Origin of the sequence: Pseudomonas sp. R1-7 (assembly GCF_051132105.1) — a bacterium.
Lineage (GTDB): Bacteria > Pseudomonadota > Gammaproteobacteria > Pseudomonadales > Pseudomonadaceae > Aquipseudomonas.
Map to the genome: position 1 here is coordinate 3,384,987 of NZ_CP071661.1, position 115,343 is coordinate 3,500,329.

Annotated in this window: 104 protein-coding genes and 5 pseudogenes (2 of these 109 cut by a window edge); 50 read left to right on the plus strand and 59 right to left on the minus strand. The window is 60.5% G+C overall.

Annotated elements, in window-relative coordinates:
• The 5 genes and pseudogenes from arsJ to J3P79_RS15010 all read right to left on the minus strand — a co-directional run.
• Positions 1-240: the beginning of an organoarsenical effux MFS transporter ArsJ gene (gene arsJ / locus J3P79_RS14990; RefSeq protein WP_434603695.1), read on the minus strand. Its footprint begins 981 nt before the window's first position; only the first 240 of its 1,221 coding nucleotides appear in the window; the start codon lies at positions 238-240; the stop codon falls past the left edge of the window.
• A 9-nt stretch (positions 241-249) separates the two neighbouring features.
• Entirely contained in the window at positions 250-1,254 is a 1,005-nt protein-coding gene (locus J3P79_RS14995; RefSeq protein ID WP_434603697.1) for an ArsJ-associated glyceraldehyde-3-phosphate dehydrogenase, read from the minus strand.
• Positions 1,255-1,326: 72 nt separating this feature from the next.
• Complete coding sequence (gene arsH, locus J3P79_RS15000) at positions 1,327-2,043, minus strand: arsenical resistance protein ArsH (protein WP_434603699.1); 717 nt, start codon at positions 2,041-2,043, stop codon at positions 1,327-1,329.
• Positions 2,033-2,194 (minus strand): annotated as a pseudogene (locus J3P79_RS15005) (arsenical-resistance protein); the annotation flags it as partial. The gene arsH and the pseudogene J3P79_RS15005, both read right to left, overlap by 11 nt.
• Positions 2,195-2,296: 102 nt before the next feature.
• Positions 2,297-2,659 (minus strand): metalloregulator ArsR/SmtB family transcription factor, encoded by a 363-nt coding sequence (locus J3P79_RS15010; protein ID WP_434603701.1) that lies wholly within the window; start codon positions 2,657-2,659, stop codon positions 2,297-2,299.
• 159 nt (positions 2,660-2,818) lie between these two features.
• Here J3P79_RS15010 and J3P79_RS15015 point away from each other — a divergent pair.
• Positions 2,819-2,991 (plus strand): annotated as a pseudogene (locus J3P79_RS15015) (winged helix-turn-helix transcriptional regulator); the annotation flags it as partial.
• On the opposite strand, the gene J3P79_RS15020 reads toward J3P79_RS15015, so the two are convergent.
• Complete coding sequence (locus J3P79_RS15020; protein WP_434603703.1) at positions 2,971-4,152, minus strand: MFS transporter; 1,182 nt, start codon at positions 4,150-4,152, stop codon at positions 2,971-2,973. The pseudogene J3P79_RS15015 and the gene J3P79_RS15020 overlap by 21 nt on opposite strands.
• A gap of 94 nt (positions 4,153-4,246) precedes the next feature.
• Between J3P79_RS15020 and J3P79_RS15025 the strand changes: the two genes are divergently transcribed.
• Positions 4,247-5,140, plus strand: a complete 894-nt coding sequence (locus J3P79_RS15025; RefSeq protein ID WP_434603705.1) for a LysR family transcriptional regulator — start codon at positions 4,247-4,249, stop codon at positions 5,138-5,140.
• A gap of 153 nt (positions 5,141-5,293) precedes the next feature.
• On the opposite strand, the gene J3P79_RS15030 is transcribed toward J3P79_RS15025, so the two are convergent.
• The 3 genes from J3P79_RS15030 to J3P79_RS15040 form a co-directional block, all read right to left on the minus strand.
• Complete coding sequence (locus tag J3P79_RS15030; protein ID WP_434603707.1) at positions 5,294-7,684, minus strand: TonB-dependent siderophore receptor; 2,391 nt, start codon at positions 7,682-7,684, stop codon at positions 5,294-5,296.
• Positions 7,685-7,802: 118 nt separating this feature from the next.
• Entirely contained in the window at positions 7,803-8,783 is a 981-nt protein-coding gene (locus tag J3P79_RS15035; protein WP_434603709.1) for a DUF4880 domain-containing protein, read from the minus strand.
• Positions 8,770-9,285 (minus strand): sigma-70 family RNA polymerase sigma factor, encoded by a 516-nt coding sequence (locus J3P79_RS15040; RefSeq protein ID WP_434611491.1) that lies wholly within the window; start codon positions 9,283-9,285, stop codon positions 8,770-8,772. The genes J3P79_RS15035 and J3P79_RS15040 overlap by 14 nt, the downstream gene beginning before the upstream one ends.
• 159 nt (positions 9,286-9,444) lie before the next feature.
• On the opposite strand from J3P79_RS15040, the gene J3P79_RS15045 reads away from it, so the two are divergent.
• The 3 genes from J3P79_RS15045 to J3P79_RS15055 all read left to right on the plus strand — a co-directional run bounded on the left by J3P79_RS15045 (position 9,445) and on the right by J3P79_RS15055 (position 12,842).
• A complete protein-coding gene (locus tag J3P79_RS15045) occupies positions 9,445-11,430 on the plus strand; it encodes a M10 family metallopeptidase C-terminal domain-containing protein (protein WP_434603711.1) in 1,986 nt (661 codons plus the stop codon).
• Between the two features lie 111 nt (positions 11,431-11,541).
• Positions 11,542-12,444, plus strand: a complete 903-nt coding sequence (locus tag J3P79_RS15050) for a serine hydrolase domain-containing protein (RefSeq protein WP_434603713.1) — start codon at positions 11,542-11,544, stop codon at positions 12,442-12,444.
• A complete protein-coding gene (locus J3P79_RS15055) occupies positions 12,441-12,842 on the plus strand; it encodes a hypothetical protein (RefSeq protein WP_434603715.1) in 402 nt (133 codons plus the stop codon). Before J3P79_RS15050 ends, J3P79_RS15055 begins: the two co-directional genes overlap by 4 nt.
• A gap of 138 nt (positions 12,843-12,980) precedes the next feature.
• Here J3P79_RS15055 and J3P79_RS15060 read toward each other — a convergent pair whose 3' ends face one another.
• From J3P79_RS15060 to J3P79_RS15080, 5 genes and pseudogenes are all read right to left on the minus strand, one after another.
• Positions 12,981-13,451 (minus strand): hypothetical protein, encoded by a 471-nt coding sequence (locus J3P79_RS15060; RefSeq protein WP_434603717.1) that lies wholly within the window; start codon positions 13,449-13,451, stop codon positions 12,981-12,983.
• A 69-nt stretch (positions 13,452-13,520) separates the two neighbouring features.
• Positions 13,521-14,378 (minus strand): sensor histidine kinase, encoded by an 858-nt coding sequence (locus J3P79_RS15065; RefSeq protein ID WP_434611492.1) that lies wholly within the window; start codon positions 14,376-14,378, stop codon positions 13,521-13,523.
• Positions 14,379-14,984 (minus strand): annotated as a pseudogene (locus tag J3P79_RS15070) (ATP-binding response regulator); the annotation flags it as partial.
• Positions 14,976-17,240 (minus strand): annotated as a pseudogene (locus tag J3P79_RS15075) (ATP-binding protein); the annotation flags it as partial. The pseudogenes J3P79_RS15075 and J3P79_RS15070, both read right to left, overlap by 9 nt.
• A 25-nt stretch (positions 17,241-17,265) precedes the next feature.
• On the minus strand, positions 17,266-18,357 hold the full coding sequence (locus J3P79_RS15080; protein ID WP_434603719.1) for an ABC transporter substrate-binding protein: 1,092 nt from the start codon (positions 18,355-18,357) through the stop codon (positions 17,266-17,268).
• Positions 18,358-18,787: 430 nt separating this feature from the next.
• On the opposite strand from J3P79_RS15080, the gene J3P79_RS15085 reads away from it, so the two are divergent.
• The 5 genes from J3P79_RS15085 to fnr all read left to right on the plus strand — a co-directional run bounded on the left by J3P79_RS15085 (position 18,788) and on the right by fnr (position 27,243).
• A complete protein-coding gene (locus tag J3P79_RS15085; protein ID WP_434603721.1) occupies positions 18,788-19,861 on the plus strand; it encodes an HlyD family secretion protein in 1,074 nt (357 codons plus the stop codon).
• Positions 19,858-22,602 carry a ribosome-associated ATPase/putative transporter RbbA gene (gene rbbA, locus J3P79_RS15090; RefSeq protein WP_434603723.1) on the plus strand — a complete coding sequence of 915 codons (2,745 nt, stop codon included), beginning with the start codon at positions 19,858-19,860 and terminating at the stop codon, positions 22,600-22,602. The genes J3P79_RS15085 and rbbA overlap by 4 nt, the downstream gene beginning before the upstream one ends.
• A gap of 2 nt (positions 22,603-22,604) precedes the next feature.
• Positions 22,605-23,729 carry an ABC transporter permease gene (locus tag J3P79_RS15095; RefSeq protein ID WP_434603726.1) on the plus strand — a complete coding sequence of 375 codons (1,125 nt, stop codon included), beginning with the start codon at positions 22,605-22,607 and terminating at the stop codon, positions 23,727-23,729.
• Between the two features lie 379 nt (positions 23,730-24,108).
• Positions 24,109-26,268 (plus strand): methyl-accepting chemotaxis protein, encoded by a 2,160-nt coding sequence (locus J3P79_RS15100; RefSeq protein WP_434603729.1) that lies wholly within the window; start codon positions 24,109-24,111, stop codon positions 26,266-26,268.
• A 222-nt stretch (positions 26,269-26,490) separates the two neighbouring features.
• On the plus strand, positions 26,491-27,243 hold the full coding sequence (fnr, locus tag J3P79_RS15105) for a fumarate/nitrate reduction transcriptional regulator Fnr (RefSeq protein ID WP_434603732.1): 753 nt from the start codon (positions 26,491-26,493) through the stop codon (positions 27,241-27,243).
• A gap of 114 nt (positions 27,244-27,357) precedes the next feature.
• Here the strand turns inward: fnr and J3P79_RS15110 are convergent, their stop codons facing one another.
• Together J3P79_RS15110 and J3P79_RS15115 are read right to left on the minus strand one after the other, a co-directional pair.
• Entirely contained in the window at positions 27,358-28,248 is an 891-nt protein-coding gene (locus tag J3P79_RS15110; protein ID WP_434603735.1) for a universal stress protein, read from the minus strand.
• 123 nt (positions 28,249-28,371) lie between these two features.
• Positions 28,372-29,265: a universal stress protein gene (locus tag J3P79_RS15115; RefSeq protein ID WP_434603738.1), complete on the minus strand. Its 894-nt coding sequence runs from the start codon at positions 29,263-29,265 to the stop codon at positions 28,372-28,374.
• Positions 29,266-29,511: 246 nt separating this feature from the next.
• Between J3P79_RS15115 and J3P79_RS15120 the strand changes: the two genes are divergently transcribed.
• Positions 29,512-30,075, plus strand: coding sequence for a GNAT family N-acetyltransferase (locus tag J3P79_RS15120; protein ID WP_434603741.1), 564 nt, complete (start codon positions 29,512-29,514; stop codon positions 30,073-30,075).
• Between the two features lie 54 nt (positions 30,076-30,129).
• Here the strand turns inward: J3P79_RS15120 and J3P79_RS15125 are convergent, their stop codons facing one another.
• The 3 genes from J3P79_RS15125 to J3P79_RS15135 form a co-directional block, all read right to left on the minus strand.
• On the minus strand, positions 30,130-31,041 hold the full coding sequence (locus J3P79_RS15125) for a universal stress protein (RefSeq protein ID WP_434603744.1): 912 nt from the start codon (positions 31,039-31,041) through the stop codon (positions 30,130-30,132).
• Between the two features lie 106 nt (positions 31,042-31,147).
• Positions 31,148-32,398: an MgtC/SapB family protein gene (locus J3P79_RS15130; protein WP_434603747.1), complete on the minus strand. Its 1,251-nt coding sequence runs from the start codon at positions 32,396-32,398 to the stop codon at positions 31,148-31,150.
• Between the two features lie 3 nt (positions 32,399-32,401).
• The gene (locus J3P79_RS15135) at positions 32,402-32,626 is read right to left on the minus strand and encodes a hypothetical protein (protein WP_434603750.1); all 225 of its coding nucleotides are present in this window, start codon (positions 32,624-32,626) and stop codon (positions 32,402-32,404) included.
• A gap of 245 nt (positions 32,627-32,871) precedes the next feature.
• On the opposite strand from J3P79_RS15135, the gene J3P79_RS15140 reads away from it, so the two are divergent.
• The 3 genes and pseudogenes from J3P79_RS15140 (at position 32,872) to J3P79_RS15150 (ending at position 37,134) form a co-directional block, all read left to right on the plus strand.
• Complete coding sequence (locus tag J3P79_RS15140; protein ID WP_434603753.1) at positions 32,872-33,795, plus strand: universal stress protein; 924 nt, start codon at positions 32,872-32,874, stop codon at positions 33,793-33,795.
• A 60-nt stretch (positions 33,796-33,855) separates the two neighbouring features.
• Positions 33,856-36,603 (plus strand): cation-transporting P-type ATPase, encoded by a 2,748-nt coding sequence (locus J3P79_RS15145; RefSeq protein ID WP_434603756.1) that lies wholly within the window; start codon positions 33,856-33,858, stop codon positions 36,601-36,603.
• A gap of 41 nt (positions 36,604-36,644) precedes the next feature.
• Positions 36,645-37,134: pseudogene (locus tag J3P79_RS15150) on the plus strand (hypothetical protein).
• A gap of 110 nt (positions 37,135-37,244) precedes the next feature.
• Here J3P79_RS15150 and J3P79_RS15155 read toward each other — a convergent pair.
• From J3P79_RS15155 to J3P79_RS15180, 6 genes are all read right to left on the minus strand, one after another.
• On the minus strand, positions 37,245-37,532 hold the full coding sequence (locus J3P79_RS15155; RefSeq protein WP_434603759.1) for a cyd operon YbgE family protein: 288 nt from the start codon (positions 37,530-37,532) through the stop codon (positions 37,245-37,247).
• A complete protein-coding gene (gene cydX / locus J3P79_RS15160; RefSeq protein WP_003201151.1) occupies positions 37,529-37,651 on the minus strand; it encodes a cytochrome bd-I oxidase subunit CydX in 123 nt (40 codons plus the stop codon). The genes J3P79_RS15155 and cydX overlap by 4 nt, the downstream gene beginning before the upstream one ends.
• Positions 37,652-37,674: 23 nt before the next feature.
• On the minus strand, positions 37,675-38,811 hold the full coding sequence (cydB, locus tag J3P79_RS15165; RefSeq protein ID WP_434603763.1) for a cytochrome d ubiquinol oxidase subunit II: 1,137 nt from the start codon (positions 38,809-38,811) through the stop codon (positions 37,675-37,677).
• Positions 38,804-40,375, minus strand: a complete 1,572-nt coding sequence (locus J3P79_RS15170; RefSeq protein ID WP_434603766.1) for a cytochrome ubiquinol oxidase subunit I — start codon at positions 40,373-40,375, stop codon at positions 38,804-38,806. The genes cydB and J3P79_RS15170 overlap by 8 nt, the downstream gene beginning before the upstream one ends.
• Positions 40,372-40,548, minus strand: a complete 177-nt coding sequence (cydP, locus tag J3P79_RS15175) for a cytochrome oxidase putative small subunit CydP (protein ID WP_014338536.1) — start codon at positions 40,546-40,548, stop codon at positions 40,372-40,374. The genes J3P79_RS15170 and cydP overlap by 4 nt, the downstream gene beginning before the upstream one ends.
• Before the next feature lie 165 nt (positions 40,549-40,713).
• Positions 40,714-42,036: a sigma-54 interaction domain-containing protein gene (locus J3P79_RS15180; RefSeq protein ID WP_434603770.1), complete on the minus strand. Its 1,323-nt coding sequence runs from the start codon at positions 42,034-42,036 to the stop codon at positions 40,714-40,716.
• 228 nt (positions 42,037-42,264) lie between these two features.
• Between J3P79_RS15180 and J3P79_RS15185 the strand changes: the two genes are divergently transcribed.
• The 7 genes from J3P79_RS15185 (at position 42,265) to J3P79_RS15215 (ending at position 47,968) form a co-directional block, all read left to right on the plus strand.
• Positions 42,265-43,143: an MBL fold metallo-hydrolase gene (locus J3P79_RS15185; protein WP_434603773.1), complete on the plus strand. Its 879-nt coding sequence runs from the start codon at positions 42,265-42,267 to the stop codon at positions 43,141-43,143.
• 45 nt (positions 43,144-43,188) lie between these two features.
• Positions 43,189-44,859: a TIGR01244 family sulfur transferase gene (locus tag J3P79_RS15190; protein WP_434603776.1), complete on the plus strand. Its 1,671-nt coding sequence runs from the start codon at positions 43,189-43,191 to the stop codon at positions 44,857-44,859.
• Positions 44,860-44,887: 28 nt separating this feature from the next.
• Positions 44,888-45,691: a sulfite exporter TauE/SafE family protein gene (locus tag J3P79_RS15195; protein WP_434603778.1), complete on the plus strand. Its 804-nt coding sequence runs from the start codon at positions 44,888-44,890 to the stop codon at positions 45,689-45,691.
• 43 nt (positions 45,692-45,734) lie between these two features.
• On the plus strand, positions 45,735-46,169 hold the full coding sequence (locus tag J3P79_RS15200; protein ID WP_434603780.1) for a YeeE/YedE family protein: 435 nt from the start codon (positions 45,735-45,737) through the stop codon (positions 46,167-46,169).
• Between the two features lie 2 nt (positions 46,170-46,171).
• Positions 46,172-46,591, plus strand: coding sequence for a DUF6691 family protein (locus J3P79_RS15205; protein WP_434603783.1), 420 nt, complete (start codon positions 46,172-46,174; stop codon positions 46,589-46,591).
• Positions 46,592-46,604: 13 nt separating this feature from the next.
• Positions 46,605-46,793 carry a YgaP family membrane protein gene (locus J3P79_RS15210; protein WP_057448108.1) on the plus strand — a complete coding sequence of 63 codons (189 nt, stop codon included), beginning with the start codon at positions 46,605-46,607 and terminating at the stop codon, positions 46,791-46,793.
• 95 nt (positions 46,794-46,888) lie between these two features.
• The gene (locus J3P79_RS15215; protein WP_434603787.1) at positions 46,889-47,968 is read left to right on the plus strand and encodes an ArsO family NAD(P)H-dependent flavin-containing monooxygenase; all 1,080 of its coding nucleotides are present in this window, start codon (positions 46,889-46,891) and stop codon (positions 47,966-47,968) included.
• On the opposite strand, the gene J3P79_RS15220 is transcribed toward J3P79_RS15215, so the two are convergent.
• The 7 genes from J3P79_RS15220 to J3P79_RS15250 are packed head-to-tail and all read right to left on the minus strand — an operon-like array spanning position 47,954 to position 54,290.
• On the minus strand, positions 47,954-49,363 hold the full coding sequence (locus J3P79_RS15220) for an ATP-binding protein (protein WP_434603790.1): 1,410 nt from the start codon (positions 49,361-49,363) through the stop codon (positions 47,954-47,956). The genes J3P79_RS15215 and J3P79_RS15220 overlap by 15 nt on opposite strands.
• Positions 49,360-50,022, minus strand: a complete 663-nt coding sequence (locus J3P79_RS15225; RefSeq protein WP_434603793.1) for a response regulator — start codon at positions 50,020-50,022, stop codon at positions 49,360-49,362. Before J3P79_RS15225 ends, J3P79_RS15220 begins: the two co-directional genes overlap by 4 nt.
• An 11-nt stretch (positions 50,023-50,033) precedes the next feature.
• Entirely contained in the window at positions 50,034-50,678 is a 645-nt protein-coding gene (locus J3P79_RS15230) for a tetratricopeptide repeat protein (protein ID WP_434603796.1), read from the minus strand.
• Positions 50,675-51,484 (minus strand): SDR family oxidoreductase, encoded by an 810-nt coding sequence (locus tag J3P79_RS15235; protein WP_434603799.1) that lies wholly within the window; start codon positions 51,482-51,484, stop codon positions 50,675-50,677. The genes J3P79_RS15230 and J3P79_RS15235 overlap by 4 nt, the downstream gene beginning before the upstream one ends.
• Positions 51,471-52,145 carry a TenA family transcriptional regulator gene (locus J3P79_RS15240; protein ID WP_434603802.1) on the minus strand — a complete coding sequence of 225 codons (675 nt, stop codon included), beginning with the start codon at positions 52,143-52,145 and terminating at the stop codon, positions 51,471-51,473. The genes J3P79_RS15235 and J3P79_RS15240 overlap by 14 nt, the downstream gene beginning before the upstream one ends.
• On the minus strand, positions 52,142-53,623 hold the full coding sequence (locus J3P79_RS15245) for an AMP-binding protein (protein ID WP_434603805.1): 1,482 nt from the start codon (positions 53,621-53,623) through the stop codon (positions 52,142-52,144). Before J3P79_RS15245 ends, J3P79_RS15240 begins: the two co-directional genes overlap by 4 nt.
• Complete coding sequence (locus J3P79_RS15250) at positions 53,613-54,290, minus strand: thermostable hemolysin (protein ID WP_434603808.1); 678 nt, start codon at positions 54,288-54,290, stop codon at positions 53,613-53,615. Before J3P79_RS15250 ends, J3P79_RS15245 begins: the two co-directional genes overlap by 11 nt.
• A 340-nt stretch (positions 54,291-54,630) precedes the next feature.
• On the opposite strand from J3P79_RS15250, the gene J3P79_RS15255 reads away from it, so the two are divergent.
• From J3P79_RS15255 to J3P79_RS15270, 4 genes are all read left to right on the plus strand, one after another.
• A complete protein-coding gene (locus J3P79_RS15255; protein WP_434603811.1) occupies positions 54,631-55,311 on the plus strand; it encodes a MarC family NAAT transporter in 681 nt (226 codons plus the stop codon).
• A gap of 335 nt (positions 55,312-55,646) precedes the next feature.
• Complete coding sequence (locus J3P79_RS15260; protein WP_434611494.1) at positions 55,647-56,711, plus strand: efflux RND transporter periplasmic adaptor subunit; 1,065 nt, start codon at positions 55,647-55,649, stop codon at positions 56,709-56,711.
• Positions 56,708-59,917 (plus strand): efflux RND transporter permease subunit, encoded by a 3,210-nt coding sequence (locus J3P79_RS15265; protein WP_434603814.1) that lies wholly within the window; start codon positions 56,708-56,710, stop codon positions 59,915-59,917. Before J3P79_RS15260 ends, J3P79_RS15265 begins: the two co-directional genes overlap by 4 nt.
• A 1-nt stretch (position 59,918) precedes the next feature.
• A complete protein-coding gene (locus tag J3P79_RS15270; RefSeq protein ID WP_434603817.1) occupies positions 59,919-61,352 on the plus strand; it encodes an efflux transporter outer membrane subunit in 1,434 nt (477 codons plus the stop codon).
• A gap of 85 nt (positions 61,353-61,437) precedes the next feature.
• Here J3P79_RS15270 and ppk2 read toward each other — a convergent pair whose 3' ends face one another.
• Entirely contained in the window at positions 61,438-62,259 is an 822-nt protein-coding gene (ppk2, locus tag J3P79_RS15275) for a polyphosphate kinase 2 (protein WP_434603820.1), read from the minus strand.
• 557 nt (positions 62,260-62,816) lie between these two features.
• Here ppk2 and arcD point away from each other — a divergent pair.
• The 5 genes from arcD to J3P79_RS15300 all read left to right on the plus strand — a co-directional run bounded on the left by arcD (position 62,817) and on the right by J3P79_RS15300 (position 68,052).
• Complete coding sequence (arcD, locus tag J3P79_RS15280) at positions 62,817-64,244, plus strand: arginine-ornithine antiporter (RefSeq protein ID WP_434603823.1); 1,428 nt, start codon at positions 62,817-62,819, stop codon at positions 64,242-64,244.
• Positions 64,245-64,275: 31 nt separating this feature from the next.
• A complete protein-coding gene (gene arcA / locus J3P79_RS15285) occupies positions 64,276-65,532 on the plus strand; it encodes an arginine deiminase (RefSeq protein WP_434603826.1) in 1,257 nt (418 codons plus the stop codon).
• Positions 65,533-65,599: 67 nt separating this feature from the next.
• Positions 65,600-66,610, plus strand: a complete 1,011-nt coding sequence (locus tag J3P79_RS15290) for an ornithine carbamoyltransferase (protein WP_181289317.1) — start codon at positions 65,600-65,602, stop codon at positions 66,608-66,610.
• Between the two features lie 87 nt (positions 66,611-66,697).
• Positions 66,698-67,627 (plus strand): carbamate kinase, encoded by a 930-nt coding sequence (gene arcC, locus J3P79_RS15295; RefSeq protein ID WP_434603829.1) that lies wholly within the window; start codon positions 66,698-66,700, stop codon positions 67,625-67,627.
• 62 nt (positions 67,628-67,689) lie between these two features.
• Positions 67,690-68,052, plus strand: coding sequence for a DUF5064 family protein (locus J3P79_RS15300; protein WP_434603832.1), 363 nt, complete (start codon positions 67,690-67,692; stop codon positions 68,050-68,052).
• Between the two features lie 42 nt (positions 68,053-68,094).
• Here the strand turns inward: J3P79_RS15300 and J3P79_RS15305 are convergent, their stop codons facing one another.
• The 3 genes from J3P79_RS15305 to J3P79_RS15315 form a co-directional block, all read right to left on the minus strand.
• On the minus strand, positions 68,095-68,484 hold the full coding sequence (locus J3P79_RS15305) for a LysR substrate-binding domain-containing protein (RefSeq protein ID WP_434603835.1): 390 nt from the start codon (positions 68,482-68,484) through the stop codon (positions 68,095-68,097).
• A gap of 16 nt (positions 68,485-68,500) precedes the next feature.
• The gene (locus tag J3P79_RS15310) at positions 68,501-70,045 is read right to left on the minus strand and encodes an ABC transporter substrate-binding protein (RefSeq protein WP_434603838.1); all 1,545 of its coding nucleotides are present in this window, start codon (positions 70,043-70,045) and stop codon (positions 68,501-68,503) included.
• 220 nt (positions 70,046-70,265) lie between these two features.
• Positions 70,266-71,093: a helix-turn-helix domain-containing protein gene (locus tag J3P79_RS15315; protein ID WP_039589608.1), complete on the minus strand. Its 828-nt coding sequence runs from the start codon at positions 71,091-71,093 to the stop codon at positions 70,266-70,268.
• A 415-nt stretch (positions 71,094-71,508) separates the two neighbouring features.
• Between J3P79_RS15315 and J3P79_RS15320 the strand changes: the two genes are divergently transcribed.
• The 8 genes from J3P79_RS15320 to J3P79_RS15355 all read left to right on the plus strand — a co-directional run bounded on the left by J3P79_RS15320 (position 71,509) and on the right by J3P79_RS15355 (position 78,283).
• Positions 71,509-72,099 (plus strand): amino acid synthesis family protein, encoded by a 591-nt coding sequence (locus J3P79_RS15320; RefSeq protein WP_003182108.1) that lies wholly within the window; start codon positions 71,509-71,511, stop codon positions 72,097-72,099.
• Positions 72,100-72,142: 43 nt separating this feature from the next.
• On the plus strand, positions 72,143-72,976 hold the full coding sequence (locus J3P79_RS15325; protein WP_434603841.1) for an alpha/beta fold hydrolase: 834 nt from the start codon (positions 72,143-72,145) through the stop codon (positions 72,974-72,976).
• Positions 72,973-74,454: an aldehyde dehydrogenase gene (locus tag J3P79_RS15330; RefSeq protein ID WP_434603843.1), complete on the plus strand. Its 1,482-nt coding sequence runs from the start codon at positions 72,973-72,975 to the stop codon at positions 74,452-74,454. Before J3P79_RS15325 ends, J3P79_RS15330 begins: the two co-directional genes overlap by 4 nt.
• Positions 74,455-74,466: 12 nt before the next feature.
• Positions 74,467-74,952 carry a flavin reductase family protein gene (locus J3P79_RS15335; protein WP_039589600.1) on the plus strand — a complete coding sequence of 162 codons (486 nt, stop codon included), beginning with the start codon at positions 74,467-74,469 and terminating at the stop codon, positions 74,950-74,952.
• 65 nt (positions 74,953-75,017) lie between these two features.
• Positions 75,018-76,493, plus strand: coding sequence for an NAD-dependent succinate-semialdehyde dehydrogenase (locus tag J3P79_RS15340; RefSeq protein WP_434603845.1), 1,476 nt, complete (start codon positions 75,018-75,020; stop codon positions 76,491-76,493).
• Positions 76,490-76,879, plus strand: a complete 390-nt coding sequence (locus J3P79_RS15345) for a carboxymuconolactone decarboxylase family protein (protein ID WP_039589598.1) — start codon at positions 76,490-76,492, stop codon at positions 76,877-76,879. The genes J3P79_RS15340 and J3P79_RS15345 overlap by 4 nt, the downstream gene beginning before the upstream one ends.
• Before the next feature lie 85 nt (positions 76,880-76,964).
• The gene (locus J3P79_RS15350; protein ID WP_039589596.1) at positions 76,965-77,717 is read left to right on the plus strand and encodes a GntR family transcriptional regulator; all 753 of its coding nucleotides are present in this window, start codon (positions 76,965-76,967) and stop codon (positions 77,715-77,717) included.
• A 2-nt stretch (positions 77,718-77,719) separates the two neighbouring features.
• On the plus strand, positions 77,720-78,283 hold the full coding sequence (locus J3P79_RS15355; RefSeq protein WP_039589594.1) for an NUDIX hydrolase: 564 nt from the start codon (positions 77,720-77,722) through the stop codon (positions 78,281-78,283).
• A 6-nt stretch (positions 78,284-78,289) separates the two neighbouring features.
• Here the strand turns inward: J3P79_RS15355 and J3P79_RS15360 are convergent, their stop codons facing one another.
• On the minus strand, positions 78,290-78,583 hold the full coding sequence (locus J3P79_RS15360) for a DUF1330 domain-containing protein (protein ID WP_039589592.1): 294 nt from the start codon (positions 78,581-78,583) through the stop codon (positions 78,290-78,292).
• Positions 78,584-78,665: 82 nt separating this feature from the next.
• On the opposite strand from J3P79_RS15360, the gene ribBA reads away from it, so the two are divergent.
• From ribBA to J3P79_RS15385, 5 genes are all read left to right on the plus strand, one after another.
• Positions 78,666-79,775 carry a bifunctional 3,4-dihydroxy-2-butanone-4-phosphate synthase/GTP cyclohydrolase II gene (gene ribBA, locus J3P79_RS15365; protein ID WP_039589590.1) on the plus strand — a complete coding sequence of 370 codons (1,110 nt, stop codon included), beginning with the start codon at positions 78,666-78,668 and terminating at the stop codon, positions 79,773-79,775.
• A gap of 229 nt (positions 79,776-80,004) precedes the next feature.
• Positions 80,005-81,030, plus strand: a complete 1,026-nt coding sequence (locus J3P79_RS15370; protein ID WP_039589588.1) for an ABC transporter substrate-binding protein — start codon at positions 80,005-80,007, stop codon at positions 81,028-81,030.
• Positions 81,027-81,959, plus strand: a complete 933-nt coding sequence (locus J3P79_RS15375; protein WP_198724826.1) for an ABC transporter permease — start codon at positions 81,027-81,029, stop codon at positions 81,957-81,959. Before J3P79_RS15370 ends, J3P79_RS15375 begins: the two co-directional genes overlap by 4 nt.
• Before the next feature lie 6 nt (positions 81,960-81,965).
• Positions 81,966-82,775: an ABC transporter permease gene (locus tag J3P79_RS15380; protein ID WP_030142570.1), complete on the plus strand. Its 810-nt coding sequence runs from the start codon at positions 81,966-81,968 to the stop codon at positions 82,773-82,775.
• Between the two features lie 17 nt (positions 82,776-82,792).
• Positions 82,793-83,944 carry an ABC transporter ATP-binding protein gene (locus J3P79_RS15385; protein WP_434603851.1) on the plus strand — a complete coding sequence of 384 codons (1,152 nt, stop codon included), beginning with the start codon at positions 82,793-82,795 and terminating at the stop codon, positions 83,942-83,944.
• A 146-nt stretch (positions 83,945-84,090) separates the two neighbouring features.
• Here J3P79_RS15385 and J3P79_RS15390 read toward each other — a convergent pair whose 3' ends face one another.
• A complete protein-coding gene (locus J3P79_RS15390) occupies positions 84,091-85,497 on the minus strand; it encodes a purine-cytosine permease family protein (RefSeq protein WP_198724822.1) in 1,407 nt (468 codons plus the stop codon).
• Positions 85,498-85,821: 324 nt separating this feature from the next.
• Between J3P79_RS15390 and J3P79_RS15395 the strand changes: the two genes are divergently transcribed.
• The 6 genes from J3P79_RS15395 (at position 85,822) to J3P79_RS15420 (ending at position 90,739) form a co-directional block, all read left to right on the plus strand.
• Positions 85,822-86,307, plus strand: a complete 486-nt coding sequence (locus J3P79_RS15395; protein WP_039589581.1) for a flavin reductase family protein — start codon at positions 85,822-85,824, stop codon at positions 86,305-86,307.
• Positions 86,308-86,343: 36 nt separating this feature from the next.
• The gene (locus J3P79_RS15400) at positions 86,344-87,387 is read left to right on the plus strand and encodes an LLM class flavin-dependent oxidoreductase (protein WP_434603853.1); all 1,044 of its coding nucleotides are present in this window, start codon (positions 86,344-86,346) and stop codon (positions 87,385-87,387) included.
• A 62-nt stretch (positions 87,388-87,449) separates the two neighbouring features.
• Positions 87,450-87,602 carry a hypothetical protein gene (locus tag J3P79_RS15405; protein ID WP_196304781.1) on the plus strand — a complete coding sequence of 51 codons (153 nt, stop codon included), beginning with the start codon at positions 87,450-87,452 and terminating at the stop codon, positions 87,600-87,602.
• An 89-nt stretch (positions 87,603-87,691) separates the two neighbouring features.
• Complete coding sequence (locus tag J3P79_RS15410) at positions 87,692-88,369, plus strand: cysteine hydrolase family protein (protein WP_434603857.1); 678 nt, start codon at positions 87,692-87,694, stop codon at positions 88,367-88,369.
• Positions 88,370-88,374: 5 nt separating this feature from the next.
• Positions 88,375-89,736, plus strand: a complete 1,362-nt coding sequence (locus J3P79_RS15415; RefSeq protein WP_434603859.1) for a purine-cytosine permease family protein — start codon at positions 88,375-88,377, stop codon at positions 89,734-89,736.
• 307 nt (positions 89,737-90,043) lie between these two features.
• Positions 90,044-90,739, plus strand: coding sequence for an EthD domain-containing protein (locus J3P79_RS15420; RefSeq protein WP_434603862.1), 696 nt, complete (start codon positions 90,044-90,046; stop codon positions 90,737-90,739).
• 44 nt (positions 90,740-90,783) lie between these two features.
• Here the strand turns inward: J3P79_RS15420 and J3P79_RS15425 are convergent, their stop codons facing one another.
• The 21 genes from J3P79_RS15425 to J3P79_RS15525 form a co-directional block, all read right to left on the minus strand.
• Positions 90,784-91,917, minus strand: a complete 1,134-nt coding sequence (locus J3P79_RS15425; RefSeq protein ID WP_082112080.1) for an FAD-dependent oxidoreductase — start codon at positions 91,915-91,917, stop codon at positions 90,784-90,786.
• 316 nt (positions 91,918-92,233) lie between these two features.
• Positions 92,234-93,703: an NAD-dependent succinate-semialdehyde dehydrogenase gene (locus J3P79_RS15430; RefSeq protein WP_434603865.1), complete on the minus strand. Its 1,470-nt coding sequence runs from the start codon at positions 93,701-93,703 to the stop codon at positions 92,234-92,236.
• A 16-nt stretch (positions 93,704-93,719) separates the two neighbouring features.
• Positions 93,720-94,736 carry a dihydrodipicolinate synthase family protein gene (locus J3P79_RS15435; RefSeq protein WP_434603867.1) on the minus strand — a complete coding sequence of 339 codons (1,017 nt, stop codon included), beginning with the start codon at positions 94,734-94,736 and terminating at the stop codon, positions 93,720-93,722.
• Between the two features lie 26 nt (positions 94,737-94,762).
• Complete coding sequence (locus tag J3P79_RS15440; protein WP_434603869.1) at positions 94,763-95,773, minus strand: ornithine cyclodeaminase family protein; 1,011 nt, start codon at positions 95,771-95,773, stop codon at positions 94,763-94,765.
• 99 nt (positions 95,774-95,872) lie between these two features.
• Entirely contained in the window at positions 95,873-96,823 is a 951-nt protein-coding gene (locus J3P79_RS15445; RefSeq protein ID WP_434603872.1) for a LysR substrate-binding domain-containing protein, read from the minus strand.
• Complete coding sequence (locus J3P79_RS15450; RefSeq protein WP_434603875.1) at positions 96,820-97,551, minus strand: FadR/GntR family transcriptional regulator; 732 nt, start codon at positions 97,549-97,551, stop codon at positions 96,820-96,822. The genes J3P79_RS15445 and J3P79_RS15450 overlap by 4 nt, the downstream gene beginning before the upstream one ends.
• Positions 97,548-98,333, minus strand: coding sequence for a cyclase family protein (locus J3P79_RS15455; protein ID WP_039589572.1), 786 nt, complete (start codon positions 98,331-98,333; stop codon positions 97,548-97,550). The genes J3P79_RS15450 and J3P79_RS15455 overlap by 4 nt, the downstream gene beginning before the upstream one ends.
• A complete protein-coding gene (locus J3P79_RS15460; protein ID WP_434603878.1) occupies positions 98,320-99,327 on the minus strand; it encodes an NAD-dependent epimerase/dehydratase family protein in 1,008 nt (335 codons plus the stop codon). The genes J3P79_RS15455 and J3P79_RS15460 overlap by 14 nt, the downstream gene beginning before the upstream one ends.
• Positions 99,318-100,310: a fumarylacetoacetate hydrolase family protein gene (locus J3P79_RS15465; protein ID WP_434603880.1), complete on the minus strand. Its 993-nt coding sequence runs from the start codon at positions 100,308-100,310 to the stop codon at positions 99,318-99,320. The genes J3P79_RS15460 and J3P79_RS15465 overlap by 10 nt, the downstream gene beginning before the upstream one ends.
• Positions 100,307-100,879: a cupin domain-containing protein gene (locus tag J3P79_RS15470; RefSeq protein WP_434603882.1), complete on the minus strand. Its 573-nt coding sequence runs from the start codon at positions 100,877-100,879 to the stop codon at positions 100,307-100,309. Before J3P79_RS15470 ends, J3P79_RS15465 begins: the two co-directional genes overlap by 4 nt.
• A gap of 63 nt (positions 100,880-100,942) precedes the next feature.
• Complete coding sequence (locus J3P79_RS15475) at positions 100,943-101,896, minus strand: PDR/VanB family oxidoreductase (RefSeq protein WP_434603884.1); 954 nt, start codon at positions 101,894-101,896, stop codon at positions 100,943-100,945.
• Positions 101,896-102,939 (minus strand): aromatic ring-hydroxylating dioxygenase subunit alpha, encoded by a 1,044-nt coding sequence (locus tag J3P79_RS15480; protein ID WP_039589564.1) that lies wholly within the window; start codon positions 102,937-102,939, stop codon positions 101,896-101,898. Before J3P79_RS15480 ends, J3P79_RS15475 begins: the two co-directional genes overlap by 1 nt.
• The gene (locus J3P79_RS15485) at positions 102,936-104,009 is read right to left on the minus strand and encodes a Rieske 2Fe-2S domain-containing protein (RefSeq protein ID WP_434603887.1); all 1,074 of its coding nucleotides are present in this window, start codon (positions 104,007-104,009) and stop codon (positions 102,936-102,938) included. Before J3P79_RS15485 ends, J3P79_RS15480 begins: the two co-directional genes overlap by 4 nt.
• Before the next feature lie 39 nt (positions 104,010-104,048).
• The gene (locus J3P79_RS15490; protein WP_434603889.1) at positions 104,049-105,251 is read right to left on the minus strand and encodes an MFS transporter; all 1,203 of its coding nucleotides are present in this window, start codon (positions 105,249-105,251) and stop codon (positions 104,049-104,051) included.
• A 126-nt stretch (positions 105,252-105,377) separates the two neighbouring features.
• A complete protein-coding gene (locus J3P79_RS15495; protein ID WP_434603891.1) occupies positions 105,378-107,909 on the minus strand; it encodes an efflux RND transporter permease subunit in 2,532 nt (843 codons plus the stop codon).
• Between the two features lie 4 nt (positions 107,910-107,913).
• Entirely contained in the window at positions 107,914-109,017 is a 1,104-nt protein-coding gene (locus J3P79_RS15500) for a WD40/YVTN/BNR-like repeat-containing protein (protein ID WP_434603893.1), read from the minus strand.
• A gap of 71 nt (positions 109,018-109,088) precedes the next feature.
• Entirely contained in the window at positions 109,089-110,453 is a 1,365-nt protein-coding gene (locus J3P79_RS15505; protein ID WP_434603895.1) for a DUF1329 domain-containing protein, read from the minus strand.
• A 12-nt stretch (positions 110,454-110,465) separates the two neighbouring features.
• Positions 110,466-112,145: a DUF1302 domain-containing protein gene (locus tag J3P79_RS15510; protein ID WP_186641699.1), complete on the minus strand. Its 1,680-nt coding sequence runs from the start codon at positions 112,143-112,145 to the stop codon at positions 110,466-110,468.
• 127 nt (positions 112,146-112,272) lie between these two features.
• The gene (locus J3P79_RS15515; RefSeq protein WP_434603898.1) at positions 112,273-113,397 is read right to left on the minus strand and encodes an FAD-dependent oxidoreductase; all 1,125 of its coding nucleotides are present in this window, start codon (positions 113,395-113,397) and stop codon (positions 112,273-112,275) included.
• 179 nt (positions 113,398-113,576) lie between these two features.
• A complete protein-coding gene (locus tag J3P79_RS15520) occupies positions 113,577-113,939 on the minus strand; it encodes a Rieske (2Fe-2S) protein (protein WP_434603900.1) in 363 nt (120 codons plus the stop codon).
• A gap of 15 nt (positions 113,940-113,954) precedes the next feature.
• The gene (locus tag J3P79_RS15525) at positions 113,955-114,893 is read right to left on the minus strand and encodes a VOC family protein (protein ID WP_039589545.1); all 939 of its coding nucleotides are present in this window, start codon (positions 114,891-114,893) and stop codon (positions 113,955-113,957) included.
• Positions 114,894-115,218: 325 nt separating this feature from the next.
• On the opposite strand from J3P79_RS15525, the gene J3P79_RS15530 reads away from it, so the two are divergent.
• Positions 115,219-115,343, plus strand: partial view of a LysR family transcriptional regulator gene (locus J3P79_RS15530; RefSeq protein ID WP_045156204.1) — the beginning only. It continues 787 nt past the right edge of the window; 125 of the gene's 912 nt are visible here — the first part of the coding sequence; the start codon lies at positions 115,219-115,221; its stop codon lies off the right edge, out of view.

The following is a 115,343-nucleotide window of genomic DNA, read 5'->3' on the forward strand; positions in this document are numbered from 1 at the left end:
CATGGTTCGGTTCAGCCCCAATCGAGCGCCTAGATAACCACCCACCAGGTTGGTGATCACGCCAAAGATTTCGTAGAACAGAAACAACGCGGCGATTTGCAGCGGGCTGTAGCCCAGCGCGTGAAAGTGCAGCACCACCAACATGCGCAAGGCGCCATCAGTGAGGGTGAAGGCCCAGTAGTTGCCCGTCACGAGCAGGTACTGCCGCACGTCTGGCGCGAGGGCTGACAAGGCTTTCATGACCGTTCCTCAGTTTGCCAGGCCGACCAGTTTGGCCAGTTCAACCGTGCGGTTGGCATAACCCCATTCGTTGTCATACCAGGCGTAGAGTTTGACCTGGGTGCCGTTGATGACCATGGTCGACAGTGCATCGATGATCGATGAGCGCGGGTCGGTGCGGTAGTCGATGGACACCAGGGGGCGCTCTTCGAAACCGAGGATGTCTTTCAATTCGTTCTGGGAGGCGTCCTTGAGCAGTTGATTCACCTCGTCGACGGTCGTAGCCCGCTCGACTTCAAAGACACAATCGGTCAGCGAAGCGTTGGCCAGCGGCACGCGTACGGCATGACCGTTCAGGCGCCCGCGCAGCTCCGGGAAGATCTCCGCGATGGCGGTCGCCGAGCCGGTGCTGGTCGGAATCAGGCTCATCCCGGATGCACGCGCCCGACGCAGATCCTTGTGCGGCTGATCAAGGATGCTTTGGGTGTTGGTCAGGTCATGGATAGTGGTGATCGAGCCGTGGCGAATGCCCAGTTTTTCATGGATGACTTTCACCACCGGCGCCAAACAGTTGGTGGTGCACGAAGCCGCGGTAACGATGCGGTGCAGCGCAGGGTCGAACAGGTGCTGGTTAACGCCCATGACGACGTTCAACGCGCCCTGCTCTTTCACCGGAGCGCAGACCACTACACGCTTGACGCCCTGATCCAGGTAGGCCTGCAACACTCCCACGGTTTTCATTTTCCCGCTGGCCTCGATCACCAGGTCGCAGCCCGACCAATCGGTGTCGGCAATGGCCTTGTTGGCTGTCACTTTGATTCGCTTATTGTCGATAACCACGCTGTCGCCTTCGGCGCTGGCTTCATGGTTCCAACGGCCATGCACTGAGTCGAAGTTGATCAGGTGCGCGTGAGTCACCGCGTCGCCCGCCGGATCGTTGATCTGCACGAATTCGAATTCCGGCCAGCTCCAGGCGGCCCGCAACGCGAGGCGACCGATCCGGCCAAAACCATTGATGCCTATTTTGATAGTCATGCTGTTGTGCTCTGTCTGTTGTCAGTGTGAGGTCGACTGGGCGTCGAACTGGCCGATGTATTCGATATGGGCTCAGATGGAGCGCTGATTGACACGTTTCATGAGTTCTTGCGCCGACTCCTTGCGCTCGGAATAACGATCCACCAGATAGTCCTGGCGGTCGCGAAGCAGCAGCGTGAATTTCACCAATTCTTCCATCACATCCACGACACGGTCGTAGAACGGGGAAGGTTTCATCCGGCCGTTGTCATCGAACTCCATATAGGCCTTGGGCACGGACGATTGGTTGGGGATGGTGAACATGCGCATCCAGCGTCCCAACACTCGCAACTGATTGACCACATTGAACGACTGCGAACCGCCGCAAACCTGCATCACCGCAAGGGTCTTGCCCTGAGTCGGCCGCACCGCGCCCATGGCCAGTGGCACCCAGTCGATTTGCGCCTTGAACACAGCGCTCATGTTTCCGTGACGCTCAGGAGAGCACCAGACCTGTCCCTCGGACCACAGCATCAGCTCGCGCAGTTCCTTCACGCGTGGATGGTCGTCGGGTGCGTCATCAGGCAGTGGCAAACCGGATGGGTTGAAAATCCGCGTCTCGGCGCCGAAGTGCTCCAGCAGTCGAGCGGCCTCCTCCACCAACAGACGACTGAAGGAGCGCGCACGAGTGGACCCGTACAGCAGCAAGATGCGCGGCTTGTGGGTCGAGGTCCTTTCGATACCGAGCTTGTCTGCCGAAGGCAGATCGACCAGTTCAGTATCGAGTTGGGGAATGAGGTCATCGTACATAGTCATCGTCCTGCGCAACGGCGCTCTTGGAGTCATCGAACCAGCGGCGCTCCAGCCAGAGGGCCACGCCGACCTGGGAAATCAATACCGGCACTTCAACAAGCGGTCCAATGACCGTGGCGAAAGCGGCGGGGAAAGCCAGCGCGGTGGTGAACGGCGGCTCGTGCTCATGATCATTGCTCCCGTGGTAACAGCGTGCGGAGAAGAGGATTTTCATCGAGCGGTCTCGTAGTCCAGGGCGGATTCAAGCGACTTAGTTTGCACAGCACACGGCCGCACGTTCAGGACGGTCACCCATTTCATCGAGACGCTTGGCGTCATGGCTTAACCAATGCGTGTTGCTTTCAAGTGCAGTGGTCAGCACTTGGCGAACCCAATCAGGCAGATTCGGGTGCAGTCGGTAATAAACCCATTGGCCTTGTCGACGGTCCGAAAGCAGCCCGCACGTGCGCAACTGCGCCAGGTGCCTGGAGATTTTTGGCTGGCTCTCGTTCAAGGCGCAGGTCAGTTCGCAAACACACAGCTCCCCTTCCCGGGTGATGAGCAGCATGGTGCGGACACGGGTTTCGTCAGCCAGGCATTTAAAAACAGCAGTGGGTGTCAGAGGGTCGGCCATATCGATCTCAGCGTTGGGTTTTCACCTGGACGAACCTTAGTGCACCCACGAATTTCATGAGGCGTTCGACCCGCATATATGATTTGGCGAATATATGGTTTTTCGCATGCAAGGTAAACCTGCATTCACGATTAATCCATCCAACCGCGTCAGGCGAGCGTCCTCGCGCACGCAGGTTGCCGCTGGTCATTGGGCATCCTGCATGCCTTGAGTGAGTACGGAAAGATGCGCCATGCCGAGAAAAAAGGCGGATACCGGGCGTGACTCAGCGCATCTTGACCAAGACGCTACGTTCCCTGGAGCGTGATGGTCTACTGCTGCGCCGGAAGTTCCGCAGTAGCCGCAACAGCCTTGGAGCGCCAGGCAAAAGCCAACACCATCAGCAGCCCCAGACCCGCCATTGCCGCTCCGGCCAGGGAAATCGCCGGATAACCCAACCCCGCGTTGATCACCGCGCCACCCAGCGCCGCGCCAATCGCATTGCCTAAGTTGAAGGCGCCGATATTCACCGCCGAAGCCAGGTTAGGCGCGTCCTTGGCGGCTTCCATCACGCGCATTTGCAGTGGCGGCACCAGGGCAAAACTGGCGATACCCCAGATCAGGATGGCAATCGCCGCCGGCAGCGGCCAGCGCATCAGTACGGTGAAGGCCAGCAAGACCAGAATCAGCACGCTCAGCGAAACGATCAAGGTGCGGTCTATCGAACGATCCGCCGCCTTGCCGCCCCACATATTGCCCAGCGTCAGCCCCACACCGAACAGCACCAGCATCGCGGTGATGAACGTGGTGGACGCATGGGTCTCGCTGCTCAGGATCGGGGCGATATAAGTGAATACCGTGAACATCGCACCTGAGCCAACGACGGTGAGCGCCAGCGCGCCCAGCACCGGGCCGCGGCCCAATACTCGAATTTCGGCCAGCGCACCGATGCTTTTCGGTGCCGGTACGTTGGGCAAGGCGAACCACAACGCGGCCATGGCCACCACGCCCAGGCCGGTAATGCCCCAGAATGCGCTGCGCCAACCGAACAGTTCGCCAAACCAGGCCGCCAGCGGCACGCCGCCGATGGTCGCCAGGGTCAGGCCCATGAACATGGCCGCGACCGCCCCGGCACGTTTTTCCGGAGCGACCACGCTGGCGGCGACGACGGAGCCGACGCCAAAGAACGCACCGTGGTTCAGTGACGTCACGACCCTGGCGACCAAAAGGCTGTAGTAATCGGTCGCCAGCGCTGACATCAGGTTGCCCAGGGTGAAAATCGCCATGAGTCCGATCAGCAGATAACGCCGGGGAATCCTGCCAGTGGTCAGGGTCATCAACGGCGCACCGAGCAATACGCCCAAGGCGTAGGCACTGACCAACAGGCCAGCGGCGGGAATGGAAACGCCGAGATCCGCAGCGATGCCCGGCAACATGCCCATAGGGGCGAACTCGGTTACGCCGATGCCAAAGGCACCCATGGCGAGTGCAACAAGGGGTGGATTGATACGCATGGAAGGCTCCTCATCTATGCCGCAAATGCTACGATCCAATCCTCAGAGGCGGTAGATCGCATTTTTTGCAAACACCTTTGCGTGTGGAGCACAAATGGACTTCAACGGCAGATCAGGTGAAATGGCTGTGTTCGCCACGGTGGCGCAGGAAGGCAACTTGTCGGCCGCGGCGCGCTCGTTGGGACTGACACCTTCGGCGGTCAGTCGGATCATCGCCCGTACCGAACAACGCCTTGGCACCCGCCTGCTGTTGCGCACCACGCGAGCAATTACCTTCACCGCCGAGGGCGAGGCTTACCTGCGCGGCGCCCGGCGGATCCTGGCCGACATGGCGGAGGTCGAAGAAGCCGTCGCAGACCAAGGCGTGCCCAAAGGCCGCCTGCGAGTCAGCGCCGCCCTCGGCCACGGCCGACAGACCATCGTTCCTCTGGTGGCAGCCTTCAGCGCCCGCTACCCGAACATCGTTGTCGACCTCACCCTCGGCGACGAAGTGGTCGACATTCTCGGCGGCCAGGCCGACGTGGCGGTGCGCTTTGGCCATCTTCCCGACAGTCCGCTGACAGCGCGCAAGATCGGCGACACCGGCCAGGTGGTGGTGGCATCGCCCGCGTATCTGGAGCGCCATGGCACCCCCCAGGAACCCGAAGACCTGCTGCGCCACAACTGCCTGCGTTTCAATTTCCGGCGCGCCGAACCCAACTGGCCGTTCATCCGCGATGGCCGGGAATTTTCCCTGAAGGTCAGTGGCAACATCGAATGCAGCAGTGGCGAAGCGCTGGCGCAACTCGCACGGCTAGGCGCCGGCATCGCCCGAATCGGCGAATTTACCGTGGCCGAGGATCTGCAACGCGGCGATCTGGTACCGCTACTCGGCGCCTGGAATCCGGGCGACCGAGAGCCGATCCATGCGGTATTTGTTGGGGGGCCGGCAATGCCGGCGCGGGTGCGGGTGTTCGTGGACTTTCTGCTGGAGCATCATCGGTTGTGAGCGTTGCGCGGGGCATTTCAGGTAGCGCCAGGCGCACCACCGGAATACTAGTCGTTTCTATCTTCTGCTAACCGTGCACGCTTGCCTTTCGTAACGGTGCCCGCGGTTTAGCGGGCACCACTTCCTCGATGGGAAAAAGGCTTACACGCCGGCCTACCAGCTGTAACTCACTTTGGCGGTAATCTCGCGACCCGGGTTGTAGAAGTTCGCTGTGCCGGAACCGACCACGTGCTGCTCATCCAGCAGGTTGCTGACGTTCACCGCAAGGTCGGTGCCCTTGGCGATCTCGTAGTTGAAGGCGGCGTCGAACAACGTGGCGCCATCGCTTTTGCCGGAGTTGGCTGCATCGAAGTAATAAGAGCCGACGTAGCGCGCACCCAAGCCAACGCTGACATCAGTGCCGGGCACGTCGTAATAACTCCAGAGCGAAGCGGAATGCTTGGGTGCCGTGGTGAACTCATTACCCTTCAGCGAGCTGCCGTCGTACAACGAACCGCGCAGTACCTCGGACTCCATATAGGAATAGCCACCTATCAGGCTGAGGTTCTGCGTCACCTGCGCCTTGGCCTCCAGGTCGAGACCACGGGCCCGCGATTCACCCACCGTCTGTTGCTCAATGATGCCGCTCGGCAGCACCACGGCGATGGTGACGTTTTCCTGGGTCAAGTCATAAACGGCTGCGGAGAACAGTGCGTCCATCCCCATCGGTGCATACTTCACACCCACTTCGTACTGTCTGCCCGTCTGCGGTGTTACGCCGACCTGAGGCGGCGAGACGGATTCCACCATGCTCACATAGGTGGAGACTTCATCGTTGACGATATAGGTCAACGCACCTCGGTAGGAGGTTTCGGAGAAGGTGTCTTTCTCAGTGGATAACAAGCCTTTGCTGGTAAGGTCCATCGAGTCGTTGCGCATACCCGCGGTGACGATGAAGCGCTCGTAGAACGATAGGTTCTGCTGAAGGAACACGGCCTTCGTGGTCGCGTCTCGCTTGTTGACGGCATACGGTGTGATTGCGCGTGAAACCCCAGTAAACACGGGATTTGCAATGTCAATCGGGGTCGCCAAGGCGTAGACCGAGCTTTCCTTGGTGGTCGAATCGAGGTATTCCACGCCCACCAGGCTGCTGCTGTCGATGTTCTCGAAGCGGGCATCGTATTGCAGCATCAGATTGCCATTGAACTGATCGGCCTCAGTGTCCGTTCCAAACAGATACCGGTCAACGGTAGTACCGACACGTGCGGCGCTGTCGCTGATGTAAACGTAGCCAAAATCATCGGTCAATTTGCTGTAACGCACATTGCTGCGCAGTACGAATCCGTTGTCGAAATCATGGGTGACGTTACCGCTGAGGCTGGTGCGCTCGACATCGTGAAAGTTGTAGCTGGGCTCACCATAAAACTTGCTGCGGTCGTATTCCTTGTCCAGCGGATAGCCGCCACTGTTGGGCGAACTGTCAGTTTTCAGATAGTCCAGAATCAGGGTGGCTGACGTGTAATCCGTGGGTGCCCAGGTGAGGCCACCCATCACCAACCGGTTGTCGTCCTGTGAGTGATCGTATTCGCGGTCGCTGTTCTGGCCTTTGGCAGTAAAGCGGCCAGCCAAGGTTTTCTCGTCGTTCAGCGCATCCCCCACATCGATGCCTGTCTCGACATGATCAAACGAACCGTAGGTGACATAGCCTTGGCCAAACTGCTCGAAGCGCGGCTGTTTGGTCACGAAATTCACCGAACCGCCCGGGTCCGCTGGGCCAAACAGCGTGGAGTTGGCGCCACGCAGGATCTCTATGCGTTCATAAGCGAATGGATCTTCGCGTACGCCGCGCATCGAACTCAGGGTCAAGCCGTCACGGTAGGTGGTTGCCTGGAAACCCCGGATCTGGAAATAGTCGTTGCGGTCATCCGTACCATAGAAGTCACTGACCACGCCCGGCGTGTATTGCAGCGCTTCTTCCGTGGTGCTGACGCTGCGTTGCTCCATTTCCTTGTTGGTGACAACCGACACCGATGCCGGTGTATTGAGAATGCTGGTTGCCACCTTGCCGCCAACCCAGAGCTCCTTGGCGACCACCGAGTTGGCATCGTCGTCGGCACTGACCCTGACCTTGGCATTGATGATGAGGGGTGCAAGGCGGTAGTCCTCGACGTCTGTTGCGTCGAGCTCCAGCGGGCCGGCGGGCTTTGGTTGAGGGATCAGTAGATAGGCGTTCGGGCCTTGCTGTTCGATTTGCAACTCGCTCCCCTGCAGCAACGATGACAGCGCTGCCGACGTATCGAGCGTGCCGTTCACGCCAGCAGTGGTGCGGTTCACTACACTCGACGCGTCGAAGGAAAGACTGATGCCAGCCTCGCGCGCGAAGCGGTCAAGCGCCGGCGCCAGTGGGCCGGCAGCGATGTTCCACTGTTTGACTTGATTGCTGTGGTCAGCGCTCGACGTTTGCGCCAGCGATGGCAATGCGTAGCTGCTTACGATCAAACCCAAAATCGCACCCTGCAAGGCACGATTTAGTGGATGACGCTGTGAAACAGGGGACGAACTCATTTTCTCGCTCCAAGAAAGGACATCGGCAGACTGGCCTGTATTCCGGCCTTCCTTAGAGGTCGAACGAGAATGAGAAGCTACCTCATTATTTTTCAGGTAATGCAAAGTTTTGATGAGTTCAGGTGGCAGCGGCAACGGTCACCCAATAACGGGTCCGATAATCAATGTGCAAGTGCAGTGACTGTGCGATCAATGCCAGGACCTGATCATTGTCGGCGAGCTGGAAGGTGCCGGAAACGCGACGATCAGCGACCTCTTCGGCGCAACGCAGGACCCCGGGGCGATAACGCGACAACTCCGTGATGAAATCAACGAGGCGCATGTTGCGCGCACTGATTACCCCTTCCCCCCAGCTCCACAGATCCAGGCCGTTGTCCCTGAACATTCGGGCGCCACTGGATGTGAATAGCAGTTGGTTTCCTGCCTGGACGCTGCGGCTCGCAGGCGTTTGACTGGAGCCGGGGAAAACCGTGACTGATCCGTCCTGAGCCGCGACCAGCGTGCCATCGTCAAATTCGCGTGCCAGAAAACGGGAACTCTGGGCGCGCATGAGCCCGTCACGTGATTGCACCCAGAACGGTCGCGCTCGAGGCGAGTGTCGATCCGCGCCGACATTCACGATGATTTCACCACGTCGCAGGATTATCAGACGCCGCTGGCCGTCGAAATCGCTGTCGACGGCACTATCGCTATTGAGCTGGATAACGCTGCCATCATCGAGTTGGAAGCGTCGTTGCTCGCCGGTACTGCTGCGCTGCTGCGCAAGCATGGCGGGTACGGGCGTATAGTCCCGGCCGAGCCAGGCTGCAGTGCCAACAGTAGCCAATATGCCCAGCAGCTTCAGGCTTTCGCGCCGCCGCATTCCATGACGGGTACCATTGAGGGTTTGTCGGGCCAGTTGAGCTGGCACGCCTGTGAATTCATCCCCAAGCGTCTCCACACGCTGCCACGCCAACACATGCTCCGGGCCCTGCTGCAGCCAATGCTCAAAAGTGCGCTGTGTTTGTTCATCGGCCTGACTGAAGCGAAGGCGCACCAGCCATTGGATCGCCTGCTCGACAATGGCCGGATCGAGCGCCTGCGGCTCATGCCTCGACATAACGCAAGCGATAGCAGTGTTGCAGGGCCGTGGCCAGATCGCGTTCCACCGTCGCCCGGGAAACACCCAGCTTTTCGGCTATTTGCGCGCAGGTCAGACCGTCGAGTCGGGCAAACAAAAAAGCCTGGCGGACTCTCGGTTTAAGCATATCGAGCATGCGGTCTATGCGTTCGAGCGCATCCAGAATCATCAGCCGGCTTTCTTCCGAGGGAACCTCGTGTTGCGGCAGCAACGCGACGCTTTCCAAGTAGGCACGTTCGAGTTCGCGACGACGATACTGATCAATCATCAGTCCGCGGGCGATGCTGCTCAAATAGGCACGTGGTTCGCGCAAGGGGCTGGACTGACGGGATTTGAGCAGACGCACAAAGGTGTCCTGCACCAGATCTGCGGCGTTATCGCGACATCCAATGCGCCGGATCAGCCAGCCTTGCAACCACGAGTGGTGGGTTCGATAGAGCAGCCCTAGATCTGCAGTACCTAGTGTTTCATCGCTGCTCATCGGAATCCCGGCAAGTACATGATTGATAATTAATCGCATTCTACTCACGCGCCAGGTCTTAGGCAAATACCCAAGCCCCACTCTTCGTTCCGCAAAGTGGCAAGCAGAACCGGCTGTGACTATTGTTTTTGGCGACGGAAAACTATCGGAGGCATGGACATGAGTCAGAGCATTTCGCCCGCCGCTTCATCTGAGCGCAATACAGGCATGGTTGCCACGACGTTATGGGGCTCGGACACCGTCGCCGGCATCGCGGTGGATCCGGACGGGAATATCTGGCTGGGCGCTTACAGTCGACTGGGACTAGGCGGCGAAGAGGATTCCGGCTTCACGGCCAGCGTGGTCCGGTTCAATGCCGACGGTCGCCTGGACCGCGACTTCAGCGCAGACGGCAAGTCCCTCCTCCCTGTGTCGCTCGATATCGAAGACGGCGGTAATGGCGCAGTGCAGCCGGGAGGGGGCTACCTGGTGGCGCGGTACGTGAAAGTCGGCGACGCCTGGGTGTCGGGCGTAAGCCGTACTTTGGCTGACGGCAGCCTCGATACGAGTTTCGGGAGCGGCGGCACCGCGACGGTGCCTTTCTACTGGAATGACAATCTTGGCCAGCAAGCGTCGTTCTCCGTGCAACGCGACGGCAGCTTTTTCGCCAGCGCTGGGTATCCCTCCGGTGAGATCCATATCGCTCGCTTCGACGCGACGGGGACCTTGGTGTCGTCTTTCGCAGACGCAGGAGTCCTGCACCTGCCAGCGTCCGTTGGCATTCACCCCGGCGGCATGATCGACGTTTCGTTGCAGGGAGACGGCAAGGTACTGGTCACGGGGCAACATACCCTGACCCGCCTCAACCCGGACGGCACCCTCGATAGCAGCTTTGCGAACGGCGGCAGTCTGGCCCTGGAGGTTCACGCAGACGCCCTCGTCATCCAGGATGACGGCAAAATCCTGCTCGCCGGCGCGTCGGGTGGCGTGGCGACCGTCATCCGTCTCAACGCCGACGGCTCGCTCGACACCGGTTTCGGTGATCAGGGCCAGGTACGCTGGGGCTCGGAAAGCGCGCCTTTCGCAGTCGCCGACATGATCGTGCTGGCCGACGGCAAGCTATTGATTGGCGGAAGCCAAGGCACGAGCGCGGACGGCTACCTGGCCGCCTTGGTCCAGTTGAACCCCGACGCAAGTCTGGACCACAGCTTTGGCAACCCCGACGACGGCTATCACCACCTGGACGGTGGCGACGATGATGACTTCTTGCAAGGTACCGCCTCGTTCGACGATGCGATCTTCGGCGGTGCCGGTGACGATCTGCTCGATGGCCAACAAGGGCGTGACCTGCTGACGGGCGGGGCCGGGGCCGATACGTTCCGCAATGAGTCAGTCGCAGACAGCTACCGAACCGCAACCACGGCCCATAGCGACCGAATCACCGACTTCGACCCCGGCACCGATACGCTCGACCTCTCCTCCCTGGGCTTTCTCGGGCTGGGCAATGGACATGACGGAACGCTGGCGATACGCGTCAATGAAAGCGGAACGCTGACCTACCTCAAAAGTTTCGAGGCCAACGCGGACGGCGAACGCTTCGAAGTAGTCTTCGACGGCAACTTGGGCCAAACACTGAATGAAACCAACATCCTCTTTCAGCAAGCCAGGCTGACAGGCACCGAAGGGGCCGACCATCTACAAGGCAATGCCCGAGGCGAAATCTTCCAAGGGCTCGCGGGCGATGATCGCCTTTATGGAGCGCTGGGGAATGATGTATTGGTTGGCGGCGAAGGTCGGGACCTGTTGATGGGTGGCGGTAACAACGATGTGTTCCGCTTCGACTTGCTGAGCGACAGCTACCGGACCGCCACCGAAAACCATACTGATCGCCTGATCGACTATACCGCGGGTGAAGACACGATCGATGTGTCCGCCTTGGGCTTTACCCGACTGGGAAATGGCTACGACGGCACACTGGATGTGATTTTCAATGAAGCCAAGAACCTGACTTACTTGAAGAGCTACGAAGCCGACACATCGGGGGCTCGATTCGAACTGAGCCTGGTTGGGGATCATTCTGGTTATCGTAACTTGAACATCGTGTTCGCCGAGCCCCCGGAAGAAGAGATCTTTCAATTGCTCGGCATGTCCAGTTCCCTGGTGTAAACGCGAGCCTGGTTATGCCTTGCCTTGGGCCGCTCGATTTTTCACGAGAGGGAGAAAGATAATGGGATATCGTGTCGAGCTGTCGATCAGCTCAACATGCCAAGGAAGCCAATGCTCTGTTCACTCGTATTGAATGGTCAGCCACAAACGCCTGACCTATTGGAACGGACAGCGCCCTGGTGGAGTTTTACGAAGACAGTCCTGGCTGCGACAGCCCTATCCTTGGTACATGACGGGCTCATTGGCCTGGACGACCCCATTCTTGATCAGCCTTTCACATTACGCCAGCTACTGCGGCATGAGGCGGGTCTGGCCGATTACGGCGAACTTGCGGAGTTGCACGCCGCCGTAACGAATAGTGAGTCAGCCTGGTCGGTAGATGAAATGATGCAACGCCTTGATGGCACCCGACTTCGATACCCCCCCGGAACCGGTTGGCATTACTCAAATGTTGGCTACTTGTTAATTGGCAGGCTTATTGAGCGGCTAACGGATCTGACGCTTGATGATGCAGTGAGTCAACGCGTGCTAACCCCTCTGGACCTGCCGAACGTTCGCTTCGCTAAAACGCGAGAAGATTTACAAACGGCACGTCTCGGAAGCTTCTCAAATTATGACCCCGCTTGGGTTTATCACGGCCTGTTGATAGGCCCCATTTCGCAAGCAGCAGTATTTCTGGATCGGCTCCTCCGTGGAGACCTACTCTCCACAACCTTGCTGCTTGAAATGCAGACAGCACGAACATTGGGCGGCCCGATTCCCGGGCGCCCATGGATTACTCCGGGCTATGGTCTTGGTGTCATGCAGGGCTCGATTGAAGGTGGGCATTCTCTATGCGGGCATACAGGCTGCGGGCCTGGCAGCGCAATTGCCGTCTACCGAATCTGCGACGGTGATTCATCGGCTTGTTGCGCTGCTTTTGAGGCAGGCACTAGCGAAGGTGCCGTCGAAGCCTTCGTTGTTGGACAGCTGATTCAAGCGCTACCTTCGAACTTAACCGGAAGAAGCTCATGACCATGGTGTTACCAGAGAGCGTACTCATGAAACTGTCGGTGAGAGCGGACAAAGACGGCCTAACGCTGACTGACCTTGCCCCCTTTTGCGAAAGATTTGGCGTTGCGCCGCATGATGTGCTCAACGAGCTGTCCGTCGCGGTTGCGGAAGGCTATCTACAGGGATCTCTGCTCTATGATTTTTGCGACGGAGTTATGAACGGAATCATAAATGCTGTGGTTGAAGTAGGCATGACCAACGTCATGCCTCAGCCCGCTTTCTCGCTTTACCAAGCATTCGATCAAGGTGAATGGATCCGCAGTAATGACCCACCGAAAACTTACCCCAGTGAGATATACACGAAGCCAGTTGTCGAGGAAATAATGCGTACGCTTAAGAGATCAGCTTTCACAGATTGAGAGGTTTTCGCTTTTCAGCTGGAAGGCAGTGGATCGAACCTGACCGGTTTGGCCGAAGATTACCCATCAAGCCAAACCGCGCCTCGCCCCTCAGGCCTTTCGGACCCAGCGACGCCGAACGCCAGAGTAGATAGCAAGCTAAAGGCGATCAGGAAGTCTGGATACTCTCAAGCTCCTTCGCCGCCTCGGCAACCTGAACCTAAACGCAAATAGAATCAGCCAGTGCACTCCAACGACGGTGTGTCCAAGAACACCCAGTATCCAAGGTACAAACTTACCTGAAGCCAACACAGCGAACCCACTGTATTCAATTAATAGATAAGCGTTTAATCCGACGTAAGCAAGCCCGAAGAAAAGCGACACCACTTCCGCTTCAGATTTATCATCAAACACCCTGTAGAAGCTCACAAGCGCCCACGAACCTATTAGAACCTGAATAAGTATGGGGCCTATAAAAAATAGACCGCTGATTCCGCCAAGTCCAAGACTGTAGATACCAAGCCCTGCGAACATGAAAATTGTCGGAACGACCACTCCATAAAATTGCAACCTGACCAGCCAACCGTGTAGCAGAGTCACTACTTTGATGTCCGGCTGTTTCGTATTCATGTTGTCATCCTGACTTTTGGTTAGCCAATATCGGAACATAGGATTTCGGATATGGCGATTCGGTATCCATCACTGCCCCAACGTAACATCAACAGGAATATCCAGAATAAAGCTTGCCCCCTGCCCCACCCCGTCGCTGCGCACGGTCAAGCTGCCGCCCATTTCCTGCGCGGCCAGCGCGCAGCTATGAAGGCCGAAACCGTGGCCGTCCTTGCGAGTCGTGAAGCCATGGGAAAAGAGACGCCCCATATGTTCAGGCGCAATTCCCTTGCCATTGTCGGCCACGGTGATACGCAAGGTTGGCCCGTCAGTGAGGAAGGCGCTGAACGTGACGCAGGGACCGCGATCGACCACGCCCTCGAACGCCTGCCTGGCATTGCGGATCAGGTTCACCAGAATCAGCAGCACCCGGTGCCGGTCGAGCGACAGCAGCGGCAAGTCGGCAATCTCCTTGACCACCGTCACCTGCTGGCGTGCCGATGACCCGATACTCATGCGCAAGGCATCATCGATCAATTCCGCGACCGGCACGGTCTCGACGATGCTGACTGCAACGGCATAGGACTGCTGGGCAGTTACGATAGTCTTGATGTGGTCGATGCCCTTGGTGAGTTGCCCGAGTTCTTCGATGATGCCTTGCTGCTCCACCGTCACCACCTCCGCCAGCCTGGCCAGGTAATCAGGCAGCATCTTTCCCTTGGGGTCTGCGGTGAGGAAATCGCCCAGGTCATCGATGTGCTCCTTCAGCAGTTGAGCCACTTTGCCCAGCCCTTGGGCTTTGGAGCTGCGCATCTGGCTGCTGACCAGTTCTGCCGATACGTTCACGCTGTTGAGGACGTTGCCGACGTTGTGCAGCACCGTCGTGGCTATTTCGGCCATGCCTGCCTGGCGGGATTTCGCATGCAATTGGCTTTGTACCTGGTTCATGCGTAGCGCCGCACGTACACGTGCCTTGAGTTCCAGCGGCGAGAAAGGTTTGGCGAGATAGTCATCGGCGCCACTCTCCAGCCCGGAAACGCAGGCCTCGCTGCCGCCGCGGGCTGTCACCAGGATCACGGGCAGATGCGCAAAGCCGGGGCTGGCTTTTATTCTGGCTGTCAGGCCGATGCCGTCGAGCTCCGGCATCATCACATCCGAGACGACGACGTCGATGGGTTGGCGCTGCAACAGTGCCCAGGCTTGCTCCCCATCCGTTGCGGTGGCGACGGCGTAATCGGAGCGCAACAGTTCGCTGAGATAGCTGAGCATCTCCGGGCTGTCGTCTACCACCAGCACTTTGGAGCGCTGGGGCTGTTCCGGAGGCTGCTCCTCGTTTGCGCCGGGCGTCGACGCTGGGTCGTCGCGACTGACCTGGCGACCGTCGTCGAAACGCAGGTGGCGCTGCTCCAGGGTGCTTGTCAGGCTCGGTGACGACCGCTCGTGCAGGTTGTCGACTTCGATCGGCAGCGTGTTTAGCTCAGCCCCCAGCGGCAGCCGGACATAGAAGCACGAACCCTTCCCGGGCTCGCTGTTGACGCCGACCTCGCCACCCATCAATTCGGCCAGATCCTTGACCAGGGCGAGACCGATGCCTGTGCCGCTGTAATGCCGCGTGGCGGAATTATCAATCTGGGAAAAGCGCTGGAACAGCAACGGCAATTTGTCAGGCGCAATGCCGATTCCCGAGTCTTGCACCGCAAACTCGAATCGCTCGCCATCAATCTGGGTCACTGCCAAGTGAACGGTACCGCCAGTGGGCGTGAACTTGATGGCGTTGCTCACCAGATTCAGAACGATTTTCTCGAAATGCCGGGGGTCCAGGAACACCGTGCCTAGCGCGGGATCGATGCTGCAGGTCAGGGTGCAGCCTTTGCCTTCGGCGACCATGGCGGCATCCTCGGCCAGCACACCAACCATTTGGTTCAAGTCGATTAGCGCTGGGCACACGTCGAACTTGCCCGCTTCGGCCTTGGAGAAATCAAGGATGTCGTTGACCCGGTTCATCAAGCGCAGCGCGTTGCGTTGGGCGCGCTCGATTTGGGCTCGCCAGTCCTCCGGCGGGGTGCTTGCCGCCGAGAGCTGCTCCAGAGGGGCGAGAATGAGCGTCAGGGGGGTGCGCAGTTCGTGACTGACCGTGGCAACGAAATCACTCTTGGCCTGATTGGCCGTCTCGGCCTGGTTGCGCGCCTGAATAAGTTCGACGGCCTGCGCCTCCAGCACCTCGGTCTGACGGTGCAGCGTGTCCGTCCGCTCGGCGACCATCCTTTCCAAAGAGGCCTGGACTTGCTGTCGTTCGGCTTCGGCCTCGGCCTCCAATACCCGGATGCGCAGGGCCGTCTCCTGGAACACCCGTACGGCGCGGGTCATGATTCCAATCTCGTCGCCGCGTCCGGCGCTGGCGATTTCGGCGTTCAGGTCACCGGCCGCAAGCCGGCGCATGACCGAAGCCAGGGCCACGATGGGCTGTGCGACAAATCGCGAGGTGCTCCAGGCGATGGCGCCGGCGAGCAAAATGGCGACGGTCCCTGCGATAATCGTGGCGAGCATGCCGAGATCGTTGTGGGCCACGGCGTCGGAGCGCGCTTCACCGGCAAAACGCGCAACCAACAGGCCGGCGCTCCGTGCCTCGTCGCGAACCTGGTCCCGTGCGTCGCTCAAGGCGTTGCTCGCCTGATGGAACCTGGCGAACGCCGCCCGGTAGCCGGCGATCTGATCGCCAACAGTCGGGGCCGTTGCCTTGGCTTGCAGCCCGACGGAGGAAGGAAGCACCCGAGAGAGACGGGAGAGCTCGTCCAGGATGGCGCCGACAGCGCTGGCGATCTCGGTCGACGGTGACAGGCGAAACGACAATGTCTGCGCCTCCAGGGTGGCCACGCGCTCGGCGAAACGTTTGGACAACGCGGCGGCATTGTTCAGCAATCCGGTGGCGGCCTGAATGTCGCTTGCGTCATGGGCGACGTGCCCCTCCCTTTCACCCAGCATTGCCTCAAGGCGCCCGGCCGCCTCGCCGACGTTGGCGAGCTGTCGCAAAGCCTCGTCTCCCCGCAGCTTGGGCGCCTCGCCAAGGTGTCCTACCGCCTTGCAGGAAGCAGCAACCGCCGCCGCCAACTGGTCCTGAGCGTCTCTCTCCTGTGGCGCTTCCATCACCTCGGGCAATTGCCCGACCACCGGCAGGAGTGCGGCGCAAGCGTTGCGCGCCGCAGTGGCGGCCTGCCCCTCCCCGGTCACGAGCAGCTTGGCCACGTTGGCGATGATGATCCGTTCACTGTTGCGCAGGACGTCCAGGATGCGGTGGGCACTTTCGATGTTGCTTGCCCGCGTCGCGTGCTCGGCGGCGCGGGAAGCAACGCCCTTCAAACCCTCGGCAATGCCCTGTTCGACGAGGGTCGTCGCCTCACGCATCCGGCCGTAGTGGGCTGTCATGTTCTCCGTTTCGCCATTCATGGTCAGGGTCGCCGCCCGCAACGCAGTGATCGCCGCGGCGAGCCTTTCCAGGCTCCCCTTGAGCGATTGCGCCTCTGCCACCGGAATGGCCGTGAGGCCGGCAATCGCCGTCGCCACCATGCCTTCGGCCTGGGACAAGCTCTCCTGGTCGCGGGTGGCGATGAAGTTTTCCACCCGGCCGGTGGCCCCGTTGACCGAGGCCAGGATCTCTGCGGAATGGCTGGCGGAATCCACCGCACGCACCATGCCTCGCAGGCCGTAGAGGTTCACGAGCGATACCGCCAGCATCAGCAATACCAGGGCGGCGACCGCCAACCCGATCGTGACGGCAATGGGCCTGTCGGTGGCGAGCTTGAAAGTCACCATGGTGCCTCGCCTCCCCGGCCTGCCACTACTGCTTCGTGATCTCCGGTGAAGGCGTCGGAGGCGCCGTATTGTGGATGGCCGCGTCGATCATCGCCGCAACGGAAGCCTGGCTGTAGACAGGATTGGCGGCACCGCCCACGGGCATGGTAGCGAGCCAGGTGTCCAGGTCTTTCGCATCGATACGCACCAGCGGCACTTCGACGAACTTCGGCACCTGCTTGCCCGCCAGAATCTGCTGGGCCACCCAGAAGCCCACCTGGGAAACGCTCGGGGAGGCAGAAACCGAGACAGTCTCGTAGCCATTGGCATCGCGTTCCTGTTTCCACAACGCGAGTTCGTCCTGGCGGTTCCCCATCACAATGATCGGCAAAGGCCGTCCCGCCGCCTTGAACGCCATGGCCGCCCCATAACCGTCACCTCCTTGAGTCGCCACGGCATCGATGTTGGGCAGCGAAGGCAGCGCCAACGCTACTTCCTTACGTGCGACGGAGGCGGTCCAGTTCCCATAGACGGTCTTGACGAACTTCAGGCCGGGATAGTCGCTGGCGGCCTTGCGAATGCCGTCACTGATGTTTTTATCGGTGGCATCGCCAGCAATGCCGCGAATCTCCAGCAGCGTTCCGTTCCCCTTGAGGCGCTCGGCGATATAGTCAATTTCCACGCGGCCCATGGCGGACCAGTTGTAGTCCACGGTATAGACGCAACGCTCGGTGACCAGGCTGGCCATGACGACCACCACGATGCCGGCATTGCACGCATCGCGAATCACCCCGTTGAGGGCCGTGTCGGAGGCGGCCAGGATGACGATGGCGTTCACACCATTGACGATCATGTCCTGGATATGGGCTGCCTGTTCCGACGCCGAGTTGTTGGCGCTGACCACCGGAGCCTCCCGGATCAAGCCATCCTTTTGCGCCTGGGCGGCAATTTCTTGCCAATTGCTCACCATCACCTTGCGAAAATCGCTGCCCGCGTAGGAGTTGCTGAACGCAATGCTGTGGCTTGCGGTAGAGCCGCTGGCGATGCCGCCGTCAGCCGCTTGGGCGGCAAGCATCGCCAGCCCCGTCATGCAACCGGCGAAGCGACACAAGGATGTGTGGATCGGTTTAGTGTTCATGCAGCTCTCCTTTGCGCTTGGGCATCATCCACCTGCACCTGCCGACAGCTTGACTGTGCAGCCGCTGCGGCGTTGTCCGACACCGCATCTTCAGCGGGGCATACCGCCTCATCCATCAATAGAACCGGGCATGAAGAACCAGACACACAGCGCTCCTTTCCTTGGTAGCCAATACTTGAAGTCGATACATTGCCTGCAATGGCAGTGAGCATAGTCTCAGCATGTCCGCTTCGCGCGCGGCGTGGACGATTTCGGCCGACTGGACGCCTGCAAGGTCACAGCGGGAGACGAGACGCGCTTTTTCCCTTCCCCCGCTACTTTGATTTCGGCATTTAACAGGCAAATCTTTAACGCAGATCAACAAAGCGCCCCTGGCTCCCGCCCTATCATCCCCCAGCGCCAAACCTTCGCTGAGAGTTGAGAGGCAGGGATGAACGACGTAACCGGTAGATGGCTCAAGCGAGGGGCTCTGGGGAGCTTGGTTGTGCTGGGTGTGCTTGGCGCCTGGTATGTGCTGAAACCCGCCCCCGTGAACCCTGACTTCGCCAGCGGCAATGGACGGATCGAAGCCACCGAAGTGGATGTGGCGAGCAAACTGGCCGGACGCATCGATACCATTCTGGTGGCCGAAGGCGAGCAGGTCAGCGCCGGTCAGGTGCTGGCGCGCATGGATACCCAGGCGCTGCGGGCCGAAATACGCCAGGCCCAGGCCCAGTTGCAGCGCGCCATTACCGCCAAGCTGACAGCGATGGCTCTCGTTGCTCAACGGGAAAGCGAAAAGATCACTGCGCGGGCCGTGGTCGCCCAGCGCCAAGCCGAATTGATTGCCACACAGAAACGCTTTGCCCGTACCGAGATCCTGGTGAACCGCAACGCCCTGGCCAGGCAGCAGCTGGACGACGATCGCGCGCTGCTGGACAGTGGCCATGCCGCGCTGGCAGCTGCCAATTCGCAGGTATTGACCGCCCAGGCCGGTATCGAGGCCGCCAAGTCGCAGGTGGAAGAGGCCCAGGCGAGCATCGAGGCGGCAGCGGCGACAGAGCAACGCTTGCAGGCGGACCTGGCCGACACCGAACTCAAGGCGCCTCGGGATGGACGAGTCCAGTACCGCATCGCTGAAGAAGGTGAAGTCATTCCTGGCGGGGGCAAGGTGCTGAATCTCGTGGACCTGAGCGACGTGTACCTGACGTTCTTTCTGCCCACCGACCAGGCCGGCCGAGTCGCCATCGGCAGCGAGGCACGTGTGATCATCGATGCCGCCCCGCAATATGTGATTCCCGCCAACATCAGCTATGTGGCCAGCGTCGCGCAATTCACGCCTAAAACAGTGGAAACGGCCAACGAACGGGAAAAACTGATGTTCCGTATCAAGGCCCGGATAGACCCTGGGCTGCTGCGCAAGCACCTCAGCCAGGTGAAGACTGGCGTGCCGGGCGTGGCCCATGTACGGCTGGACCCTCAAGCCCAATGGCCAGCCGAACTCGAACTCAAGGTGCCGCAATGACAGGCGAGGTCGCTTGGGTGGCACGCCTGCAGGATATCAGCTTGCGGTACGGCAACACCCTCGCCCTGGACAGCATTACCCTGGATATTCCCGCCACCGGCATCGTCGGGCTTATCGGTCCGGACGGCGTCGGCAAATCCAGCCTATTGGGGCTGATTGCAGGCGCACGGGCCCTGCAGCAGGGGCACCTCACCGTACTGGACGGCGATATGGCCAACGTCCGGCACCGAGAAACCTTATGTCCGCGCATCGCCTACATGCCCCAAGGCCTGGGCAAGAATCTTTACCCGACGCTCTCGGTATTCGAGAACCTGGATTTTTTCGCCCGCCTGTTCGGACAAGGCCGGCGTGAGCGTCGGCAACGCATCGATGCCCTGCTGGCCAGTACCGGGCTGACGCCCTTCGCCGACCGCCCCGCAGGTAAATTATCCGGTGGGATGAAACAGAAACTGGGGCTGTGCTGCGCGCTGATCCACGATCCCGACCTGCTGATCCTTGACGAGCCCACCACTGGCGTCGACCCCCTCGCCCGGAACCAGTTCTGGCAACTGATCGCCGGGCTGCGGGCACAGCGGCCACAAATGCGCGTCCTGGTGGCCACGGCCTACATGGAAGAGGCTGAACGCTTCGATCATTTATTGATGATGGATGCGGGCAAGGTTCTGGCCAGCGGTTCACCCGCACAGATCCGTCAACAAACTGAATGCCAGAATCTGGAAGCGGCTTTCATCGCCCTGCTGCCGCACAGTCGTCGACGTGGCCATAAACCGCTGGTGATCGCGCCCCGTGTCCCACCTGTTGGAGAGCCGGTGATCGCCATCGAGGCCCGCGAATTGACTTGTCGCTTCGGCGCTTTCACCGCTGTGGACAGTGCCAGTTTCCGCATTGAGCGCGGGGAGATCTTTGGTTTCCTGGGCTCCAATGGTTGCGGCAAATCCACCACCATGAAAATGCTGACCGGCTTACTTGCGGCCACTTCGGGACAGGCGTGGCTGTTTGGCAAGCCGATCGATCCGAAGGACCTCAAGACTCGGCAGCGTGTCGGCTACATGTCCCAGGGCTTCTCGCTCTACTCTGAGTTGACGGTTCGGCAGAACCTGGTGCTGCATGCGCAGTTGTTCCATGTGCCTGCGGACGAAGTGGGCAGCCGCGTCGCCGAGGCGGCCGAGCGCTTTGACCTGAAGCAGAACCTGGATGCCCTGCCCGACCGGCTGCCGCTGGGTATCCGCCAGCGCCTGTCGCTGGCCGTAGCGCTGATCCATAAACCCGATGTGCTGATTCTCGATGAACCCACCTCTGGCGTAGACCCGATTGCGCGGGACGCTTTCTGGCAACACTTGCTCGACCTGTCGCGCAATGACGGCGTTACCATTTTCATATCCACGCATTTCATGAACGAAGCGCAGCGCTGCGACCGGATCTCCTTCATGCATGCCGGGCGGGTACTGGTCAGCGGCGCGCCCGAGCAGTTGGTCATCGATCGCGGGTTGAGTAGCTTGGAGCAAACCTTCGTTTCCTATCTGGAACAAGCCGCCGGCAACGAAGCGGCGACGGCACAGCACGAGGAACCGGGTAAGGAACCGCCCGCCGTCGAAGCCGCCCTGAATGCTCTTTCCAAGCGCCGCCGCAGCGGGTTCAGCAGCCTACGCATGTTCAGCTACGCCCGGCGCGAAACCATGGAAATTCGCCGTGACCCGATCCGGCTGACCCTGGCCGCGCTGGGCACGGTATTGCTGATGTTCATCATGGGCTACGGCATCAGCCTGGACGTCGAAGACCTGTCTTACGCGGTGCTGGACCGCGATCAGACCACCACCAGCCAGGCCTACATCCGCAGTTTTTCCGGCTCGCGCTACTTCATCGAACAGCCTGGGCTGCAGGATTACGCCGACTTGGAGACCCGGTTGAAAAGCGGGGCGATCACCCTGGCGCTGGAAATCCCCCCCAACTTCGGGCGTGACCTCAAGCGGGGTTCCCAGCCGACAGTGGCCGCCTGGGTGGACGGCGCGATGCCCATGCGTGCGCGCACCATAGAGGGTTACGTGAATGGCCTGCATAACGGCTATCTGGCGGAACTCGGGTATAGCGGGACCGCCCTGGCCAACGTAGAGGTGCGCTACCGCTACAACCCGGACGTGGAAAGCTTGCAGGCGATGGTTCCAGCCATTATTCCGCTGCTATTGATGATGATTCCGGCGATGCTCACCGCGTTGGGTGTGGTGCGGGAAAAAGAGATGGGCTCGATCATCAACTTGTATGTCACGCCGGTGACACGCCTGGAATTCCTGCTGGGTAAGCAGCTGCCCTACGTAGCCATGGGCATGTTCAACTTTTTCCTGATGTGCGCTTTGGCCGTCTGGGTGTTCGACGTACCCCTCAAGGGCAGTCTGTGGGTGTTGAGCCTGGGCGCGTTGCTGTACATCGGCACCTCCACCGGGTTGGGCCTGTGGATGTCGACGTTCATGAACAGCCAGATAGCCGCCGTGTTCGGCACCGCCATCGCTACCCTGCTGCCGGCTATTCAGTTTTCCGGGTTGATCAACCCGGTGTCTTCGCTCGAAGGATTCGGCGCGCTGGTCGGCAGGGTGTACCCGACCGCACAGTTCCTCACCATCAGCCGAGGGATCTTTTCCAAGGCCTTGGATTTGCAGGCGCTGGCACCCTATTTCCTGCAACTGCTGGTGACGGTGCCGATCCTGATTGGCCTGAGCGTGCTCTGCCTACGCAAACAGGAGCGTTAGCCATGCACAGCCTGATGAACATCCTGCGCCTGGGCATCAAGGAATTTCGCAGCCTGTACCATGACCGAGCGATGCTGATCCTGATCATCTGGGCGTTCTCGTTCGGTATCTACACCGCAGCCTCCGGCATACCGGAAGCCTTGCACCATGCACCGCTGGCCATCATCGATGAAGATCACTCGCAACTGTCCGAACGACTGAATACGGCCTTTCAGCCGCCCTACTTCCTGCCAGCAGCGAAAATCAGCAACCAGCAGGTCGATGCTGGCATGGACAGCGGTCGCTACACCTTCGCCCTCAACATTGCGCCCGACTTCCAGCGCGACGTCCTCGCCGGACGCCGTCCCAGCCTGCAACTCAACGTCGACGCCACCCAGATTGGCCAGGCGTTTACCGGCGCCGGTTATATCCAGACCATCGTTGCCACTGAAGTGGCCGAATTTGTCCGTGGTGCGCGAAATACGCCGGCCGCCCCGGTGGGCTTGGCCATGCGCATGCAGTTCAATCCCAACCTGACCCAGGCCTGGTTTACCTCCGTGATGCAACTGATCGATTACGTCACCATGGTGTCAATCATCCTCAGCGGCGCCGCACTGATTCGAGAACGTGAGCATGGCACCATTGAACACCTGCTGGTGATGCCGCTGCGCGCGTTTGAAATCATGATAGCCAAGGTCTGGTCCATGGGCCTGGTGGTGCTGGTGGCCACCGCCTTCGCCGTGTGGGTGGTCGTGCGAGGTTGGTTGGCGGTGCCTATCAGCGGCTCGATCGGATTGTTCCTGTTGGGAACCGCGTTGCATCTGTTCGCGACAACCTCCATCGGTATCTACTTGGGCACGGTGGCGCGCTCCATGCCGCAACTTGGACTGCTGAGCATCCTGATCCTGATTCCACTGCAGTTGCTTTCCGGGGGGGCAACACCCCGTGAAAGCATGCCGGAGCTGGTGCAAAACCTGATGCTGGCCGCCCCTACTACGCACTTTGTCAGCTTCGCCCAAGGCATTCTGTACCGCGGCGCGGGCCTGGCAATTGTCTGGCCGCAGTTCCTGGCGATTGCGTTTATCGGCGCGCTGTTTTTCGTTGCAGCGTTATTCCGGTTTCGTCGGGCGATAACGCAAATGGCCTGAGCCCGGCCAGAACCCTTCTTCCAGCCTCGGCGTACAGCGGCAGCGGCCAATGCCGCTGGAACCTGTACAAAAAAGATACCAAAGTACAATTTATTGATGCCTTTGTGCCATCAATAATCCCGCCCAACGTGCCTGATCCACCTGTTCATGAGAGGCCCCACATTCACCGGGGCGCTCCTGCACGCTCGAATCAACATCAAAAGACTGTGGAAAGGACCTCCCGCCAGAGCCAAGAAGTAACGTCGCTACATGCGCCAGCTGAGCCATCTACCTGGACATGTCGGGTGCCAAACAACCCAACGTTATTGGCCGGACCGTGCAAAACATAAGGGTTGTTGCCGCGATCTCGGCACACCCAACGATTGGGCTGGGAGGCTTTATGAAACTCAAATCGCTGCAAATCAGAATCTGCATGACGGCGGGCATCTGCCTGTTTGTTTCATCACTGAGCCTGGTGCTCTACGGGCTATTCTCCTCCAGGTCCAACGAGCAATACGTCGCGACCGAAGTCTCGGCCTTGGTCGAGCGTTCGACTATCCGGGAGATCCAGAACCTGGCGGAATCCCGGGCCAACGCCATCCAGGCCAAATTGCAGAATGCCCTGGATGCGGCGCGTACCATGGCCAACGCGTTTGCCGCGAGCAAAACCTCACAAAGCCCTCTACTAATGGGCCGGGAGCAGATCAACGCCGTATTGCTCGGGGTGCTCAAGGATAACCCTGACTTCAATGGCACCTATTCCTGCTGGGAACCGGACGCATTGGACGGCCAGGACCTTGCGTTTCGCACGGCCCAGGATGGGAGCAATCCGGAGACCGGCCGGTTTACACCTTATTGGACGCGCAGCGCAGGCGGCCACATCGCGGTGCAGCCGCTGGTTGAATATGACTCCTTGGACCGCCATCCCAACGGCGTGCCTAAGGGCGGTTGGTACAGCGGTCCCCGCGACACCCTGAAAGAAAGCGTGCTTGACCCCATTCCGTATGTGGTCCAGGGAAAAAATGTCTGGCTGACCACCCTGTCGGTGCCGATCGTTTCAAACGGCAAATTTTACGGCGTGGTCGGGGCCGACTTCGACATCGCCTTTATCCAGAAACTCAGCGAGCAAATGTCCGCTGAGCTTTACAGCGGCAAAGGCTCGGTGTCGATTCTCAGTAATCAGGGCTTGGTGGTGGCTGACAGTCAGCGCACGGACTTGATTGGCCAGCCCATCAAGGCGTTGCTGCCTGAGTCATGGGAAACAGTGCTGGGCGCGATTCAGAGCGGGCGCGGTAATGGCGTGCTCAACACGCAAACGCAACAAATTGAAGTTCTGATGCCCATTGAGCTTGGCCGCACCGGTAAACCGTGGGCGGTATTGATTCGTCTGCCCAAGGCCGTGGTCATGAGCCAGGCCATTGCCCTGGAGCAAGAACTGCAGGCGCGCAGTCTCCGTAACAGCATCTGGCAGGTCTCTGTGGGTTTGGGCATCTCGTTGCTGGCCCTGGTCGCCTTGTGGTTCGCCGCCGCGAAAATCGTCGGCCCGATCCGCGAAGCAGCTGCCCTGGCCGCCAACATCAGCCTGGGGGATTTCTCGCGGCGTCTGGTGCAGAAAACCGAAGATGAGGTAGGACAGTTGTCCCTGGCCTTGAATGACATGTCTGAAAGCCTGCAAAGGCAAGTGCGGGTCGCAGAACGCATTTCTGAAGGTGACCTGGACCTGGAGGTTCGTTTGTCCTCGCCCAACGACACCTTGGGCAAATCGCTGGAAAAAATGGTCAGCAACCTCAACCAACTGATCTCTCAAGTTCAGTCCAGTGCAACCCAGATCACCGGAAGCTCGGCGCAGGTCACCGACCTCAGTCAGTCGTTGTCTGAAGGCGCGGCGAACTCCGCCTCGTCCATCACCGAAATCAGCGCGGTCATGACCCAAATGGCCGCCCAGACCCGAGACAACGCCGCCAACGCCAAGCAAGCGGACGAGCAATCCCAGGCATCGCGGGCCGACGCGGGAGAAAGCGATCAACTGATGGGCGAATTGATTGCCGCCATGGCCGAGATTGACGACTCGGGCAAAGACATCACGGCGATCATCACGACCATCGACAACATCGCCGCGCAAACCAATTTGCTGGCGTTGAACGCGGCCATTGAGGCTGCCCGGGCGGGTGAATTGGGACGAGGTTTTGCCGTCGTCGCAGACGAAGTCCGCAGCCTGGCGGCGCGCAGTGCCGAGGCCGCTCAGCAAACGGCCGCACTGATCGCCGACTCCTCGAGCAAGACGCAACGCGGCATGGTCATCGCGAGCCGAACCGCCGAATCGTTGAAGAATATCGTCAATGGAACCGGCGAGGTTTCCAGCCTGGTGTCGCTGATTTACCAAGCCTCCAGTGAGCAAGCCTCGGGATTGCAGCAAGCAAGCATCGGGCTTGAGCAAATCGACGAAGTCACTCAGAAAAACCAATCGAACTCGCTGGAGTGCGCGGTGGCGGCCAAGGATCTTTCGGAACGGGCTGCGCTCATGCAAAGGGAGCTGGGCAGGTTCAAGGTAAAACGATAACCAGCTGCGCAACGCCCCGTTTCCTATACCGTGAAAACAATGGACGCCATGGACATGCTGGTTCGTGGCATCCGGTACCCCGCCATATAACCGAACAATGCGATGGGCCATTGCGCTGGTGGCTCGCTAAAACCCATCGACAACCAATATTGCTTTAGCTGACAAAAAACAGGCGTAGCTGAGTTGTTCTTCTATGCTTGCTTCAACTAAAGGAATCTCCACATGGCCGAGTCTGAACCAAGGCTTCTGCAGGTGCATGCCCTCAAGACCGCTTGCTCGAACTGCAGCGTGCTTGAACTGTGCCTGCCCATTGGCCTGACGGGCGGTGAAGTCGAGCGCCTGGACACGCTGATCGCCCAACGGGTGAAGGTAAAGAAAGGCGCAGCGCTATATCGCACCGGCGACCCATTGCGCTCGTTGTATGCGGTCAGATTGGGGTTCTTCAAGACCAGCGTCCTGTCGGTGGACGGCCGCGAACAAGTCACCGGTTTCCAGATGCAAGGTGAAATGCTCGGCCTCGACGCTATCAGCACCGATCACTACGCCTGTAATGCCATCGCCCTCGAAGACAGCGAAGTCTGCCCGCTGCCCTTCAATCTCCTGGAAAAGCTCGCCCACGATTTGCCGTCCTTGCAACACAACCTGAACAAACTCCTGAGCCAGGAAATCGTGCGCGACCACAGCATGCTGCTGATGCTCGGCAACATGAACGCCGACGAGCGCATGGCAGCGTTTTTGTTGAACCTGTCTCAGCGGCTTAACATGCGCGGCTATTCCTCACGGGAATTTGTCCTGCGCATGAGCCGCGAGGCCATCGGCTCCTACCTGGGCCTGCGCCTGGAAACCATCTGTCGATGCATCGCCCATCTGCGCCAGGAGGAACTGGTGGATTTGCATGGACGCAACGTCACGATCCTGGACTTGCCCGGTCTCAAGCAAAAGGTCGCCGGTTGCCATCGCCACGCCGAGTTGTGATGCCTGCCGTGCGTGGCGGTGCTCCCGGCGATCCACGGAAAAGCCATTGATTGCATTGTTTGCCCAGGCGGCCGTTGATTGCTGTCAATCACTTTGCCGTCAGGGCCCATTCCTTCATACCGCCAGAACGCTGCACTGCACCTGATACAGGATGTGCTCTGTCGTGCTGCCCAGCAGCCCAAAAGGTTGACTGTGCTGGGATCGGCCCATGACGATCACATCCACCTCATGCTCCAGCGCAAACTCACTGAGCGCCGACACGGGATGTCCCAGTAGAAATCGCCTGCGCTCGGCCGGCACGCCGAACAGGTTGGCCAATTCCACGAAGGATTTTTCCTGTGTCCTGCGCAATTCCTTGCTGAGCTGCGACAGCGAAAAGCCGCCGCCTCCCGCATCGCCCAGGTAAACCGACGGCACTTCGAACGCGTGCACCAGATGCAACTCGGCGTCGCACTGCAACGCGAGTTCAAGCGCCTGGCGGATAATCCTGTCGTTAAGCCCGCTGTTCTGTGCAAACGCACTGGAAGGGTCCACGGCCGCGACGACTTTGCGCGGCAAGGCGTGTCCGGCAGCGCCCACCAGGTACAACGGAACGGGGCACTTGCGCAGCAACTGCCAATCCAGCGGGGTGAAAAACGCGCGCTTGAGCAGGGATTCATGCTGGACCTGCTTGATCAGCAAGTCGGGTTTGATCTCTGCGACGTGCTCCAGGATTCGCTCGCGCATGCCGTCCACCCACGTCATTTCAGTGGTGACCCGCAGGCCCCGGCGACGCATCTTGTCGGCCTCCTCTTCCAGCCAATCGCGCTGGTCCTGGAAATAGGTCTGCCGCGCTTCTTCACGAGGCTCATCCTCAAGCACCGACAGAATATCCAACGAAGGGATCAGCGCCGTGACATGCAGATGCGCCTTGCTGGCAGCCGCCAGGGCGGCAGCGTGATGGAGGGCGGGCGAATGCCGTTGTGCCGGGTTGAGGATCAACAACAGGCGCTGATACTGGCTCATGATGGATCTCCAGGTTCGGACTCAAAATTGATTCTGGATCGCCCGCATGACTATGACTTGATCTACATCAGAGCCAGGCAAGCTGGCGTGACAACAACGGACAAGCCAACGGCGCCATCGTGCTCATCCCCTGACCGCCAGCAGGCTGCCCGGTACCGAATACAAGGCCCGCTCCGTCGTGCTGCCGATCAAGCGCTCCAGGCCAACACGGTGCGCGGTTCCCATGACCACCACATCGGCCTCGTATTCATCGACGAACTCATGGATGACCGGTACCGGCAGGCCAAGGGTGAAATGTCGACGATCGGCCGGCACGCCACACTGCTCGGCAAGGTTGATAAACGCCATGTGCAGCGACGCCCGCAGGTCATCAGCGAAATCATCATCCCAGGCTCCTGCCAATAGCGACGCTTCGCCGTTGAGCGCAACCGACAGATCGCAGGCATAGAGCAGGTGCAACGCAGCGTCGCATTGCCGGGCCATCTGCGCCGCAACCTGGACGATGCGTTGGTTCAAGGCGTTGGCCTGGGGATCGGACGGATCCACTGCGGCCACGACCCGGCGCGGCAAGCCGTGCACCGCCTGGCTGACCAAATGCATCGGCACCGGACAATCGCGTAACAGATGACAGTCGAGGGGCGTTGCAAACACGCGCTTGAGCAACGGTTCGAGGGTGACGTCCTTGATCACCAGGTCGGGTTGGAACTGTTCGACGTAGCGAAGGATGTCCAGCAGCGGATGAATGGTCCAGACGACATGCGTCTCGACGTCCAAACCCTCCTCCTTGAGCAGCGCCGCCTCCTCCGCCATCCAACGACGATAGCGATGCAAATGACGCTGCACGTTTGCGTCGTCTGTTTTCTCACCCCACAAGTGGGTGCGGGCCGGCGGCTGGACGAACACGCACAGATGCAGCGCGGCCCCGCTGGTCCGGGCCAGGGCGCAGGCCCTGCGCATCGCTGCGCTGGGGTGCAAGTCAGGTTCGACGATCATTAGCAAACGCTGGTATTGCCCCATCGCACACCTCCATCGAGTGGTTCTTCTCACGATCGGCGCCGGGCACCGGCCCCGCTTCGGCACTGCTTGCAGCGTGCGCCCATCCACTGCCCATGCGGCTTGATCTGCATCAAGTGCGGCGCAATCGACGGTTGGCTGCGCCGGGGCTGATCCAGATCAGAATCGAGGGCCGTCATGGGCGTAGAACGGCAAGGAACGCACAGCTTATTTCGTACCGCACGCTGATATCCGATGGAGGATCAAGCCATGCTTACAGTCAAAGACCACAACGATCGCGCCGCCGCCTTGTACGCCAGCATCCATGGCAAGCACTGGATCCAGGCGCTTAAGGACGGCCGGCATGTGCTGATTCGGCCGCTGCGGGAGGAGGATCGCCAGCGCGAATATGACTTCATCAAGCGCCTGTCGCCGGAGTCGCGGCACATGCGTTTCCTGTCACAGATCAATGAGCCGGGCGCGGCCCTGCTGGATCAATTGATGGATGTGGATTGCAAGACGCGCCTGGCCTACATCGCCCTGGTCCACGACAACGGCGAATTGACCGAGATTGGGGTCAGCCGCTATTGCTCCGCCTCAGAATTCGAATGCGAATGCGCCGTGACCGTGGCCGATCACTGGCAGCACCTGGGGCTGGGCACGTTGCTGATGGAACACCTCATCGACGCAGCCCGTAAGAACGGCTACCGGCAGATGTATTCCGTCGATTCCGCGAGCAACGCCGCCATGCGCGACCTGGCCCATAGCCTGGGGTTCGAGACACGTGCCGACCCCGACGACACCCGGCAGGTCATCCACCGGCTTTATCTTTAGTCACGACATTACGCGGAGGGCCACATTCCATGGCCCTCGCGCAGGAGGCTTCCGTCATGCCTGCGGTTTGATCGCCCAGATGCTGCAAGGCGCCCGTTGCAACAGGAGCTCGGCGGTCGTCCCCAGGCGCTTTTCCAGGCCATGATGCGCGGTCGTTCCCATGACGATGACATCCATGTGATGGTCGACGGCGAATGTACGGATACTGCTCAACGGCGCCCCTTCGATGAAATGTCGTTGCTGCGGCATGACCCCATGGCGTTCAGCCAAGGATTCGAACACTTCATGCTGCGCCTCGCCCAATGCCTCATAGACCCCGGTTGCCAGGGGCAGTGCGCCAAAGCCCATGTCCGACGCATAGACGGCCGTCCAATCGAAGGCATGCAGCAGCTCGACCTCGGCATTGCATTGCTCGGCCAGCTTGACGGCTGCGTTGACGATCTGATCGTTGAACACAAGGTCCTGCTCATCGCTGCGCAGTACGTCGACGATCGCCAGGACCCGCCGCGGCCGAGCATTGCGCGAGTCAGTGACCAGATGCACCGGCACAGGACAGTCACGCAGCAAGCGCCAGTCCAGCGGTGTGAAGAAAACCCGCTTCATGGCCGGCTCCGGCTGTGCGTCCTTGATGATCAACGCCAGCGGCAATTCCTTGATGTACTGCTGCAGGGTTTGAAAGGCGTCCTTGGACCAGACCACTTCGCACGTCACCTCCACACCATGCCGGCGCGCCAGTTCGGCCTGTTGCCACAACCAATGCCGATGGGTTTCCAGGTAGCCCTCGCGGGCCTGCTTGACCTGGTCGGGTGCGAACAGACCGGCCACCGACAACAGTTCCAGATAATCGATCGCGACAATATGCAGCGGCAGGTCCAATGCCAACGCCAGCTCGGTGGCACGGTCGAACGCCGGCGTACGGATCATGGCGTCAGGCGCCAACAGCAACAAACGGGGAGTCAGTGGCATGGAATACCTCGACGCGTGGCGTTAACCACAGAGTGGGGGGAAGACTTCAGAATGAACGCATGGCAAACGCAGGACTTGATATTGATCAAACTGCCATCATCTGGAATCACAGATCCGGGAGCATCAGCCCGCCCCACATCGCCAATGTCATCAGTACCTGGCCGGGAATGACGAACCCGGCGAACCGGCGTCCTCCGCTGACCCAGGCCACCACGCATTTGCTCAGCGAGTTGCTGGTGAAGGCCATCAGGACGGGCGCGGCGATGCCATCGAAGGGCAATAACCCGCCCTTCGCCAGTGAGGCAATGGAAGCGGTCGACGCGTGGGCATCAACCAAGCCGCTGAAGATCGCCGTGACCATCACCCCGGCCTGCCCGAACCCGGCGAGCATCGCCGATGAGACAACCGTGATCGCAGTCATTGCCACGACGACCATCAGCGCCAGTTTCAAGCTGAAGGCCCCGCCGTGCGTGATCCCCTCCTCGGCGCGCGCCCTGGGCCGTGGAAACATCAACACGCTCGCATAGGCCAGGACCGCCAGCAATCCGCACAGCAACGCCTCCCACATCCAACGCAATAGCGCCGGCTCGACGGCCGCGAGGATCAGAGCCATTTGCGCCACCGTCGCCAGATTGGATAACACCGCGGCGGCGCTTAGCAGCTTGAGATTGAGCGGGTCCTTCTTTGCAATGCCGCCCATGGCCGCAACCGTCGCCGTGGCGGAGGCGAATCCCGAGGCGATCGCGCTGACGGCATAGCCGTAGCGGGTACCCAGGGTACGCACTGCGACACGCCCCAGCGCGCCCACGCCCATCAGCATGACGGTCAGAATGCACAGGTTGCGCGGGTTGATTGCATCATAGGGCCCGAGGAATCGATCCGGTGCTAGCGGCAGCACCACCAAGGCTGCGATCAATAACACCAAGCCATCGCGCATCTCCCCAGCCGTCAACTGGTTGCGAGCAAAGTGATGCAAGGCCTGGCGGCTGGCCAGCAGCCCCGCCATCACCACGCCTACAGCGGTCGCCAGGGCCGGTTCACTGACGCAGAGCGCGCCCAGCGCCAACACGGCAAACAAGGCCACCTCGCTCGTGATGCCAGGGTCCTTGTCGAGGTTTCTCCAATACGCCACGGTGACCAATGCCCCCAGCGCAAGCGCGAAAAAGCCTAGCAATGAAGGGCCGCCGATCCAGGCGGTGACATACCCCAACAACGAGGTCACGGCAAACGTACGCAGGCCGGCGAAATCACGCCTGCCGTCCTCGCCCTTGCGCCGCTCGCGCTCCAGCCCCACGAGCAGGCCGATTCCCAGCGCCGCGCCGGCGTTGGCAAAACCCAAGGCTTCGATCGCGGCCACGGACTATGACAGATGCGCGAGCATACGTTGCGACGGCGCTGGCACATCCCGCGCCACGCCCGGTCGAGCGAACGCTCCTTGCGGCCAGGCATGGGGGGCGTCGATGCGCGCCTGCAGCGTTCTGGTGAACGCCTGCGCTTGCTCAAGGCTTTTGAAACCCACACACAATGCGTCCAAGCGCACGACCCAAGACGTCCCTGGCTGCCGCTCTTCAATTCGAATAATCATGACCAACCTCCCATGACGGGTGGGCCTGAATTCCAGGATCAAGTCCTAGCGTGCGCGCCCGTCGCGCAGGGAAGATTGATCGGGATCAAACATTGCGCTGGGGCGCCGTCATCGCTCGCGCAACGCTCTGAGGTGTATTTGATGCAAATCAAGTCACCAAGCCTCACCGCGCTCATGATCGATACCAGATACAGCCCGTGCGGCAGTCGCACGGCGCCAACAGGTCCTTGCCCAGGAGGTTTGTCATGTCCACGCAATCACGCTTGATGCTGGTCGCTTCGCCACTGATGGAACACAGTCCGGCGTTCGATCGAGCGGCCGCACTGGCCAAGTCCCAAGGCGCCGCATTACACATCGTCGCCTTTGATTACCTCGACGGCCTGGCCACGGCCGGTCTGGTCAACGAACAAGCGTTGGAACAGATGCGCCTGGGCTACGTCGAACGCCATCGGGATTGGCTGGAGGAACAAGCCAGGCCCCTGCGCAAGCTCGGCATCGAAGTCACCACCGAAGTGACGTGGGTCGAGCGCCCCTTGCAGGAAATCCTGATCCACCTCAAGGAAACGCCGATGGACGCCCTGATCAAGACGGTGGATCCCGAGTCCTGGATCTCGCGGCTGATGTTCACGCCCCTGGACGTTCACCTGCTGCGCGAATGCGAGGTGCCGTTGCACTTCGTCAACAAGGTGGTTCATGCGCGCCCGCGCAAGATCCTCGCGGCCATCGATCCATTCCACCGCGACGGGCGCTACAAAGGCCTCAACGACCGGATCCTGGGCGAAGCCAACAAACTCGCGGCCAGCTGCGATGCGGAACTGGAAGTCATCTACGCTTACGACCTGTCCTCCATCACTGCGGCCGAATACGGCTTTGGCAACGGCTCGACCTTCTTTTCCTCGGCCCTGGCCCAGCAGCTCTACGAATCCCAGGGCGCAGCATTCGAAGCCTTGGCCGAACGCAACGGTATCGCCCCGGAACAACGACGCATGATCATGGGCGATCCGGCCAAGGTACTGGTCAGCTACGCCGCGTCCCACGATATCGACGTGATCGTCATGGGCCGCGTGCACTATGGCGGCCTGGACAAGCTGATCGGCAGCACCGTCGAGAGCCTCTTGTACAAGATGCCGTGCAGCTTGTGGGTCATTGCGCCGGAGCAATTTCACTGAAACCTGAAGGCCATCGCCGATGGCCCGTAGAACCACTCAGCGTTCCAGGAAACCCGGCTGATGAACCGACCCATCGATACGCCTGCCCAGCAACAACTCATCGCCACGGACGTAGAGGCCTGGCACGCGCTGTCCGCTGGGCAGGTGCTCGAGCGGCTGGGCGTTAATGAGCAAGCTGGCCTGGACGGGGCACAGGTCCAGGCCCGACTTGCCCGCAGCGGCTTCAATCGCCTGCCGGAATCTTCCCGAAGGCCGGCTTGGCGGCGATTCCTCCTGCAATTTCACAACATCCTGATTTATGTACTGCTCGGGTCGGCTGTGATCACCGCGATTCTGCAACACGTGTGGGATACGGCGGTCATTCTCGCCGTGATCGTTGCCAACGCCATCATTGGTTATATCCAGGAAGGCAAGGCCGAAAAAGCCATGGACGCCATCCGCGAAATGCTCGCCCCGCGGGCTACGGTGATTCGCGCCAGCGAGCGCCTGGGCATCGCAGGCGACGAACTGGTACCTGGCGACATCGTTTTGCTGGAGGCCGGCGACAAGGTGCCCGCAGACCTGCGCCTGCTGCATGCCAACAGGCTCCAGGTCCAGGAAGCCATCCTGACCGGAGAGTCCGCCCCGGTGGAAAAACACACCGAATCGGTACGCCCGCAAGCGCCCCTGGGTGACCGCGCCTGCATGGCCTTCAGCGGCACCCTCGTTACGTGTGGACAGGCCACGGGGGTCGTCGTCGCCACTGCGACATCCGCCGAAATCGGGCGTATCAGCAACCTGCTGGCAGACGTGGAGTCACTGACGACACCGCTGATCCAGCAGATGGACGCCTTCGCACGCTGGCTGACGCTATTGATCCTGCTGATCGCTGGCCTGTTACTCATCTATGGCCATTTCGTCGGGCATTACGTCTTCTCCGAGATATTCATGGTCGTGGTAGGCATGGCGGTTGCCGCCATCCCTGAAGGGCTGCCTGCGGTGCTCACCATTACGCTGGCGGTGGGCGTCCGGGCGATGGCCCGCCGCAACGCCATCATTCGTCGCTTGCCAGCCATCGAAACACTGGGCTCGGTATCGGTCATCTGCACGGACAAGACCGGCACGCTCACGCGTAACGAGATGATGGTGGTGTCGGTCGTCACCCATGACCTGACTTTCACGGTCGATGGCGCAGGCTATCAGCCCTCGGGGAACATGAACCTCGCCGATCAATTGATTGATACCGCCCATCACCCGGTGCTGGCCGAACTGGCGCGCGTAGCCAGCCTTTGCAATGACGCAAGGTTGAGGCAGCACGAAGAAACCTGGAAAGTCGAAGGCGATCCCATGGAAGGCGCCTTGCTGGTGTTTGGCGCCAAGGCCGGCCTCAACGGCGACGAAGAACGAGGCACCTGGGTCCGCACCGATGCCATTCCGTTTGACGCCAAACACCGCTTCATGGCGACGCTGCATCACAACCATGACCGGCAAGCGATTGTTTATGTCAAAGGCGCGCCGGAGCAGGTTCTGGCCATGTGCAAGCAACAGCGGGGCAATGACGGGACTACCGCCCCGCTCGACGCCGACTATTGGCAGGCGCAGGCCAATCTCATCGCCAGCAAAGGCCAGCGAGTGTTGGCGCTCGCCGTCAGGTCAGTCCCGACGGAACACGTCATCCTGGAGTTTGCCGACGTGCAAGGGTCACTGACCCTGCTTGGCCTGGTCGGGATGATCGACCCGCCCCGCCCGGAGACGATCCAGGCGATCAAACAATGCCAGACGGCAGGCATCGCAGTAAAAATGATTACCGGAGACCACGCCGGCACCGCCTCTGCCATCGGGCGCCAGATCGGTCTGCTCAACCCGGACGAAGTACTGACCGGCGCGGATCTGGACAGCCTGAACGATGCGACGCTCAAGGAGTCGCTCAAGCGCGTGAACATCTTTGCCCGAACCAGCCCTGAACATAAACTCAGGCTGGTGATGCTGCTGCAATCGAACGGCATGACCGTGGCGATGACGGGCGACGGCGTCAACGATGCGCCAGCCCTCAAACGCGCAGACGCCGGCATCGCCATGGGCGGCAAAGGCAGCGAGGCCGCCAAGGAAGCCGCGGACGTGGTACTGGCGGACGACAATTTTGCCTCGATCGTCGCGGCTGTAAGTGAAGGAAGGACGGTCTACGACAACATCAAGAAGGTCCTGAGCTGGACATTGCCGACGAACGCGGGCGAGACAATGACCCTGATCGTTGCGCTGCTGTTTGGCTTGACGTTACCGGTCACGGCGATACAGATCCTGTGGATCAACCTGATCACCGCCATCACCCTGGGCATCGCCCTGGCGTTCGAACCGACTGAAGGCAACACCCTGCGCAGGCCGCCTCGCTCAAGGCAGGAGCCGCTGATAAGCGGTGCGCTGGTCTGGCATATGGTGTTTGTCTCGGTGCTTTTTCTCTGCGGGGTGTACGGCATTTTTTCCTATGCCCTGGAGCGGGGCTACCCCATCGAACTGGCCCGCACCCTGGCGGTGAATACCTTGGTCGTGATGGAAATTTTCCATCTGTTCTTTATCCGCAACCTCTACGGTACGTCGCTGACTTGGCAAGCCATTCGCGGAACCAAGGTGGTGTGGGTGACTGTCGCCGTGGTGACCGTCGCCCAGTTCGCCATCACCTACGCCCCGCCGCTGCAGACCGTGTTTGCAACCCAAGCAGTGCCCTTCATGGATGGATTGCTGGTCATTGGCGTGGGCATTGCGCTGTTCGCCCTCATCGAGATTGAAAAACAGCTTCGACTGCGTTTAACCGAGCCCGATCGTCAGCCGTGACGATCACTCCCCTGCCCACCCACCCTGCAAGGACCTGAACCGTGAACGCAACCAGACTCGCCGTCCTCGCCCTGACCGCGGTGCTTTTCCCCACGTTGACGTTTGCCCAACAAGACACCGATGCTGCCCAACCGACGCCGCAGTCCACGAGCGTTGAGAAATTTGACCAGGATATGGCGAAGGCTCAGGAAAACCTGAAGAAAATGCAGGAGCAAATGAGCTTGATCCAAAAAAACCACCGACCCGGCGCAACGCCAGAAACTCATGCAAGAACACCAGGCCATGATGCAGCAAGGCATGCAGGGAATGAACGGGATGATGGGCTGCTGCGGGGGCGGCATGATGGGCGGCCACATGAAGGGCAACGGCTCGATGATGGGTTGGAAGCAGATGGGTAGCCACTATTCCCGAATGACGCCTGAACAGATGAAACAGCACCAGTACATGATGGACCGGTACATGGGCATGCAACAGATGATGATGGAGCAGATGATGCAGCACCAGCAGAACATGGGTACGCCAGCGCCATAGACCTGTCTCCCAGGGCCGCGCCTGACCTCCAAGTGCTGCCCACCCCACCTGCCGCGTCGGCAGGTGAGGTTTTCGACAACCGTGCAGTCATCGCGGGCGTGTCATCAGCCTCAGTGCAAGAGTTTCAACCCGCCGGCAAGCGCAAGCGCCGCCAGGCAGATCCAGCCCGAGAACATCTTTCGCCAGACAAGCCTGCGCGGAATGAACCCCACCCCTCTGACAAAGGCCACGCTCATGGCAATGAACAATGCCGTTGCCAGCGCATGGTCGGCTCTTCCGTCCGACGCCGTCATCAGTGGGGGGTAAAGCGTACAGGCCAACATGATCGTCACCGCGACGGCCAGGCTCAGCCGATGCAGCCGTGACGAGGGCTGGACCTCGGCGACATCCGGCGTCATGGCTGCGCCTCGTCACGGTCGCTCATGGCTCGACCGGCCTCGTTCTCACCCCACATTGCATTGAGTATCGCCAGCAACAGTGCAAAACCGACTCCCAGCATCCAGGCGAAATACCACATATTGCGTTACTCCTATGTCGACACTAGTAGGCTGAATGTTCGTTGGCGTTGATCTGGGTGGCCGTGACCTTGCCGCGCATGACGCGATACGCCCAAGCGGTATAGATCACGATCAATGGCATGAAGAACAACGTGGCCCAGAACATGATGGCCAGGCTCAGGTGACTGGAAACGCTGTCCCACACGGTCAGGCTGGCCGCCGGCATCGATGACGACGGCATGACAAAGGGGAACATCGATACCCCTGCCGTACCGATGACACCCACCACCGCAAGCGATGACGCGACGAACGCGCAAAGGGTACGCCGCCCCATCAGCAACAGCGCCGCAGCGGCTGCGCCGGCCAGGCCAAGCGCCGGTAGCAGCCACAGCCAAGGATAGCGACCATAGTTGGCCATCCAGGCCCCCGCCTCCCTCACGACCGACTTGCCGAGAATGTCTGGCAACCCACCGGTATCGACGAGCGAGGTGATGCGATAGCCCTCGATCCATTGCAGCCAGATGCCCGCTACGACAAACGAACACACCAGCACGATGGCAGCGCCGACCGCTCCTTTTATCGCCCGGGACTGAATGCTGCCCTCGGTGCGATGGGCCAGGTATGCGCCACCTTGCAGCGTAATCATGGCGCTGCTGACCACACCGGTCAGCAGCGCGAAAGGGTTGAGCAATTGCCAGAAGCTGCCGGTGTACGTTGACACCAGGTATTCATTGAAGTGAAACGGTACGCCCTGCAATAAGTTGCCAAACGCGATGCCGAACACCAGCGGCGGCACGGCCCCACCCACGAAAAGCCCCCAGTCCCAGGTACTGCGCCATACCGGATGGTGGATCTTGCTGCGGTAGTCGAAACCCACCGGGCGGAAGAACAACGCCCAGAGCACCAGGATCATCGCCCAGTAAAACCCGCTGAACGCCGTGGCATAGACCACCGGCCATGCAGCGAACAAAGCGCCGCCGGCGGTGATGAACCAGACCTGATTGCCATCCCAATGCGGCCCCACGGTGTTGATCACGACACGCCGTTCCATGTCATTGCGCCCCACGAACGGCAGCAGCGTGCCGACGCCCATGTCGTGGCCGTCCATGATGGCGAAACCTATGAGCAGGACGCCGACCAGCGCCCACCAGATGATCTTGAGCGTGAAGTAATCAAGCATGCTGAAGCTCCTTCAACTTGGCGTCGTGGACATAACGACCGGTACCGAGGCTGCCAGGCCCCTGGCGGGCGAACTTGACCATCAGGAACATTTCCACCGCCAGCAGCACCGTGTAGAAAACCACGAACCCAGCCAGGGAGCCGTACAGGTTATCGACGCTGAGGGTGGAAACGCTCATGTGGGTCGGCAACACACCGTAGATGGTCCAGGGTTGGCGGCCGTACTCGGCCACGAACCAGCCCAGTTCACAGGCGAGCCATGGCGCAGGCAGCATCAAAAGTGCACAGCGCAACAACCCGCGGGGATGTGCGCCGCTCGACTTCAAGGTGCTCCAGAAGGCCAGCCCGAAAAGCACGAGCATGGCAAAGCCCAGGCCCACCATGATCCGGAATCCCCAGAACATCGGAGTCACGCGCGGTACGGTATCGTTCACTGCCTTGTCGATGATGGCCGGCGTGGCCAGGTTGACATCCTCGACGTACTTTTTAAGCAGCAGGCCAAAGCCCAGATCGGCCTTGTACGCTTCGAAGGTATCGAACGCGGCCTTATCGGTGCGATCGGCGCGCAGCGCTTCAAGCGCATTGACGGCAGTAATGCCCCACAAAATACGTGCGCGGTTTTTTGCCTTGATGTCATGGATGCCCGGAATCTGCTTGCTGACGGAGCGCGTGCCGATCAAGCCCATCATCCACGGCACATCGAGTTCCCAGTTATTCCTGGATTCGGCTTCATTGATGCTGGCCACCAGGGTCAAGCCCGCCGGCGCCGGTTTGGTTTCCCACATGGCCTCCATGGCCGCCAGCTTGGTTTGCTGCGCCTCGCCCACCGTGTAACCCGACTCATCCCCCAGCACGATGACACTCAGCACCGAGGCCAGGCCGAAGGCGGCCGCCACCCGAAAACTGCGCTTGGCGAACTCGACATCACGTCCCTTGAGCAAGTACCAACTGGAAATCGACAACACAAACATCGAGCCGGTGACATAGCCTGCAGACACCGTGTGGACAAACTTGGCCTGCGCCACCGGGTTGAAGACCACGGCCCAGAAATCCACCATTTCCATGCGCATGGTGATGTAACTGAATTCCGAGCCCACCGGGTTCTGCATCCAGCCATTGGCGATCAGAATCCACAGCGCCGACAGGTTTGTGCCAATGGCCATCAGCAGCGTGACCAGCAAATGATGTTCTTTCTTCAGGCGATCCCAACCGAAAAAGAACAACCCGATCATGGTCGATTCAAGAAAGAACGCCATCAGGCCCTCGATGGCCAGCGGAGCACCGAAGATGTCCCCGACGTAGTGCGAGTAGTACGCCCAGTTGGTGCCGAACTGAAACTCCAAGGTGATGCCGGTGGTCACGCCCAACGCAAAGTTGATACCGAACAATTTGCCCCAGAAGCGAGTCATGTCTTTCCAGATGACATTGCCGGTCATCACGTAGACGCTTTCCATGATGACCAGCAGCCACACCATCCCCACGGTGAGCGGCACAAACAGAAAGTGGTACAGCGCAGTGGCTGCGAATTGCAGCCGTGACAAATCCACCAGTTGTTCTGAAATCACTTGCTTGCCCCTTGAGCCGAGGTGGGTACGCCGAACCTGTCACTGATGGTGTTCGAGTCGACGCTGACGCGCGAATCCTTGATGAACAGCCACCACAGCACGGTCAGCACGACCAGTTTGATCAGCACTGCTGTGAGCAGATGGCGACGCAGTCGTTTATCGGAAATAGTCATGGGGCAAGCATTAGCACGGCTCATGCCAATGCCTTTATTCATTTTTTATGCTTATAGAACAATGGATTAGCGATAGGCACCGAAGCTCATCGCCTGGTTTGGAGAGAGTAGAGGCTGCCAAACTGCCAGAGGTTGGCAGTCATTGGCAGTCGAGGCCGATGGCTCTCAGGCCAAGCCTTGTTCCTTCAACCGCCGGTATAACGTGCGTTCACTCACACCCAAGTGTCTGGCCAGTTCGCTGCGGGTGCCCTTGAACGTGGCCACGACTTGTTCCAGGTCCTTGCTATCGTGCCCAGGCGTCAAGGCCGGAAGTAACAACGACGTCGGAATCGGCGGCAGATGCAAGGAATGGATGACGCCGTCGTCGGCAAACAGCGCGGCTCTCTCCAGGACATTGCGCAGCTCGCGGATATTGCCCGGCCAGGCAAACCGCTGCAATTGCAGCAGCGCCCCGGGATCGATGGTCAGGCGACGCTTACCAATGCCGGAGCGTTGCAGGAATGAATCCACCAGCAAGCCGATGTCTTCAAGGCGATGACGCAAGGGCGGTAAATGGATAGGGAAAACGCTGATGCGGTAGTACAAGTCCTGCCTGAACTCGCCCTTCTCCACCATCTTTTCCAACGGCTTATGGGTCGCGGCCACCAGCCGGAAATCGGCGTGCAGGGTTTCCACGCTGCCGACACGGCGATAGGTCCCAGATTCAATCAATCGCAACAGCTTCACCTGCATGGCCAGGGGAACGTCGCCTATCTCATCGAGAAACAGCGTACCGCCCTGGGCTGTCTCCACCAGGCCTGCCTTGCGCATGGAGGCGCCAGTAAAGGCCCCTTTCTCGTGGCCGAACAGTTCGCTTTCGAACAAGGTTTCGGTCAACCCGGAGCAATCGACCACGACAAAAGGCCCCGCGGCCCGCTCACTGGTTTCGTGGACGGCGCGGGCAAACAGCTCCTTGCCGGTGCCGGATTCTCCCAGCAGCAGGACCGGCAACATCGAGGGCGCCACCCGCTGCAGTTCCGCCAGTGCCTGGTTAAAGGCTGGCGAGCTGCCCACCAGCCCCTCATTACTGGGCCGGGCCGAGGCGCTGCGCACCAGGGTCAGACGCTCCACATAAGCGGTGATGGCGCCATGCTCATTGAGGATCGGGCGCAACTCCACATCGACATGTTCCGGCCCGCGCGGGGTGTGGTGGATGTGCAAGACTCTATCTGGACTGCGCATTTCCCTGGCCTTTTTCATCGGACAGTTCTCGCCGGCCTGGTCACAGGGCACATCGTAGTGGTGGGAAATGCGATAACACTTATGGCCAATGAACGGTTTGTCGGCGCTGCCGAACTGACGCAGGTAAGCGGTGTTCGCTGCCAGGATGTTGTAATCCGGATCGAGGACGATCATCGGCTGGGGCTCGTGTTCCAGAAACGAGACCAAAGATTGCACCTGGTCTGGATGTGGAAGCGGGTCATGGGTGGGCGGCAGGCTGTGGGTCATCACGGCTCCAGTGAATGCGTCCAGCAAAGGTGGCACTGCCACTATGCCAACAAACGCTGCCATTGGCAGTGAAATTGTCTGGAGATCGTGACGTGCGTTGCCGGCATCCATGGTTTTTAATGAACAAAATCATAGCGTTACGCATTAATATCGCTCCCGGAATCGACATGGCAACCTTCTTGCTGTGTCTGTCCTTCAAGCGGCCGAGCGCCCCGAAGGAGACCGTTCATGAGCATAAAACCGCACGTCGAAGGATTTTTCGACCCGCAGACCCACACTGTCAGCTATCTGGTGCTGGACGAAGCGACCCGCCAGTGCGCGTTGATCGACAGCGTCCTGGATTACGACCCTAAATCAGGGCGAACCACCACCACCTCGGCCGACAAGCTGGTGGCCAGGACGATCGAACTGGAGGCGAAGGTTGAATGGATCCTTGAAACCCACGTCCATGCCGACCACCTCAGCGCCGCGCCGTACCTGAAGGAAAAACTCGGCGGCAAAATAGGGATCGGCAGCCAGATTGCGACGGTACAAGCTGCCTTTGGCTCGCTGTTCAACGTCGGTGGAGAGATGCCCCGCGATGGCAGCCAGTTCGACCATCTGTTCGTCAACGACGAGACGTTTACGCTCGGCACATTGCAATGCCGTGCGCTCCACACACCGGGCCATACGCCCGCCTGCATGACCTATGTCATCAGCGAAGGTCAGGAAACGGCCGCATTCGTTGGCGACACCTTGTTCATGCCTGACTACGGCACCGCACGGTGTGACTTCCCCGGTGGCAATGCGCACACTTTGTTCCGATCCATCAACAAGGTGTTGAGCCTGCCGGCCAACACCCTCCTCTACACCTGTCACGATTACCAACCCGGCGGCCGCGAGGTCCAATTTTCCAGCACCGTCGCGGAACAACGTGCCGACAATGTCCACGTCCGTAACGGCGTCAGCGAAGAAGCATTCGTGGCGATGCGCACCCAGCGCGACGCCTCGCTGGACATGCCAACGCTCATCCTGCCGTCGGTCCAGGTCAACATGCGGGCCGGGCATTTTCCGGAGCCGGAATCGAACGGCACGTGCTACCTGAAAATTCCGCTCAATCGGCTCTGACAACACCCGCCCCTATAAGAAAAAACCGTCATCACGGAGACAGTCATGGACATCCGCCACCTTGCGTCCGGCCTCTCGATCTCAGGGCAGATTCACCCCGAGCAAATGAGTGAGATCAAAACCAGCGGCTTTCGCGCCGTCATCTGCAACCGCCCCGATGGTGAAGGCAGCGATCAACCTTTGTTCGCCGACATCCAGCGTGCGGCGCAAGCCATGGGCATCGAGGCGCACTATCTTGCCGCAGAGTCCGGCAAGGTGACCGATGACCAGGGCGTTGCCTTCGGTAAATTACTCGAGTCCTTGCCCAAGCCCGTGTTGGCGTATTGCCGCTCCGGCATGCGCTCGACGACGATGTGGGCATTGTCCCAGGCCGGCCAGCAGCCCTTGCCACAGATTGTCGAAGCCGCCAGCAAAGCCGGTTTCGACATGAAAGGTGTCATTCGCAGAATTGCCAACGACGGACGCACCCCTGTCGGCGTGGCCGAGGCTCGTCATGCGGTGGTGATTGTCGGCGGCGGCGCGGCGGGCATCGCCGCGGCTTCCAGTCTATTGGCACGCGAGCCAGGGCTGGACATTGCCATCATCGATCCGGCGGATGTGCATTATTACCAACCCGGCTGGACGCTCGTCGGCGGCGGCGTGTTCGAGGCGCACCAAACCGCCCACACGATGGGCACGACCATCCCCCGGGGCGTGCATTGGATAAAAGCGGCTGTCGCGGCTTTCGAGCCTGAAAACGACGCCGTCATTCTCGATGGATGCCGGGTGGTCCGCTACGAGCAATTGATCGTATGCCCCGGACTGAAACTGGATTGGCATGCCGTTGAAGGCTTGCCGCAGACACTGGGGCGTAACGGCGTCACTTCGAACTATCTGTACCACCTGGCCCCCTACACCTGGGAACAGGTGCAGCAACTGCGCAGTGGCCGGGCCATCTTCACCCAGCCCCCCATGCCGATCAAATGCGCCGGAGCCCCTCAAAAGGCGATGTACCTGTGCGCCGACCACTGGCGACGCCAAGGAGTACTCAGCGATATCGAGATCGACTTCTGCAGCGCCGGGGCGGTCTTGTTCGGCGTCCCCGACTACGTCCCGGCCCTGATGGAATACGTGCGCGCCTATGGGATCGACCTGAATTTCGGGAGTACGCTGACGTCGGTCGATGGACCGGCACAAACGGCGACCTTCAGGTGCGTCAAGGCCGATGGCAGTACGCACCTGGTGACGCACGACTTCGACCTGCTGCATGTCGTGCCCCCTCAGGTGGCGCCGGATTTTATCCGCGTAAGCCCTCTGGCCGACGGAGCGGGCTGGATCGATGTCGACCCCGACAGCTTGCGGCATAAAACCTGGGCGAATATTCACGCACTGGGCGATGCGACCAACACCGGCAACGCCAAAACCGCCGCGGCGGCGCGCAAGCAGGCACCCGTGGTCGCCCATAATGTGCTGGCGGCCATGGGCAAGGCCAAGGGCAGCGCCCATTACGACGGCTACGGTTCCTGCCCGCTGACCGTGGAACGGGGCAAGGTCGTTCTGGCTGAATTCACCTATGGCGGCAAGCTTGCCCCCAGCTTCCCGTCCTGGCTGATCGACGGTACTCGGCCTTCGAGACTCGCCTGGCTACTCAAAGAGCGGATTCTTCCGCCGCTGTATTGGAAAGGCATGCTCAAGGGCCGTGAATGGCTGGCGAAGCCTGAGCTGGCCGACCTATGAAATCAAACCTCTGCTCCAGGAGACCGAGATGATTGCCGTCCTGCTACTGGGCTTTGCGGTGGGCGTGATTCTGGCGCTGACCGGGGCCGGCGGCGGCATACTCGCCGTCCCGTTCCTGGTTTTTGGCGTGGGCTTGAGCATGGCCGAAGCCGGCCCCATTGGTTTGCTGGCGGTGGGCCTGGCCGCCACCGTGGGCGCCGTGATGGGCCTGCGCAACGGCATCGTGCGCTACAAGGCCGCACTGCTGACGGCCAGTGCGGGGGTCATCTGCTCGCCGCTGGGCCTTTGGCTGGCGCAGCGCACACCCAACCGTCCGTTGACGATCCTGTTTGCCTTGTTGCTGATGTACGTGGCGTTTCGGGCATTGCAAAAAACACTGCACTCTCGTGTCGGGGCAAAGGCTTCCACCCCACGCAAACCGCCGCCCTGTGTCCTGGACGAAAATCGCGGCAAGCTGAACTGGACCGGCCCTTGCGCGTGGGCGCTCACGGCTTCGGGCATGATCGCCGGGGTGCTTTCCGGGCTGCTCGGAGTGGGCGGTGGTTTCGTCATGGTTCCGGCGCTCCAGCGGTACACCAATTTGACCACGCAATCGGTGCTCGCCACGTCGCTGACCGTCATCGCTTTGGTTTCGCTGGCAGGCGTGCTGGCAAGTTCGGCGATGGGCCACCTGCAATGGCCGATAGCGCTACCCTTTTCCATGGGGGCCATCGTCGGCATGCTCGGCGGGCGCCTGGTGGCTGCGAGGTTGCCGGAACCCTACCTGCAAAGAGGCTTCGCCCTTGTGTCCACGCTGGTGGCGGTCGCGCTGCTGGTAAAAGCCCTGGATTGAATCGCCTGGTGGAATATCAACGATTGTGCATCGGAGAACGCTGATGAATCTTGACTGGCTCAACTTTACGCCGTGGTCATCCCTGGCCGGCGGCATGTTGATTGGCCTGGCTGCCAGCCTATTCGTCGTCGCCAATGGCCGGATCGCCGGCATCAGCGGGCTGATCGGCAGCCTGCTGCAGCGCGGCAGCGAAGGGTTGGGAGAGAAGGCGCTGTTTCTCCTCGGCCTGCTTGTCGCGCCGCTGTTATGGGGCGTGTTTGCAACCTTGCCGCCGATCGAGTTCCAGAGTGGCTGGTTCGGCCTCATCGTCGCGGGCCTGTTGGTGGGTGTCGGCACTCGTTACGGTTCGGGCTGCACCAGCGGCCATGGCGTGTGCGGTCTATCGCGCCTGTCGCCACGCTCGATGGTTGCCACGGCGTGTTTCATGCTCAGCGGTTTCGTCACGGTATTTGTCCTGCGTCACGTGATGGGAGTTTGAACATGCGCAAACTGACGGCATTCATCGCCGGGCTGCTCTTTGGCCTAGGGCTGCTCCTGGCAGGCATGGCCAACCCGAAAAAAGTATTGGGCTTCCTGGATCTGGCCGGCATTTGGGATCCATCCCTGGCGCTGGTGATGATCGGGGCGATCGGCACCGCTATTGTCCCGCTGGCCTGGGCGCGCCAACAGACTCATGCGCTGCTGGGCAACCCCATGCAATTGCCGGTCAAGCGTGAACTGGACCCACGCCTGATCGGTGGCAGCCTGGTATTTGGTATCGGCTGGGGCATCGCCGGTATCTGCCCTGGCCCCGCCGTGGCCATCCTGCTGACCGGACACTGGCAAGCCTTCGTGTTCATGCTGGCCATGTTGGCGGGCATGTTGTTGTTCACCGCGCTGGAAACCCGGCGCGTTCATTGATCGGGAGATTGCCATGAAAGCCAACATTGGAACCATTGACCGGGGCGCACGTATTGCCGCGGGGCTTGTTCTCATCATCCTGAGCCTGACGGGCCTGATCGGTGCGTGGGGCTGGATTGGCCTGGTGCCATTGGCCACTGGTATCTTTCGCTTCTGCCCGCTCTATTCGTTATTGGGCATCAAGACCTGCAAACGTTGCTGAGGCACGCTACGGCCCTTCTCCTGGAACGGCCATTCACCCTGCAAGCCCCCCTCGGAGTCTGGCAACAGACATCCTCGCCCCAAGGAGACACTGCCATGCCCTGCCCACAGCCCGATACGTATGATGTGGTCATCATCGGTGGGGGCCAGGCGGGCCTGGCAGTGGCCTATTTCCTGCGGCGCACGCCCCTCTCGTTCGTCATTCTCGACGCCCAGGAAGAACCCGGAGGTGCCTGGCGCCATGGCTGGAATTCGCTGCGACTGTTTTCACCGGCAACCTGGAGCTCGATCCCCGGCTGGATGATGCCACCCGCACAGGAGGGCTATCCTTCGCGAGACCATGTGATCGATTACCTCAAGCACTATGAGCAGCGCTATGAATTTCCCATGGTGCGACCCGTGCAGGTCACTCGTGTAGAGCGGACCGAAACGGGCATGCGCGTCCATGCTCAGGACCGGCAATGGGACGCCCGGGTCGTGATCAGCGCAACGGGCACCTGGAGCAACCCCTACATCCCTGACTATCCCGGCGCGGCGTTGTTTACCGGCCAGCAACTGCATTCGGCAGACTATGTCGAGGCCTCCCCTTTCGCCGGCAAGAAAGTCCTGGTGGTGGGCGGCGGTAATTCAGGAGCGCAGATTCTGGCCGAGGTGTCGAAAGTCGCCGAGACCACTTGGGTCACGCCCGTCGAGCCGCTGTTCCTTCCCGACGAGGTCGACGGCCGCGTGTTGTTCGAGCGCGCCACCGAACGCTGGAAAGCCCAGCAGGAAGGCCGTGTCATCGACCAGCCCGTGGGCGGATTGGGTGACATCGTCATGGTACCGCCAGTGGTCGAGGCCCGTAAACGCAACGTCCTGCAGTCGGTCCGGCCATTCGTGCGCTTTACCGGCAACGGCGTGGTCTGGCCCGACGGCCATGAATCAACGGTGGATGTGGTGATCTGGTGCACCGGCTTCAAGCCCGCGCTGGCCCACTTGGCCACCTTGGGCGTCATCAATGACGAAGGCCGCGTCGACGTGCAAGGCACCCGCTCCGTCCGAGAACCCAGGCTGTGGCTGGTGGGCTACGGCGAGTGGACAGGTTCAGCCTCTGCCACATTGATCGGCGTCACACGCACGGCACGCAGTACGGCCAGCGAAATCGCGACGTTTCTCGGCAGCTCAGGCTCGGCTTGAACGCGCCTTGGCAGAGCCTTGGCAAGCCTGGGCGCCGCTCATTTCCAAGGTCGCGCATAACCCGCCTTCGGGACGATTCGCCAAACGGACCTGCCCCCCCAGACGATCAGCGATAGCGCGCACGATGGTCAGGCCCAACCCCGCGCCCTGGTCATTGCCACGGCTGTAGAAACGTTCGAATAGCCGCTCACGCTCGGCCTCGTCGATGCCTGGTCCCTGGTCTTCGACGGAGAGTTCGCAGTGGTCGCCTTTGCGAAGCAGCCGTACGGTGATCGTGCCATTGGCAGGGGAAAAATTGGCGGCGTTGGTCACCAGGTTGTTCAAGGCAATATCGATGGCCACGGGATCGATTCGAACCAGGCCTATATCATCGCTGACGTCCAGCACCGGCTCGAGTCCTTTGCTCAACAACCAGGGCGTCATCTGTACCAGGCTCGCGCGAACCGTGGCGGCCAGGTCGATAAGTGCCGGCGCTTCGGCAGCCACCTGCGGTTCAAGCCGTGCCATGGTCAGCAACTGATTGACCAGGCGCGTGGTGCGATCGACACCGGCGAGCAGATGCTCCAGGGACTCGCGACGACTTTGCTCACTCCCCGCCTCCATCAAGTTCTGCGCATGCACCCGCAGCACCGCCAACGGCGTACGCATTTCGTGGGCAGCGTCGGCGATGAAACGCCGCTCGCGCCCCATGACTTCCTGGATCTGCGCCAACACACGGTTGAGCGCCGCCTGCATGGGCTCAAGCTCCGTAGGGAGCGGCATCAACTGCAAAGGCTCCAGGGAGCCGGGATGCCTTGCGCGCAACTTGGCCGCCATATCGACCAGAGGCTTTAGGCCCCAGCCGATGGCCAGCCAGATGACCGCAGCCAGTATCATGCTGCCAATCAGGTTGGGCACTACGGTGTGACGAACAATGCGATCCACCAGGTCGGCCCGCACGTCGTCGCGCTCACCGACCCAGATCTTCAAGCCGTATTGTTCATCGTCGAGGACGAACGCCCGCCACTTGCGGCCCCTCTGATCCACGACGTCACTGAAACCGGGCGCCACTGGCGGCGCGGTGAACGACGGGGCGCTGGCCGTATGAACCAACACCGCTCCCTGTGAATTCCAGACCTGAAACGCAATCTTGCTTTCGTACGGATGACCATCGACTTTCGGCTCTGCCTGGCCCAGCGTCGAGTTGAACGCCTGGTACAGCTCGGCGTGCTCCCTGCTCGCCATCGGCATGCGCATGACGCCCTGTAACAGGCGAGCGTTTTGCGCCAACTGGGCGTCGTAGACCTCGGCAATTTCGTGGTTGCTGTCATGCAGGTTGAACACGGTGATGATCAACAGGCCAAGGAACAGCAGGCCGAGAATCAACGTGAGGGTACGCCGCCGGATCGAACTCATCGGCGCTCCTCCACCAGGTAACCGACACCTCGAATGGTACGGATCAGGTCGCTGGAGAATTTCTTGCGCAAGTGATGGATGTGCACTTCCAGCGTATTGCTCTCGGCCTCTTCGCTCCAACCGTAGAGCAGCTGCATCAGATGGTCGCGGGTCATGACCCGGCCCGGCGGCGAGAGCAGTTCATGAAGCAATTGATACTCCTTGGGGGTCAAGGCAACCGGCTTGCCCTGGTAGCTGACTTGCTGGGTGCCAGGGTTCAGGCTGATGCCGGCATGTTCGATCAACACCTGGCCGCGGCCGGCGCTGCGGCGCAACAAGGCCCGTAGCCGGGCCTTGAGTTCCGCCAGGTCGAAGGGTTTGATCAGGTAGTCATCGGCACCGGCGTCCAACCCGGCAATGCGATCCTCAGTCGCGTCCCGCGCGGTGAGGATCAAGACCGGCAGGTTGGAGCCGCTGTCGCGCAAGCGACGCAGCACCTGCAATCCGTCCATGCGGGGCAAGCCAAGGTCCAGCACCGCCAGGTCGAACGTTTCACTGAGCAACGAATGCAGGGCGCTGCTGCCGTCCTGGACCCAGTCGACGGTATAGCCTTCGCGGACCAGTGCCTGACGGATGCCTTCGCCCAAGGCCACATCATCTTCGATCAGTAATAAACGCACGCGCGCTCCGGTCAGTTCAGTTGCTTGTTCACTTGCACGAGTAAAGCGTCGATCTCCTTGCGGCGACCGGCATCGGCCGCTTCCCGGCCCACCCGCGGGGCAGCCTTCAAGGCTTTTTGCAGCGCTGCCTTGGCTTCGTTGTAACGTTTCTGACGGTAGAGGTGATCCCCCCAAAAGTACAGGCTATCGATGCCATCAGGGTTGAGTTGCAAGGCTTGTGTGAGCATTTGCTCGGCCTTGTCTGAATCACCGAAACCCAGAGGCCAGCCGGGCACCCGGTCATAAAGTGCGCCGAGGCTGGTGTAGGCCGAACCTTGCAGGGCCTTGGGGTCCAGGGCCAGGGCTTTTTCCAGGTCGCTCCTGGCATCCTTGACCTTGCCCAGCGCACCAATCCCACCCTTGGCCCCGGCCCAGCTGCTGTTGACGATGCCGGACCAGATCCATGCTTCGGCCACCGATTGGCGCTCCTGCTTGAATGCCGAAGTCTGGGCAGCGAGCTTTTCGAAGGCATCGGCGCGTTGGCCTTCGGGCAATTCATACTGGATGTGGGCCCAATTGTGCTGGATGTCGCTGAGACGTTGCTGGTCAGCCGCATCCAGCGCCCAGGCGCCTTGGCTGAGGGCGCCAATCAACAGGCAGGCAAAGATTCTTTTCATGGCTTGGGGTGCTCGTTTTCGGGTTTGTGACTGAGACGACGGACCAGCGGCAGTTGCTTGCGCAGGCCACGGTCCACCAGGTTGGGCAACAGGCTGTTGAGGCCGACGAAAAAGCGCTCTGGCCAGCCCAGGTACAACTCTCGACGGTCGCCGATGATCGCGTGGATCACCGCCGACGCGACGGTTTGCGGGTCGTCTACGTTGGCCTTGAGCGCACGATTGAGTGCGTCGGCGGCCGGGCTGTTCATCGAGGTGCGGGTCGCTCGTGGCGCTACATAGAGCACGCCGACGTGGGTATCGGCCAGCTCCCGGCGCAAGGCTTCGGAAAAACCGCGCAAGGCAAACTTGCTGGCGCAATAGCTGGCATACCCCGGGTAGCCGATCGATCCATAAGTCGAACCGACGTTGACCACCATCGCGTTTTCAGCTTGCTTGAGCAGCGGCAAGAGCAGTTTGGTCAGGCAGATCGGCGCGCTGATGTTCAGCGCCAGCATGGCATTGATCTCGCTGTCATCGAGTTGTTCGAGCATGGCGAAGTGATTCATACCGGCGGCATTGACCAGCAAGTTGATGCCGCCAATGGCTTCGGCGGCGGCCAGCACCTTGCGTCGATCAGCCAGAAAAGTCAGGTCAGCACCCACCCAGCACACGTGCTGGGGGTAGCGTTCGATCAGCGGCTGCAAGGCCTCACGATGCCTCGCCACGGCCAACACACGTGCCCCGCTGGCGCACAGGGCGGTAGCGATGGCCAGGCCGATCCCACCGCTGGCCCCGGTCAGCACGACACGCGCGTCACACAGGCGCATGTTCTGGCGCCCCATTGCGAGGCAGGCCCCGGAACATGTCGGTGTACAACCGGTACACCACCTTGGAGGCGTGGATCACCGCCGCCTGGTCGGCCGGATCGTCCAGCCTGTTCATCAGGGCGCGATAAGTCTGCATGTGCTCGATATCGAGGGAACCGTGGGAGCTGAGGTAGCTGAACGCGCTCGTCGGCAGTTCCAGGTGTTGGCGAATACTGTCGGCAGCGTGGGTTGCCAACGCAATGCTGGTGCCTTCGAGCACGTTTACCATGCCAAACAGGCCGACCGGATTGCCTCGGGCGATCAAATCGTAGAGGTAACTGACCATCAGCTCGATGGACAACGACGGTTGGCCGTTGCGCACCGTGTCCTTGTCACCACCGCAGGCGGCGATGTCATCGAGCACCCATTGCTCATGGCCGTATTCTTCGTCGATGTACTCGCACACGGCTTTGCGCAGCCATTCCAGGCGCGTCGGCAGGCGCGCCCCGCACGCCATCATCAACGGTACGGTGTGGCGGACATGGTAGTAAGCCTGGATCAGAAAGCTGCGGTAGCTTTCCAGGCTGACCTGGCCTTCGAGGGCGTCACGGATGATCGGCAGGTTGAACAGCGTCTGGCGTTCGTGATGTGTCGCTTCCTGCAAGGTGTCGAAAAAACTCATGATGGTGATTCCTCGGACAGAACGGGATCGGTGAGCAGCGTCCGGTACTGCTCGACAATGGCCTCGCGGCGCGGACGGCCGTTGGCGGTGAGCAGGCCGTTGGCCGCGGTGAAAGGTTGATCCAGACGTGTCCAGCGGTGGACACGTGCGTAATCGGGCAGCAAGTCGTTGGCCTTGTCGACGGCCAGTTCCAGCGCTTGATCCGTGCAGTCGGCGCGGGTGGGCCAAAGCAACGCATGGTTGTGAGGCATGGCTTCGCCATAAACGAAGGCCTGGGCGATGTCACCGCCCTGGGTGAGTTCGGCTTCAACCCATTCGGGGTTCACGTTGCGCCCGAAACTGGTCACGAACTGGTGCTTCTTGCGACCGCGCAGGTAAAGGAAACCGTCTTCATCGAAATCGCCCAGGTCGCCGCTGGGCCACCATTCGCCGGTGTGCGGGGGGTCACCCAGATAACCAAGCAAGGTCGAACCCTTGACCAGGACTTCGCCGTCCTCGGCCAGGCGCACCTGCACATGGGGCAGCGGCTGGCCGACACTGCCGGCGCGATGTGCTTCGGGGCGATTGAGGCACACCACCGAGGCGCATTCCGACAATCCGTAGCCTTCGAACACAGGCAGCCCCAAACGCAGGGCCCGTTGCAACAAATCGTGGGACACCCGTGCACCGCCAACGGCGGCAAAGCGGACGGTGTGCGGGTTGAACATCTTCCTTTCAGCGGCCGTGACCAGCATCAATAGCAGTTGCGGCACAAGGATCAGGCTATGCGCCCGGCGCTCGGCCAGGCATCCCAGCAACCGTGCAGGGTCGACCCCGCTGGCGCCCTGGATGCCCAGGTTCTTCTGGCTGGGCAGGCTCAGCATTGCACCGGCATAGAGCGCGGCATAACAGCCAAGGTTCTCCAGGAGAACGGCCATTGGCAGCAACGCCAGGTGATGCCTGGCCTCAACTGGCCGACTGGCCTGTTCAAGCTCGCGGGCCACACGCAAAAGACTTTCAGCGCTTAGACAAACACCTTTAGGCGTGCCGGTGGTACCAGAAGTGAATGTCAACTTGGCAGTGCCCGCCGGCAAACGACTCGGGCCGTCGAAATGCCGCCGCCAGAATTCGCCGCTGTGCTGGTATCCGGCGGCTCGCAGTTCGGCGTCGAACGCCGGCTCGGCGATCACTCGCTCGGCCTGGCTCTGCTCCAGGCAATGGCGACGTTGAGCCTGGCTGAAAAAACCTGGCAGGTAGACGCAAGTCAGGCCTTCGAACAGCGCCGCCAGATCCCAGAGGATGGCGTCGATGCCATTGTCCAGGGCCAGGGCGACGACCTGGACGTTTTCCTCGCGCAGACGCTGCTGGCGGTACACCACTTCCGAATACAGCGTTGCGTAGTCGAGCTGCGAACCATCGCCCCACAACGCAATGGCATGCCCCCGCCGCTGCGCATGCCCGCGCAACGTCTCCTTGAACCGCTGCATTTCAGGCGACATCGCAGGCTTCTCCCAGATTCGTTGGCAACCCCAGCCGACTGAACAGGCCGGTATTGCGCAGATGGATGAAACCGGCACGAATGTTTCCGACGTGGATCCACGGCTGGCTTTCGTAATAGCGGCCCCAGAGGTGGCGCTCCTCACCGAGGCGTTGCGGATCGGCGGGACACAAGGTGACGGGTTTGAGGCCCAGGCGATGAAAGCTGTTGACCAGGCCGATATTGCCGGTGAACGCGACCCACTCCAGACCGCCCATGGCCAGCAGATAAGTGATCGCGATGATGCTCAACCGGGCGCTGCCGGTGTCGCAAGCGGCCAGGTTGCCCACCTCGACGATGCCGGCACGGTCCACCGGGCGGTCCGCCGCGGCGCTGATCAAAGGGTCGATGGGCTCATCCAGATAACGCTCGAGAAACAGCGCCCCCTGGGCGGCGCGGCGCACCCCTGCCACGGCGCAGAGCGTGCCGTGCGCATCATCGAGTCCGAACAGCTCGGGCATGAAATGCCGGATATCAGCACCGTGGACCTGGCGAAAACGTTGCTGGATAAACGCTTCGAACTCAGCGCGCCGGGGGTGCGCCGGCAGTCCCCGGTGCAAATGGCGGAGCGGTTGGCCAACGCCGCCGAAGGCCAGTGGCAAGTGAATGTTCCAATTGAAATCGGGCATGAGCCGACAGTCTCCCCAGGGGTTGTTGGGGAGGAGTATCGAACTCGTTTCTTAATGGAGTCTGAAGATGGGATACCCGGCAGGCAGTCTGCATCGCTATTCCTGGGAGTGGTGCTTAGCGCGCGAGGCGAAGTGAAGCGTTATGGTTACGGTCCGTGGGATCTACACGTCCCAGGATAGGGAACCGCTTGGCTGGCTTGCGTGGTACTGGCGCGCCAACCGAGGCGCACATGAGACGACGCTACTCGGCGTCGAACAATCCTGCTGAGACTGGTCTACCCTCATTTTCCAGGCTCATCGCGCTGCTTTATCAGGGTTTCGCGCCCAGAGAGGTTTCGACATGGCAGATCTAGTCAACGCCATTGCACTTGGGCTGCTGGCTCTTCTGCCGCTGACCAACCCGCCGACCACCGTGGCGCTGTTCCTCGCTTTAAGCAAAGGACTCAACCAGCGGGAAAAGAACAAACAGGCGTTCCTGACATCATTTTATGTATTTCTTATCATGGCGCTCACCTACTACATCGGTGAGTTCATCATGAAAGTTTTCAGTATCTCCATACCCGGCTTGCGGATGGCCGGTGGCGGGATACTTATTGTGATGGGCTTGAAGATGCTTTTTCCGCCGCCTTCGCAACCTTCGACCCCGACCTCCAGCAACGGCACGCCGGAGACCGCCAACTTTGCCTTCATCCCGCTAGCCATGCCCAGCACTGCCGGCCCTGGGACAATCGCGATGATCATCAGCGCTTCAGCGACGATTAAAAACAGCACGTCTTTTCCAGCCTGGGTATTGGTCACAGCGCCTCCACTGATTTTTCTCTTCACCGCCCTTATCCTCTGGTTATGTTTGAGAGGGTCAGGAATCATCATGCGGGTCACTGGCGCCTCGGGCATTGATGCGATTTCACGCTTGATGGGCTTCTTGCTTGTATGCATGGGCGCACAGTTTGCTATCAATGGCTCGGTGGAAGTCGTGCAGACACTCATCGATCAAAATCTTCCTCGGCTGCGCCTCCCGTAGGTCGGTGGGAGACGCAGTCTGCGAGACGGCGACGCGTTTACCGCGGCCCGTCATCACGGTTTTCTCAATAACTTAACAGTCCGTGACAGCGTTCGGTCACGCGGTCGGCATGGCGATCGAAGCCGTCTTTGCTTGCGGGTTCGCGCTGCACAGATATCGTGACTACGCTCTGTTCGGGGATAGCGCGACGGAGCGTCGACATGGGCATCAAAGCATTTGTTGTCAGGCAGCGTGTTGGTGTACCGGTTGCGCTTCTCGTGGGGCTTTCGAGCCTAATGGGTGGCTGCGGAAAAGAGCCTGTTTCCCCGGCTCGCCAAGCACCTAGCGTCACCGTCATGACGGTGACCGCGCGTGATACGCCTGTGACCCTGGAGTTCGTTGCCCAAACCCAGAGTTCTCGCGAAGTGGAAATACGCGCGCGCGTCGCGGGGTTCCTCGATAGGCGGCTGTACACCGAAGGCGAAGTGGTGAAAGCCGGGCAAATCCTGTTTCAGATGGACCGAAAACCGTTTGAGGCAGCGTTGGCATCGGCTCAGGGGCAACTGGCCCAGCAACAAGCACGCTGGGAAGTGGCCAAGGCCACCCTCGCCCGCGTCCGGCCGCTGGCCGCGCAGAACGCGGTCAGCAAGATGGACCTGGACAACGCCGTCGGCGCGGAGCGTGAGAGCAAGGCAGCCGTACTCGCCACCGAAGGCTTCGTGCGCACGGCGCAACTGAATCTGAGTTACACCACCATCACCTCGCCCCTCAACGGTCTTTCGAGCGATGCCAGGAAACAGGAAGGCAGCTACGTCACGCCCGGCGAATCAGGACTGCTGACATCCGTTTCACAAATGGACCCGATGTACGTCAACTTCAGTCTTTCGGAAAACGAAACCCTGAAATACCGTGACGAAATTGCTGCCGGACGCCTGATATTCCCACCTCGCAGCGATTTCATCGTAGAAGTAGTGTTGGCTGACGGCACCGTGGTGCCCGAACGCGGCAAGGTGAATTTCCTGGCGCCTTCATACAGCCAGGAAACCGGTACCTTTCTCGTCCGGGCGGTGCTCGCGAACCCGAAGGGCCTGCTCCGCCCTGGCCAGTTCGTGCGCGCATTGGCCAAAGGCGCAACCCGGCCAAACGCTATCCTGGTGCCCCAGAAGGCGGTGCTGGAGGGCGCGAAGAGCCACTTCGTCTGGGTCGTCAATACCGAGAATAAGCCCGAGCAACGGGTCGTCGAAGTCGGCGAGTGGCAAGGTGAAGACTGGTTTATCAGCAAGGGCCTGCGCGCTGGCGAGCGCATCGTGGTCGATGGTGCTCTGAGGGTGACGTCCGGGGGGCCGCTGAAAATCGTCGAGCCGCCTGCAGCCGGCGCCAATTCGATAGAAGCCGGTGCAACCAGTGGTAACAGCCCATGAGCATTTCCCACTATTGCATTGAGCGGCCGATTTTCGCCTCCGTCATCTCGATCATCATCACCCTGGCCGGCACCGTGGCCATGCTCCAGCTCCCCGTCGCCCAGTATCCCGATATCACCCCGCCGCAGATAACAGTGGCGGCGACCTATCCCGGCGCGGATGCCCAGGTCGTGGCCAACAACGTGGCAGCGCCCATCGAGCAGCAGGTCAACGGCGCGGACAACATGATCTACATGAACTCGTCGAGCTCAGCGACGGGCAACATGACCCTCAACGTATTTTTCGAGATCGGTACCGATCCTTCCCTGGCGCAGGTGGACGTACAGAACCGGGTCAACCTGGCCTTGCCGCAACTGCCCTCCGCCGTGCAGAGCCAGGGCATCCAAGTACAGAAGAAATCCTCGGCGTTCATGATGGTGCTGGCGGTGTACTCGGCGGGCGACCGCTATGACAGCACCTACGTCGCCAACTACGCCAATCTTTATATCCTCGATGCGATCAAGCGTATCCCCGGCGCGAACCAGGCCAGCATCTTCGGCACGCCGGACTACGCCATGCGGATCTGGCTCAAACCCGATCGCATGGCCCAGCTGGGCATCACCGCCGCCGATGTGCAGAACGCCGTGGCCAACCAGAACCAGCAATTTGCCGTAGGACGCGTCGGCCAGTCGCCAACGGGCTCTGCCGTGGAGCAATCGTTTGCCGTGACCACCAAGGGGCGCCTGACCGAGCCTTCGGAGTTCGAAAACATCATCCTGCGCGCGAGCAACGAAGGGGCCGCCCTCGTGCGTCTCAAGGACATTGGCCGCGCGGAACTCGGCCAGAAGGACTACTCGCTGCGCAGCACCTACCAAGGCAAACCGGCGACGTTGATTGCGGTGTATCAACAACCCGGGGCCAACGCGCTGGACGTCTCGGCAGCCGTCACCAAAACCCTCGCAGACATGAAGGCAACCTTTCCCGAGGGCATCGAATACAAGATTGTGATGGACACTACGGCGTTCACGCGCGCGTCGATTTCCGAGGTAATCCATACCTTCTTCGAAGCACTGGTGCTGGTGGTCGTGGTGGTTTACATCTTCCTGCAGAGCTTTCGCGCCACCTTGATTCCGGTGATTGCGGTGCCGGTGTCAATCGTCGGCACCTTTATCGGCATGTCAGCCCTGGGTTTCTCCGTGAACATGCTGACGCTGTTCGGCATGGTACTGGCCATCGGTATCGTGGTGGACGACGCAATCGTGGTGGTGGAGAACGTCGAGCGCAACATGCACGTCCACAAAATGACGCCCAAGGACGCTGCCAAGCGGGCGATGGACGAAGTCGCCGGTCCGGTGGTGGCCATCGTGCTGGTACTGTGCGCGGTGTTTATCCCGGTGGCGTTCATGGGTGGCATAACCGGCCAACTCTACAAGCAGTTCGCAATCACCATCGCCATTTCCGTGGTGATCTCCGGCCTGGTTGCCCTGACCCTGTCTCCAGCGCTCGCCGCCGTGCTGCTCAAGCCGCAGCACGGCAAAAAAAATGCGTTCTTCCGCTGGTTCGAACGCAGTTTCGAGCGCATGACCGAGGGTTACTCACGCTCTGTTGCGTTCATGATCAAACGCTTCGTACTGGCCCTGTTGCTCTTTGCCGGCATGACCGTGTTGATCCTGTTAATGGCGCAGCGCATACCCAGCGCGTTCCTGCCCCCCGAGGACCAGGGTTATCTGCTGGGCGCTATCATCATGCCTGACGCTGCCAGCCTCGACCGAACCGGCGAAGTCGGTAAAGTAGCCAGTGACTTTTTCATGAACGATGAGGCCGTGGAAGGCGTGGCCATCGTCAACGGCTACAGCCTGCTGGACGGGCAGAACAAGAACAATGCCGCCGCGTTCTTCGTCGGCTTCAAGGATTTCGAAGGACGCTACAAGGACTCGGACACCATTGCGCAGCAAAGCGCCCCGGCGGTCCTTCAAAAAGCCGCTCATGTTTTTTCCACCGTCCAGGAAGGCATCATCCTGCCGGTCAACCCTCCGTCGATTCCTGGCTTGGGCACCACCGGCGGCATGGAGGTATGGATTCAGAGCAAGGGCGACGCGAGCCTCGACCAGTTGTCCGAAGTGGTCGGCACGCTCATGGCGAAGGCTAAGGAGCGCCCGGAGCTTGGTCCCATCACCTCGACCTTCAACGTTCATTCGCGCCAGTTGATGGTCGATGTCAACCGCGAAAAGGCCGAGAGCCTCGGCGTGCCAGTGGAAGATGTCTATAGCGCCATGCAAACCATGTTCGGCTCGCTCTATGTCTCGCAATTCAACAAGTTCAGCCGGCTGTGGCAGGTCATTCTGCAGGCCGAACCGTCCTATCGCCTCAAGGCCGAAGACCTGCAAGAGATCTACGTGCGCAGCAGAAACGGGGAAATGGTGCCACTCAAGGCGGTGCTGACCACCCGCTACGTCACGGGCCCCGACCTGCTGACCCGTTTCAATAACTTTCCGGCGGTCAAGCTCACCGCCAATGCCGCCCCTGGCTACAGCTCCGGCCAGGCACTCAAAGCGCTGGAAGAAATCAGCGCAGAGATCATGACCAATGATTATTCGCTGGCCTTGAGTGGCGAGGCGTTCGAAGAGAAAAAGAGCGGCGGTGCCTCGTCACAGGTATTTATTTTCGGCATGGTGATGGTGTTCCTGATACTGGCCGCCCAGTACGAAAAATGGTCATTGCCCATCGGGGTGCTGCTCGCGGTGCCCTTCGCCCTGTTCGGCGCCCTCCTCGCCGTGCTGATCCGGGGCCTGAGCAATGACGTGTACTTCCAGATCGGCTTGACCATGTTGGTGGCCCTCGCCGCCAAGAACGCCATCCTGATCTTCGAGTTTGCCGTCCTCAACCGGGAAAATGGCATGTCGGCCTATGACGCCGCGATGACCGCCGCCAAGGAACGTCTACGCCCTATCGTCATGACGTCGCTGGCGTTCATTCTCGGCTGCGTGCCGCTCGCAATTGCCGTCGGCGCCTCTGAAAATAGCCGTCACTCAATCGGTACGGGCGTCATCGGCGGGATGTTGGCAGCGACGGTGATCGCAATCTTTTTCATCCCGCTGTTCTACTACCTGGCGGAGCGGATGTTCGGGAAGAAAGACAGTGCCCAAACGGCCGCTCAACCGGCGCTATCGGCACCGCCCGCACAGGTCTCGGGCAGTTCGGCAAGCCACGGGCAGGAGCGCGATTGACATGCACAAGCCCTCTCTCTCGCTACTGCTGTGCCTGGGCCTGGCGGGCTGCCTGGTAGGCCCGGATTATGAGCGTCCCGACATCGACACCCCGATGGCCTACCGCTATGCGGACAAGGAAGCGAAAAATCTGTCCAACACGCTGTGGTGGGAACAGTTCCAGGACCCGGTGTTGGATGAACTGATCCGAAGCGCCTTGCTCGAGAATAAGGACATCAAGATCGCTGCCGCGCGCGTCGAGCAATTTCAAGGGCGCTACGGTGAGGCCAGGTCCTTGTACTTTCCCCAGGTCGGATTGGGTACGCAAGGTCAGCGCAGCCGATCACCGCGCGACAATGGTCCAGTGCCCCTGGACTCATCGGTCGACCCGGTGTTCAACAATTATCAAGCCCTTCTCAGCGTGAACTGGGAACTCGACGTGTGGGGACGATTGCGGCGCCTCAATGAGTCCGCACGTGCCGATTTGCTTGCGTCCGAAGAAGGGCGCCGTAGCGTCATACTCAGCCTGGTGTCGTCCGTGGCGACGAGTTACGTGACGCTACGTGGGCTGGACCGGGAACTGGAAATTGCCCGTACGACGGCTAAGACGCGTGGTGATTCCTACGAGATATTCAAACTGCGCTATGGCGCCGGCACGATCTCCGAAATGGAGTTGGCGCAAAACCAGTCTGAATACCAGCGGACGCTGGCTTCGGTGGCGCAATTTGAACCTCTCGTCGCGCAGCAGGAAAATTTGCTCGCCGTGCTCATCGGGCGCAATCCAGGCCCGATCTTGCGCGGACGCGACCTGGCGCAACTGACCGTGCCGTCAGTGCCTGCCGGTTTACCCTCAGGCCTGCTGGAACGCCGTCCGGATTTGCGTCAGGCCGAGCTGAACCTGATTTCCGCGAACGCACAGATCGGGGCGGCCAAGGCCCAATATTTCCCAAACATCTCCATGACCGGGTTGCTGGGCTCGGTCAGCAACCAACTTTCGAACCTGTTTACCGGGCCCGCGGCCACGTGGTCTTATGGCGTCGCGGCGAGCCTGCCCATCTTCACTGGCGGTGGCATCGCAGGGCAGGTCCAACAAGCCGAAGCCTTCCAGCAACAAGCCCTGCTGACGTACCAGAAGGCCATTCAATCAGCCTTCGGCGATGTCGAGAACGCATTGGTAGTGTCGAGCAAGTCTCGCGAACAGATGGCCTTCCAGGCGGGCCAGGTGGAGGCACTGCGCACTTACGCCCACTATGCACGGCTGCGTTACGACAACGGCTACACCAGTTACATCGAAGTGCTGGATGCAGAACGCAGTCTGTTTGACGCCGAGCTAAATTACACACGCACCCGCAGCTCAGTCTTTACATCCATGATTGATATCTACAAGGCCACCGGCGGCGGCTGGGTGACCGAGGCGGATAAGCTGACAGCTGCCGATGTGCAGGGACAACGCTGACAAACCAGTCCCTCCAACAAAAAGTCAGCGGGACCGTTATTAATGAGGGCGGCTGTAGGTTGAACTTGATGCGCGAGGGTACCCGTCAGAATATTTCAGGAATGCGCTTGATCGGATAATCCGATTCTTCATAGCCGCCTGGTTTCTGCCGCTTGGGCAAGGATACCTTTTCCCTCGGCACTTTCTTGTAGGGGATTCGACTGAGCAAGTCGGTCAAGATGTTGAGGCGCGCCCGGCGCTTATCGTTCGAATCAGCCACCCGCCAGGGGGCGTGTTCTGTGTCAGTCGCCTTGAACATTTCGTCACGAGCACGAGAGTAGTCGTACCAGCGGCTATACGACTTGAGGTCCATGCCGGTCAGCTTCCAGATTTTACGTCCATCCTTGATCCTGGCCTTGAGCCGGCGTGTCTGTTCTTGTTCACTGACTTCCAGCCAATACTTGAGCAGGATGACCCCAGAATCGACGATTGCACGCTCGACGTTCGGCGTTGTTTTTAAAAAATTTGCAACCTGCTCCTTGGTGCAGAATCCCATTACCCGCTCGACGCCTGCGCGGTTGTACCAACTTCGATCAAAGATCACCACCTCGCCCGCTGCGGGCAAGTGCGGCAAATAACGTTGCACATACATCTGGCTTTTTTCTCGATCGGTTGGTGCCGGTAACGCCACCACACGAAAGACACGGGGGCTGACGCGTTCGATGAGCGCCTTGATTGTCCCGCCCTTCCCTGCACCATCACGGCCTTCAAAGACGATACATATCTTGATGCCCTCCTGCTTCACCCATTCCTGTAACTCCACCAACTTGACATGCAAGCGGCGTAGTTCAGCGAGGTAGTCTTTATTCGCCAGTTTCGTTTTCGCGGCGGTATCGTCTAAACGGGAAACTCTTTTGCCTTTCGCCATACCAAACCTCTGGGATTCAAGGGCCTGACTTTTGATGAACTGATTCGGCAACTCGTATTGTCCCGAGGCATGACTGGCTTGTAGAACCGGGCTGTACGGGTCCACCTCAGTGTAGATTCAAATAACTTTGCCGCCACTGCTTGCCGAACGGGCGGGACATTTGGCTGTTTTTTATTCGATACAACCAAACGGATGCTGGTTTATAGCCATAATCGATAATGTCTGTTCGAGCTTTTCTTATAGCTGAACAACTCAGATCTTTGAGTTTTACATCGCCGTTTCGCCACTCAGATATAAGCCATTAGCCTTTCCAACAAAGCCCCTTTACAAAGAACAAAAGTAAACTAGCGTCTAAAACTCTACGGATCGATATTTGGTTGCTTGCAGTATTAGTCAACGTCTTCGGGCGGAGGTTTGCGTTTATGTAACTGGCGACCTGAATTTATTTGGGCCGCACGTTATTAATCAGCGTTCTACCAGACTTTGATCCATGTCAGTTGAGTGACCAGCAAGCGAAGCTAACCTGCCTTCACACTTCTCCACTCTGGAGTCATGCCATGTCCGAATCCCCCGGTAAATTGAAACTCGGCGCGCTGGTCGCGCTGGTAGTGGGCTCGATGATCGGCGGCGGGATCTTTTCCCTGCCGCAGAACATGGCCGCCAGCGCTGACGTCGGCGCCGTGTTGATCGGTTGGGCCATCACCGCCGTCGGCATGCTGACCCTGGCGTTCGTGTTCCAGACCCTGGCCAACCGCAAGCCCGATCTGGACGGCGGCGTGTACGCCTACGCCAAGGCCGGGTTCGGCGACTACATGGGTTTCTCATCGGCCTGGGGCTACTGGATCAGCGCCTGGCTGGGCAACGTCGGCTACTTCGTGTTGCTGTTCAGCACCCTGGGCTACTTCTTCCCGATCTTTGGCGAAGGCAACACCGTCGCCGCGGTGATCGGTGCCTCGGTGTTGTTGTGGGCGGTGCATTTCCTGGTGCTGCGCGGCATCAAGGAAGCGGCGTTCATCAACCTGGTGACCACGGTCGCCAAGGTCGTGCCGCTGCTGCTGTTCGTGCTGATCGCGGTGTTCGCGTTCAAGCTGGAGATCTTCACCGCTGACATATGGGGCCTGAAAAATCCGGACCTGGGCAGCGTAATGGATCAGGTGCGCAACATGATGCTGGTCACCGTGTGGGTGTTCATCGGCATCGAGGGCGCGAGCATTTTCTCGGCCCGCGCCGAAAAACGCAGCGACGTCGGCAAGGCCACCGTCATCGGTTTCATCACCGTGCTGTTGTTCCTCGTGCTGGTGAACGTGCTGTCGCTGGGGATCATGACCCAGCCGGAACTGGCGAAGTTGCAGAACCCGTCCATGGCCGCCGTGCTGGAGCATGTGGTCGGTCACTGGGGCGCGGTGTTGATCAGCGTCGGCCTGATCATCTCGCTGCTCGGTGCCCTGCTGTCCTGGGTGCTGTTGTGCGCGGAGATCATGTTCGCCGCCGCCAAGGACCACACCATGCCGGAGTTCCTGCGGCGCGAGAACGCCAACCATGTGCCGGCCAATGCCCTGTGGCTGACCAACGCGATGGTTCAGCTGTTCCTGGTCATCACGCTGTTTTCCGCCAGTACGTACCTGTCGCTGATCTACCTCGCCACCTCGATGATCCTGGTGCCTTACCTGTGGTCGGCCGCCTACGCGGTGCTGTTGGCGGTACGCGGCGAGAGCTACGAAGGCTTCGCGGCCGAGCGGCGCAAGGACCTGTTCATCGGCGCCGTCGCGCTGATCTATGCGGTTTGGCTGATCTATGCCGGCGGCGTCAAGTACCTGCTGCTCTCCGCCCTGCTCTATGCCCCCGGCGTGATTCTGTTCGCCAAAGCCAAGCTTGAACTGGGCAAACCGGTTTTCACCTCGATCGAGAAATTGATTTTCGCTGCTGTGATCGTCGGAGCCCTGGTGGCGGCTTACGGCCTCTACGACGGCTTCCTGACCCTGTAACGCTGATGCATTTATCTGGAGGATTACGGTAATGACCACGGAAAAAGTGAAGTACGGCGTCCACTCCGAAGCTGGAAAATTGCGCAAAGTCATGGTCTGTTCACCCGGCCTGGCCCACCAGCGGCTGACGCCGAACAACTGCGACGAGCTGCTGTTCGACGACGTGCTGTGGGTCAACCAGGCCAAGCGCGACCACTTCGATTTTGTCACCAAGATGCGCGAGCGCGGGATCGACGTCCTGGAGATGCACAACCTGCTGACTGACATCGTCGCCATCCCCGAAGCGCTGGACTGGATTCTGCAGCGCAAGATCACCGCCAACTCGGTGGGCCTGGGCCTGGTGCATGAAGTCGGCGCCTGGCTGCGCAGCCTGGAGCCGCGCAAGATCGCCGAATTCCTGATCGGCGGCGTCTCGGCCGATGACCTGCCGGACAGCTTCGGCGGCAAGACCATCCAGATGTTCCGCGACTTCCTCGGCCACTCCAGCTTCATCCTGCCGCCGTTGCCCAATACCCAGTTCACCCGCGACACCACGTGCTGGATCTACGGCGGCGTGACCCTGAACCCGATGTACTGGCCGGCGCGACGCCAGGAAACCCTGCTGACCACGGCCATCTACAAATTCCATCCGCAGTTCACCAATGCCGAATTCGAAATCTGGTACGGCGACCCGGACCACGACCACGGCAACGCCACCCTCGAAGGCGGCGACGTGATGCCGATCGGCAACGGCGTGGTGTTGATCGGCATGGGCGAGCGCTCGTCGCGCCAAGCCATCGGTCAGTTGGCGCTGAACCTGTTCAAGCACAACGCCGTGGAGCGCGTGATTGTCGCCGGCCTGCCGAAATCCCGCGCGGCCATGCACCTGGACACCGTGTTCAGTTTTTGCGACCGCGACCTGGTCACGGTTTTTCCGGAAGTCGTCAGCCAGATCGTGGCGTTTTCCCTGCGCCCGGACGAGAGCAAGCCCGGTGGCATCGACGTGCGCCGCGAGGAAGGCAGCTTTATCGACACCGTGGCCGCAGCGCTCAAGCTGCCGGCACTGCGCGTGGTGGAAACCGGCGGCAACAGCTTCGCCGCCGAGCGCGAGCAATGGGACGACGGCAACAACGTCGTGGCGGTGGAACCGGGCGTGGTCATCGGCTACGACCGCAACACCTACACCAATACCCTGCTGCGCAAGGCCGGCGTGGAAGTCATCACCATCAGCGCCAGCGAACTGGGCCGGGGCCGGGGCGGCGGCCATTGCATGACCTGCCCGATCATCCGCGACCCGATCGATTACTGACCTTCGAGCCTGGGCCGTTTTTATCGAGAACGGCCCAGCGGATAACCGACACCCAAGGAGATCCACCATGGCTTTCAACATGCGCAACCGCAGCCTGCTGAGCTTGATGCACCACACCAACCGCGAGCTGCACTTTTTGCTGGACCTGTCCCGCGACCTCAAGCGCGCCAAATACACCGGCACCGAGCAGCCGCACCTCAAGGGCAAGAACATCGCGTTGATCTTCGAGAAGACCTCGACCCGCACCCGCTGCGCCTTCGAAGTCGCGGCCCATGACCAGGGCGCGCACGTCACCTACATCGACCCGGTGTCGTCGCAGATCGGCCACAAGGAAAGCATGAAGGACACCGCCCGGGTCCTGGGACGGATGTTCGACGCCATCGAATACCGAGGCTTCGAACAGGAGATCGTCGAAGAGCTGGCCAAGTTCGCCGGGGTGCCGGTGTTCAACGGCCTGACCGCCGAATTCCACCCCACCCAAATGATCGCCGACACCCTGACCATGCGCGAGCACAGCGACAAGCCGCTGCATGACATCAGCTACGCGTACCTGGGCGATGCCCGCTACAACATGGGCAACTCGCTGCTGATGATCGGCGCCAAACTGGGCATGGACGTGCGCATCGGCGCGCCAAAAGCGCTGTGGCCGCACCAGGATTTCATCGACCAGTGCCAGGCCTTCGCCGCCGAAAGCGGCGCACGGATCACCATCACCGAAGACCCGCAGGAAGCGGTCAAGGGCGTGGACTTCATCCACACCGATATCTGGGTGTCCATGGGCGAGCCGGTGGAAGCCTGGGACGAGCGCATCGAGCAGTTGCTGCCCTACCAGGTCAACGCGCAGATGATGAAGGCTTCGGGCAACCCCCGGGTGAAATTCATGCACTGCCTGCCGGCGTTCCACAACAGCGAAACCAAGGTCGGCAAGGACATCGCCGCCCGCTACCCGAACCTGGCCAACGGCGTGGAAGTGACCGAGGAGGTTTTCGAATCCCCGGCCAACATTGCCTTCGAACAGGCGGAAAACCGCATGCACACCATCAAGGCGATCCTGGTGGCGGCGTTGGCGGATATTTAAATACCCGACGCGAAACACTGTGGGAGCGAGCTTGCTCGCTCCCACAGGGGACCGCATTGTTCGTTCCATTTTTGAAAGGACAGCACCATGCGCATCGTCGTCGCCCTGGGCGGTAACGCCCTCCTGCGTCGGGGTGAACCCATGACCGCAGACAATCAACGCAGCAACATCCGCACCGCCGCCGAACAGATCGCCAAGATCCACCCCGGCAATGAACTCGTCATCGCCCACGGCAACGGCCCGCAGGTCGGCCTGCTGTCGTTGCAGGCGGCGGCCTACACCTCGGTCACGCCGTACCCGCTGGACGTGCTCGGCGCCGAAACCGAAGGCATGATCGGCTACATCATCGAACAGGAACTGGGCAACCTCCTGGACTTCGAAGTGCCCTTCGCCACGCTCTTGACCCAGGTCGAAGTAGACGCCAACGACCCGGCGTTCCAAACCCCCACCAAGCCCATCGGCCCGGTCTACAGCCAGGAAGAAGCGCAAAGACTCGCCGCCGAAAAAGGCTGGGCCATCGCCCCGGACGGCGACAAGTTCCGGCGCGTGGTTGCCAGCCCCAGGCCCAAGCGCATCTTCGAGATCCGCCCGATCAAATGGCTGCTGGAAAAAGGCAGCATCGTGATCTGCGCCGGCGGTGGCGGCATTCCGACGATGTATGACGCCCACGGCAACCTGCAAGGCGTGGAAGCGGTGATCGACAAGGACCTGTGCTCGGCGCTGCTGGCCGAACAACTGGAAAGCGATCTGCTGGTCATCGCCACCGACGTCAACGCCGCGTTCATCGACTTCGGCAAGCCGACCCAGAAAGCCATCGCCCAGGCCCACCCCGACGACTTGGAACGACTCGGCTTCGCCGCCGGGTCCATGGGGCCGAAGGTGCAAGCCGCCTGCGAATTCGCGCGCAACACCGGGAAGGTCGCGGTGATCGGGTCGTTGTCGGACATTGAAGCAATCGTGCAGGGTAAGGCCGGCACGCGTGTGAGTATCGCTGCGACGGGGATCCGTTATCAGTAAACGACACGCAGGGGCAGCTTCCTTGCCCCTGTTCAGAGTTTTCTTCCACAGGAGAGACGAAAATGGCTAAGTTCGAGCCCGGTCATCTGCACATCGAGCGTCATGCGCTAAATGCTGGCGATGTCAGCTACGACGTGTGTATCGATTATGAAGTCATGCAGCACCCCAAGGAAGGCAAAGGGATGCACTTCACAATGCACGGGAGCATTCAGGGAAAGGAATTCAGCGAAACGTTTTACCTGCCCAAAGACCAAGCCTACAACTTCGCCAGGAACGTAACGAAAGTTGCCGAGAAATACGGCATCCCTAAGGCAATGAGTAGCATCGGCTCGATGCACAAGCATTACGACGCCATGTTCGAAGATGTCCGCGTGCAGTTGAACATGAAATCAGGCGATCCAGTCAAACCTGAGCACTTGGAGTGAGGTGTTAAGTCTTGTCCACTTGAGCCAATTCACGGGCATGTTTCACATATGCAAAGAAATGAAATCCACAAAACAGCGTAGCTTGGGCGTGATGAAGCGGTTCGGCGGCCACAGCACGCTGAAGTGGATGGTGCGGGTGACCTCCTGGGTCAGCACGGCCTGCAGTGCCCCGGACTCAAGGGCCTCCTTGACGGCAAATTCCGGCAGGCAGGCAATGCCCCGCCCTTCCATGGCGGCGTTGAAAAGCATGTCGATGTTGTTGCAGACCAGCACGGCCCGCAGGTCCTGCGTGCCGTTGTGGGACTTATCCGGTAGCGGCCAGCGCTCAAGCTTTCCGGTGGAAGGCACCCGGTATAACAGGCAGTCATGGTTGCTCAAGTCGCTGGCGTCCACCGGCGTACCCTGGGCCTGGAAATAGGCCGGGGCGCCCACGCAAACAACTCGGCATTCAGCGATTCAAGTTGTAATAGAGAATTGCCTCATAAGCAGGGTTCAGGCTCTTTTCCATACCCTTGATGTCTTTGCGGGAGACACGTATCTGCTGCACGTCGGCGTACCAGATCGCAGGAGCGTCCTTGGCCAGTAGCTGCTGGGCCTGAACGTACTTTTCAGACGATTTTGTCCTATCACTGCCTTCCAGCGCCGCCGCCTCTTCAATCAGTTGATCAAAGCGTGGGTTGCTGTAATGAGACAGATTGAACAGCGTTGTCTTCTCGGTATGAAACTCACTGAAAAGCCAATCGCTGGGTGTCGGATACGTCGGCCACCAAGCCATGGATTGCAGGTTGGGAGCGGTGTCCAGCTTCTTGGCCTTATCCCAGATCACCCCCCACTCTCCGGGGCGTAACTCCACTTCCAAGCCAACCTGAGACGCCGTCGCCTGGAACAGTTCAGCAGCGTTTGCATAGACACCGCTGATGTACTGCATCGAGACCTTCCAGTCCTGCTTGGGTACACCGGAGGCTTCCAACAATTGTCGGGCTTTATCCAGATTGTAAGAAGCCATGGGCACGCTGGCATGGCCCCAGATACTGCTGGGCAACGGGCCCTTGGGAACGCTGCCGTAGCCATGCAGAATATCTTTGGTGACACTGTCGTAATCCCAGAGATACTGCAGCGCCTGACGAAATGCCAGGTTGTCCGTAGGGTACTTCTGGGTATTGATCAGAAACTGGAAGTTCTTCCACGAAGGCGCGGTGCTCACTTTGATCGAAGGGTTCTCTCCCAACACCTTGAGCTGGTCAAGAGGAATATCCCAGGCGACACCGGCCTCGCCATTCTTGATCATCTGGGTACGGGTAGAGGCTTCGGACACGACTTTCACGATGACCCGATCGAATTGCCCTTCTTTCCAGCCGCCCCAGTAGCCATCGAAACGCTCGAGCACCACCTGCTGGCCCTGTTCGACCTGCCCAAGCTTATAAGGGCCGGTTCCGATCGCGTTGGGAGCCATCATCCAGTCATGCCCTTTTTCCACTGCCGCTGGTGCAATGATGTAAGCAGCGTACTGACCTGCCGCGATCAGATTGGCCGGCGTGGGATTTTGAAACTTGAGCGCCACCGTATCGTCAGCGACGACCTCGACGGAATCCAACGCTTTCCATACATACGCAGCGCCTTGTTTCAGCGCCTTCACGTATTCAATGGATTTTTTGACCGCTGCGGCATTGAACGCCGAACCGTCATGAAACTTAACGCCGTGTCGCAGCTTGAAGGTCCAGGTCTTGCCGTTGTCGCTGCTTTCCCAGGACGTGGCCAGCCCAGGGGAAAACTCCTCGGCACTGCCCGGAGCGTTGTAGACAAGAAGCGTCTCGTAGATATTACCCAGCACCCTCACCTCTTCCGAAAACGCCGAGGCTGGATCCCAATCCTTGAAAGAGGCTCGGTCAGCGACAACCAAGGTATTGTTGGCCGCACACACCAAGCCACTGGTCAACGGCGCGGTAACGGAAAGCGCCATCAACCCTGCCATCAAGGTTCTTTTGAAGTTCATTGGTGTTCCTCTTATTTTTATGATGGGCGCAGCGAATCACTTGCACGAGCAGGCCTTAATCCAACTTGGATGGACGACGTGATTGGTCGGTCGTGAACCTGCCTGAGCGTTGTGGCCCATTATTGATCTGCCGTACGGCCAGCTCAATTTCGCGAACACTAAGAAAAAAACGCCCGATGACGCTTGAAAGCGTCACCTAGCGTCTGTTTTCAAGGCAGGGTTAGAACAACGGCGGAACAAGGTTGAACTCACCCTCGGACGGGCGGATCAGCAGCCGCGCCCTGACCTCGCTGGGGATCTCAGGGGCATCGACCGGAAAGCAGCTGCAACTGGAAAGCGCGTTGCGCAGATCGATCGACTCGCCCAAGTACTCAAACACAATCTGAGCACCAAAAGGACGTCGAAAATTGTCACCGGAGACGCCAAGCACCAAGCCATTGAGAAAGCGGAAACGACTGCGGTAGGAGGGGTAAAGCGCCGACCAGATATAGCCCCGAGACGATAGGTATTCGTGCTCGACGATGTAAATCAGATCGGATGAGGCAAAGCAGAACCCCCGATATTTATTGATGCCGAAACTCTTCAGTTGGTCATCACCCAACCTCACTCGCTCGTAGGTTTTACTCAATATCTTGTTGCCGGAACGGGTCAGGCGGGTTATCGACTTGATCACCTCCCCTGATCCGGAGGGCGACATCAAATAGACGAAGTAGTAACCCTGGTACTTCGACAGCTCCTGCGCGGAGCTTGGAAAAAAATCGGTTGGTACAGCACTGTCCGGCTCTCGCGCCGTGCGCTGCCTGTTGAGCAGAGCGCGGAACGACTCGTGCTCGGAGAATATTTCATCCTCATCCACCCCGAAAAAAGCGCATATCTTGCGAAGGGTGAAGAGCGAGGGAGTCGCCTGCGCCCCCAGGTATTTGTTGAACTGTTGGCGGTTGATATCGAGGGAGCGGCACACCATCGCCACCGACTTGTAGTACCCGCAGAGAAGGCGCAAGTTTTCACTGAAGTCTTGCATCGACCGGGCTGAATTGGAGCTCGCCATTAAAATATTCCTAACGCCACAATGAACAACATACTGGGCTGATCGCCGCTTCGGATCGCGTTCCTGAGCTTGGCAGCGCCAAGCCGTGATCGACGTAAGCACCAAGCCCGACCATAGCGCCTGGGCGAGGGGTGTTCAACCGATACACATGTCTCGGTCTGAACCCGCTCACCTTTATTAACCTCAGCGCCGAGGCAGGTGCTTCCCCTATCAGGCGCGTCATCGCCCAACAACCTTCGCCCCCTGCAATTCTATAATCGGTCCTGAGTCATCGGTGTGCTTCGAGCAATCGCGCTCAAGACCCTACCCTCCTTCTATCGTCTTCCAATCACAAACTCATCTCAGGGGCTTGCACTGCTGGTATTATGGTATACCATCAGACGCACAAGCTTTTTCATTCCAACCGGAGCAGCTCATGAGTTTCGAAATCCGCAAGATCGTCAGCTATGTCGAAGAAACCTTTATCGAAGGCGGCAAGGCTACTGACAAGCCTGTGACCATGGTCGGGCTGGCCGTCGTGATGAAAAACCCTTGGCTGGGTCGCGGCTTTGTCGAAGACCTGAAGCCTGAAATCCGCGCCAATTGCTCCGACCTCGGCGCGCTGATGGTCGAACGCCTGGTCGGCATCATCGGCGGCGCCGAGAAGATCGAAGCCTACGGCAAGGCCGCTGTAGTAGGCGCCGACGGTGAAATCGAGCACGCCTCGGCCGTCATCCACACCTTGCGCTTCGGCAACCACTACCGCGAAGCGGTCAAGGCCAAGAGTTATCTGAGTTTCACCAACAAGCGCGGCGGCCCTGGCACCTCGATTCAGATTCCGATGATGCACAAGGACGACGAAGGCCTGCGGTCACACTACATCACCCTGGAAATGCAAATTGAAGACGCCCCCCGCGCCGACGAGATCGTCGTGGTGCTGGGCTGCGCCGACGGCGGTCGCTTGCACCCGCGCATCGGCAACCGCTACATCGACCTGGAAGAACTGGCTGCCGAAAACGCCCAGTAATCAAGGTTGATCAGAACAACAAGAAGGCATGCAGGAGCGCTCCATGATTCGGCTCACCGCTGAACTCACCCCGGCGGGCACCAGTTACCTGGCGACCGGCCAAGGCCAGCCCGTGGTTTTGATCCACGGCGTGGGCCTGAACAAAGAAATGTGGGGCGGTCAGGTCGTTGGCCTGGCCACGAAGTACCGTGTGATTGCCTACGACATGCTGGGCCACGGCGCCAGCCCACGCCCGGAAAGCGGCACGCCCCTGCTGGGCTATGCCGACCAACTGCTGGAGTTGCTCGATCATTTGCAACTGCCCCAGGCAACGGTGATCGGCTTTTCCATGGGTGGGCTGGTGGCGCGGGCGTTTGCCCTGCATTACCCGCAGCGCCTGCAAGGATTGGTGGTGCTCAACAGCGTGTTCAATCGCAGCGCCGAACAGCGCGCCGGCGTCATTGCGCGCACCGCGCAGGCCGCCGAGCACGGGCCGGACGCCAACGCCGAAGCCGCCCTGTCGCGCTGGTTCAGCCGTGAATATCAGGCGGCCAATCCGGCGCAGATCGCCGCGCTGCGCCAGACCTTGGCAGGGAACGATCCGCAGGGTTACCTGACCACTTATGAACTGTTCGCCACTCAAGATATGTACCGCGCGGAAGATCTGGCGAGTATTCAGGTGCCGACATTGGTCGCCACGGGCGAACTGGATCCTGGCTCTACGCCGGAAATGGCCCAGCAACTGGCCGAGCGAATTCCCGGTGCGACCGTTGCGGTGCTCGCCGAGCAGCGGCATATGATGCCCGTGGAATCGCCGCGCCTGGTCAACCAGCTGTTGCTGGAATTTCTCGACACGGTTAACGCCCGACAAAACCAAATAAAGGGGATCGTTGCATGACACTCGCACGCTTCCAGATGTGCATCGGCGGTGAATGGGTCGATGCCCTCTGCGGCAAGACCTTTGAAAGCCTGAACCCGGCCCTGGCTCAAGCCTGGGCCGAATTACCCGATGCCGACGAAGCCGATGTCGAGCGCGCCGTGCAGGCTGCGCAGTCGGCTTTCGACAGCCCGGCCTGGCGCGGCCTGAGCGCTACCGCCCGTGGCAAATTGCTGCGTCGTCTTGGTGACCTGATCGCCGAAAACAAAGAACAATTGGCCCAGTTGGAAAGCCGCGACAACGGCAAACTGATCCGCGAAACCCGCGGCCAGGTCAGCTACCTGCCGGAGTTCTTCCACTACACCGCAGGCCTGGCCGACAAGCTCGAAGGCGGCACCCTGCCCCTCGATAAGCCGGACATGTTTGCCTATACGGTGCATGAAGCCATGGGCGTGGTGGCGGCGATCATTCCCTGGAACAGCCCGCTGTACCTCACCGCAATCAAACTGGCGCCGGCCCTTGCGGCAGGCAATACCATTGTGATCAAACCGTCCGAGCACGCCTCGGCAACCATTCTTGAACTGGCTCGCCTGGCGCTGGAAGCCGGCATCCCGCCGGGCGTGGTCAACGTGGTCACCGGTTATGGCCCAAGCACTGGCGCCGCCCTCACCCGCCATCCGCTGGTGCGCAAGATAGCCTTCACCGGCGGCGCGGCCACGGCCCGGCATGTGGTGCGCAGCAGCGCGGAGAACTTCGCCAAGCTGTCGCTGGAGCTGGGCGGCAAATCACCGAATATCATTTTCGCCGATGCCGACCTGGACAGTGCGATCAACGGCGCGATTGCGGGGATTTATGCGGCCTCAGGTCAAAGCTGCGTCTCTGGCTCACGGCTGCTGGTGCAGGACGAAATCTATGATGAGTTCGTCGATCGTCTGGTCGAACGCGCCAAGCGCATCCGCATCGGCAACCCGCAGGAAGACAGTAGCGAAATGGGCCCGATGGCCACTGCGCAACAACTGGCCGTGGTCGAAGGCTTGGTAGCCGATGCCGTGGCCGAGGGTGCGCGTCTGCGTCTGGGCGGCAAGCGTCCAGAGAATCTGGGGGATGGCTGGTTCTATGAGCCAACCCTGTTCGAATGCGACCGCAACTCGATGAAGATTATGCAGGAAGAGGTGTTCGGTCCGGTGGCCTCGGTCATCCGTTTCAAAGATGAAGCCGAAGCGCTGGCGATTGCCAACGACTCGCAGTTCGGCCTCGCCGCCGGCATCTGGACCCGCGACCTGGGGCGAGCCCATCGCCTGGCCCGGGACGTTCGCTCGGGGATTATCTGGGTCAACACCTACCGTGCTGTCTCGGCCATGGCGCCGATCGGCGGTTTCAAGAACAGCGGCTATGGACGCGAGAGCGGCATCGATTCGGTGCTGGCCTACACCGAGCTGAAAACGGTGTGGATCAACCTCTCCCAGGCTCCCATGCCTGACCCCTTCGTGATGCGCTAGGAGACCGCCGACATGATCGAACCCGGCATTTACAAAGACGTCATGAGCTCGTTCCCTTCCGGGGTCACGGTGGTCACCACACTGGACCCGGACGGTGGCATCGTCGGCATCACGGCCAGCGCCTTCAGTGCGCTGTCGATCGATCCCGCCCTGGTGCTTTTCTGCCCGAACTATGCCTCGGACACTTACCCGATCCTGCGTAACAGCAAGCAGTTTGCGATTCATCTCCTATCGGCCGAGCAGACTGCCGAAGCCTATGCGTTTGCTGGCAAAGGCAAGGACAAGGCCAAGGGCATCGAGTGGCACCTCAGCGAACTGGGCAACCCACTGTTGGGCAAGGCCACGGCGATCATCGAGTGCGAGCTGTGGCGTGAATACGACGGTGGCGATCACGCGATCATCGTCGGCGCGGTGAAAAACCTGATTCTGCCCGAGCAACCGGTCACACCGATGATTTATCACAAAGGCAAGTTGGGCCCACTGCCCACCTTGGCCTGACATCTACACAAAACCCTGTGGGAGCGAGCTGCCACAGGGGTTCACCACATTTTCCAGGAGCCGGCATGAGCCCAGCAGCCTCGCAACTGTTCCGCCAGCAAGCCTACATCGACGGCCAATGGCTGGAGGCGCCCGACGGCGCCCATCAGGACATTTACAACCCGGCCACCGGCGAAAAGATTGGCCAGGTGCCGAACCTCGGCGCCGAACATGCTCGCCAAGCCATTGAGGCCGCAAACAAAGCCTGGCCGGCATGGCGCGCACTGACCGCCAAAGAACGCAGCCAGACGCTCAAACGCTGGCATGGGCTGATGCTGGAGCACGCCGACGCCCTGGCAGAAATCCTCACTCTGGAACAGGGCAAGCCCCTTGCCGAAGCCAAGGGTGAAATCCTCTACGCTGCGAGTTTCATCGAGTGGTTCGCCGAAGAAGCCAAACGCATCTATGGCGACACCATTCCCAGCCACAAAGGCGATGCGCGCATTGTGGTCAGCAAGGAACCGATCGGCGTGGTCGCGGCCATCACCCCGTGGAACTTCCCTGCGGCGATGATCACCCGCAAGGCCGGCCCGGCGCTGGCGGCCGGCTGCCCGTGCATCGTCAAACCGGCGCCGGAAACGCCGTTTTCGGCGCTGGCCATGGCCGCGTTGGCGGAACAGGCAGGGATCCCACCGGGTATATTCAACGTCATCACCGGCGACGCCGTAGCCATTGGCGGTGAGCTGACCGCCAGCCCTCTGGTGCGCAAGCTGTCGTTCACCGGCTCCACGGCCATTGGCAAACTGTTGATGGCGCAATGTGCGCCGACGTTGAAAAAAGTCTCGCTGGAACTCGGCGGCAACGCGCCGTTCATCGTGTTCGACGACGCTGACCTGGAGCGAGCCGTAGAAGGCGCGCTGGTTGCCAAGTTCCGCAATGCCGGGCAGACCTGCGTTTGCGTCAACCGTTTTCTCGTCCAGGCCGGTATCCACGACGCCTTCGTCGCGCGCCTCGCCGAGCGAGTCGCGCAGTTGAGTGTCGGCAGCGGGTTTGAGCAAGGCGTCAACCAGGGTCCACTGATCAACGAACGCGCCGTGGCAAAGGTCGAGGACCATGTACGCGACGCCCTCACCCAGGGTGCCCGATTGCTCTGCGGTGGTGGACGACATGCCTTGGGCCACGGTTTTTTCCAGCCGACCGTCCTGGCCGGCGTCACCACGCAGATGAAAGTCGCCCGGGAGGAAACGTTCGGCCCGTTGGCCGCCGTGTTCCGCTTTGACACCGAAGCCGAGGCTGTGTACTTGGCCAATGACACCGAATTCGGCCTCGCGGCTTACTGCTACACCCGCAACCTGGGCCGGGCCTGGCGCATGAGTGAAGCATTGGAGTACGGCATGGTCGGGATCAACGAAGGGCTGATTTCCACCGAAGTCGCGCCCTTTGGCGGGATCAAATCCTCTGGGCTGGGCCGTGAAGGGTCGAAGTACGGAATCGAGGATTACCTGGAGCTCAAATACACCCTGATGGGTGGCCTGGACGACGATGGGAGCGCACAACGATGAGCAACGAAAAATATGAACAAGGCCTGAAAATCCGCACCCAGGTGCTCGGCGAAGCCTACGTGAACCGCTCGATCAAAAACGCCGATGACTTCACCCGTCCGCTTCAGGAGATGGTCACCGAGTACTGTTGGGGTCACGTCTGGGGGCGTGAGGGTTTGTCGCTTAAAGAGCGCAGCATGATAAACTTGGCGATGATTTCGGCCCTCAATCGGCCCCATGAACTCAAGCTGCATGTACGCGGCGCCTTGCGTAACGGGCTGAGCCGTGAACAAATACGCGAAATTCTGCTTCAGGTCGGTATTTATTGCGGTGTTCCCGCTGCCGTAGACAGTTTCCGGCTCGCCCGTGAAGCATTTGCCGAAGCTGATGCCGAGGCCTCCAGTTAACCCTTGGCTGTTTGATGACCTGAGCACGATGATCCTGGATCGGAGTGCTCTTTTTGCAAGGACAGCCACAATCAGAGCGGACCCCATGAAACGCCTGCCACTCGACGACAGCTTCAAGGTCAATCGCAATCCCGTTACGCTGCGCGAAATCGTGCTGGATAAACTGCGAAGCGCCATCATGAACTTCCAGCTCCTGCCGGGTGATCGCCTGGTCGAACGCGATCTGTGCGATCGCCTGGGCGTGAGCCGCACCTCCGTACGCGAAGCCTTGCGTCACCTTGAGTCCGAAGGGCTCGTCGAATTCGCCGATGCCAAGGGCCCACGGGTCGCGATCATCACCTTGGCCGACGCCGTTGACATCTATGAACTGCGTTGCGTGCTCGAAGGCCTGATCGTCCAGTTGTTCACCCTGCGGGCCAAGGCCAAGGACATCAAGGCCCTGGAAAAAGCCCTGGAGGAAAACCGCAAGGCCCTCAAGGAAGGCGAGTTGCAACAAGTCATCGATTCGGTGCAAGGCTTCTACGACGTGCTGCTCGAAGGCTCCGGCAACCACGTCGCCGCCACCCAGTTGCGCCAGTTGCAGGCGCGCATCAGCTATCTGCGGGCGACTTCGGTGTCCCAGGAAAACCGTCGCGGCAGCAGTAACCAGGAAATGGAACGCATGGTCGAGGCGATCAAGAGCGGCGATCCCCTGGCCGCCCACCAGGCCTGCGTCGACCACGTGCGCGCCGCAGCCAAGGTCGCCCTGGAATACCTCAAGCGCAAACAGGAAGAGACCGGTGAAATCCCCGAAATCATCCCGCCCATCGCCCTCAAAGAACCTCGCATAGGCCGCTAGCCATGTTCAGCCCGAGCTTTTGTCCAAAGTGCGGCGGCAGTGACCTCGATCACCGCCTGCCAGCGGGCGATACCCATGAGCGATTGATGTGTGGCGGTTGCGGCTATATTCACTACGTCAACCCGAAGATCATTGCCGGCTGCATCATCGAGCAGGACGGCAAGTACCTGCTGTGCCAACGCGCCATCCCGCCGCGCCCCGGCACCTGGACGCTGCCGGCCGGTTTCATGGAGGGTAACGAGACCACCGAACAGGCCGCGCTGCGGGAAGTCTGGGAAGAAACCGGTGTGCGCGCCGAAATCGTCTCGCCCTACTCCATCTTCAGCGTGCCGAAGATCAGCGAGGTGTACATCATCTTCCGCGCCACCGCGCTGGAGATCACCGGGCAGTTCGGCCCGGAAACCCTTGCCTACCAGTTCTTCGCCCCGGATGAAATTCCGTGGGACAGCATCTACTACCCGGCCATCCGGCAGATCCTCGAACGTTATATCGAGGAACGCCAGGCCGGGGTCTACGGCATCTACATGGGCAACGACGACAGCGGCAAGATCCACTTCATCCGCTGATACACCTCAGGGCGCGACGCCCTCGACAATGATCACCTCGGCCCGGGCCACGCCTTCGCGGTGCTTCTTCGCCTCCTGATATTGCTCCGAGTGGTAGCAAGCTACCGCTTGCTCATAAGAATCGAATTCGATCACCACGCTGCGCTGCGGCGTGGCCCTGCCCTCCATCGCTTCACTGCGCCCGCCCCGGGCCAGCATTCGACCGCCATACAAGGCGAAAGCCGCCGGCGCGCGTTGGGTGTAATGGCTGTATTGATCGGGGTAGGTGACATCCACGTGAGCAATCCAGTACGCCTTCATAGTGACCTCTCGGTTTATTTTGTATTATGGTATACCACGTGTCCTATCCATTCTGCACTCATCTCAATATAGAGAGCCCAACATGGCCTTTAACAGCATTCAGGAAATCATCGAAGACTACCGCCTCGGCAAGATGGTGTTGCTGGTGGACGACGAGGACCGGGAAAACGAAGGGGATCTGCTGCTGGCAGCCGATTGCTGCAACGCCCAGGCCATCAGCTTCATGGCCCGTGAAGCGCGAGGGCTGATCTGCCTGACCTTGACGGACGAACACTGCCAGCGCCTGGGCCTCGAGCAGATGGTGCCGAGCAATGGCAGCGTGTTCAGCACGGCGTTCACCGTGTCCATCGAAGCCGCCACTGGCGTGACCACCGGTATTTCCGCCGCCGACCGGGCACGCACTGTCGCCGCTGCCGTAGCCGCCGACGCGGGGCCCAACGATATTGTGCAGCCAGGGCATATATTCCCGCTGCGGGCCAAGGAAGGCGGTGTGCTGACCCGGGCCGGGCACACCGAAGCCGGTTGCGACCTGGCACGCCTGGCGGGTTTCACACCTGCATCGGTGATCGTCGAGGTGATGAACGATGACGGCACCATGGCCCGCCGCCCGGACCTGGAGATTTTCGCTCGCAAGCACGGCATCAAGATCGGCACCATCGCCGACCTGATCCACTACCGCCTGAGCACCGAGCACACCGTCGTGCGCATCGGCGAACGGGAACTGCCCACGGTGCACGGCACCTTCCGCCTGTTCACCTTTGAAGACCGCATCGAAGGCGGCGTGCACATGGCGATGGTCATGGGCGACATCCGCCGGGAAGAGCCGGCATTGGTGCGCGTGCATGTGATCGACCCACTGCGGGACCTGGTCGGTGCCGAATACAACGGCCCGTCCAATTGGACGTTGTGGGCGGCATTGCAACGAGTCGCCGAAGAAGGCCGTGGCGTGGTGGTCGTACTCGCCAACCACGAATCCTCCCAAGCGCTGCTCGAACGCGTACCGCAACTGACCCAGCCACCACGACAATTCAGCCGTTCCCAATCGCGCATCTATTCTGAAGTAGGCACCGGGGCGCAGATTCTGCAGGACCTGGGCGTTGGGAAGTTGCGACACCTGGGGCCGCCGCTCAAGTACGCAGGGTTGACCGGGTATGACCTGGAGGTGGTGGAGAGTATTCCTTTCACCGGATAACCCGAAGCAACACACACTCCCCCTGTGGGTGCGCAAGAAAACCAGCCAGACGGATAACCGGTACGGCAAAGTGCTTGCAGAAAGTTTGGAATACCATAATATGATATTCCATAGACCGAGCGCTCCAACCTCCCTTGGCGCGGTCAGTTGCAAGACCGATTGACCCAAAGCTCCCGATAGGTGGGCAAACAGAAGCCCACTCAATAAACACAACAATGAGGGCGTGAAAATGGTGTTGAAGAAAAGTGCAGCCGCAGTTCTTTTTGCCGGCCTGCTGAGTGTCACCAGCCAAGCATCGATGGCCGCTGAAAGCGTCAACTTCGTCAGTTGGGGTGGCAGCACCCAGGACGCGCAGAAGCAGGCCTGGGCCGACCCGTTCAGCAAGGCCAGCGGCATCACCGTGGTCCAGGACGGTCCCACCGACTACGGCAAGCTCAAGGCCATGGTCGAAAGCGGCAACGTGCAGTGGGACGTGGTCGATGTCGAAGCCGACTTTGCCTTGCGTGCCGCCGCTGAAGGCCTGCTCGAACCTCTCGATTTCTCGGTCATCCAACGCGACAAGATCGACCCGCGTTTCGTCTCCGACCACGGCGTCGGCTCCTTCTACTTCTCCTTCGTGCTCGGTTACAACGAAGGCAAGCTCGGCTCCGGCAAGCCCCAGGACTGGACCGCGCTGTTCGACACCAAGACCTACCCCGGCAAACGCGCTCTCTACAAATGGCCAAGCCCCGGCGTGCTCGAGTTGGCCCTGCTGGCTGATGGCGTGGCGCAGGACAAACTCTACCCGCTGGATCTGGACCGCGCCTTCAAAAAGCTAGACACCATCAAGAAAGACATCGTCTGGTGGGGCGGCGGCGCCCAATCCCAACAACTGCTCGCGTCCGGCGAAGCCAGCATCGGCCAGTTCTGGAACGGCCGCATCTACGCCCTGCAACAGGACGGCGCCCCGGTCGGCGTAAGCTGGAAGCAGAACCTGGTCATGGCCGATATCCTGGTCATTCCAAAGGGCTCGAAAAACAAGGCCGCCGCCATGAAGTTCCTGGCCAACGCCAGCAGCGCCAAGGGCCAGGCCGACTTTTCCAACCTGACCGCCTACGCCCCGGTCAACGTCGACAGCGTCGCACGCCTGGACTCGGTGCTCGCTCCCAACCTGCCGACCGCCTACGCCAAGGATCAGATCACGCTTGATTTTGCGTACTGGGCCAAGAACGGTCAGGACATCGCGACACGGTGGAACGAATGGCTGGTCAAATGAAAATATCGGCAACGGCACCTCGTCACACCGGGGGCGCCGCTGGCGCCGCCGGTGCGACAACCGTCCAGGCCGTTAAGCCGCAAACGCCGTCGCGGCTGCAACGCTGGCGCGGGGCCGGTAACCTTTTGCCTGCCCTGCTCTTCCTTGGCTTGTTCTTCCTGGCGCCGCTGATCGGCCTGCTGCTGCGTGGTGTGCTGGAACCGGTGCCCGGGCTGGGCAACTACGAGCAACTTTTCGCCAACTCGGCCTATGCCCGGGTGTTGTTCAACACGTTCTCGGTGGCCGGCCTGGTGACGCTGTTCAGCCTGCTGTTGGGTTTCCCCTTGGCCTGGGCAATCACCCTGGTGCCCCGTGGCTGGGGCCGTTGGATGTTGAACATCGTGTTGCTGTCGATGTGGACCAGCCTGCTGGCCCGCACCTATTCCTGGCTGGTGCTGTTGCAGGCATCGGGGGTGGTGAACAAGGCACTGATGGCCCTGGGCATCATCGACCAGCCGCTGGAGATGGTGCACAACCTCACCGGCGTGGTGATCGGCATGAGCTACATCATGATCCCGTTCATCGTCCTGCCGTTGCAGGCGACCATGCAGGCCATCGACCCGATGATCCTGCAGGCCGGCTCCATCTGCGGCGCCAGTCCCTGGACCAATTTCTTCCGGGTATTCCTGCCGCTTTGCCGGCCGGGGCTGTTCTCGGGCGGGTTGATGGTCTTCGTGATGTCCCTCGGTTACTACGTGACCCCGGCCCTGTTGGGCGGCGCGCAGAACATGATGCTGCCGGAATTCATCATCCAGCAGGTGCAATCGTTCCTCAATTGGGGCCTGGCCAGTGCCGGCGCGGCCTTGTTGGTGGCGATCACCCTGGTGTTGTTCTACTTCTATCTGAAGCTCCAGCCGGAATCCCCGGTGGGCGCCAGCAACGCGAGGTAAGCCGTCATGCTCCTGACACCCAATGCCATGAGCCGGCGCATGCGGTTCGGCTTGTATTTCACCACTGGCGTGATCGCGTTGTTCCTGCTGCTGCCGATCGTGTTCATCGTGCTGTTGTCGTTCGGCTCGTCCCAGTGGCTGGTGTTTCCGCCACCGGGCTGGACGTTCAAGTGGTACGGCCAGTTCTTTTCCAATCCCGACTGGATGAGCGCGGCCCTGACCAGCCTCAAGGTCGCGGTGTTGACCACCGTCTGCGCCGTAGCCCTGGGCTTGCCCACCGCGTTTGCCCTGGTACGCGGGCGCTTTCCGGGCCGGGAAATGCTCTATGGCCTGTTCACCCTGCCGATGATCGTGCCGCTGGTGATCATTGCTGTGGCGGTGTACGCGCTGTTCCTCAAGCTCGGCTATACCGGGACGATGTTCGCCTTCGTGGTCAGTCATGTGATCGTCGCGCTGCCCTTCACCATTATCTCCATCATCAACTCGCTCAAGCTGTTCGACCAATCCATCGAGGATGCGGCGGTGATCTGCGGTGCCTCGCGCCTGCAAGCGGTGTTCAAGGTGACGTTCCCGGCGATTCGCCCGGGCATGGTCGCCGGTGCGCTGTTCGCGTTCCTGGTGTCATGGGACGAGGTGGTGCTGAGCGTGATGATGGCCAGCCCGACCCTGCAAACGCTGCCCGTAAAAATGTGGACCACCCTGCGCCAGGACCTGACGCCTGTGATCGCCGTCGCTTCGACGCTGCTGATCGGCCTCTCGGTGCTGGTGATGGTGATCGCCGCCGCCCTGCGCCGGCGCAACGAAATCAGCGCCTGAGCGCCTAGGAGAACACAATGAGTGCTGTCAAAGACCCCGCACAACAGAACAACAAGACCCTGGTCAGCCTGCGCAACTTGAACAAGCACTACGGCGACTTTGCCGCCGTGGACGATATTTCCCTGGAGATCCAGGACGGCGAGTTCTTGACCTTCCTCGGCTCCAGCGGCTCGGGCAAGAGCACCACGCTGTCGATGCTGGCCGGGTTCGAAACTCCCAGCAGCGGCGAGATCCTGGTGGACGGCAAATCCCTGGTCAACGTACCGCCGCACAAACGCGACATTGGCATGGTGTTCCAGCGCTACTCGCTGTTCCCGCACCTGTCGGTGCGCGACAACATTGCCTTTCCCCTGGCGATTCGCAAACTGGCCAGCGCCGAACGCGAACGGCGGGTCGACGCCATGCTCAAACTGGTGCAACTGGGAGAGTTCGCCCATCGCCGCCCTTCGCAACTGTCCGGCGGCCAGCAGCAGCGCGTGGCGATTGCCCGGGCGCTGGTCTATGAGCCACGCATTCTGCTGATGGACGAGCCCCTCGGTGCCCTGGACAAAAAACTGCGGGAAGACTTGCAGGATGAACTGCGCCAGCTGCATCGGCGCCTGGGCATCACCATCGTCTACGTCACCCATGACCAGGAAGAAGCCATGCGCCTGTCCCAGCGCATCGCCATTTTCAGCCATGGCAAGATCGTCGGCCTGGGCAGCGGCTATGACCTCTACCAGAACCCGCCGAACGCCTTTGTCGCCTCGTTCCTGGGCAACTCCAACTTCCTCAAGCTCAAGGCCCAGGGCAATGCTGCGGCGACGTTCGAAGGCCAATCGCTGTCGATCCGCCTGACCGCCGGCCTGCAATCCGAGCAGGATGTGTTGCTGATGGTGCGTCCGGAAAAAGCGTTGGCCCTGAGCGTCGAACAAGCCACCCGGGACCTGCTGCCGGCCGGCTGGAACGAAGTCTCGGCCCAGGTCGTGGAAGTGCTGTTCCTCGGCGAAAGCCAGACTTGCAGTGTAGTGACGTCCGGTGGCACGGCCATGACCGTCAAGGCGCTGTCCGCCGCCGGCATGCCGCTGAAGGCTGGCGACCCGGTGCGAGTGCGCTGGGCCACCGCCGATGCATGCGTATATACCGAATGGGCCGAAAGCGACCTCAACAAGGCTGCTGGCGCTCACTAAGACAAAGGCCCGCCAAGGTGGGCCCGTTTTTTCATTGTCACCCTCGGGTCACCACAGCGTCGGGCTGTGGTGACCTTTTTTTTTGCTGCCAAGGTGATGCGGATGCGATGGTTTCAACTGCAGGTCGAATAATCGCTGACGCTTGGTCAGTCCGTGTAGCCCAACCGCGCCGCTTTGCTATGTCGGGTTTGCCCGCGTGTAGCCAGGCAGTAGTACAACGGGCACGTCACCACCAAGCCCACCAGCCATGACAGATCCGCACCCTCGACCAGATTGGCGTACGGGCCGACATACAACGACGTGTTGGCAAACGGCAATTGCACGATGATGCCAATGAAATAAGCAATGATCGCGTGGAGATTGAAGCGCCCGTAGATCCCGCCGTCCGCGCGGAAGATCGAAGTGATGTCGTACTCGCCACGCTTGATCAGGTAGAAGTCGATCAGATTGATCGAAGCCCACGGCACCAATACCAGCAACAGCGCCAGGATCAGCCCGATGAATTCAGAAATGAAATCCGCCGACGCACCGAGGGCGACCAGGCAGCAACCGGCCAATATTACGCTCGACAACACCACGCGCACCTTGATACTCGGCGTCCACTGGCTGGCGAACGTCTGGATCGAGGTGATGATCGACAGCACCGCACCGTACAGATTCAGCGCGTTGTGGCTGATGATGTTGAGCAGGAACAGCACCATCAGAATCGGCCCCAGCCACCCGGTAGACTGTTTCACCGCATCCATCGCTTCAGTGCCTTCCGGCGTCGCCAGCACAGCCACGGCGCCGAAGCTGAACGACAGGATTGTGCCCAGCGTCGCGCCCAGGTAAGTGGCCCAAAACGGTTTGGCGATGCCGATATCCGCCGGCAGGTAACGAGAGTAGTCCGACACATAAGGCGAGAAACTGATCTGCCAGATGATCCCCAGCGACACCGTGGCCAGCCAGCCGGACAGGTTGAAATTGCCGCGAGTCAGGAAGTCCGCCGGCAAGTCATGGGCGAAGATGTAGATGAATCCGGCCAGCAACGCGCCGCCCATCACCCAGGTACCAATGCGGTTGAGCGTGTGGATGAAGTTGTAGCCGATCACCCCGATCGCGGTGGCGGCCAGTGCGCCGATCAGAATACTCAGCGGCGCCGGCACCGACGGCGCGATGCCGACGATGGATTTGCCGGCCAGCACGATGTTGGAAATGAAAAAGCCGACGTAGATGATCGCCGCGAAGAACACGATCAGCAGCGCGCCGTAACGGCCGAACTGGCCACGGCTCTGGACCATTTGCGGAATGCCCATGCGCGGCCCTTGGGCCGATGCCAGCGCAATCACCACACCGCCGATCAGGTGCCCCAGCGCAATCGCCAGCAGCCCCCAGAGCAGATCGAGATGGAACACTTGGACGACCATGGCGCCGGTAACGATGGGCAGTGGCGCGATGTTGGTGCTGAACCAAAGGGTAAACAGGTCGCGGGCCCTGCCATGGCGTTCCGCGAGTGGGACGTAATCGACCGTGTGATTCTCGATTAACGGGTCTTGCCGGGACATCTGGGACATGTGCATGAACTCGAGTTTGTCTGATCTTGTATTTGTATGAAGCCAAACCAGAGGCGCTTTTCGGCGGCTCCTCAGATGCGAACCATATTATGGTATTCCAACATTTCACAAGGCTGATCCGATCGTTGAAGGGCAAGCTGATCCGCTTTTATGAGGGCTCAACACACCCATCCTTGCACGATAGCCCCCGTAAACATTGGGCTTTGTCCCATATAAATGCGTTTATCGGCGGAAATAAAAAGCCCTTGCAAACGACGTATTACGGTATACCATAAGACCTACAAACCTATAAGAACCATGCTCCAGCACCCGAGGACCCTTCCAATGATCGATGCCGCCGTCTACAAACAAGTCATGGGCTCGTTCCCGTCCGGGGTAACGGTGATCACCACGCTGGATGACGACGGGCAGATCGTCGGCCTCACGGCCAGCGCGTTCAGCTCGCTGTCCATGGAGCCGGCCTTGGTGCTGTTCTGCCCCAACTACAGCTCCGACTCCTATCCGGTACTGATCAAGAACAAACGCTTTGCCATCCACGTGCTTTCCGGCAGTCAGCAAAGTGAAGCCTACGCTTTCGCCCGCAAAGGCAAGGACAAGGCGCAAGGGATCGAATGGACGTTGAGCGAACTGGGCAATCCGATCCTGGCCAACGCCACGGCTATCATTGAATGTGAGCTATGGCGCGAATATGAAGGTGGCGACCACGCGATCATGGTCGGCGCCGTGAAGAACCTGATAGTGCCGCAGCACACCGCCGGTCCGCTGGTGTACTGCCACGGCAAGATGGGCGCCCTGCCCGTCCTCGCCTGAATCGACAGTCAATAATAAAGATCCGAGGTAAGCGTCATGAAGTTTTCCCTGTTCGTGCACATGGAGCGTTGGGACGAAAGTGTCAGCCACCGCCAGTTGTTCGAAGACCTGACCGAACTGACCCTGATGGCCGAGGCTGGTGGTTTCAGCACCGTCTGGATCGGCGAACACCACGCCATGGAATACACCATCTCGCCAAGCCCGATGCCATTGCTCGCCTACCTGGCCGCCAAGACCACCACTATCCATCTTGGCGCCGGCACCATCATCGCACCGTTCTGGCATCCGTTGCGGGTAGCGGGCGAATGCGCATTGCTGGATGTGATCAGTAACGGGCGCATGGAAGTCGGTCTGGCCCGTGGTGCCTACCAGGTGGAGTTCGACCGCATGGCCGGTGGCATGCCAGCTTCCTCCGGCGGCCAAGCCCTGCGGGAAATGGTTCCGGTGGTGCGCGCCCTGTGGCAAGGCGACTACGCCCACGACGGTGATATCTGGAAATTCCCCACCTCCACCAGCGTGCCCAAGCCGATCCAAAAGCCCAACCCGCCGATGTGGATCGCCGCCCGCGACCCGGACTCGCATAATTTCGCCGTCGCCAACGGTTGCAACGTCATGGTCACGCCGTTGATGAAAGGCGACGAAGAAGTCCTGGACCTGAAGAACAAGTTCCAGGCGGCCCTGGACAACAACCCCGGCGTGGCGCGTCCGCAATTGATGGTGCTGCGCCACACCCACGTGCATGCCGTCGACGACCCCGAAGGCTGGAAGATCGGGGCCCGGGCGATTTCGAAGTTCTATCGCACCTTCGATGCCTGGTTCGGTAATAAGACGACACCGGTCAACGGCTTCCTGGAACCGAGCCCTGAAGAAAAGTTCGCCGAGCGTCCGGAGTTCCAACTGGAAAGCCTGCACAAGACCGCCATGATCGGCACCCCCGAGGAAATCATTCCGCGCATCAAGTACTATCAGGAACTGGGCGTCGACGAGTTCAGTTTCTGGTGCGATAACAGCCTGCCCCACGCGGAGAAGAAAAAATCCCTGGAGCTGTTTATCAAGCATGTGGTCCCGGCGTTTCGCTGAGTCCACCAACCAGCTCCTCGGACGCGAAGCCGGGGGCTGACTGACGTGTAGGGTCGATTTCAATGATCAATGATCTGCGCCCATCACTTGCCCTTCCCTCCGGCGCCGAGCAGGTTTACCTGCGCGGCGAATGGACCGCTTCGCATCTCCATTTCAAGCGCCTGCGCGCCAGCGTTACCGCCAAGCAGAACGGTTTCTGGCAACCCGTTCACTGAGCACAACCGAACTGGAATACATGCACCCGCGTCTCGTCATCACGAGGCGCGCCCGGTGCTTTATGCTTCGCCATGATCAGGTTTGCTCAATGAACAATAAAAACGCGCTGTTGATCATCGACATGCAGCAGGAGGACGGTTTCGTCCTGGACCACTTCGACACGGTGCAAACCAACACCGCCGCCCTGCTCGAGACCGCCCGCCGCCTGCGGGTGCCTGTCATCTATACCCGCCACATCAATCAGGCCGACGGCACTGACTTGCCGCATGGCGAACCGCTAGCGGCCGATGGCGGCCCCAGCAGTTACCGTGCCGGCACCCGACAAGTGGAAATCATCGAACGCCTGGCGCCGCAGCCTGAAGAAATCGTTATCGACAAGAGCCGTTACAGCGCCTTCCATCGCACCGATCTGGATGCCCGCCTCAAGGCGCTCGGGGTCGATACCCTGATCATCTGCGGCGTGCAGACCGATGTATGCGTGCTCAGCACGGCATTCGATGCTTTCGCCCTGGGTTTTCATATCCAGCTGGTTAGCGATGCCTGCACGACGACCACGCCAGCGGGACACTACTCGGCGCTGTTGATCATGGCCAACTGGGTCTACGCGCTGGAAATCCTGACTTGCGCCGAATGCCTGCGAGCCCTGGGAAACCGCAAGTACCTAAGCCTGATTCCTGAACGTCCGGACCTGTTCGCCCACCAGCCCCACGAGCTGGAAAGCACCATCGCCCGTTTGCAAACCCATCTCGTCCGGACTCAGGAGTAATCGCCATGCAAGTCGAAAAAAGAAGCATCGATTTCATCCCTGAGCAAGAACGCCATGGCCAGCCCGGCTCGCTGTTCTTCATCTGGTTTGGCGCGAACATGAACGTCACGACCATCGCGTCCGGCGTGCTGCCGGTAGCGATGGGGTTGAATCTGTTCTGGAGCGCACTGGCGATCATCGTCGGCTCACTGGTGGGGGCGATTTTCATGGCCTCCCATTCTGCCCAGGGACCGAAGCTCGGCATCCCGCAAATGATCCAGAGCCGGGCGCAGTTCGGCGTGCTGGGCGCCGTGCTGCCGCTGCTGTTCGTGATGCTCATTTACTTGGGCTTTTTCGTCAGCAATACCTTGCTCGCCGCGCAGGCATTGGAGTCCGTCAGTCCGTTGCGGGCCACCGGCAATATCTACCTGATCGGAGCATTGTGCTTTGTCGTCGCGCTCTATGGCTATCGCCTGATTCATCGCCTGCAGAAAGTACTGTCGCTGCTATCGTTGTTGGTGTTTATCGCCGCTACGGTGCTCGCCTTGCAGTTGCCGATCCCGACCGAACAATGGCTGCCGACGGGTTTCTCGTTGTCGAAATTTCTGGTGGCGGTGAGCATAGCCGTGACCTGGCAACTGTCCTATGCGCCTTACGTCGCCGACTACTCGCGTTACCTGCCGAGCAGCACGCCAGCCGTCAAAGTGTTCTGGTACAGCTACGCGGGCACGATCAGCGGTGGGACCTGGATGATGATTCTCGGGGCGATTCTCAGCGTTGGCATCACGGATTTTTCCAGCAACGTCGGCAGCCATGTCGCGCAATTGTTTGGTAGCGGTGCGCTGCTGTTATTTGCCTTCATTATCTATGGCCAGGTGTCGATCAACGTCTTCAACCTGTACGGCGCCTTCATGTCGACCATCACCGTGATCGAACCCTTCGCGCGGCTCAAGGTGACGCCTCGAGTGCGTGGTGTGTTCATGCTAGTGATCAGTCTGGTGGCAACGGCCTTGTGCACCATCAGCCAGGACGACTTCATCAACTTTTTCCTCAACTTCATTTTCTTCATGAGTTACTTCCTTATCCCCTGGACGGCGATCAACCTGGTGGATTACTACTGCTTGCGCAAAGGCCGGTACCGGATCGATGACATCTTCGACAAAGACGGCATCTACGGGCGCATCAACTGGATCGCTTGCGGCAGTTTCGTGCTGGCGATCGTTCTGGAAATCCCCTTCATGAACACAACGTTGTATGTCGGTCCGGTAGCCAATGCCCTGGATGGCGTAGACCTGGCCTGGATCGTCGGGTTGCTGGTGCCGGCCCTGAGCTATTACGGGTTGATGAAACGGGACAAGCGAACCCTGGAAGTCAGCGAATTGTCCTGATAGCCCCGACGCCGGGTGCGATACCCGGCGTTGTCCTTCGCTCGACGGCACATCGCAGATGGCCCAAGGCAATGGGCGATAACGAAACGTGCTCAACGCTCGTTAAGCATGTCAGTGCGCGATACCTACCAGCACGAATACCGATTGGTTTGCGGGACAAACCTGGCCTTATATTTTGGTGTTGAAAAACAATCAGATGAATAACAACCGCACCAAGTGCCTATCAGGTTCAAGACCCGTTGTCCCTGCCAAAAGCGAGAACACGCTCATGATAAAAATCCTAGCCGCTGTACGCAGAAAAACCGGAATGACCCATGCCGAGTTTTTAAACTATGTGGAGCACACACACGGAGCGATCGCTAAAGCCAAACCGTTAGGCGTTAAAAGGTACGTGCAGAACCATGTCATCGACGCGGCTTTCGGGGTTGACGCCGACAATGCCTACGCACAGTCCTTCCACAAAGATTCCATTACGGAGCTGTTTTTTGAAGACGCGCCAGGTTTGATTCGCACCTTCAGCGATCCCTATACGCAGCAAACCGTAGGCCCCGATGCAAGGAACTTCGCTGACCTTTCCGAGCAGCTCGCTCAATTGATGGATGAGTTGGAGACGGCTAGCACCGCTACAGCGCCTCTCCCATGGAAGGTGATGATCCTGCTGAAGAAGAATCCAGCCATGGCGCTCGATCATTTCTTCGACGCTTGGGACGCAGCTCACGAGAGCATTACCCGGGAACAACCTGGCTTCCAGAACGCCTTACGCCGGTATGTTCGCTCCCGGTACTTACCCGAGGGTGACAAGGTGACGGCCTATTTCGGGCCGAACATCAACGTATACGAAGGTGCCTCCAGCCTGTGGTTTGAAAATGAAGCGGACTTTTCTTTCTTTAGGCAGTATCAGCGAGCGCTGTTTCAAAAACTTGCCGAGGACGGCGTCGCGCTGACATCGGCGTCTTTTTTTGCCTACGTCAAAGAGGTCGTTATTTTCGATCACTGCTCCTGAAGACCAGCAGCGCGACCCTTCCCATTCAGAAGGGTCGCGATCACTCAGATAGGCTCAGCCAACGTCGCAGTAGACTCCCGCATGATCTGCGCATGCTCTTCCTTGTCCCCACCACTTTTCTCTATCTCGCACAGCCGTGCGGAGTTCTCGACCACGAGTTGGCAACGCTCCCAGCGCCGCGTTTCGAACCGGCTCAGGGCCGTCTGTAGATTGCTATTGCCGAGCAATTCTTCGGCAAGCACGATGGCGCTCTCGATACCGATGCCAGCTCCGGAGGCCAGATGCGGTGTGGTGGCATGCACCGTGTCGCCGATCAGCACGATACGACCCTTGTGCCAGGGCAGCGGCACCAACAGATTGGCCAGCGGACGATAGTCGATATTGGCGCCCGTCTCGTACAGTTGCGGCACCAGCGTTTGCAGGATCGGGGCTGGAAACTCACTTAGCAGGCGCGCCATTTCACCCGGCCAACTGGCCGGATCGATCCACTCGGAAAACTCGCGGTTCTCCATGAGGAACATGTACATGTGCGTTTCGGAGATCGGATTGACGCCAACCTTGGTGCGGCCCAGCCAATGACTGGGACGCACGATTTCCGGCGGACGCTTCAGCACTGCGCGCCAGACGCTCTGATGAATGGGTTTTGGCGAGGGTGCTTGCGGGAAAAAGTCCTTTCGCGTTCGCGAATGCACGCCATCAGCGGCAACGACCAGGTCATAGCGTTCAGTGGTCCCGTCGGTGAAAGACACGTCAATGCCATCGTCATGCTCGATGACGCTGTCGTAGGTGATGCCCAGGCGCACACGGGTCCCCACTTCTCGCGTCCTGTCGGCAAATATCCGAGCCAGTACCGGGCGCAGGATGCCACCACCACAGGGTATCGGTTTATCGCTGACCGGCGGTCGAAGCGCCAATTGCACGATCAGGTCGCCCACGGGTGAAAACACATCGAAATTGGTCGACAGGTACCCTTCCCCGGCGACCCTTTCCAGAATCCCAACCGTATCGAGCGCTCGCAGCGTGGGCCCACTGAGCGTAATCCCCGCCCCCAAAGGACACCACAACGGATCGATTTCGACGAGGTCCACTTCGACGCCCTGGCGGGCGAGCTGGATAGCCGCGGTCATACCGGAGAATCCGCCTCCGATCACCAGGACCTTACTGACTGCTGCAATCATCACGCTCTCCTAATTATTCTTATTCACTCGGGCAGACATTGCATGGCGCACCGACGAGCTCTGCGGCGTCATCGCATCAACGCCGCAGGAATAGGGAAATGCCGACGTAAAATGCCGGATCAGCCACGAGACTATCGAATCGAATACCAGCGCTGAAATCGCTTTGCACAATCCGAGGTATCGCTGGCGGCGATGGGTCTCGCAGGTAAGCCGAGGGCATTGCTCGGAGTGCCTGCCTTTGCGGCAGAACAAATACAAAAGCCGATGAACGACGGCTCACACGAACCGCCGTCCACCGGCCTTTAACGACGGTTGTTCACACGCTTTCCAAGCCATCCCAGCAGAGGTATTTAACCTCTAGGAACTCGTCGATTCCCAGGTGAGATCCCTCTCGCCCAAGACCGCTCTGCTTCACGCCACCGAAAGGTGCGACTTCATTTGAAATCAAGCCACAGTTGATGCCCACCATGCCCGACTCAATGCGCGCGGCGTTGCGCCAGATACGCGCCGCGTCACGGCTGAACAGATACGCGGCCAGGCCAAACTCGCTGTCGTTGGCCATGGCAATGGCTTGGTCATCCGTGTCGAAACGCACCAGCGGCATGACCGGGCCGAAGATCTCCTCACGGGCAACCCGCATCCCATGGGTCACGTCGGCCAACAGCGTGGGCTGGAAGAAACATCCACCCAGCGCATGGGGTTTGCCGCCGGACAGCAGCCGGGCCCCTTGCGCCAAAGCATCATCCACCAGCGCCTGGGATTTTCGTACCGCTGCGTCATCAATCAACGGCCCGACCTGGACACCCGGCTCCAGGCCATTGCCGACCTTCAAGCGTGCCATGCGCTCGACGATGCGCTCCGCCAATGCGTCATAAACCCCTGACTGCACCAACACCCGGTTCGCGCCGATACAGGACTGCCCACCATTGCGAAACTTGGCCAACATCACCCCGTCAGCCGCCGCATCCAGATCAGCATCGTCAAAGACAATGAACGGAGCGTTGCCTCCCAGTTCCATGGAGCATTTCTTGACCGTCTGCGCCGCTTGCGCCAGCAGCAGCCGACCCACTTCGGTGGAGCCCGTGAATGTGAGCTTGCGCACCAACGGGTTGGCCGTGAGTTCACCGGCAATGTCGCGCGTGTCATTACCCGTGATCACACTGAACACACCGGCCGGCACACCCGCCCGCTGAGCGAGTTCGGCGAGTGCCAGGGCGGTCAGGGGTGTCTGGCTGGCCGGCTTCACGACCATGGTGCAACCGGCCGCGAGGGCCGGAGCGGCCTTGCGTGTAATCATCGCAGCGGGGAAATTCCAGGGCGTGATCGCCGCGCAGACGCCGATGGGTTCGCGCAGGACCACGATGCGCTGAGTGTCCTTTACGCCCGGAATCAGATCACCGCGCACCCGTGTGGCTTCCTCGCCAAACCAGCGCACAAAAGACGCCGCGTAATCGACTTCACCCCGCGCCTCCTCAAGTGGCTTGCCCTCCTCCAGGGTAATCAGCGTGGCAATGTCCTCGCGATGCTCAACCATCAGCTCGTACCAACGACGCAACACCTCGCCACGGCGTTTGGCCGTCAGGCGCCGCCATGGGCCATAGGCCTCGTGCGCCGCGTCGATGGCGTGCCGGACTTCAGCTTCGCGACAGCGCGGCAACTCGGCCAGCACCGTCTGATCCACCGGGTTGCGCAACGTGTACCGACCGTGCGGCGTCTCGGTCAGCCATTCTCCAGCGATATAGGCACCGTCACGCCACAGCGTAGGATCCTTGAGTAAATGCTTCACTGTGCAACCCTCCCGATCAGCACGGATGACGCCCGATCATGAAGGCGCTGTCAGGGTCCGAAGTCACTGGCAGCCCCGACGCGACCAACCCTTGACGCAGCGACTTCATGAAGCGATCCGGCACACGCATCGCCGGGGCACGCAGTGGGCCGCCGTTGAAGCCGGCGAGCCAGTCCTGGTATTTCCACATCGTGCGATTGAGCACCCCGGTGCCGCCGGCGTAGCTCTGCGCGGCGGCGCCGTTGGCGCTGCGTGCCGGGTTGACCTTCCAGTACAGTTCCATCGCCTCTTCAAAGCGCCCCGTGCGTGCCAGCTCGAACGCTTTCGGGTAGTAGTCGCTCATCCAGGCGGTGTTGCTGGTGCCGGAAAACTGCAACTTCATCAGGCTCATCAAGGGGATTGCGTCGCCTTCGATCGGGCAACTGATCACCACCTGATCGCGGAAGTGGTGATACATCTCACAAATGCCCGCTGGCAACGGAAATCCTTGCTCGGACTTGATGGCCGCGATATTCGGGCAATCGGCCAACAGCCGACGGACCAACTCCAGCGACATACCCGCCGGATGCACGCGTTCGAAGCCCCAGAGCGGAATCGGGAACAGCATGACGGCAAGGTCCGTGGCGTCGCAGAACGCCTTGGTGTAGTCGTAGATTTCCTGCTCGCTGGTCGGCCAGAACTGCGGCGGATAGGAGAGCAGGACGATATCAGCGCCGGCATTCTCGGCAAGCTTCACCGCCTCGATATTCTCGGCAAGCGTGCCAAAAGCCGCGTGGAAGAACAGGATCAGGTTTTTCCCCGACTCACGGGCCCAGGCGGTGAACTGCGCGTTCTCCTGGGGAGAGATCGCCAGTTCGCTGCACAGCAACGTGGCGCTGTAGCCCAGGCCGACCGTCTGTTCAATGTCGTGGCGAATGCCACGTTCGTTGAGTCGCTTCAGATCGGCACTGAAACTTGGGATGGTGACCGCCGAGCAGCCCACCAGGTTTTCCCGCGCCCAGGCACGGGCATCTGCTTTCTTGTATGTGGCCATGGTGATTTCCTTTGAAGAGTGAGGGGTTATTTCGAGACAGGGACAATGCTGGCGGGCAACTCGATGCCGAGGCCTTGTTGCCGGGCGCGCTCGTACAGCGCTTGGGCGATGACTACGTCCTGCAGCGCCGAGCCAACAGACTTGTAGAGAACGATGTCGCTTTCTTTCTGGCGCGGATTGACACGACCCGCGACCAAATCCGACAGCGCGACCAGTTTGTCGGCGACATAAACACCGGCGCTGATCGCAGCAATGGCGTCGCCGGTATCGTGAAGTACCTCTTGCGGCATATCCGCGACGATGCAGACGGCTCGCTCCATCGTGACCGGGTCAACCTCCCGTTGCTCAGGCAAGGTGGAACCCAACGACACAACCGTGGCTCCCGGGCAAAGCCAGGCGCCTTGCAGTACCGGAGATTCGTCACGACTGCGGGCGGCACAAATCACCACGTCGCAATCCTGCACAGCTTCTTGCGCACTGTTCACCGCTTGGATATCCAGCCCAGGCCTGAAGCTCTCGGCAAAACGCTCGCGGCTAGCGGGCGTTGGGCTGAATACCCGGACATGCGCCACATCGCGCACGGACTTGAGGCAATCCAGTGCACCACGGGCCTCAAACCCCGAGCCAATCACCCCCACCCGCAGCGCACGCTTGGGCGCCAGTAAATCGACTGCCAGCGCAGCGGTTGCCGCGGTGCGCAAACCCGTCACCCGGTTGCCGTCGATCAGGGCACTGAGCGCCATGGTTTGCTGGTTGAACAACGCGATCAGGTAGCTGGCACAGCGCGCCCGCATGGAGGCCGCGATCAACTTGCAGCCCATATGGCCACCAGCCGGAGGTACAGCAGTCAAACTGCGCAGCCAGATACCGTCGCCCCGGGCCATGGAGCGAGGCGGTACCATGGCGTCCGATGCGGGACTTGCATACGCCTCGGCGAGCGCGGCGACGGCGGTGCTCCAGTCGGCGAGCGAGGCCACATCGGCGTCACTGAGAAAAAGCGTCGGGGCAATGACTTGGCGTTCTTGGGCGTTATGCATGGCGCAAACCTCGCAATCGGGGATCAGTCGTTGGTTGACTGACACCCTACGAGGCGCGCCCCCCACCGAATACTGCTGGGGATGCAAAGCAGCTATCGCTTAAATCGATGGCATGGACAGATTGCAGATCAGCCGTCGCACTTCACGGGAAGCACGGGTCAAGGGGCGCCGGGGCGATTCGACCAGCACGACAAAGCGCTCCAACACGGGCTCGATAATGCGCGATGAAACCAGTCGTTGATCCAGCGAGCCCGGCAGCACAGAGGCAATCGCATAGCCTCCGCCTGCCGCGACGACTTCGTACTGGAGCTGGACCGAGTCGGCTTCCACGGCCACGCACAGTTCCACGCCTTGCTCCGCAGCCAAATGATCGAGCCTGGCCCTCAGCAGATGCGGCCGCCCAGGCACGACCAATGGCAACCCCGATAGATTTTCAAGCGCAATATCTCGATTTCCGAGCAGAGGATCGGCGACGGGTCCTACCAGGTGCAGCGGTAGCCTGGCCAACAGATGAGCTTGGCCGATGCTCGCCTCGCTCTCCCGCAGCACCAGCGCCATATCCAGACGACCATCGTGCAACTGCTCTTCGAGTTGAACGCTCGCGCCCTCGATCAGGTGCAATCTCACCCCGGGCATCTGCGCGCGCACTGCAGAAAAGAGCGTCCCCGCAAACCGGCGCACCGCGGAAGGCAACATGCCCACGACCACCTCCCCCACCGGCTTTCCACGCAGGTTGCGAATGTCATCGGCAAGGCTTTCAGCGTTCGCCAGAAGATCCGATATACAGGGCAGCAACTGCTCGCCAAATTCGGTCAGCACCACCCCGCGCCCGGTGCGATGGAACAGGCGTTCGCCACATTGCGATTCGAGCAGGGCAATATTGCGACTCACCATGGACTGCGGCATGTCCAGCAGCACGGCTGCTTTGCTGAGACTGCCAGCCGCCACGACACGGACGAACAAGGTCCAGCGAGGATCGATGATGTTGAGCGCCGTGGCAGGCGGCTGCGTGGCCGTGTCCGGCACCGAGTAGCTCTGGTTATCCGTCATGTCATCAACTCTAGGCGGGCCTGGTCCAGGTACTCGCGACTGTCCTGAAGGTGCAGGCGCATCGCGGCACGCGCACACTCAGCGTCCTGATTGAAGATCGCCTGGTAAATCTGTTCGTGCTCGCTTTGCATGCGCTGTTCGTAGTGCTGCGGTTCATCGTGAAACAGCCGCGCGGAATCCAGTCGGCTGCGGGGGATGATGACCTCCCCCAGGTTGAGCAGCGTGTCGGCGATGTAGTGATTGCCGGTCGCCTGGGCAATGCCCAAATGGAACTGGAAATCCAGCGCGGCCCGATCATTGACGCTGACTGCAGGCAGGCCGAGCTGATCGAGCAGCACCCGCAACCCCGCCAACTGATCCGGGCTACGTCGCTGGGCGGCGAGCCCGGCGGCTTCCACCTCAAGACCGATCCGAAACTCCATGATCGTCAGCGAGTCAGTGATGATGCCGAGGGTAGCCGGGTCGATGAAGGCCCCTAGCGACAGGGTGCTACCGCGCACAAACGTGCCGATGCCGTGGCGTGTCTCAACCATACCAGCGGCCTGTAGACGCGACATGGCCTCGCGCACCACGGTCCTGCTGACGTCATGCGCCAGCATGAGGGCTGACTCGGTGGGCAACTGTTCACCGCCACGCAGCCGTCCCTCGATAATGTGCTCCGACAGCAGCGCCTCAAGCCCCTGGGACAGGCTGCCACGCTTTTTTCCACCGGCCGCTGGCGCGCTCATTCCTCGAAAATCGCGACGGCGCGGACGAAGCCGGCCGAAGCGTGCCTGATCTTGTAGGGAAAGCAGGACACCTGGAAACCATGGGCCGGTAGACATTCCAGATTGGCCAGTTTCTCCATCTGGCCGTAACCGATGTCGCGTCCGGCCTTGTGCCCTTCCCAGATGATCGAGGCGTCGCCCGTGGCGGCGAAGCGTTCGCGGGTGTACTTGAACGGCGCGTCCCAGCTCCAGGCATCGGTGCCCACCACGCGCACGCCGCGTTCCAGCAAGTACAACGTGGCCTCACGGCCGATGCCGACCCCGGCGTCCAGATACCCTGGCTGGCCGAACAGCGCGCCGGCACGGGTGTTGACCAGGACAATGTCCAGCGGCCGTAGAACATGGCCAATACGTTCCAGCTCGGCTTGCACTTGGGCGGCGTTGACCACATGGCCATCCGGTAAATGACGAAAGTCCAGCTTCACGCCCGGTTGCAAGCACCAATCCAGCGGCAGCTCATCGATGCCGAAAGCCGGCTTGCCGCCGTCCGTGGTCGAGGCATAGTGCCAAGGGGCATCCATGTGCGTACCGCTGTGCGTGGTGATCTGCAGGCGCTCAGCCGCCCAGGACTCATCGCCAGGCAGTTGCGCCTTGGACAGGCCAGGAAACATCGCGGCCATTTCCGGCCAGCCTTGCTGATGGTCCATGTAGTCGATTTTCGGCAGCAATGGCGGCGGATCGGTGTAGGGATTGTTGTCCAGGGTGACGGACAGGTCCACGAGGCGGCGTTTAGTTGATTGCATTTTCGCTCACTCCAAGCCCCACCCGCCCACGCGCACGACGCGTCGGGGCAGCAGCTTTCAAACTGTTTCGTATCAAGGCGGCAGCCGAGCCGTCATGGCGAAAGCCAAGGGCACGGGCCAGAGGGGTTTTCATTGCGGGGAAGTTGCCGAACAACGCTTGCAGTCCAGCGTCCGGTGCGAAGCTGATCAGCCCCCGGCGTTCCTGGCCGTAAGCGGCGGCCAGGGCATCGATGACCTGGGCAATGGACAAGTGCAACAGCGGTAATTGCCAGACACGTGACTCGCCGAGCTCAACGGCGGGCAGTTCGGCGGCCCGTAACAGGTTATCCACGCAACACCGCACGGACATCCACCACGCCTGCGCCTGCGGTGAAACCGGGCAGCAATACGGCTCGCCTTGGGCGAAGGCATGCAGCAGATCGCTCATGAACGCCGAACGCAGCCCATTGGGTTCACGTGGACGGGCGACGATGCCGGGCAGGCGCACGGCACGACCGTCCACCTCGCCCCGTCGGGCAAGGTCGTTGAGTGCCATTTCCACCATCGTCTTGTGCGTACCGTAGCTCAACTGAGGGCGCGGCGCGGCGCGCTCATCCATGCGGGCCGGCAGATCGCCGCCGTATACCGCCACGCTGCTGGCGTACACCAGTACCGGCCGACCCGGCTGTTCGCGCAGTTGGTCGAGCAATTCCAGGCTTGCCAGCAGGTTGACCTGATAACCCAGTGAATAATGCTGCTCGGCCGCGCCACCCGGGATGCTGACCAAGTGGAAGACCACATCGATGCCATCGGCCAGCGCTCGGCGCAATAACGCGGCGTCGGTGACACTGCCGCAATGCCGGCGCAGGCGCTTGTCCTCAGCGAACCCCACCAACTCTTTATCCAGCAGGATCAACGCGCTGATCGACCGGCCTTGTAACGCATTGGTTTCGAGCAATCGTTTCACCAGCGCCCGGCCAACAAAACCATTGGCCCCGGTAATCATCACGCGCATGGGAAGCCTCCGCGCACGATGCACTGGTCTATCGCCCCGAACACCGACTGACCTTGCAGATCGAGGACCTCCATGCGCACGCGGTCGCCAAAGCGCATGAAGGACGTCCGTGGCGCGCCGTGCTCGATCATCTCAACGGCACGACGTTCGGCAATGCAGGCAGCGCCCACAGTGGGGTCAGTATTGGAAACCGTGCCGGAACCGATCACGCAGCCGGCCCTGAGGCGCCGGGTCAGTGCTGCATGGGCGATCAACTGATGAAAGCCGAAATGCATGGCACCGCCCTGGGCATGACCGAACCACTGGCCGTTCCATTCAACCTTCAACGGCAAGTGCACACGCCCGTCGCGCCAGGCCTCACCCAACTCGTCGGGGGTGATTGCCACCGGGGCAAAACTTGACGAGGATTTGGCCTGGATAAACCCAAAGCCCGTCTTCATCTCTCGGGGGGCAAGTGCGCGCAAGCTGACGTCGTTGACTTGCACAATGAGCCGGATATGGCCGGCGGCCTCTTGCGCCGAGCAACCCATGGGAACCTCATCGACCACCACGGCGAATTCACCTTCGAAGTCGATGCCATGGGTTTCACTGGGCAACGCGATGTCATCGCGAGCACCGAGGAAGTCATCGCCGCAGCCCTGGTACATCAGCGGCGTGTGCTCGACACCTTCGATCGGATCCAGCCCAAAAGCCTTCTGCATCCGCTCGCCATGACTGAGAAAAGACGAGGCGTCCAGCCACTGCCAGGCACGTGGCAAGGGTGCGGCGGCTTGTTGCGGATCAAAGGTGAAGGCACCGGTCAGCGAGCCTTGGTTCAGGGCGTCATAGCGAGCGCGCAAAGCGGCTTCAACGCTCGGCCAATGCTCGATAGCCTCCTGCAGCGTCGCGGCGATATCGCTGGCCTCCACCGCCCAGGCCAGGTCGCGCGACACCAACAGTAGGCGACCGTCACGGTTGTGATCTTTGAGGGTGCTGAGCTTCATGCCAGTTCTCCTTGCAGCTCGGGGGCGAAGCGACCATCGAGCAGCACAAACAGCATGCGCGCCATCTGCTCGGTGCGATTACTCCAGGCGTGGTTGGTGCCGCGCTGCACGACGATGTCACCGCGTTTGAGATGCACCTCCTCGCCATCAAGCACCAGCCAGACCTCGCCCTCGGTGACCACGCCGTAATCCAGCGTTTCGGTACGATGCATCAGCTTGTGCTTGGAGTCCGCCTGCCCTGTGCCGGCATGGGCCTGGCCAATTTCGGCGAATGCCGCCGCAGCATCCTCGGCGCTGACCTGGTTCTGCACGCTGTCGGGCGGAATATCCACCACGCGGATGACACTGCCCAATGGTGCGGGGCTCAGTTGAAGCGGCTTGTTGGTGGGGTCGTCGCCGTTATCCAGCATGGCCGGGCTCGCGCCGCTGTTCCAAATCTCATGGAAAACCGTGCCGGGCACGGCCTTGAGCGGAAAGCTGTTGGGCGTTGGTCCGCTGAGCGCGACCACCGCCAAGCCCTGGGCATCGTGCCCGGTGACCACGCGTTTGAAACCAGGAAGCTGTTGCATGTTCGAGTCCTCAATCAGTTGGCGAAACGCGCCAGCGGGTAACGATGAATCTGTGTAAAAACCTTAAAGATCCAGCACCAGCCGCGCGCTCTTCGCGCGCGAGCAGCAAGGCGTGAACTGGTCGTTGCGGGCCCGCTCGGCATCGGTCAAGAACATGTCACGATGGTCCGGCTCGCCTTCCAGTACGCGCGTGAGGCAGGTGCCACAGATGCCCTGTTCGCAAGACAACGGGATGTCGATGCCGGCCTCCAGCAGCACCTGGGCGACGCTGAGCGTGGCCGGGACTTGGAAACACTGTCCGGTGCTAGCCAGTTGCACCTCGAAACCGCCCGCCTCGCTGACCGGCGCAGCGGCGGCGGTAAAGTACTCGCGGTGCAGTTGCGCCTCGGCCCAGCCCTGCGCGCGCGCCGTGCCCAACACGTGCTCCATGAAACCGTTGGGGCCACAGACATACAGGTGACGGTCGGCGGCTGGCCCGGATAGAACCCGAGCGGCGTCGAGACGCTGGACCGCCTCGCCATCGTCCACATGAACCTGGACGCAAGCGGCAAATGTCGAACGGCGGATGTACTCGATAAAGGCCATGCGCCCGGCCGAGCGACCGCAATAGTGCAGCTCGAAAGGCGCGCCGATCCGCGCCAGGCGCTCGGCCATGCAGAGGATCGGCGTGATGCCGATGCCGCCCGCGAACAGCACGCTGTACCCTGCCCTATGCTCCAGAGGGAACAGGTTTCGTGGCTCGCTGATCCGCAGCCGGCTGCCTTCGTGAACTTGTTCGTGCATGGCCTGCGAGCCGCCGCGAGACGCCGGGTCGAGTAACACGCCCAACAGGTAGCGGTGGCGTTCTTCGGGGTGATTGCACAGCGAGTACTGGCGCACCAGGCCATTGGGCAGATACACGTCGATATGCGAGCCGGCGCTGAAGGCAGGCAGCATGGAATCGTCGACCGAGGCCAGTTCGATACTGTAGATGCCTTCGGCTTCGCGACGCTTGCGGGTGACAACGACTTCAATCATCACTTGGCACCCGCAGGCTGCTCGGCAGCAATCATCCGATCGAGTACACGCCGCGCGCGGATGGCGCCTGCATCACCGATCAGCAGGACCGGTTTCAAGTCCCAGAACGAAGCATCGCCCATCATGCGCTGCTGGGCCTCGAGCATTGGCAAGTCTTCATCGGTAAAGGGCCGGTTGATCGCGGCCGCTTGTTCGTCAGCGAATCGCTCGGCGAATTCGCCCATTGCCTTGGGAAAACAGACTGAGAACCAATAGTGAGTCGTGGTCTCGGTCTCCGGGGTGAAGAGGTGCGGAATCGGTGTGGAAACGCCCTTATCCCTGGGGAGACCGGTCGCCACTGCGCCGGAAAACAGCAACATGTTCGCAGGCGCATCCCAACGCACATCGATCCAACGGTCCACTGGTGTGCCCTGAGGAATGTTCCAGGCGGTGTAGAGGAATTCCGGCATGATTTCCGCAACCGTCTGGCGATTGGACCAAACGGTGTTGCCCTCCTCTTGCACGCTGGTCAATGCACCCTTGACGCCATCGCCACCCAACGTAGACGGATGCAAGAACTCGATATGACTCAGGTCCATGATGTTGTCGGTTTCCAGCACGTAGTTGGCTTTCGCGTGCAGGTAGCGTTTGCCGACATACCAATGGTCTTCATCCATGCAATTGAAATCCGGAATCAGCGTCGCATCGGCCAAGTGTGGATCACCCATCCAGATCCACAGCAGGCTGTAGCGTTCGACCAGCGGGTAGGCCTTGACCTTTGCCGCCTTGGGAATTGCACCATCGCCGTGGGGGTTATGCACACAGGCGCCACTGCCATCGAATTCCAGGCCGTGGTACGGACAACGCACCGCATCGCCTTTGAGGATTCCCATGCCCAGGGGCGCGAAACGGTGAGGGCAGCGATCGGAAATGGCTTGGGCACTACCTTGGGTATCGCGGAAAAACACCACGGGTTCATTGAGCAGGGTTCGTTGGAACAGCTCCCCGGCCTTGACCTCGGTGCCCCAGGCGGCTGCGTACCAGGTGTTGCGTAGAAAGCTCATCGCGATTCCTCTTTTTCAAAGCTTGATGACGGGCTGGCGTGCGTCGTCGCACGCTCGGTTTCAATCAGCCGACGCAGGACACGTCGACAGCGCACGGCCCCTGCATCGACGGGTAGCAACACAGGGTTAAGACCAAGCAGTTCAACCTCGCCAATCTGGCGCTGTTGAGCCTCGACCATGGGTTTGTCCTCACCGGCAAAAATACCGATCAACATGTCCTGGACGAAGGCATTCAACTGCGCATTGTCCTGCTCGAAACTGCGCGTGTTGGCGAAGAAATAATGGGTGTTGGCCGCGTCCTGCGGCGTCATCAGATGCAGGTTCCAGGTCACGGGTCCCTCTTCCCTGGGGCGCCCTGGAGGCGTGGCGCCACTGCCCAGCAACATCAGACCGGGTGCGTGCCAGATGACTTCAGCCCAGACGTCTGCCCGGGTCGGGTCTTCAAGGTGAGCGCCGAACGCCGGCGGCGGCACATCGTCCGGCGCCCACCAACTGATGCGCACGCGATCGTTGGGCAATTCCTCGATGTCGGCGCGCGTGCGTGACAAGGCTCCGCCACCGAGCGTGTCCGGGTGCAGGAAATCAACGTGGCTCAGGTCCATGATGTTGTCGGACAGCAGTTCGTAGTGCGCGCGCGTCGGCAGATACCCATGTCCCTTGGCGTGGGTTGGCGCCTGGTCGAGGAAAGAGAAATCAGGAATCAAGGTGCCGCTGGCCAGGTGACGATCGCCTGGCCAGACCCAGATAGCCCCGTGGCGCTCAACCACCGCGAAGCCGCTAACACAGGCGGCCTTGGGGATGTTTCCTTCGCCATGGGGATTGTGCGTACATTGGCCGCTGCCATCGAAACGCAAGCCGTGGTACGGGCACTGAACGCTGTCCCCGACAATCTTTCCCATGTGCAGCGGGGCAAAACGGTGCGGGCAACGATCAGCCAGCGCTTGGATCCGCCCCTGGCTGTCGCGAAAGAAGACCATGGGTTGTTCGACGATGGTCCTGCCAAGCATCGACCCTGGCGCCAGCTCGTCCGCCCACCCGGCGATGTACCAGGTGTTGAGCAAATAATTCATGTTGCTCTCCTCTTGTTCTTGTTTTCTTGAGACGTGAGATCAGCGATCAAGCTCTGCGGCTGCCGCAGCGGGAAAAGCCGACCCGTTGCCGCGCAACCGCATACAGGCCACGGCCACCACAAACTGAACACCCGCAACGATTCCCAACGCGGCGGGCAAGGCGCTGCTCAACCCACCGGTGATCGCCAGCACCACCAGCGGGCTGGCGAACTCACCGGCGAAGAACATCGCCGTGAAGCCGCCGGCGGCGCGGCCGCGCTGCTGGAAATCGACTTGGGCCATGATCCAGGTGAGCAGGGTCGGCATCATCAGGCCAATACCCAGGCCGTTGATCAGTACGGCGACCACCACCCAGCCATGGCTGTCGGCCACCGCCAACAACCCGCCGCCCATGCCTGCGGCGACGAAAGCCAGGAGCATCTGCCGGTGTGCCGGCACGCCACTGAACAGACGGAAACTCAACGCGCCAATCAATACACCGAGCTGATTGGCGCCCATGGTCAAGCCGATCTGCTGCGACCCTTCGACATGCAGCAGGTTGAGCAGATAACCGACTTGTACCGGCACGATGAACAGGCTCAAGCCCGCCAGGAATGCCAGGACATACAACGGCGCCAAGGTGCGCCAGGGAAATGCCCTGCTTATCGCCTTCTTCTCGATGACCGCATGCCCACGCGGCTCCCACAGCAACCAAGCCATCAGCGGCAGCAACACCAGCCCCAACCCATACAAAGCAAACGGTGTACGCCAGCCGTGTTCGCCGAGCACGCCCCCGACGGCAATGAAAATCGCCGCCGACAAGGAGGTCGCCACCATTTGCAGGGCGAACATGCGTTCGCGCCGCGCGCCGCTGTAGTAGTCGCCCATCATCGTGGTGCAGCAGGTCATGATCGCTGCCTCGGCCAGGCCGATGCCGGCGCGGCTGACTACGATCGCCTGCAACGAATCCAGCCAGAGCGGCAGCACGCCACAGATGGTGTAGAGGCACATCGCACCGATCAGCAACGGCTTGCGCCCGAGTCGGTCGGCGATGATTCCGGCGAAGGGTGCGAACAGGGCAATCATTAGCGCCGGTAGCGTCAGGGCGATGGGAACCAGCACCGCGACGCCCGGGGTGTCGGCGAAGTGTTGCTGCATGCGTGGCAGGACGGGGGCCAGCAGCACGGCCCCCAGGACCGGCAAGCAACTGCCGAGCAACAGCAACAAGGACTGCGGCAACCTCGCCTGGCGTTCAACGTTCATCACGCACCTCCGCAGGTTGCGCCGCGCAAAATGCCATACCGAAGGCGCTCAGGCCGGCGATGAGATCAAGCCATAGAGACTGCTGGAACAGATGCACACGAGACATGGGAAAGTCCTTTCTTGTTGTTATGACGCGACGGGATGAGCGGCCACCGTTGCCGTCTGATCGTGCCCCGGAGCCAGGCGCAGCGAATGTTTCACGCAGGCCCCCTCTTCGATTAAGGCAGGCGTCAGCGCCAAGCTGGTCGGATGGCTGGGTTCGGCCTCGGCCGGTCCCGCGCTTACACGCTTGCTCGGCAACAGGAAGTGCGCCAGGGCCGGTAACAAAACCAGCGCGCCGACCATATTCCAGACGAACATGAACGCCAGCAGCACGCCCATGTCGGCCTGGAACTTGATCGGCGAAAACATCCAGGTGGCCACGCCGATCGCCAGGGTCACACCGGTCAGCATCACCACCTTGCCGGTGGACAGCAGCGCTCGGTAATACGACTCCGACAGGCTGGTGCCCTGACGCATATGGCCGAGCAGGATGCTCATCACGTACAGCGCATAGTCGACGCCGATGCCCACGCCGAGGGCGATCACCGGCAGGGTCGCGACCTTGACGCCGATATTCAGCCAGACCATCAGCGCTTCACAGAGGATCGAGGTGAGCATCAGCGGAATCACCGCGCACACCGTGGCGCGCCAGGAGCGGAAGGTGATCAGGCAGAGCAGGATCACCGCACCGTAGACCCAGAACAGCATTTCCCGATTGGCCTGCTTGACTACGATATTGGTTGCGGCCTCGATCCCGGCATTACCGGCAGCCAGGAGGAATTGGACGTCGTCGGTATTGTTCGCGGCGGCAAATTGTTCGACGTGATCCACCAGGCCGCTGAGGGTTTGCGCCTTGTGGTCGGAAAGGTAGGCGTACAGGGTCAGCAGGCTGCAGTCTTCGTTGTACAACCCACGCGGCGCGCCGGCGGTGACCATGTTGAGCATCGCCTGGTTGTTCTGCAGCTCGTACCACTTCGGGCTGCCTTCGCTGAGGCCCACCAGCATCCGACGGTTGAGCAGCGCCAGGGAATTGGTCGAGTCGACACCCGGCAAGGTGCGCAATTGCCAGTCGAGGGCATCGACCTTGTTCAGGATGTCATAGCGCGAACAGGCGCTGGCGGGGGTCTTGATCATGACCGCGAACAGATCGCTGCTGGCGCCGTAATGCCGGGTCAGAAATGCATCATCCTGGTTGTAGCGCGAGTCGGCCCGCAGCTCAGGCGCGCCCGCATCCAAGTCACCGACTTTCAATTGCAGGCTGACCACGAAGCCGAGCATCGCCAACGCCACGCTCAGGGCGATGCACAACGCTGCCCAGCGGCGCTGGGTGAACAGGTCGAGGAAACGCCAAAACCCGTGGCGATGCTGACCCGCTTGTTCAGCGTGCTCGCTTTTCAGGCTCAGTTGCGCCGCGCGGCCGCTGACCCCGACATAGGAAAGCAATATAGGTAGCAGGATCAGATTGGTGAAGATCAGCACGGCTACGCCGATACTGGCGATCATCGCCAGGTCCTGGATCACCTGGATCTTGATGATCATCAGCACCGCGAAACCCACCGCATCACACAGCAGCGCGGTAAGACCGGCAAGGAACAGACGGCGGAAGGTAAAGCGCGCGGCGACGACCCGGTGCATGCCGCGCCCGATATCCTGCATGATGCCGTTCATCTTCTGTGCGCCATGGCTCATGCCAATGGCAAACACCAGGAACGGCACCAGCACTGAGTAGGGATCCAGTTGATAATCCAGTAGCGGCAGCAAACCGAGCTGCCAGACCACCGCCACCAACGAGCAGAACACCACCAGCAAGGTGCTGCGAATGCAGCGGGTGTACCAATAAAGCACCACCGTGGTGATCAGGATCGCCACGGCGAAGAAGATCAGGATCTGCCGCAGGCCGGCGATGAGGTCGCCGACTTTCTTGGCGAAACCGGTGATGCGGATGTCGATGCTGTCGCTCTGGTATTGGCTGCGCAACGACTCCAACTGTTGCGACAGCCGGGTGTAGTCCAATGGTTGACCATCGGGAGTCCGCTGCAGCAGCGGTACTTGGATGATGCTCGATGCCTGGTCGAACGCCACCAGTTGGCCGATTTCGTTGGAAAGCTGCACATTGCGCCGCAAGGCCGTCAGGCTGGCGGAACCACCGTCATAGTTGTCCGGGATGACCGGCCCGCCTTCCAGGCCCGCTTCGGTCACCGCGACCCAGCGTGTGGCGGGCGTCCATAACGACTTCATGTAGGCGCGATCGACACCGGGCAGCAGGTAGATCTTGTCGCTCAATGCCTGCAAGGTCTTGAGGTAGTCAGCGTCATAGATCTCGCCCCGCTTGTTGACCACGGCGATGCGCACCGCGTTACCCAGCCCGCTCAACTCCTTCTGGTGCTCAAGGTAGTTGGCGATATAGGGGTGATGGGTGGGAATCATTTTTTCGAAACTGGCATTGAGCTCGACACGGCTGGACTGCCAACCCAGCACCAGCGTGGTCGCAAGGCACAGCAGCAACACCCACAGACGATGGTTGAACAATGCTCGTTCGAGCACCGAGCCGGAACGCGGATCAAAGTCATCGAGCGCATTCGTTGGGGACTGGAAAAACTTACCAGGGGACGTCATAACCTCACTCCGAAGCGGCAGTGGCTGGCTGCGCGAGACGCTGCAGCCCGGTGAAACCGGCAACGATCAGGCTGCCATCGGCGGCCTCGATCACACTTGAAACAGGCTTGCCCAAGGGTTTGCCCAGTGGCAGCAGCGCTGCTCCGGTCTGCTCGCTGTTGCGAAACAGCATGCCGCCCTGGTTGACCAGCAGCAGTTGGCCGTCGGCCAGGCGGATGGAATCGTTGAAGGAGATGGGTACGGGAACTGACAGGCGCTGGAAACTTGCACCAGCGTCCTGGGAGATAAAGGCATTGCCCTTCAGGCCGGCGACCACCAGCGCGCCGTCGGCACGACTCTGCAGCGTGAAGAAACTGCCTTCGTAAGGGCTGTCCAACTGGCTGAACGACATCGCGTCGTCGTCCGAGCGCGCCAGGTAGCCCTGCTCACCCGCCAGGAACCAACGCGGTCCCTGAACACTGATGGCGTACAAGTGCAAGCCGCTCGGGTTGGCGATGCTCCCCATCAATGACTGCCAGGTCGCACCGCCATCGGTGGTCTGCAGCGCCAAGCCGTAGGCCCCAACAATCACCCCACGATGCGCATCGATGAACTGGAGCGCCAGGAACGGTTTGTCCGCCCCATCGGCAACAAGACGCTCGGCATTTTGTACCCGTACCAGGGCGTCGTCCGGGTTGGCTGCCGTGGCCTGCTCAGCCTTGGCGGCATCCAGTTCGAGCCGTGCCACGCGCACGCCGTCGAGCTGCAGCGTCCAGTGCTCGCCGCCATCACGCGTCGTCAGCACCACGCCTGTGTGGCCGACCGCCCAGCCCTGTCGCGCATCGACAAATTGCACCGCCGTCAGGCTCACCGACACTGGCACCGAAGCCTGGCGCCAGCTTTGCCCGTTGTCGTCGGAGAGTAGCACCAGGCCGCGCTCGCCCACCGCAACGAGACGTGTACCTGCACGCGCCAGGCCGATCAAAACGCCGTTCTGCGCAGCCGGTACCTGCATGGCAGGGGTATTCAGCGGCACGTCCACGACAGCCGTGCCGGCCAGGCACTCACTCGTGGCGAAGGGCAAATTCAGGGCCAGGAGCAACGCGCTCGCCTGACTGATTCTGTTCATAACCTACCTCGGACAAACACTCGTATCCCAAGGGCAGCCCGACAGGCCTGCCCTTCACTCTCGGCTCAGGTCTAACGCACGCCGCGCCCAGCCATTGCCGCCGGCGAGAACTCCGAGGCCTTGTAGCGATCAACCGCGCGATACTGGTCCGGCAACCCCGCATAGAGATTCTGGATAAACCACGCACCGGAGGTCAGGTCGTAGAAACCGGAGGACAGTTGCACCAGGCCTGGCAGGTCGGGCAGCACGGAAGGCAGCGACCAGAGGGTCTTGGCCAGTTGACCGCTGGCGTCCCAGCGATCGGCGAGCAGGGCTTGCCAAGTGTCCTCGTCGAGGTAGTAGCGGCCCTTGGGCAACTGATGGCGCTTGCCGGCGGCCACCGTCGACTCGACCACCCAGACGCGGTGCAACTCCCAGCGCACGTAATCGGGGTTCAGATGGTGCTTGCCCAACAGGTCCTGCGGCTGGGCAGCGTTCTGCACCTTGTTGGTGTTGTAGGGGACATAGATCTCCTGCTTGCCAACCAGCTTCCAGTCGAAGCGGTCCGTGCGCCCGCCCCACACGCTCAGCTCATCGAAGGACATGACCCCGGCGGTGGAAGGCGTCGGCGTATCACAGCAAGCGTTGGGCAGCGTGCGCACCCGGCGCTGGCCGCTCAGGTAGACATGAGCCTGGGATTTGTCGCCGTTGATGTTTTCACGCCCAAGGATCTGCTCGCCGGCACGAATCGCCGGGCCAAGATTGACGAAGTGCACCAGCCAGTAGTCGCCCGAGTAATTTTCAGGGCCGCCCTCCTGGAAGTAGTAGGGCATTTCCTGGGTCAACAGGCCGTCGCTGGTCATCACCTGGTTGCCGTCGGCAGTCATCAGATAGTGGCGGAAATGCCCCGCCACCGAGGTGCCGCGCCAGTTCAGCAAATGGTTCCAGATCGCTTCGGTGCCGTTCTGTGGAATCGGAAACGGGATCCCGCCGTAGGCACCGTCGGGGATCAGGCCGGCGCTGCTGTCGACCAGTTTGGCGCGGGTCGCATTCTTGAACGTGTTGTCATAGACCCACTGCGGCGCGGCCGCCGTGCGCCGGGTCGGATAGACGTCGATGCGATAGGTGTCCGGGAAACGCTTGAACAGTTCCTTGGTGCCGTCGCTGAGCTTGTCGGCGTACTTGGCCAGGTTCTGGGCAGTGATGCTGTACAAGGGTTTGTCAGCGGCAAACGGATCGCCACGTTTGCCGCCCGGAACATAAGCCGGATCGACCTTGGTGTAGCCGCCATCCCAGGCCGGGATGCTGCCATCGGCATTGCCGGCTTTCTCGGCACCGAAGGGCGTCAGGGTCTTGCCCAGCTGGGCCGCTTGTTCGGCGCTGGCGGCCAGGACCATCGGCGCGGCGGCGGCCAGCAAAGTTAAGCACAAGGCCTTTAGAGTGAACTGAATGGTCATGCGCAAATCCTCTTAGAACGTGGTCTTGACGGAGAAAGCCAGGTAGTCCCGGTCCTTCAACGACTGCTTGTAATTGAATTGGTTGGCGGCGTTGAGGCTGGTGTCCTCGGGACCGTAAAAATGGGTGTAGGTCAGCCCCACGGTCACTTGGTCCAGATAGGTGGCGGATACGCCGATGTTCATGTCCCCTCCTCTATCGGGGCCGAACCCGCTGATCACCGCCGACTTGCCCATGGGGAAATAGCTGATGCCCACCGGCACACTGATATCCACGCCAGGGAAGAACTGGCGATAGGTGGGCGTGTACACCAACTTCAAGCCCAAGCCGTCATCGGTGGCGTTAGGGTCCAGGGCAGCGCGGTTCTTGGTCACGGCCAGCAAGCGGTTCCAGGCAATCTCCCCGACCAGGCTGGCTTCATTGGCGACAAAGGAAGGGCCCAGCGATGCCAGGACGTTGAGGTTGACGTGGGCCGTACGGCCGACGGCGTACAGGGCGTCATCGTTGTTGTCCGCGTCGACGCCCGGCAGGACGGTCTGGGCGTTGGACACTAACGGCATGTTCCAGCGCATCGACGCCTCGCCGGCAAAGCTGTACTCGTCTACGGAGGTGGCGAAACTGGCGCCCAGGACACGGATATCTTCCGGGTAGACCCAGGAATATTCGCCGACTTGCCCGGTACTGAAATTCGGCCCGGTGGCATTCGGTTTCAAATACAGCGTTGGGGTTTTCTCGTGGTACTGCAGCGCATACAGGCCGTAATCCGTCGTCCCGGTGTTGTACTTGAGTTGCAGGCCGCCCTGGCCGGAACTCCTGGCTTTCTTGTCCTTGCCATGGAAAAACGCCGCCGGGCTATTGGCATTCCCGCCCAGGAAATCCGGGAATGGCCCGCCGGTGATCAGCCTTTCATTGCCGTCGCCGATGGTATCGCTGGTGGAGAAGTAGCTGCCGGCGCCAGGCAAGCGTGTCTCTTCCCACTCCAACTGGTAGAAAGCGCCCAATGACAGGTCATCGGTCAGTTGGTAGGCGGTCGAGAGTTGATTGACCGGCCGGGTGATTTCCTTGAATTGGGTGTTGGGTACCGATTGCGCCTTGACCACGTCCACTGGCGCCATGGCACCGGCAATGCCGTTGCCGCCAAAGAACAGGCTCTCACCCCAGATCAGACCATGACGCCCCGCGCGAACTGATAAGGCACGGTCGGCCAGCTCACCATTCCAGTAGACGAAGGCGTCCAGCAGTTCACCGTCACCCCCGTGCAGTTGACGGGTATCGCTGGTGAACTCGTCGAAGCCCACCGAACGCTGGTTGGCACTGGCCGCGTCGTTATTGTCGTTGCGGTCCTGGTAGACGGTGTCGTACCAAGCGGCACCGCTCACACGGGCACCGAAGTTGTGAAAGCCGATGTCCAGTTCGGAAAGAATATCCAGGCGATTGGAGATCAACCCCTTCCCGAAGTTGTGATCACCGTCGTTCTGGTTCAACGCCGTTTGCCCTTCGCTGAGCTTGCTGCTGGGCTCCTTCAGGCGCCAGGCCGCGCTGTACTTCAGCGTGTTGTCCCAGCGCAAGCTGAGATCGGGATTGCCGGTGTCGATCTGAAACGCCTGGGCTGCCGAAGCGCCAAGCCCCAGGCTGGCCGCAAGGGTCAGGGTGAAGGGGACGCGCCGCGACGCAGCGAACTTGCGAGTAGCCATCGAAGTAACCCTCTTTATTGTTGTTGTATGTCAGCTCTTCTGGTGAAACCGCGCCCGCAGTCCAACCGGGCCAAGCCTGCACAGGCATGAAACATCCATGGGAAGCGAATTTGGTTTTGTCGGCGTCTCAGATAGGCTCTGCCGTGAGCTCAAGCATCCGCCTGACCAGGCCGATCCGGTCGAAGCTGCTGTCGTGGGCCATTTCCTTGTCACCGGCCAGCACCGAGCTTTCGCTGATGAATTTGCAGCGTTCATAACGGCGCGCCATAAAGCGTTCGAGCTGCTGTTCGACGCTGCCGCCGCCGGCCAACTCCTCGCCAAGCACGACGGCATCTTCGATGGCCATGCCGGCGCCCTGGCCCAAGTGCGGCGTCGTGGCGTGCACTGCATCGCCAATCAGCACGACACGGCCGCGGTACCAGGGTTCGCTGACGAACACCACCTCCAGCGGCTTGTAGACCACCCGTTCGCTGTCAGTAATTTGCTCGCGCAGCTCGCCGATCAGCCCTGTGAAACCACTCAGGCGCTGGCGCATCTGGGCCGCCAGCGTGGCAGGCTCTAGCCTTGGATTGGCGGGCTCGTGGGAGGTCATGAACAGGTACATCTGATCCTGCCCCAGCGGCACCAGTCCGGCATTGCCGGCGGGCCCCTGGAAGGTAGCCAGATGATCGATCCCGGCGGCGCGTGGAAAGGTATAGCGCCACACCGCTTGGCCGGTGAAGCGCGGCAGGTACTGCTCGCGGAATAGCAAGCCGCGCAAGTGGGAGTACAGGCCATCGGCGCCCACGACTAGATCGAAATGGCCGCGACTGCCATCGGTGAACAGCACCTCAACGCCCTCGCCCATCTGCTCCAGCGTTTCGACGCTCAGGCCCAGACGAATCGAGGCCCCTAGGGCAATAGTGGTTTCGCTGAGAACTTGATGCAGGGCCAGGCGCGAGATGCCAACATTGGCTGGGTAGTCGCGGCCGGCCAGGCGCTGACCAGGGATCCGCGCCAGCTGTTCACCGGCGGTGGTATTGATGGTCACATCCTCGAACGCGTAGGCAGCATCCAGGTAGCCATCCAACACACCCAACTTGGCCATCTCACGGACGACGTTACTCTGCTGGATGATGCCAACACCGTAGACGGTCCACTGCGTCTTGAGCTCGACAAGATCGACGACAATGCCTCTGCGACGCAAAGCGATTGCGGCACACAGGCCACCGATACCACCACCGACGATAAGCACCTTTTTCACTGCGTTCATGCTCGTCTCACTCTTATTCTTGTTATTCACGCAAGCGTTCTGCCGGAGCGATCCCAGGCTTCAGAACCCGCTGTGTTTGCACGCATTCGGTACCGCTTTGTGCCCCACTTTCTCGGCAAAGCAGGCGTTTGACTAATCGCATGTAGGGATACGATGTATCAGCTACCGCGATACCTTAATTAAGGTCCACACACCTCCAACTGACCCGCTTCGAGCACCAGCCAATCGGCTTCTGCATGCCATCGCAGCGCACTCAGGCTTTCCCCCAGGCACGGGCCGTACACGCACAGCCCCGTGTCAGGAAGGAACCGCGCACCATGCGCATAACAGACAATCTGGCGGCCATCGACGCTGAGAAAACGGTCCTTGCGATACTCCAGGCGCACCGACAAGTGTGGGCAACTGTTGCGATAGACGCGCACCTCTGCGTCATGGCGCAGGGCAAACACGCTGTCCTTGCCCGTACCCAGAGGATCGAACCCGCGGGCCTGCCCTTCGACCAATTCATCCAGTCGACAGAGAACAATTGCGTCGTGGCTCATGGACGAAATCCGCATTCAGGCCTGCTTGGGCGGCGGGCCGCTCGGAAACCATTTTTCCCGGGAGGTGAACAGGAACAACTGCGAGTTGTCCGCCGACAACGGCGCTTGGCGCGCTTGCCAGGCGTCATCGTGCTTATCCATGTCGGCGTCGTATTCAATGTGGCAACCCAACGGGCTGTTGAAGTACCAGAACCAGTTGGAGCCGAAGAGGTGACGGCCCGGCCCCCAGAAGCTGGTCCAGCCTTGCTCTTCGAAGCGACGACCGGCCAGCAGTACTTCCGTGCCGCTGCCCATGTGAAAGGTGAAGTGCTCGCAGCCCTTCATGTGCGGCGGCGTCTGGATCATGAACAGGCAATGATGGTCATCGGAACCGGCCGGTCGCATGAACGGGCCCGCACCGACAAAGGTGTCAGTGGTCACGAAGCCCAGGCGCTTGTAGAAAACTTCGGCCTTGGCTGCATCCGGCACGAAATACACTACGTGGGACAGGGTCCGCGGCAAGGCCTGCATGTCGGGATTGATGCCAGGTTGGTTGACCGGGCGTTGAGGCGCATGGCCCGGCGCATTGGTCAGATCGGCTGGTGCGCTGTACGCACGCCGCACACTGATCTGGAAACCAATGGCAAAGCCCATATCGTCCACGCTGTGCACGGAGCCATCGGCACCGCGGGTCACCGGGCGGTCGCGCCCCAGTTCATCGGCGATGGCCTCAAGATCAGCCATGCTTGCCACGCCATAGACGGTTTCACGAATCGAGGGCGCAGGCCCGATGGCCGCGGGCAGACTGGCATCGTCTGCCCGACGGATAATTACGGCGGTGCCGTCGAGGGCTTCAAAACGACCGCCCTCGCTGTCGACATCGACAGGCAGCAGGCCGTAGTCACGCAGGCAATGAGTACAGGCTTGAATGTCGTCGACACCGAAAATAAGGGCGTCAAGGCCAATGATGTTCATTGAGTTACCACTCCATTGTAATTATTCAGCGCAGGCCAGCACCCCGCTTACGGGAGCAGTGCCAGGCGGTACGCTGCCGAGGCGGGTCTTGGAGTCGATAAAGCGTCACGGCCAACCGACTGCGAGTTGATAGTGAAGGGGTAAAAACTCACTGACTAATCGCTTGTCAGGATGCGACCTATCGGCAAACGCGATACTTGGCTGCAAAGCGCAAATGGCTGGGAAATCGAACACGAACCGCTCGATTCGCCCATTTATGGCACTTGACGCCGCGATAGGAAGGTCGGAAGGTATTTACAAAATAAATAAAAAAATCGAGACCGCCATGCGTTTTAACCACTTGGATCTCAACCTCCTGGTGGCGCTGGATGTATTGCTGGAAGAGCAGAACATCACCCGCGCCGCCGAACGCCTGCACATGACACAATCCGCCACCAGTGGCGTACTGGG

Bases quoted from the DNA above. Each gene is read 5' to 3' on its own strand.
- J3P79_RS15315 (WP_039589608.1), bottom strand. From the start codon at position 71,093: ATGGCGAGCTCCAATTCAGCCCGGTCGATGCAAGACTTCAGTGAAAAC.
- J3P79_RS15140 (WP_434603753.1), top strand. From the start codon at position 32,872: ATGTCCACGCAATCACGCTTGATGCTGGTCGCTTCGCCACTGATGGAA.
- J3P79_RS14995 (WP_434603697.1), bottom strand. From the start codon at position 1,254: ATGACTATCAAAATAGGCATCAATGGTTTTGGCCGGATCGGTCGCCTC.
- J3P79_RS15460 (WP_434603878.1), bottom strand. From the start codon at position 99,327: ATGCGCGTGATGATTACCGGGGCCAATGGTTTTGTTGGCCGGGCGCTG.
- J3P79_RS15195 (WP_434603778.1), top strand. From the start codon at position 44,888: ATGATTGCCGTCCTGCTACTGGGCTTTGCGGTGGGCGTGATTCTGGCG.
- J3P79_RS15520 (WP_434603900.1), bottom strand. From the start codon at position 113,939: ATGAGCCACGACGCAATTGTTCTCTGTCGACTGGATGAATTGGTCGAA.
- J3P79_RS15410 (WP_434603857.1), top strand. From the start codon at position 87,692: ATGAACAATAAAAACGCGCTGTTGATCATCGACATGCAGCAGGAGGAC.
- rbbA (WP_434603723.1), top strand. From the start codon at position 19,858: ATGACAGGCGAGGTCGCTTGGGTGGCACGCCTGCAGGATATCAGCTTG.
- J3P79_RS15080 (WP_434603719.1), bottom strand. From the start codon at position 18,357: ATGAACACTAAACCGATCCACACATCCTTGTGTCGCTTCGCCGGTTGC.
- J3P79_RS15085 (WP_434603721.1), top strand. From the start codon at position 18,788: ATGAACGACGTAACCGGTAGATGGCTCAAGCGAGGGGCTCTGGGGAGC.
- J3P79_RS15110 (WP_434603735.1), bottom strand. From the start codon at position 28,248: ATGAGCCAGTATCAGCGCCTGTTGTTGATCCTCAACCCGGCACAACGG.
- J3P79_RS15395 (WP_039589581.1), top strand. From the start codon at position 85,822: ATGATCGATGCCGCCGTCTACAAACAAGTCATGGGCTCGTTCCCGTCC.
- J3P79_RS15010 (WP_434603701.1), bottom strand. From the start codon at position 2,659: ATGGCCGACCCTCTGACACCCACTGCTGTTTTTAAATGCCTGGCTGAC.
- J3P79_RS15390 (WP_198724822.1), bottom strand. From the start codon at position 85,497: ATGTCCCAGATGTCCCGGCAAGACCCGTTAATCGAGAATCACACGGTC.
- J3P79_RS15245 (WP_434603805.1), bottom strand. From the start codon at position 53,623: ATGTCGCCTGAAATGCAGCGGTTCAAGGAGACGTTGCGCGGGCATGCG.
- J3P79_RS15525 (WP_039589545.1), bottom strand. From the start codon at position 114,893: ATGAACATCATTGGCCTTGACGCCCTTATTTTCGGTGTCGACGACATT.
- J3P79_RS15030 (WP_434603707.1), bottom strand. From the start codon at position 7,684: ATGAGTTCGTCCCCTGTTTCACAGCGTCATCCACTAAATCGTGCCTTG.
- J3P79_RS15355 (WP_039589594.1), top strand. From the start codon at position 77,720: ATGTTCAGCCCGAGCTTTTGTCCAAAGTGCGGCGGCAGTGACCTCGAT.
- J3P79_RS15270 (WP_434603817.1), top strand. From the start codon at position 59,919: ATGCACAAGCCCTCTCTCTCGCTACTGCTGTGCCTGGGCCTGGCGGGC.
- J3P79_RS15155 (WP_434603759.1), bottom strand. From the start codon at position 37,532: ATGACGCCGGATGTCGCCGAGGTCCAGCCCTCGTCACGGCTGCATCGG.
- J3P79_RS15325 (WP_434603841.1), top strand. From the start codon at position 72,143: ATGATTCGGCTCACCGCTGAACTCACCCCGGCGGGCACCAGTTACCTG.
- J3P79_RS15425 (WP_082112080.1), bottom strand. From the start codon at position 91,917: ATGATTGCAGCAGTCAGTAAGGTCCTGGTGATCGGAGGCGGATTCTCC.
- J3P79_RS15050 (WP_434603713.1), top strand. From the start codon at position 11,542: ATGCTCTGTTCACTCGTATTGAATGGTCAGCCACAAACGCCTGACCTA.
- arcD (WP_434603823.1), top strand. From the start codon at position 62,817: ATGTCCGAATCCCCCGGTAAATTGAAACTCGGCGCGCTGGTCGCGCTG.
- J3P79_RS15330 (WP_434603843.1), top strand. From the start codon at position 72,973: ATGACACTCGCACGCTTCCAGATGTGCATCGGCGGTGAATGGGTCGAT.
- J3P79_RS15190 (WP_434603776.1), top strand. From the start codon at position 43,189: ATGGACATCCGCCACCTTGCGTCCGGCCTCTCGATCTCAGGGCAGATT.
- J3P79_RS15040 (WP_434611491.1), bottom strand. From the start codon at position 9,285: ATGAGCAGCGATGAAACACTAGGTACTGCAGATCTAGGGCTGCTCTAT.
- J3P79_RS15265 (WP_434603814.1), top strand. From the start codon at position 56,708: ATGAGCATTTCCCACTATTGCATTGAGCGGCCGATTTTCGCCTCCGTC.
- J3P79_RS15125 (WP_434603744.1), bottom strand. From the start codon at position 31,041: ATGCCACTGACTCCCCGTTTGTTGCTGTTGGCGCCTGACGCCATGATC.
- J3P79_RS15240 (WP_434603802.1), bottom strand. From the start codon at position 52,145: ATGAGTTTTTTCGACACCTTGCAGGAAGCGACACATCACGAACGCCAG.
- J3P79_RS15380 (WP_030142570.1), top strand. From the start codon at position 81,966: ATGCTCCTGACACCCAATGCCATGAGCCGGCGCATGCGGTTCGGCTTG.
- J3P79_RS15415 (WP_434603859.1), top strand. From the start codon at position 88,375: ATGCAAGTCGAAAAAAGAAGCATCGATTTCATCCCTGAGCAAGAACGC.
- J3P79_RS15115 (WP_434603738.1), bottom strand. From the start codon at position 29,265: ATGGGGCAATACCAGCGTTTGCTAATGATCGTCGAACCTGACTTGCAC.
- J3P79_RS15255 (WP_434603811.1), top strand. From the start codon at position 54,631: ATGGCAGATCTAGTCAACGCCATTGCACTTGGGCTGCTGGCTCTTCTG.
- J3P79_RS15480 (WP_039589564.1), bottom strand. From the start codon at position 102,939: ATGAGCTTTCTACGCAACACCTGGTACGCAGCCGCCTGGGGCACCGAG.
- J3P79_RS15220 (WP_434603790.1), bottom strand. From the start codon at position 49,363: ATGAGTTCGATCCGGCGGCGTACCCTCACGTTGATTCTCGGCCTGCTG.
- J3P79_RS15405 (WP_196304781.1), top strand. From the start codon at position 87,450: ATGATCAATGATCTGCGCCCATCACTTGCCCTTCCCTCCGGCGCCGAG.
- J3P79_RS15020 (WP_434603703.1), bottom strand. From the start codon at position 4,152: ATGCGTATCAATCCACCCCTTGTTGCACTCGCCATGGGTGCCTTTGGC.
- cydX (WP_003201151.1), bottom strand. From the start codon at position 37,651: ATGTGGTATTTCGCCTGGATGCTGGGAGTCGGTTTTGCACTGTTGCTG.
- J3P79_RS15345 (WP_039589598.1), top strand. From the start codon at position 76,490: ATGAGCAACGAAAAATATGAACAAGGCCTGAAAATCCGCACCCAGGTG.
- J3P79_RS15055 (WP_434603715.1), top strand. From the start codon at position 12,441: ATGACCATGGTGTTACCAGAGAGCGTACTCATGAAACTGTCGGTGAGA.
- J3P79_RS15120 (WP_434603741.1), top strand. From the start codon at position 29,512: ATGCTTACAGTCAAAGACCACAACGATCGCGCCGCCGCCTTGTACGCC.
- J3P79_RS15375 (WP_198724826.1), top strand. From the start codon at position 81,027: ATGAAAATATCGGCAACGGCACCTCGTCACACCGGGGGCGCCGCTGGC.
- J3P79_RS15310 (WP_434603838.1), bottom strand. From the start codon at position 70,045: ATGAACTTCAAAAGAACCTTGATGGCAGGGTTGATGGCGCTTTCCGTT.
- J3P79_RS15370 (WP_039589588.1), top strand. From the start codon at position 80,005: ATGGTGTTGAAGAAAAGTGCAGCCGCAGTTCTTTTTGCCGGCCTGCTG.
- J3P79_RS15065 (WP_434611492.1), bottom strand. From the start codon at position 14,378: ATGAACCAGGTACAAAGCCAATTGCATGCGAAATCCCGCCAGGCAGGC.
- J3P79_RS15435 (WP_434603867.1), bottom strand. From the start codon at position 94,736: ATGGCCACATACAAGAAAGCAGATGCCCGTGCCTGGGCGCGGGAAAAC.
- J3P79_RS15025 (WP_434603705.1), top strand. From the start codon at position 4,247: ATGGACTTCAACGGCAGATCAGGTGAAATGGCTGTGTTCGCCACGGTG.
- fnr (WP_434603732.1), top strand. From the start codon at position 26,491: ATGGCCGAGTCTGAACCAAGGCTTCTGCAGGTGCATGCCCTCAAGACC.
- J3P79_RS15495 (WP_434603891.1), bottom strand. From the start codon at position 107,909: ATGACGTCCCCTGGTAAGTTTTTCCAGTCCCCAACGAATGCGCTCGAT.
- J3P79_RS15335 (WP_039589600.1), top strand. From the start codon at position 74,467: ATGATCGAACCCGGCATTTACAAAGACGTCATGAGCTCGTTCCCTTCC.
- J3P79_RS15300 (WP_434603832.1), top strand. From the start codon at position 67,690: ATGGCTAAGTTCGAGCCCGGTCATCTGCACATCGAGCGTCATGCGCTA.
- J3P79_RS15095 (WP_434603726.1), top strand. From the start codon at position 22,605: ATGCACAGCCTGATGAACATCCTGCGCCTGGGCATCAAGGAATTTCGC.
- J3P79_RS15230 (WP_434603796.1), bottom strand. From the start codon at position 50,678: ATGAAAAGAATCTTTGCCTGCCTGTTGATTGGCGCCCTCAGCCAAGGC.
- J3P79_RS15490 (WP_434603889.1), bottom strand. From the start codon at position 105,251: ATGAACGTTGAACGCCAGGCGAGGTTGCCGCAGTCCTTGTTGCTGTTG.
- J3P79_RS15455 (WP_039589572.1), bottom strand. From the start codon at position 98,333: ATGCAATCAACTAAACGCCGCCTCGTGGACCTGTCCGTCACCCTGGAC.
- J3P79_RS15340 (WP_434603845.1), top strand. From the start codon at position 75,018: ATGAGCCCAGCAGCCTCGCAACTGTTCCGCCAGCAAGCCTACATCGAC.
- J3P79_RS15515 (WP_434603898.1), bottom strand. From the start codon at position 113,397: ATGAACGCAGTGAAAAAGGTGCTTATCGTCGGTGGTGGTATCGGTGGC.
- J3P79_RS15475 (WP_434603884.1), bottom strand. From the start codon at position 101,896: ATGATTGAAGTCGTTGTCACCCGCAAGCGTCGCGAAGCCGAAGGCATC.
- J3P79_RS15035 (WP_434603709.1), bottom strand. From the start codon at position 8,783: ATGTCGAGGCATGAGCCGCAGGCGCTCGATCCGGCCATTGTCGAGCAG.
- cydP (WP_014338536.1), bottom strand. From the start codon at position 40,548: ATGACTATTTCCGATAAACGACTGCGTCGCCATCTGCTCACAGCAGTG.
- J3P79_RS15260 (WP_434611494.1), top strand. From the start codon at position 55,647: ATGACGGTGACCGCGCGTGATACGCCTGTGACCCTGGAGTTCGTTGCC.
- J3P79_RS15060 (WP_434603717.1), bottom strand. From the start codon at position 13,451: ATGAATACGAAACAGCCGGACATCAAAGTAGTGACTCTGCTACACGGT.
- arsH (WP_434603699.1), bottom strand. From the start codon at position 2,043: ATGTACGATGACCTCATTCCCCAACTCGATACTGAACTGGTCGATCTG.
- J3P79_RS15360 (WP_039589592.1), bottom strand. From the start codon at position 78,583: ATGAAGGCGTACTGGATTGCTCACGTGGATGTCACCTACCCCGATCAA.
- J3P79_RS15505 (WP_434603895.1), bottom strand. From the start codon at position 110,453: ATGACCATTCAGTTCACTCTAAAGGCCTTGTGCTTAACTTTGCTGGCC.
- ppk2 (WP_434603820.1), bottom strand. From the start codon at position 62,259: ATGGCGAAAGGCAAAAGAGTTTCCCGTTTAGACGATACCGCCGCGAAA.
- J3P79_RS15400 (WP_434603853.1), top strand. From the start codon at position 86,344: ATGAAGTTTTCCCTGTTCGTGCACATGGAGCGTTGGGACGAAAGTGTC.
- J3P79_RS15470 (WP_434603882.1), bottom strand. From the start codon at position 100,879: ATGCAACAGCTTCCTGGTTTCAAACGCGTGGTCACCGGGCACGATGCC.
- J3P79_RS15485 (WP_434603887.1), bottom strand. From the start codon at position 104,009: ATGAATTATTTGCTCAACACCTGGTACATCGCCGGGTGGGCGGACGAG.
- J3P79_RS15145 (WP_434603756.1), top strand. From the start codon at position 33,856: ATGAACCGACCCATCGATACGCCTGCCCAGCAACAACTCATCGCCACG.
- ribBA (WP_039589590.1), top strand. From the start codon at position 78,666: ATGGCCTTTAACAGCATTCAGGAAATCATCGAAGACTACCGCCTCGGC.
- cydB (WP_434603763.1), bottom strand. From the start codon at position 38,811: ATGCTTGATTACTTCACGCTCAAGATCATCTGGTGGGCGCTGGTCGGC.
- arcA (WP_434603826.1), top strand. From the start codon at position 64,276: ATGACCACGGAAAAAGTGAAGTACGGCGTCCACTCCGAAGCTGGAAAA.
- J3P79_RS15235 (WP_434603799.1), bottom strand. From the start codon at position 51,484: ATGCGCCTGTGTGACGCGCGTGTCGTGCTGACCGGGGCCAGCGGTGGG.
- J3P79_RS15465 (WP_434603880.1), bottom strand. From the start codon at position 100,310: ATGAAGCTCAGCACCCTCAAAGATCACAACCGTGACGGTCGCCTACTG.
- J3P79_RS15200 (WP_434603780.1), top strand. From the start codon at position 45,735: ATGAATCTTGACTGGCTCAACTTTACGCCGTGGTCATCCCTGGCCGGC.
- J3P79_RS15045 (WP_434603711.1), top strand. From the start codon at position 9,445: ATGAGTCAGAGCATTTCGCCCGCCGCTTCATCTGAGCGCAATACAGGC.
- arcC (WP_434603829.1), top strand. From the start codon at position 66,698: ATGCGCATCGTCGTCGCCCTGGGCGGTAACGCCCTCCTGCGTCGGGGT.
- J3P79_RS15440 (WP_434603869.1), bottom strand. From the start codon at position 95,773: ATGCATAACGCCCAAGAACGCCAAGTCATTGCCCCGACGCTTTTTCTC.
- J3P79_RS15215 (WP_434603787.1), top strand. From the start codon at position 46,889: ATGCCCTGCCCACAGCCCGATACGTATGATGTGGTCATCATCGGTGGG.
- J3P79_RS15320 (WP_003182108.1), top strand. From the start codon at position 71,509: ATGAGTTTCGAAATCCGCAAGATCGTCAGCTATGTCGAAGAAACCTTT.
- J3P79_RS15250 (WP_434603808.1), bottom strand. From the start codon at position 54,290: ATGCCCGATTTCAATTGGAACATTCACTTGCCACTGGCCTTCGGCGGC.
- J3P79_RS15420 (WP_434603862.1), top strand. From the start codon at position 90,044: ATGACCCATGCCGAGTTTTTAAACTATGTGGAGCACACACACGGAGCG.
- J3P79_RS15180 (WP_434603770.1), bottom strand. From the start codon at position 42,036: ATGACCCACAGCCTGCCGCCCACCCATGACCCGCTTCCACATCCAGAC.
- J3P79_RS15205 (WP_434603783.1), top strand. From the start codon at position 46,172: ATGCGCAAACTGACGGCATTCATCGCCGGGCTGCTCTTTGGCCTAGGG.
- J3P79_RS15385 (WP_434603851.1), top strand. From the start codon at position 82,793: ATGAGTGCTGTCAAAGACCCCGCACAACAGAACAACAAGACCCTGGTC.
- J3P79_RS15100 (WP_434603729.1), top strand. From the start codon at position 24,109: ATGAAACTCAAATCGCTGCAAATCAGAATCTGCATGACGGCGGGCATC.
- J3P79_RS15210 (WP_057448108.1), top strand. From the start codon at position 46,605: ATGAAAGCCAACATTGGAACCATTGACCGGGGCGCACGTATTGCCGCG.
- J3P79_RS15290 (WP_181289317.1), top strand. From the start codon at position 65,600: ATGGCTTTCAACATGCGCAACCGCAGCCTGCTGAGCTTGATGCACCAC.
- J3P79_RS15445 (WP_434603872.1), bottom strand. From the start codon at position 96,823: ATGACGGATAACCAGAGCTACTCGGTGCCGGACACGGCCACGCAGCCG.
- J3P79_RS15450 (WP_434603875.1), bottom strand. From the start codon at position 97,551: ATGAGCGCGCCAGCGGCCGGTGGAAAAAAGCGTGGCAGCCTGTCCCAG.
- J3P79_RS15500 (WP_434603893.1), bottom strand. From the start codon at position 109,017: ATGAACAGAATCAGTCAGGCGAGCGCGTTGCTCCTGGCCCTGAATTTG.
- J3P79_RS15135 (WP_434603750.1), bottom strand. From the start codon at position 32,626: ATGATTATTCGAATTGAAGAGCGGCAGCCAGGGACGTCTTGGGTCGTG.
- J3P79_RS15185 (WP_434603773.1), top strand. From the start codon at position 42,265: ATGAGCATAAAACCGCACGTCGAAGGATTTTTCGACCCGCAGACCCAC.
- J3P79_RS15510 (WP_186641699.1), bottom strand. From the start codon at position 112,145: ATGGCTACTCGCAAGTTCGCTGCGTCGCGGCGCGTCCCCTTCACCCTG.
- J3P79_RS15350 (WP_039589596.1), top strand. From the start codon at position 76,965: ATGAAACGCCTGCCACTCGACGACAGCTTCAAGGTCAATCGCAATCCC.